The 83,726-nt window shown below is 71.7% G+C and carries 62 protein-coding genes and 3 pseudogenes; 28 read left to right on the top strand and 37 right to left on the bottom strand.

Features of this window, described 5'->3' with window-relative positions; translation table 11 throughout:
* Both ADK36_RS25230 and ADK36_RS25225 read right to left on the bottom strand, forming a co-directional pair.
* Positions 1 to 477, bottom strand: a pseudogene (locus tag ADK36_RS25230) (sugar ABC transporter permease); the annotation flags it as partial.
* Positions 477 to 2,102, bottom strand: a complete 1,626-nt coding sequence (locus ADK36_RS25225; RefSeq protein ID WP_053199150.1) for an extracellular solute-binding protein — start codon at positions 2,100 to 2,102, stop codon at positions 477 to 479. The gene ADK36_RS25225 and the pseudogene ADK36_RS25230, both read right to left, overlap by 1 nt.
* A gap of 274 nt (positions 2,103 to 2,376) precedes the next feature.
* On the opposite strand from ADK36_RS25225, the pseudogene ADK36_RS50385 reads away from it, so the two are divergent.
* A pseudogene (locus tag ADK36_RS50385) lies at positions 2,377 to 2,688 on the top strand (sugar hydrolase); the annotation flags it as partial.
* A gap of 22 nt (positions 2,689 to 2,710) precedes the next feature.
* On the opposite strand, the pseudogene ADK36_RS25215 reads toward ADK36_RS50385, so the two are convergent.
* A pseudogene (locus ADK36_RS25215) lies at positions 2,711 to 3,885 on the bottom strand (IS3 family transposase).
* A 495-nt stretch (positions 3,886 to 4,380) separates the two neighbouring features.
* Between ADK36_RS25215 and ADK36_RS25205 the strand changes: the two are divergent.
* Positions 4,381 to 5,766, top strand: a complete 1,386-nt coding sequence (locus ADK36_RS25205) for an MFS transporter (RefSeq protein ID WP_053199148.1) — start codon at positions 4,381 to 4,383, stop codon at positions 5,764 to 5,766.
* 58 nt (positions 5,767 to 5,824) lie between these two features.
* On the opposite strand, the gene ADK36_RS25200 is transcribed toward ADK36_RS25205, so the two are convergent.
* The 4 genes from ADK36_RS25200 to lnt form a co-directional block, all read right to left on the bottom strand.
* Entirely contained in the window at positions 5,825 to 7,771 is a 1,947-nt protein-coding gene (locus ADK36_RS25200; RefSeq protein ID WP_053199146.1) for a helix-turn-helix domain-containing protein, read from the bottom strand.
* A gap of 76 nt (positions 7,772 to 7,847) precedes the next feature.
* A complete protein-coding gene (locus ADK36_RS25195) occupies positions 7,848 to 8,657 on the bottom strand; it encodes a 3-hydroxybutyrate dehydrogenase (RefSeq protein WP_053199143.1) in 810 nt (269 codons plus the stop codon).
* A 54-nt stretch (positions 8,658 to 8,711) separates the two neighbouring features.
* The gene (locus ADK36_RS25190) at positions 8,712 to 9,191 is read right to left on the bottom strand and encodes an NUDIX hydrolase (RefSeq protein WP_048584501.1); all 480 of its coding nucleotides are present in this window, start codon (positions 9,189 to 9,191) and stop codon (positions 8,712 to 8,714) included.
* A 71-nt stretch (positions 9,192 to 9,262) separates the two neighbouring features.
* Positions 9,263 to 10,873, bottom strand: coding sequence for an apolipoprotein N-acyltransferase (gene lnt, locus ADK36_RS25185; RefSeq protein ID WP_053199140.1), 1,611 nt, complete (start codon positions 10,871 to 10,873; stop codon positions 9,263 to 9,265).
* A gap of 292 nt (positions 10,874 to 11,165) precedes the next feature.
* Here lnt and ADK36_RS25180 point away from each other — a divergent pair, with 292 nt between their 5' ends.
* Complete coding sequence (locus ADK36_RS25180; RefSeq protein WP_053199138.1) at positions 11,166 to 12,233, top strand: O-antigen ligase family protein; 1,068 nt, start codon at positions 11,166 to 11,168, stop codon at positions 12,231 to 12,233.
* A 10-nt stretch (positions 12,234 to 12,243) separates the two neighbouring features.
* Here ADK36_RS25180 and ADK36_RS25175 read toward each other — a convergent pair whose 3' ends face one another.
* Together ADK36_RS25175 and ADK36_RS25170 are read right to left on the bottom strand one after the other, a co-directional pair.
* Positions 12,244 to 12,786: a hypothetical protein gene (locus ADK36_RS25175; protein WP_048584498.1), complete on the bottom strand. Its 543-nt coding sequence runs from the start codon at positions 12,784 to 12,786 to the stop codon at positions 12,244 to 12,246.
* Between the two features lie 106 nt (positions 12,787 to 12,892).
* A complete protein-coding gene (locus ADK36_RS25170) occupies positions 12,893 to 13,678 on the bottom strand; it encodes a glutamate racemase (protein WP_048584497.1) in 786 nt (261 codons plus the stop codon).
* A gap of 39 nt (positions 13,679 to 13,717) precedes the next feature.
* Here ADK36_RS25170 and ADK36_RS25165 point away from each other — a divergent pair, with 39 nt between their 5' ends.
* On the top strand, positions 13,718 to 14,911 hold the full coding sequence (locus tag ADK36_RS25165; protein WP_048584496.1) for a glycosyltransferase: 1,194 nt from the start codon (positions 13,718 to 13,720) through the stop codon (positions 14,909 to 14,911).
* Here ADK36_RS25165 and ADK36_RS25160 read toward each other — a convergent pair whose 3' ends face one another.
* The gene (locus tag ADK36_RS25160) at positions 14,912 to 16,192 is read right to left on the bottom strand and encodes a TerD family protein (RefSeq protein WP_053199137.1); all 1,281 of its coding nucleotides are present in this window, start codon (positions 16,190 to 16,192) and stop codon (positions 14,912 to 14,914) included.
* Between the two features lie 294 nt (positions 16,193 to 16,486).
* Between ADK36_RS25160 and ADK36_RS25155 the strand changes: the two genes are divergently transcribed.
* The 4 genes from ADK36_RS25155 (at position 16,487) to ADK36_RS25140 (ending at position 21,126) form a co-directional block, all read left to right on the top strand.
* Entirely contained in the window at positions 16,487 to 16,918 is a 432-nt protein-coding gene (locus ADK36_RS25155) for a DUF6643 family protein (protein WP_048584494.1), read from the top strand.
* A 45-nt stretch (positions 16,919 to 16,963) separates the two neighbouring features.
* Entirely contained in the window at positions 16,964 to 17,791 is an 828-nt protein-coding gene (locus ADK36_RS25150) for an MOSC domain-containing protein (RefSeq protein ID WP_048584493.1), read from the top strand.
* A 178-nt stretch (positions 17,792 to 17,969) separates the two neighbouring features.
* Positions 17,970 to 18,575 (top strand): Rv1733c family protein, encoded by a 606-nt coding sequence (locus ADK36_RS25145; RefSeq protein ID WP_048584492.1) that lies wholly within the window; start codon positions 17,970 to 17,972, stop codon positions 18,573 to 18,575.
* Positions 18,576 to 18,684: 109 nt separating this feature from the next.
* A complete protein-coding gene (locus ADK36_RS25140) occupies positions 18,685 to 21,126 on the top strand; it encodes a right-handed parallel beta-helix repeat-containing protein (RefSeq protein ID WP_048584491.1) in 2,442 nt (813 codons plus the stop codon).
* Between the two features lie 14 nt (positions 21,127 to 21,140).
* Here the strand turns inward: ADK36_RS25140 and ADK36_RS25135 are convergent, their stop codons facing one another.
* On the bottom strand, positions 21,141 to 23,474 hold the full coding sequence (locus ADK36_RS25135) for a hypothetical protein (protein ID WP_053199135.1): 2,334 nt from the start codon (positions 23,472 to 23,474) through the stop codon (positions 21,141 to 21,143).
* 283 nt (positions 23,475 to 23,757) lie between these two features.
* Here ADK36_RS25135 and ADK36_RS25130 point away from each other — a divergent pair, with 283 nt between their 5' ends.
* Positions 23,758 to 24,588, top strand: a complete 831-nt coding sequence (locus ADK36_RS25130; protein ID WP_048584489.1) for a DeoR/GlpR family DNA-binding transcription regulator — start codon at positions 23,758 to 23,760, stop codon at positions 24,586 to 24,588.
* 121 nt (positions 24,589 to 24,709) lie between these two features.
* The gene (locus tag ADK36_RS25125) at positions 24,710 to 25,189 is read left to right on the top strand and encodes an SRPBCC family protein (RefSeq protein ID WP_048584488.1); all 480 of its coding nucleotides are present in this window, start codon (positions 24,710 to 24,712) and stop codon (positions 25,187 to 25,189) included.
* Here the strand turns inward: ADK36_RS25125 and ADK36_RS25120 are convergent.
* Positions 25,186 to 26,427: an erythromycin esterase family protein gene (locus ADK36_RS25120; RefSeq protein ID WP_053199133.1), complete on the bottom strand. Its 1,242-nt coding sequence runs from the start codon at positions 26,425 to 26,427 to the stop codon at positions 25,186 to 25,188. The genes ADK36_RS25125 and ADK36_RS25120 overlap by 4 nt on opposite strands.
* Before the next feature lie 69 nt (positions 26,428 to 26,496).
* Between ADK36_RS25120 and ADK36_RS25115 the strand changes: the two genes are divergently transcribed.
* Complete coding sequence (locus ADK36_RS25115; RefSeq protein WP_048584486.1) at positions 26,497 to 27,216, top strand: TioE family transcriptional regulator; 720 nt, start codon at positions 26,497 to 26,499, stop codon at positions 27,214 to 27,216.
* 59 nt (positions 27,217 to 27,275) lie between these two features.
* Here the strand turns inward: ADK36_RS25115 and ADK36_RS25110 are convergent, their stop codons facing one another.
* The gene (locus tag ADK36_RS25110) at positions 27,276 to 28,400 is read right to left on the bottom strand and encodes a PLP-dependent cysteine synthase family protein (protein WP_048584485.1); all 1,125 of its coding nucleotides are present in this window, start codon (positions 28,398 to 28,400) and stop codon (positions 27,276 to 27,278) included.
* Positions 28,401 to 28,738: 338 nt separating this feature from the next.
* Between ADK36_RS25110 and ADK36_RS25105 the strand changes: the two genes are divergently transcribed.
* Together ADK36_RS25105 and ADK36_RS25100 are read left to right on the top strand one after the other, a co-directional pair.
* Positions 28,739 to 29,059, top strand: coding sequence for a hypothetical protein (locus ADK36_RS25105; RefSeq protein WP_030048585.1), 321 nt, complete (start codon positions 28,739 to 28,741; stop codon positions 29,057 to 29,059).
* A gap of 184 nt (positions 29,060 to 29,243) precedes the next feature.
* Positions 29,244 to 29,831 (top strand): ATP-binding protein, encoded by a 588-nt coding sequence (locus tag ADK36_RS25100; protein ID WP_053199130.1) that lies wholly within the window; start codon positions 29,244 to 29,246, stop codon positions 29,829 to 29,831.
* Between the two features lie 104 nt (positions 29,832 to 29,935).
* Here the strand turns inward: ADK36_RS25100 and ADK36_RS25095 are convergent, their stop codons facing one another.
* From ADK36_RS25095 to ADK36_RS25085, 3 genes are read right to left on the bottom strand one after another with little or no spacing between them, the layout of a single operon-like run.
* Positions 29,936 to 32,497: an ABC transporter permease gene (locus ADK36_RS25095; RefSeq protein WP_048584515.1), complete on the bottom strand. Its 2,562-nt coding sequence runs from the start codon at positions 32,495 to 32,497 to the stop codon at positions 29,936 to 29,938.
* Between the two features lie 23 nt (positions 32,498 to 32,520).
* Positions 32,521 to 33,279 carry an ABC transporter ATP-binding protein gene (locus tag ADK36_RS25090; protein ID WP_048584483.1) on the bottom strand — a complete coding sequence of 253 codons (759 nt, stop codon included), beginning with the start codon at positions 33,277 to 33,279 and terminating at the stop codon, positions 32,521 to 32,523.
* Positions 33,276 to 33,557: an SHOCT domain-containing protein gene (locus ADK36_RS25085; RefSeq protein WP_048584482.1), complete on the bottom strand. Its 282-nt coding sequence runs from the start codon at positions 33,555 to 33,557 to the stop codon at positions 33,276 to 33,278. The genes ADK36_RS25090 and ADK36_RS25085 overlap by 4 nt, the downstream gene beginning before the upstream one ends.
* Before the next feature lie 192 nt (positions 33,558 to 33,749).
* Between ADK36_RS25085 and ADK36_RS25080 the strand changes: the two genes are divergently transcribed.
* The 4 genes from ADK36_RS25080 to ADK36_RS25070 are packed head-to-tail and all read left to right on the top strand — an operon-like array spanning position 33,750 to position 35,596.
* Positions 33,750 to 34,343 (top strand): TetR/AcrR family transcriptional regulator, encoded by a 594-nt coding sequence (locus ADK36_RS25080; RefSeq protein WP_048584481.1) that lies wholly within the window; start codon positions 33,750 to 33,752, stop codon positions 34,341 to 34,343.
* A 25-nt stretch (positions 34,344 to 34,368) separates the two neighbouring features.
* On the top strand, positions 34,369 to 34,941 hold the full coding sequence (locus tag ADK36_RS25075) for a DUF4865 family protein (protein WP_053199128.1): 573 nt from the start codon (positions 34,369 to 34,371) through the stop codon (positions 34,939 to 34,941).
* Positions 34,942 to 34,962: 21 nt separating this feature from the next.
* Positions 34,963 to 35,139, top strand: coding sequence for a DUF1272 domain-containing protein (locus ADK36_RS46570; protein ID WP_078916502.1), 177 nt, complete (start codon positions 34,963 to 34,965; stop codon positions 35,137 to 35,139).
* 22 nt (positions 35,140 to 35,161) lie between these two features.
* Positions 35,162 to 35,596 (top strand): tautomerase family protein, encoded by a 435-nt coding sequence (locus tag ADK36_RS25070; RefSeq protein ID WP_048584479.1) that lies wholly within the window; start codon positions 35,162 to 35,164, stop codon positions 35,594 to 35,596.
* A 21-nt stretch (positions 35,597 to 35,617) separates the two neighbouring features.
* Here ADK36_RS25070 and ADK36_RS25065 read toward each other — a convergent pair whose 3' ends face one another.
* From ADK36_RS25065 to ADK36_RS25055, 3 genes are all read right to left on the bottom strand, one after another.
* Positions 35,618 to 36,067, bottom strand: a complete 450-nt coding sequence (locus tag ADK36_RS25065) for an RpiB/LacA/LacB family sugar-phosphate isomerase (RefSeq protein WP_053199127.1) — start codon at positions 36,065 to 36,067, stop codon at positions 35,618 to 35,620.
* Between the two features lie 69 nt (positions 36,068 to 36,136).
* A complete protein-coding gene (locus tag ADK36_RS25060; RefSeq protein WP_048584477.1) occupies positions 36,137 to 37,375 on the bottom strand; it encodes an ROK family protein in 1,239 nt (412 codons plus the stop codon).
* Positions 37,376 to 37,411: 36 nt separating this feature from the next.
* Complete coding sequence (locus ADK36_RS25055) at positions 37,412 to 38,071, bottom strand: alpha-ketoglutarate-dependent dioxygenase AlkB family protein (protein ID WP_053199125.1); 660 nt, start codon at positions 38,069 to 38,071, stop codon at positions 37,412 to 37,414.
* Between the two features lie 87 nt (positions 38,072 to 38,158).
* On the opposite strand from ADK36_RS25055, the gene ADK36_RS25050 reads away from it, so the two are divergent.
* A complete protein-coding gene (locus ADK36_RS25050) occupies positions 38,159 to 39,292 on the top strand; it encodes a methyltransferase (RefSeq protein WP_053199123.1) in 1,134 nt (377 codons plus the stop codon).
* A 31-nt stretch (positions 39,293 to 39,323) separates the two neighbouring features.
* Here the strand turns inward: ADK36_RS25050 and ADK36_RS25045 are convergent, their stop codons facing one another.
* Both ADK36_RS25045 and ADK36_RS25040 read right to left on the bottom strand, forming a co-directional pair.
* Complete coding sequence (locus ADK36_RS25045; RefSeq protein WP_048584475.1) at positions 39,324 to 40,193, bottom strand: class II fructose-bisphosphate aldolase; 870 nt, start codon at positions 40,191 to 40,193, stop codon at positions 39,324 to 39,326.
* 28 nt (positions 40,194 to 40,221) lie between these two features.
* A complete protein-coding gene (locus ADK36_RS25040; RefSeq protein ID WP_048584514.1) occupies positions 40,222 to 41,103 on the bottom strand; it encodes an SIS domain-containing protein in 882 nt (293 codons plus the stop codon).
* A gap of 153 nt (positions 41,104 to 41,256) precedes the next feature.
* Here ADK36_RS25040 and ADK36_RS25035 point away from each other — a divergent pair, with 153 nt between their 5' ends.
* From ADK36_RS25035 to ADK36_RS25025, 3 genes are all read left to right on the top strand, one after another.
* Complete coding sequence (locus ADK36_RS25035; RefSeq protein ID WP_053199121.1) at positions 41,257 to 42,036, top strand: DeoR/GlpR family DNA-binding transcription regulator; 780 nt, start codon at positions 41,257 to 41,259, stop codon at positions 42,034 to 42,036.
* A 108-nt stretch (positions 42,037 to 42,144) separates the two neighbouring features.
* Complete coding sequence (locus ADK36_RS25030; RefSeq protein ID WP_053199120.1) at positions 42,145 to 43,980, top strand: glycoside hydrolase family 15 protein; 1,836 nt, start codon at positions 42,145 to 42,147, stop codon at positions 43,978 to 43,980.
* An 82-nt stretch (positions 43,981 to 44,062) separates the two neighbouring features.
* Positions 44,063 to 44,749 carry an isochorismatase family protein gene (locus tag ADK36_RS25025; RefSeq protein WP_234329862.1) on the top strand — a complete coding sequence of 229 codons (687 nt, stop codon included), beginning with the start codon at positions 44,063 to 44,065 and terminating at the stop codon, positions 44,747 to 44,749.
* Between the two features lie 47 nt (positions 44,750 to 44,796).
* On the opposite strand, the gene ADK36_RS25020 is transcribed toward ADK36_RS25025, so the two are convergent.
* Complete coding sequence (locus ADK36_RS25020) at positions 44,797 to 46,122, bottom strand: lysine N(6)-hydroxylase/L-ornithine N(5)-oxygenase family protein (protein ID WP_048584512.1); 1,326 nt, start codon at positions 46,120 to 46,122, stop codon at positions 44,797 to 44,799.
* Positions 46,123 to 46,206: 84 nt separating this feature from the next.
* Between ADK36_RS25020 and ADK36_RS25015 the strand changes: the two genes are divergently transcribed.
* Positions 46,207 to 47,160 carry a methionyl-tRNA formyltransferase gene (locus ADK36_RS25015; RefSeq protein ID WP_048584511.1) on the top strand — a complete coding sequence of 318 codons (954 nt, stop codon included), beginning with the start codon at positions 46,207 to 46,209 and terminating at the stop codon, positions 47,158 to 47,160.
* Between the two features lie 86 nt (positions 47,161 to 47,246).
* Entirely contained in the window at positions 47,247 to 48,263 is a 1,017-nt protein-coding gene (locus ADK36_RS25010) for an iron-siderophore ABC transporter substrate-binding protein (RefSeq protein WP_053199118.1), read from the top strand.
* Between the two features lie 65 nt (positions 48,264 to 48,328).
* Here the strand turns inward: ADK36_RS25010 and ADK36_RS25005 are convergent, their stop codons facing one another.
* From ADK36_RS25005 to ADK36_RS24965, 9 genes are read right to left on the bottom strand one after another with little or no spacing between them, the layout of a single operon-like run.
* On the bottom strand, positions 48,329 to 51,682 hold the full coding sequence (locus ADK36_RS25005) for a non-ribosomal peptide synthetase (protein WP_053199116.1): 3,354 nt from the start codon (positions 51,680 to 51,682) through the stop codon (positions 48,329 to 48,331).
* Between the two features lie 28 nt (positions 51,683 to 51,710).
* The gene (locus tag ADK36_RS25000; protein ID WP_053199115.1) at positions 51,711 to 59,549 is read right to left on the bottom strand and encodes a non-ribosomal peptide synthetase; all 7,839 of its coding nucleotides are present in this window, start codon (positions 59,547 to 59,549) and stop codon (positions 51,711 to 51,713) included.
* Entirely contained in the window at positions 59,546 to 64,144 is a 4,599-nt protein-coding gene (locus tag ADK36_RS24995; RefSeq protein ID WP_063784520.1) for a non-ribosomal peptide synthetase, read from the bottom strand. The genes ADK36_RS25000 and ADK36_RS24995 overlap by 4 nt, the downstream gene beginning before the upstream one ends.
* Positions 64,141 to 67,377: a non-ribosomal peptide synthetase gene (locus ADK36_RS24990; RefSeq protein ID WP_053199111.1), complete on the bottom strand. Its 3,237-nt coding sequence runs from the start codon at positions 67,375 to 67,377 to the stop codon at positions 64,141 to 64,143. Before ADK36_RS24990 ends, ADK36_RS24995 begins: the two co-directional genes overlap by 4 nt.
* Positions 67,377 to 67,595 (bottom strand): MbtH family protein, encoded by a 219-nt coding sequence (locus tag ADK36_RS24985; protein ID WP_048584467.1) that lies wholly within the window; start codon positions 67,593 to 67,595, stop codon positions 67,377 to 67,379. Before ADK36_RS24985 ends, ADK36_RS24990 begins: the two co-directional genes overlap by 1 nt.
* A gap of 3 nt (positions 67,596 to 67,598) precedes the next feature.
* Positions 67,599 to 68,054 carry an aspartate 1-decarboxylase gene (panD, locus tag ADK36_RS24980; RefSeq protein ID WP_383834796.1) on the bottom strand — a complete coding sequence of 152 codons (456 nt, stop codon included), beginning with the start codon at positions 68,052 to 68,054 and terminating at the stop codon, positions 67,599 to 67,601.
* Between the two features lie 29 nt (positions 68,055 to 68,083).
* A complete protein-coding gene (locus tag ADK36_RS24975; protein ID WP_053199109.1) occupies positions 68,084 to 68,935 on the bottom strand; it encodes an alpha/beta fold hydrolase in 852 nt (283 codons plus the stop codon).
* Positions 68,936 to 68,963: 28 nt separating this feature from the next.
* Positions 68,964 to 70,259, bottom strand: coding sequence for an enterobactin transporter EntS (entS, locus tag ADK36_RS24970; RefSeq protein ID WP_053199107.1), 1,296 nt, complete (start codon positions 70,257 to 70,259; stop codon positions 68,964 to 68,966).
* Positions 70,256 to 71,611, bottom strand: a complete 1,356-nt coding sequence (locus ADK36_RS24965) for a salicylate synthase (RefSeq protein ID WP_048584464.1) — start codon at positions 71,609 to 71,611, stop codon at positions 70,256 to 70,258. Before ADK36_RS24965 ends, entS begins: the two co-directional genes overlap by 4 nt.
* Before the next feature lie 148 nt (positions 71,612 to 71,759).
* Here ADK36_RS24965 and ADK36_RS24960 point away from each other — a divergent pair, with 148 nt between their 5' ends.
* The 3 genes from ADK36_RS24960 to ADK36_RS24950 are packed head-to-tail and all read left to right on the top strand — an operon-like array spanning position 71,760 to position 75,536.
* A complete protein-coding gene (locus ADK36_RS24960; protein WP_053199106.1) occupies positions 71,760 to 73,388 on the top strand; it encodes a (2,3-dihydroxybenzoyl)adenylate synthase in 1,629 nt (542 codons plus the stop codon).
* Positions 73,378 to 74,451: a FecCD family ABC transporter permease gene (locus ADK36_RS24955; RefSeq protein WP_048584462.1), complete on the top strand. Its 1,074-nt coding sequence runs from the start codon at positions 73,378 to 73,380 to the stop codon at positions 74,449 to 74,451. Before ADK36_RS24960 ends, ADK36_RS24955 begins: the two co-directional genes overlap by 11 nt.
* Positions 74,448 to 75,536 (top strand): FecCD family ABC transporter permease, encoded by a 1,089-nt coding sequence (locus ADK36_RS24950; protein ID WP_234329861.1) that lies wholly within the window; start codon positions 74,448 to 74,450, stop codon positions 75,534 to 75,536. Before ADK36_RS24955 ends, ADK36_RS24950 begins: the two co-directional genes overlap by 4 nt.
* A 2-nt stretch (positions 75,537 to 75,538) precedes the next feature.
* Here the strand turns inward: ADK36_RS24950 and ADK36_RS24945 are convergent, their stop codons facing one another.
* Complete coding sequence (locus tag ADK36_RS24945) at positions 75,539 to 76,528, bottom strand: hypothetical protein (protein WP_053199104.1); 990 nt, start codon at positions 76,526 to 76,528, stop codon at positions 75,539 to 75,541.
* Positions 76,529 to 76,717: 189 nt separating this feature from the next.
* On the opposite strand from ADK36_RS24945, the gene ADK36_RS24940 reads away from it, so the two are divergent.
* Positions 76,718 to 76,942, top strand: a complete 225-nt coding sequence (locus ADK36_RS24940) for a heavy-metal-associated domain-containing protein (RefSeq protein WP_048584460.1) — start codon at positions 76,718 to 76,720, stop codon at positions 76,940 to 76,942.
* A 96-nt stretch (positions 76,943 to 77,038) separates the two neighbouring features.
* Positions 77,039 to 79,312, top strand: a complete 2,274-nt coding sequence (locus ADK36_RS24935) for a heavy metal translocating P-type ATPase (protein WP_053199103.1) — start codon at positions 77,039 to 77,041, stop codon at positions 79,310 to 79,312.
* 65 nt (positions 79,313 to 79,377) lie between these two features.
* Here ADK36_RS24935 and ADK36_RS24930 read toward each other — a convergent pair whose 3' ends face one another.
* The 5 genes from ADK36_RS24930 to ADK36_RS24910 all read right to left on the bottom strand — a co-directional run bounded on the left by ADK36_RS24930 (position 79,378) and on the right by ADK36_RS24910 (position 83,620).
* A complete protein-coding gene (locus ADK36_RS24930; RefSeq protein ID WP_048584458.1) occupies positions 79,378 to 79,830 on the bottom strand; it encodes a phospholipase in 453 nt (150 codons plus the stop codon).
* 106 nt (positions 79,831 to 79,936) lie between these two features.
* Positions 79,937 to 80,527, bottom strand: coding sequence for a hypothetical protein (locus tag ADK36_RS24925; RefSeq protein WP_048584457.1), 591 nt, complete (start codon positions 80,525 to 80,527; stop codon positions 79,937 to 79,939).
* Between the two features lie 5 nt (positions 80,528 to 80,532).
* Positions 80,533 to 81,399 carry a carbohydrate ABC transporter permease gene (locus tag ADK36_RS24920; RefSeq protein WP_048584456.1) on the bottom strand — a complete coding sequence of 289 codons (867 nt, stop codon included), beginning with the start codon at positions 81,397 to 81,399 and terminating at the stop codon, positions 80,533 to 80,535.
* Entirely contained in the window at positions 81,396 to 82,340 is a 945-nt protein-coding gene (locus ADK36_RS24915) for a carbohydrate ABC transporter permease (protein WP_053199101.1), read from the bottom strand. The genes ADK36_RS24920 and ADK36_RS24915 overlap by 4 nt, the downstream gene beginning before the upstream one ends.
* On the bottom strand, positions 82,337 to 83,620 hold the full coding sequence (locus ADK36_RS24910; protein WP_053199099.1) for an ABC transporter substrate-binding protein: 1,284 nt from the start codon (positions 83,618 to 83,620) through the stop codon (positions 82,337 to 82,339). Before ADK36_RS24910 ends, ADK36_RS24915 begins: the two co-directional genes overlap by 4 nt.
* Positions 83,621 to 83,726: the final 106 nt, after the last annotated feature.

The raw sequence follows: 83,726 nt of genomic DNA, 5'->3' as shown, positions 1-83,726 counted from the left end.
CTGCGCCACGGCCCGCACCCGGGGCCGGACCACGCTGTTGATGAGCAGCGCGAGGGCGACGGGGATCGGGAAGAACAGCACCAGTTGGAGCACGAACAGCACGATGGTGTTCTCCGCGGCACTCCAGAACAGCGGGTCGTCGAGCATCCGCGAGAACTGCTCCACGCCCACCCATGGGCTGTGGAAGATCGCCGTGATGCCGTTGCCGGCGACGTACGGGTCGTAGTCCTGGAAGGCGACGACGTTACCGAGCAGCGGGACGTAGTTGAAGATCAGGAGCAGGAGGATGACGGGCAGGGTCATCAGGATCAGCGCGCGGTCGCGGCGCCACCGGACCCGGAAGGGAACCTTGCCCGCCTTGCCCGCCCTGCGCGGCACGCTCTCCTTCGCGGTGGCTGCGGCGACCGCGGCCGTCGGTTCCGCGACGGCCGCGGGAGGACGAGTCCCGTCGGGCCTGCTCCCGGCCGTGAGAGACATCAGTTGCCACTGCCGTTCTTGTCGATGAGCTGCTTGTACCAGTCGCGCAGCTTGTCGCCGCCGGAGGACTTCCAGGTGGAGATGGCCTGCTGAATGTCGGACAGCTTCTTGTTGCCGCGTACGAAGTCGATCTCCAGCTGCTCGAACTGGCTCCGGAGAGTGGCGTAGCGGCTCGGCTCGACGATGTTCATGCCGTACGTGGACGTCTTCTTCACGAAGGCACCCTGCCGCTGCTGCCACTCGACCTGCTTGCGGGTGATCTCGGGGAGGTCGGGGTGGGCCAGGTAGGGAGCCGGGGCCGCCAGCAGCACCCAGGCGTTGTTCACCTCCTGGATACCCCGATCGTTCTTGACCGGGACGCCGTTCTCGACCGTGTAGTGGGTGCCCTCGACGCCGTAGTCGACGTACATCCGCTCCTTGGTGCCGTAGGGCGCTGCCGCGAAGTTGGCGGCGGCCAGCGCGTTCTCGATCGTCTCCTTGGAGGCGCCCTTGCGGATCATCGACCAGATGGTGGCGGGCTGGCCGGCGTACAGCGTCGGGTTGCCGCCGTCGGCGCCGAAGTAGTCCATGCCCTCGATCACGAAGTCCGGGTTGGAGTGGGCCTGTTCGGTGGTCTTGCCGTACCAGTCGGACATGTTCTGGTCGTAGACCAGGACCTGCCCGGCGGTGAACCGCTGCCCGGGGACGCCCGTGTTTGCCTTGTCGTCGGGATGTACCACACCGGCGGCGAACAGCTTGCGGACCCACTCCAGATGTTCGAGGTACTCAGGATGCTCGATGCGGTACGTCAGCTTGCCGTCGTCCCCGATGTTCCAGCCGAGCGGCCCGGCGGGGAGGACACTGGTGGCCTCCTTGGCCCAGCTGAGGAACTCGTCCGGCGACTTGGGGGCCGACCAGCCCTTCTTGTCGAAGATGTCCTTGCGGTAGTAGGGCACGATGTTGGGCACGGAGGCGGCGGGCATCGGGATGCCGCGCAGCGCGCCGCCGAAGATGCTCACGCGCCAGGCGTCGGACGGGATCGCGGCCAGGTTCGGGTACTTCTTGACCTTGTCGCCCGCCAGGTAGGGGCCGAGGTCCATGAACTTCGCGGTCACCGCGCTCGAGATCTTGCCGACCAGTTCCCAGTCGGGCACGACCACCACGTCGGGTATGGAGCTGGAGGCGAGGACGGCGCCGAGCTTCTCACCGTAGGTGTTGCCGTCCTGGTTCTGCCAGGTGATCTTGGTGCCGGCGACCTCGTCGAGGGTCTTGTAGTAGGGGTTTCCGGTTTTCGGCGGGGCGCCCCAGAGCGGGGCCATGATCTTGAGGGGAGCGCCGGTGCCGAGCTTGTCCGGGACCGAAGCGGCAAGGGCCGCGAGATCGACTTTGCCGGTGTAGCCGGTCGCCGAGCCGTTCTTCGCCGGAATGTCCGGCTTGGCGAACGTGCTGGCGACGTAGGCCGGGAGCAGCTTGTCTGCGGCCTTGCCCGACGTGGCACCCTCTCGCGAGCCACTGTCCGAACCGCTGCAGGCGGTGAGCAGCGGCATCCCGCCGGCCACCGCTGCGGTGGCGACCGCCGTGGAGGCGAGGAAGCTTCTCCGGCTCGGTCCTGAGGAGGCGGAGGCAGAGGCGGCGTTCGGCTTCATTGCGTCAACCCTTCATGGCGCACCCGGACACCCGGCGGTGGGCCGTCGGCCGCGGTGTCGTGACTTGAACCAGCTGAGCTGAAAGCAGACATCCCATCACTGTCGACATATACGCAGTCGAAGCGCTTCGATGTTGCTGTGAGGTTAAGTGAACGCCCATGGGCGCACAAGGGTCGCTTCAAAGATTCCTCCGAGGCACTGGAGGAGGTTCTCCATGTTCCCTGCTTGATGAACGGTGTCGATCTCTTGACGCTCTCCTAGTGCCCTGGCATGCATCGAAGCGCTTCGAAAGCACTCTCCGCTCTATCTCAAGGGAATCCCATGTGTCTGCACATACGGCGCACACACCACCGCCGTTCCGCGCTCACAGCTGGCTTTCGCGAAGCGCATCGACGACCTTCTGTCGCGGCTCACCCGCGACGAAAAGATGGGATGCCTGCATCAGTTCACGCCCGCCGTCGAGCGCCTGGGCATCGCGGCCTTCCACTGCGGCCAGGAGGCCCTGCATCGCGTCGCCCGGATGGGCCAGGCCACCGTTCTCGCCCAGGCGGTCGGCCTCGGTGCGACCTGGAACACGGGACTGCTGCATGATCGGGTGACAGCGGGGTTTATGCAGCCAGAGCTGCGGGTGGGGTCATGATGGTCTCGTACTCGACGGGGGTCAATCGGCCCAGGCGTCGTTGCCGTCGGCGCCTGTGGTAGGTCCGCTCGATCCAGGTGACGATCGCGATCCGCAACTCCTGGCGAGTGGCCCAGACACGGCGGTCGAGGGCGTTCTTCTGCAGCAGTGCGAAGAAGCTCTCCATTGCGGCGTTGTCGCCGGCGGCCCCGACCCGGCCCATTGAGCCGACCAGGCCGTGCCGGGCGAGGCGGCGGCGACCTTGCGGGACCGGAATTGCGATCCGCGGTCGGAGTGCACGATGCATCCCGCAGCGGTGCCGCGGCGGGCGACGGCGGACTCCAGCACGGCCACCGCGAGGCGGGACTTCATCTGGGCGTCTGGAACAGCCCACGATGCGGCCGGAGTACACGTCCTTGACCGCGCACAGATACAGCTTGCCCTCGCCGGTCGCGTGCTCGGTAATGTCCGTGAGCCACAACCGGTTCGGCCCGTCCGCGGTGAAGTTCCGCCGCACCAGGTCATCGTGGACCGATGGTCCGGCTTTGGCGTTCTTCCCGCGGCCCCTGCGTTTGCCGAAGGCACTCCACCAGCCGCTGTCCCGGCAGATCCGCCAGGCAATCCGCTCGGCCATCGCCTCACCGGCGGCGCGGCCTCGCCGAGAAGGAAGCGGTGCCCGAACTCGGGATCGTCGCGGTGCGCGTCGAACAGGGCGTTGGCCCGGTATGCCCGGGTCAGTTCGGCTCGGTGGCAGGCCGGGCCAGCCACCGGTAGTAGGGCTGGCGGGCAGCCCTAGCATCCGGCACGTCGCCGCCACCGGCACCCGGCAAGGGGCATCGGCGGCGGCCAGCTCACGGACGAGCGGGTACATCATTTTGCCGGCAGGTTCGCCTGCGACAGATACGCCGCAGCCCTCCTGAGCACCTCGTTCTCCTGCTCCAGCAACCGGATCCGCTTGCGTGCCTCGCGCAGCTCGGCCGACTCACCCGGCGTCGTTGCGGGCCGGGCGCCCTCGTCGGTCTCGGCGCGGCGCAACCACTTCGACAACGTGATCGGGTGGACCCCGAAGTCGGCGGCGATCTGTTCCAGCGTGACGCCGGGCTCGCGGTTGCGCGCGACCGTCACGACGTCCTCGCGGAACTCCTTCGGATACGGCTTGGGCACTGCGACATCCTTCCAGGCCGCTTCTCAGCAAGCCAGGTCAGGTGTCACCCAGCCCTGCAGCAGTCCCACCGCCCGGCTCGGCCGGTTGCACGGCAGCACGGCGGCGCAGCAACGGTCCTGCCCGCCATATCAGCGGGGCTCCTATGACCAATCCGCATCCAAATGTCCAAGTTCAACTCAGCGTAGTCAGCACCAAGTCAGCACGGGAGAGACGAAGACGTGTGATGACGTGGGCTTTTAGTCAGCACCAAACCAGCACGGGAGTCAGCACAGCGCCGCCCAAATGCCCCTAACTACGCCTCTCGGACAGCAGTCGCTTCCCTCCTCTGCGGGCCTCTGAACCACCGCTTCACACCGCTTCACGACGAGGCATGGAGCCTGCACGCATAGCCTGACTCAGAACTATGTTGCCCCACCACATGTGCGCCTGACCTGCGCTTTTCTACCGTGTGCCGAAACCTACCCGTCCCCACCGCACACGAGGAAGTGGCGCACATGGCCTCCGGAACCACCGCTCCCCCACCCCCCGGCAACCTCAAGCGCATCGTCGCCGCCAGCCTCATCGGCACCACCATCGAGTGGTACGACTTCTTCCTCTACGGCTCCGCCGCCGCCCTGGTCTTCAACAAACTGTTCTTCCCGGACTCCGATCCCCTCGTCGGCACGCTGCTGTCCTTCCTGACGTACGCCGTCGGTTTCGCCGCCCGCCCCCTGGGCGCGCTGGTCTTCGGGCACTACGGGGACCGGCTCGGCCGCAAGAAGCTGCTGGTGCTGAGCCTGCTGTTGATGGGCGGGGCGACGTTCGCGATCGGGCTGCTGCCGACGCACGCGACCATCGGGTCCGCGGCACCCGTGCTGCTGACCGTGTTGCGCCTGGTGCAGGGTTTCGCGCTCGGTGGTGAGTGGGGCGGGGCCGTGCTGCTGGTGTCCGAACACGGGGACGCGCGGCGGCGCGGCTTCTGGGCCTCGTGGCCGCAGACCGGCGCGCCCGCGGGCCAGTTGCTGGCGACCGGAGTGCTGTCCCTGCTGACGGCCGTGATGTCGGACAGCGCCTTCGGCACCTGGGGCTGGCGCATCCCCTTCCTGCTCTCCGGTGTCCTCGTCATCGTCGGTTTGTGGGTTCGTCTGTCTGTCGATGAATCGCCCGTCTTCAAGGAGGCGTTGGCGCGGGCCGAGGCGCGCAAGGTCACGCACGTGGCCGACACCGAGAAGCTGCCCCTGGTCTCCGTACTGCGCCATCACTGGCGTGATGTGCTGGTGGCGATGGGCGCGCGGATGGCGGAGAACATCAGCTACTACGTCATCACCGCGTTCATCCTCGTCTACGCCACCACGTCGGCCGGCGTGTCCAAGCAGACCGCCCTCAACGCCGTGCTCATCGCCTCCGCCGTACACTTCGCCGTCATTCCGGCCTGGGGCGCGTTGTCGGACCGGATCGGGCGTCGTCCCGTCTACCTGCTGGGCGCCGTCGGTGTCGGGCTGTGGATGTTCCCGTTCTTCGCGCTCATCGACACCGGCGACTTCGGCAACCTGCTCCTCGCCGTGACCGTGGGCCTGGTGCTGCACGGCGCGATGTACGCACCCCAAGCCGCCTTCTTCTCCGAGATGTTCGCGACCCGGATGCGCTACTCCGGCGCCTCGATCGGCGCCCAGTTCGCCTCGGTCGCGGCGGGCGCGCCCGCACCGCTGATCGCCACGGCGCTGCTGGCCGACTACGACAGCTCCACCCCGATCGCCCTGTACGTCATCGCCGCGGCCGTCCTGACGGTCATCGCGATCGGCGCGGCCCAGGAGACCCGGCACCGGGACCTCGCCGACATCGGACCCTCGGCCGACGCGAAGCCCGCAGCGGCCCGGGCGGCGGACGCACACACGGTCTGACCCGCCCAGCACAACGGCCCCCTCAAACAGGCCCCCGTACACGCTTCGGGTACGGGGGTCAGCGCTGTGCCGGTGCAGACAACCGGTGCAGCCGCAGGGCCAGCTGGATCTCCAGGGCACGGGCGGGGCCCTGCCAGTCGTCGCCGAGGAGGCGGCCGACGCGCTCCAGGCGCTGGGCCACCGTGTTCACGTGGACGTGCAGTTCGTCCTTGGTGCGGGCCGGGCTCATCCCGCAGGCGAAATACGCGTCGAGGGTGCGCAGCAGGTCGGTGCCGCGCCGTTCGTCGTAGGCGACGACCTGCCCGATCGTACGGTCGACGAAGCCTGCGATGTCACGGTCCCCGGCCAGCAGCAGCCCCACGAAACCGAAGTCCTCGGCGGCGGCGCCATCCCCGGAGCGGCCGAGCAGTCGCATGGCGTCGAGGCAGCGCCGGCCTTCCTCGTAGGCGGCGGCCACGGCGTCCGGGTGGGCGGCCAGGTCCTCGACCGGTGCGGAGGCGCCGACGGTGACGGCCTCGTGGACGGCCGTGCCGAGGTGGCGGGCGGTGCTGCGGGCCAGGGCCGTGGCCGTGTCTCCCACTCCGAGCGGCAGGAGCAGGACGGTGCCGCCGTCGCGGGCGGCCGCCAGCCCATGTCGGGTCGCGGCGAGGTGGGACGCGGCGGACCACAGACGTCTGCGGGCGGCCGCCTCCTGGTCGGCGTCGGCCGCGGTGACGTCGAGGCGGGCGGCGAGGACGACGTGAGCGGCGTCGAGGTCGGCTTCCAGCCGCGCCGCGCGCTCGCGCAGCAGCCGCGGGTCACGGTCGCGGGCGTCGAGCAGGTCGTCCAACAGCTCGCCCCGCACGCGCTGTTCGGCCTCGGCGGCGGAGCGCCGGGCGAGCAGCAGGAGGGAGGTGACCATCGCGGCCCGCTCCAGAGTGCGCTGGTCGACGGGGTCGAGGCCGGGGTGGCCGCGCAGCACCAGCGCACCGAGCAGTTCTCCGCCCGCGGTCACGGCGGCGATCCAGTCGTCGTCATGTCGTACGGCGTGGCCTTCGACGCGGGAGACCTCCAGGGCCTTGGCCGGTGCCGCGGTGGCCTCCGCGAACTCGACCGTGCCGTCGAGGACTTCGGAGACCGCGGCGGCGACGTCGTGCACTCCTCCGCCGCGCAGCACGAGTTCGGCGAGCCGGTCGTGCACGTCGGAGGCCCGTTCGATGACCCCGCTGCGGTCCTGGATGATCTCGTTGGCCCGCTCCAGGTCGGCGAGGGCCGCACGGGTCTCGGTGAGCAGGTTCGCGGTGTCGATGGCGGCCGCGGCGAGGGCGGCGAAGGAGCCGAGCAGCGCGATCTGCTCCCGCTCGAAGACCCGGGCACGCCGGTCCGCCGCGAACAGGACCCCGATGACATGGTGTCCCAGCATCAACGGCACCCCGAGGATGGCGACCAGCCCCTCGTCGCGCACACCCGCGTCGATGGTGAGGGTGTGCTGGAAGCGGTCGTCCTTGAAGTAGTCGTCGGTGACATAGGGGCGGGCGGTCTGCGCGACGAGGCCGCCCAGGCCCTCCCCCATGCCGAGCCGCAGCTGCTGGAAGCGGGCGGCGACGGATCCCTCGGTCACCCGCATATAGGTGTCGCCCCTGGCCGGGTCGTTCAGGCTGAGGTAGGCGATGTCCGTGCCGAGCAGCGACCGGGCACGCTGCACGATCGCTTGTAGTACGGCATCCAGGTCCCGCAGGCCGGCCAGGTCATGGGCCGTCTCGAACAGGGCGGACAGCTCGGCCTCGCGCCGACGCCGCCCTTCCAGCTCGGAGCGCACGCGCAGCGCGAGCAGCTTGGCCTGTTCGAGGGCGACGATCCGCTCGGTGGATCTGCCCTCGGCACGGGCGAGCAGCACCGGCTGCTCATAGGCGTCGGCGGACGCGCCCCGGGCCAGCAGCTCGAGGAACGGCGTCTCCGCGCTGCTCAGGGACGCTCCGGCAGCGACTGCGGAGCGCTCGGCGGGGTGCACGTGATCGCGAGACATGCCGACAGGATTGCTCATCGCACCGCCGTCCCGTCAGCCCTGTGGATAACTCGAAGATTCCGCCGGACCCGGCCGATCAGTGCGCGGTCCAGCCGCCGTCGAGCACGAGCGACGTGCCGGTAACGAAGGACGCGTGCGGACTGCACAGATACGCCACGGCCTCGGCGACGTCCTCCGGTTCGATGAGCCGCTTGACCGCGCTGTCCTGCAACAGCACCTCGGACAGCACCTGCTCCTCGGGAATGCCGTGTGCCCGGGCCTGGTCGGCGAGTTGTTTCTCGACCAGTGGGGTGCGCACATAGGCGGGGTTCACACAGTTGGAGGTGACACCATGGGGTGCGCCCTCCAGGGCGGCGGTCTTGGAGAGTCCCTCCAGACCGTGTTTGGCGGCCACATAGGCAGACTTGAAGGCCGAGGCGCGCAGCCCATGTACTGAGGACACATTCACGATCCGACCCCAGCCCTGCCCGTACATATGGGGCAGGGCTCCACGGATGAGCCGGAACGGTGCCTCCAGCATCACGGTGAGCACCGTGTGGAAGACATCGGGCGGGAACTCCTCGATGGGGCGCACCAGCTGCATTCCGGCGTTGTTGACCAGGACGTCGGTGCCGGCGGCGGCGAGTTCGGCGGCGTCCAGGTCGCTCAGGTCGAGGACGTGCGGTTCGACGGTGCCCGCGAGACCCCCGGCCCGCTCGACGAGCTCCTCCAGGCCCGCGGCGTCCCGGTCGACCGCTCTCACCTTGGCCCCCGCGGCTGCGAGCCGTAGCGCGCAGGCCCGGCCGATGCCGCCGGCGGCGCCGGTGACAAGGGCGGTGCGGCCGCCGAGGTCGAGCGGGACGGGCAAGGACGAGCCTTGAGCCGGGAGAGTACTGCGCGGGGTCATGGCTCGACCCTAGACAGCACCCTCACCAGGCCACATATGGTCACAGCCCATACTTCAGTCCGAGCTCATGGGTTCGAACCACGTGGGTTCATCGCACTGTGCCTGCTTGATCCGGAACAGCTGACTTTCGTCCATCGCGGGCAGGGCATCCACCTCGTACCAGCCCACCTGTAGCGATTCGTCGTCGTTCACGCGGGCCTCGCCACCCACGGCACGGCAGCGGAAGGTGATGTCCATGAACTGGCACATGTCACCATTGGGATAGGTGACCTCACCACCTGACCTGACCAGTACGAGCCGCTCGGCGACACATCGGACGCCCGTCTCCTCGTACACCTCCCGTACGGCGGCGACCGCGGGCTGCTCGCCCGGGTCCGGGATGCCGTTGATCACCGTCCACTTGCCGTTGTCCGCGCGCTGCCCCAGCAGGACCCGCCCCTCGTCGTCGAAGACGACGGCGCTGACCCCGGGGAGCCACAGCAGTTGGTGCCCGGCGGTGGCCCGGATCGTACGAATGAAGTCAGGAGTAGCCATGGCCCCGACCCTAACGGACCGTCGGCGACGCCCCCGGCGGTGACTTACGGGCACGTGCGACCGGCGTACGGCTACAGGTCGCCCGCGCGTCGCGCCTTCAGCCCGGCGCCGATCGCCCAGCCGAGACCGCCCGCGGCGACGAGCAGGAGCGCGATCTCCGGCAGGATGCCGAGCCTCGTTGCGGGCGTCTCGCTGGAGCGCAGCGGCACCTTCTGGACCAGCGAGTCGGCCACGAACATGCCCGTCTTCTGCGTGATCGTCCCGTCCGGCATGATGATCGCGCTGACACCGCTGGTCACCGGGACGGTGACGGTCCGGCTGTGCTCGACCGCGCGGACGCGGGACATCGCGAGCTGCTGGTAGGTCATCTCGCTGCGGTCGAAGGTCGCGTTGTTGCTCGGCACGGAGATCATCTGGGCGCCGTCGGTGACCTCGGAGCGCACGGTCCAGTCGAAAGCCGCCTCGTAGCAGGTCACGAGGCCGACCTTGGCGCCGTCCATGGTGAACACGCCCGGTTCGCTGCCCCGGCTGAAGTCCTGGCGGACCATCGAGGTCCAGTTCTCGTTGATCGCCCCGACGAGCGAGCGCAGCGGCAGGTACTCGCCGAACGGCTGGATCTGCCGCTTGTCGTAGGTGTCGACCGGCCCCTTGGCCGGATCCCACAGGATCTGCTCGTTGAGCAGCTTGCCGTCCCGCTCGACGACGCCGCCGACGGAGATGGGCACGCCGATCGCCTTGGCGGCCGTGTCGATGACGGCGCGGGCGTCGGCGTTGGCGAACGGGTCGATGTCGGAGGAGTTCTCGGGCCACAGCACGAAGTCGGGCTGTGCGACCTTGCCCGCCTTGACCTCGGCGGCCAGTCGTTCTGTCTCCCGCGCGTGGTAGTCCAGTACGGCTCGCCGCTGGGAGTTGAAGTCCAGTCCGGCGCGCGGCACGTTGCCCTGGATGACCGCGACGGTCGCGGTCCCGTTCTCTGCCTTGTCACTGACCAGCGGCCGTGCGGCAACGGCGCCCACCACCGGTACTGCCACGCTCAGCAGGGCCACGGCCGCGGCGGACCTCTGGACGGCCCGGGTGCGCCGCCGCTCCACGGCCAGGCGGACGACCTCGTACAACCCGAAGCCGCTCAGGACGACCGCGAAGCCGAGCACGGGTGTGCCGCCCACCGCGGCGAGCGGCAGGAAGACACCGTCGGCCTGACCGAAGGCGATCTTGCCCCAGGGGAAGCCGTTGAAGGGCGCACGCGCGCGTGCCGCCTCTCCGGCGATCCACAGCGCCGCCGCCCACACGGGCCAGCCGGGCAGCTTGGACACCGCCGCGACTCCCGCGCCCACCAGCGCCACGAAAACCGCCTCGATGGCGACGAGGGCGAGCCAGGGGCCGGGGCCGACCTCCACTCCGGTCCACACCAGCAGCGGGAGCAGGAAGCCGAGGCCGAAGAGATAGCCGAGGCCGAGGCCCGCCTTCCAGCTGCGGCCGCGCAGCACCCAACCGAAGACGGCGAAGGCCGGCAGGGCCAGCCACCACAGGGTGCGCGGCGGGAAGCTGACGTAGAGCAGCACTCCGGAGAGGGCAGCGGCGAGGGCCGGAACCAGGCGCACGAGCCGCGCCGCGCGTGAGGCGGGCGCTGTCTGCGACGCCAGCTGGTCCGACTCGCCCACGGAAGTTGCAGTGACGGTCACTCCGGGAGTGTACGGCGGCTGACCTCGGCACCGACAGCGCGGTCCGGCGGCGGCAGGAGGGCCGGGCCCGCGCACAGTGGGCATCGGCTGTCCGGCGCGCGGAGTTCGTCGGCTGCCGGCTGCCTGACCGCTCAAGGGCGGCGCATCGTTCCTGCACGACACGTCCACAAATCGCCTATCAGCCGTTACGGTATGCCGGAGCCTCAGTCGTACCGGCCGGTCAGGTCCGGGCGGCCGGGGCCCGTCACAGGTCGGGGGACCGGGTTCGGGGGGCGGGGTGGATGTCACGGGGATGACGTCTGCGGCAGGTCCGGATGAGGACAGCGACAGACGAAACGTTTCTGATGCGGCCGGCGTAGTGGTGCTGGGGGCCTGCGCCGCCTGGTCGCTGATCGCGGCCGCCTTGCACGACGGGCGGCCCGAGGGTGTTCTGCTCGCCATCCTCGCGGTGGCGGCCGGTTATGCCGCGGGGCGGATCAGCGGGGCACTGCTGCCGGTCGCCGCGCCCTGCGCCGGAGCGCTGGCCGGAGTGGCCCTGACACTGAGCGTTCCGCACCTGTCCCCCGGCCCCCAGATCGTCGCGCCGCTGGGACACGCCGGGGCCACCGCCGCCGTACTGACCCTCTCGGCGGGCGCCGCGTGCTGCGCCGCCTGGGCCACCACGGCGCCGGCCCTACGCCTGGGCCTGCGTGCGCTGGCCGCCGGGATCGCGGTGACCGCGGTGGTCCTGGGCTCGACCACAGGCTTCGTGTCCTGTTCGGCCGTCCTGCTGTGCTCGCTCACCGCGGGCCACCTGCGCCATCGCGGCGTGGGCATCGCGGGACTGGCCCTGGTCGCCACCTCGGTCACCGGCCTGACCTGGACGGTCGCCGGGAACGCCATGCCCGACGGACTCGCCGCCTGGCTGGAGGCCCAGCTCACGCGACACCGGATCGAGCTCTGGCACGACGCCCTGGCCATGGCGGGCCGGGACCCCGCCCTGGGGGTGGGCCCGGGACGCTTCGGGGAGTTCAGTACGACGGCGACCACGACGCTGCCGTCCGACGGCAAGCCCCACTCGGCCCCCTTGCAGCAGGCGGCGGAACAGGGAGTCATCGGCGTGCTGCTGCTGGCGGCCGCCTTCTGCTGGATGCTGTTCGCGCTGTGGCGCACCACGCGCCCCACCCCGGTCGCCCTCACCGCGGGTGCGGCCCTGACGGCGCTGGCGGCGATCGCCGCGGTCGGCAACGCGCTCAGCTTCACCGCGGTGTCGGTGGGCGCGGGCCTGCTGGCCGGGCTGGCCACGGCCCGCCCGATGGCCGACGGATCACCGCGGCGCGAAATCGACGTACGCGCGCGTAGCGATCGGCCGAGCCCATGACACGGAGCGCTCAGAGCGCCGTGCCGGCCGTCCGGGTCCGCAGCCGGTCCCTGATGACCCGTACGGCCGCCTCCGCGTCGTCCACGGTGACCGTGAACGTGTGGCCGTCCCACAGACGCAGCACCAGGCCCTCGCCACGCCGTACGACGACCGCGGTGCCCTTCTCGGGCCGCCATCGGTAGCCCCAGCCACCCCAGTGGCGCGGCGTGACGTGCGGGACGAAGTCGGCTCCCACGACCTCGGACAGGGGGATACGGCGGCGCGGCACACCGAGGTGACCGCAGCGCACCTCAAGACACTCCTGGTCGACCTTCAGGGCGACATGCACGAACGCCAGAGTGCCGAAGAGGACCAGCAGCCCGGCCGCGATGCAGCCGACGACGGCCATCACGAGCGCGGCGACGCCCTCGGTCCACGGAGAGTCGATGGCCAGCTCGATGCCGAGCGCCATGCAGGCCGCGCCGACGAGCGCCAGCAGCCACTGGACCCGGTTGGTCGCCCGCCCGGTCCAGACATCGGGGTGCGGGTTCCTGCCGTGGGAGTGGTCCCTCATGTCTATGAGGTTACTCAGGTTTCGCTGCGCTGGTACCGCGCTGCACAGGGTGACTGCGCCGACCGGGCCATGGCGGACCGATGCACTCCGTCTGGTGACCGCCAGGTCACCGTGCGGGGCTGATCGCCTTCAGGAGCCGGCCTTCCTCGTAGGCGAGGGCGGGCTCGGGGAGCGTGCCCTCGCGGCCGCTCAGCAGCACTGTGATGGTGCCGTTCGCCTCCGCCGCGGGAGCCGGCTTCTCGCCCAGTCGGCGGAGCGCCTGCGCGGCCACCGCTCCGGCGGAGCCGTGCAGGACGAGCGGGGGGAAGCCGGGGCGCTGGACGGCGGCGCGGATGCGCTCGGCCACGAGTTCGTAGTGCGTACAGCCCAGGACGACGGTCGTCACGTCGTCGGGGGTCAGCGCGGCGGCCGCGGCGACGGCAGCCTCGATCGCGTTCTGGTCCGCGTGCTCGACCGCCTCGGCCAGCCCGAAGCACGGCACTTCAGTGACGTTCACGCCGTCGGCGAAGTCCTCGATGAGGCCGCGCTGATAGGGGCTTCCGGTGGTGGCGGGCGTGGCCCAGATGGCGAAGGGGCCACCGCCGGCCGCGGCCGGCTTGATCGCCGGGACCGTGCCGATGACCGGTATGCCCGGTTCGAGGCGGGCGCGCAGGGTGGGCAGGACGTGCACGGTCGCGGTGTTGCAGCCGATGATCAGGGCGTCGGGCCGGTGCGCCGCGGCGGCGTCGGCGACAGCCACGGCGCGCCGTGAGAAGTCCTCGGGAGTCCTCGGGCCCCAGGGCATGCCGTCGGGGTCGAGTGAGAGCACGAGATCTGCGTCGGGTCGCAGCCGCCGTACCGCTGCGGTGGCCGCGAGCAAACCGATTCCGGAGTCCATCAGCGCGATCTTCACCCGGCCACGATAGACGATGGGCCCTTGCCGGCCCCTGCGGTGGGGCAGACTGCGCGCGTGAGCGCCATCGTGTGGACCGCCGCCGGATCACTCGCCGCCTGGCTGTGGCTGCTGCTCTGCCAGGGCCTCTTCTGGCGTACGGACATCCGGCTTCCGCGGCGGACGGATCCGGACCGGTGGCCGTCCGTCTGCGTCGTTGTCCCGGCACGTGACGAGGCCCCGGTACTTCCCGCGAGCCTGCCGTCGCTGCTCACGCAGGACTATCCGGGGCTCGCGGAGATCTTCCTGATCGACGACGGCAGTTCGGACGGCACCGGTGAGCTGGCGCGCGAGCTCGCGCGGCGGCACGGCGGACTGCCGCTGACCGTGGCCTCCCCCGGTGAGCCACCGGCGGGCTGGACCGGCAAGCTGTGGGCGGTGCGCCACGGCATCGGCCTGGCACGCGCGCGTGACCCCGAGTACCTGCTCCTGACGGACGCCGACATCGCGCATGCGCCCGACAGCCTGCGGGAGCTGGTCGCGGCGGCGCGCACCGGGGGTTTCGACGCCGTCTCGCAGATGGCCCGGCTGCGGGTGGAGAGCCTGTGGGAACGGCTGGTCGTGCCGGCCTTCGTGTACTTCTTCGCGCAGCTGTATCCGTTCCGCCGGATCGGCAAGAAGGGGGCACGTACGGCAGCCGCGGCGGGCGGATGCGTCCTGCTGCGCGCCGAGGCCGCGGAGCGGGCGCGGATTCCGGACGCCATCCGGCACGCCGTCATCGACGACGTGGCGCTCGCGCGGGCCGTCAAGCGCGGCGGTGGCCACATCTGGCTGGGGCTGGCCGAGAAGGTGGACAGCGTGCGCCCGTATCCACGGCTGCGCGACCTGTGGCGGATGGTGTCGCGCAGCGCGTACGCACAGCTGCGGCACAACCCGGTGCTGCTGGCCGGGACGGTCGCCGGGCTCACGCTGGTGTATCTGGTGCCGCCCGTGACCCTGGTCGCGGGGCTGCTCGGCGGGGATACCGCGACGGCGGTCGGCGGCGGTCTGGCGTGGCTGGTGATGACGGGAACGTACGTCCCGATGGTCCGCTACTACCGCCAGCCGCTGTGGCTCGCTCCCTTGCTGCCGTTCACCGCGTTCCTCTATCTCCTGATGACGGTCGACTCGGCGGTGCAGCACTACAGGGGGCGCGGCGCGGCCTGGAAGGGCCGCACCTACACGCGGCCGGACGCGGTGCCCGACGAGGGCTGACTACTTGCGGCCGGGGGTCCAGTTCATGCCCCACGCGTAGGCGTGGTCGACCGTGCGCTGCGGGCTCACCCCGCGCTCGGGGACCAGATAGCGGGCCTCGCGCTGGACGACCAGGTCGCTGCCGGTGTTGGTGATCAGGGCGAGCGCGCAGACCGTCGAGGGCACCGTGCACTCGTCGAGCGAGAAGTCGACCGGCGCGCCGTGCTGCGGCGTGAGCGTGACCGTGGCGTTCAGGTCGGCGAAGGAGCGCGCCCCTTCGTAGATGGTCACGAAGACCAGGATGCGCCGGAAGGACCGCTGGTGGTCGAGGTTGACGGTGAGGTTCTCGCCACTGGCCACGGCGCCGGTGCGGTCGTCGCCGTCGAGGAGGATGTACGGGGGCTGGTGCAGGGCGCCGAAAGCGTTGCCGAGGGACTGGATGACCCCCTTGCGGCCGTCGGTGAGTTCGTACAGGGCGCACAGGTCGAGGTCGAGGTCGTTGTGCATGGCGACCGGGCGGCCCAGCTTGCTCGCCCAGCCCGAGAACTGCTTGCGCACCTGCCAGTTGAGGTTCACGCGCAGGGCGCCCGAGGTGCCGCCCTGCTTGGTCAGTGAGACCGAGGGGGCCGCCTTGGTGAGCGTCACCTTGCTGAGGCTGACCGGTGACGTCTGGGGTACGGACGGGGGAACCGGCGGCATGGCGGGCGGCTGCATGGGCGGAGGCGGGGCCATGGGAGTCGTGGCCGGCGGGGCCACGGGCGGCGTGGTGGGTGCCGCCTGCTGGGGTTCGTCGACGGTGATGCCGTAATCGGTGGCCAGACCTTCGAGGCCGCTGCCATAACCCTGGCCGACGGCGCGGAACTTCCACGCGCCTTGACGGCGGTAGAACTCACCCAGCACGAAAGCGGTTTCCACGGTGGCGCCCGTGCTGTCGAATCGGGCGACGACGGTTCCCTGGGCGGCGTCCTTGACTTCGATATAGAGGTCCGGCACCTGACCGAACGCCCCGCCGTCCGAGGATGCGGCGAGGATGACCGTCTCGATAGCGGGCTCCACGCGCGCGAGGTCGACGAGCAGACTGTCGGTCACCCGGCCGCCGGCGTCCCGCTTACCCTCGTGCCGGACGGCGCCGGAGGAGTGCGCGGGCTGGTTGTAGAAGACGAAGTCCCCGTCGGAACGGACCTTTCCGCCGACCAGTAGCAGCGCCGAGGCGTCCGCGTCGGGTACGCCCAGTCCGGAGCGCCAGCCCAATTCGACCCGGAGTGCCGTCGTCGGCACTGGAACATTTGATCCTTTCGACATTGACATGTCCGCCCCCATCACGGGTCACCGCGCCGGCATGTCCCGGCAGCTCATCGGGTTCTACAGGGTCAACCTATTCCCCGCGACAGAGAACGCCCATGAGGGGTACAGGAACACCGACGGTCAACCGCCGGTAACCCGCCCGGAACTCGGCATTTACAGGATCCGAGCGTCGATTGGCGTCCCTTTTTGCCGAGTTCGCTCGCATTGGGGATCCGGCGTCACTACGGACACATAAAACAACCCTCTTATCGGTCTCCCCAACCAGCACATCGTGGGCTTAACGTATGCGCCATGACCTCCCCCCGCTCCACCTATGGCGGCGGCTACTACTCCGCCTCCTTCCCGGACACTCCGATCTACGACTCGCTCGTGGCCGAGCGGGGCACCCCGCAGATCGCCCCGATCCGGGTCCCCGCCGCGTATGACATGCCGGGCAGCAACCTGCCCGCGCTGCCGTCGGCACTGCCCGCCCTCCCGGCGGCCCCGTCCCAGCCCTCCTACGGCTATCCGCAGGCCCAGCAGCCCGCTCCGCTACAGCAGGCGCCCGCGGCGTACATCCCGCAGCAGGCGGCGCCGCGCGGCTATCCGGGCCCGCAGGCGCAGCAGCCTCGGCCGGTGGCACCCGGCGGTATGGGCTACGAGGCGATGCGCCCCGCGGCTCCCCGCCCCGCCGCGGCTCCTTACCAGGACCCGTACAACAACCAGCAGTATCGCGGCTACTGACCCCGTTCCCCCCGGACTGTCGGCGCCACCTGGCACGATGGCCTCATGGAGCACGCGCAGCTGAAGTCGATACATGTTCATCCGGTCAAGGCGTTCCGGGGCACAGCGCCCCGGGAGGCCGTCGTGGAGCCCTGGGGGCTGGCCGGAGACCGACGCTGGGCGCTGATCGACGACGGGGGAAAGGTCGTGACGCAGCGCCAGCAACCGCGCCTCGCGCTGGCCGCCGCCGAGCTCCTGCCCGGCGGCGGCGTCCGGTTGTCCGCGCCCGGCATGGACCCGCTGGCCGTGCCTGTGCCGACCGGGTCGGGCACCGTGCCGATGCAGCTCTTCCGCGACAAGGTCGAAGCGGTCCTCGCCGGGGACGACGCCGCGCATGCCTGGTGCAGTGCCTTTCTCGGCATCGACGCGCGCCTCGTGTACATGGACGACCCCGGCACCCGTCGCCCCGTAGACCCGGAGTACGCGCTGCCGGGCGAGACGGTCAGCTTCGCCGACGGTTACCCGCTGCTGGTCACCACCACAGCCTCCCTCGACGCGCTCAACTCCCTCATCGCGCGAGGTGATCACGCGGACGAGGGCCCGCTGCCCATGAACCGCTTCCGCCCGAACGTGGTCGTCTCGGGCACCTCCGCCTGGGCCGAGGACGACTGGTCCCGCATCGCGATCGGCGAGGTCACCTTCCGCGTTCCCAAGAAGTGCGGGCGCTGCGTGGTGACCACGACCGACCAGGCCACCACCGAGCGCGGCCGGGAGCCCCTGCACACCCTGGGCAGACACCGCCGCCTGGACGGCAAGCTGGTGTTCGGGCAGAACATGGTGCCCCTCTCCCGCGGCACGATCCGGGTCGGCGATCCGGTCACGATCCTCGGCTGAGAAGCCACCCCCACAAGCCGCGGCGCGCGGGAACCGGGGCCAGGGGCCCGTGCGTTGGGCATTTCGTGAGAAGTTCATGAGAGACCCGGTGGCGGTGATTTCGCTCTCTCTTCGCCGGGCTCGCGGGTGAACGGCTCTGCCTGGGGTTATCACGGAGCGGGGAAGGGGGTGACCGACGATGCGGGCGATCAGCGGACTCTGGCGCTGGCGCGACAACCCGCTGCGCCGTACGACCGATCTGGTCGAGGCCTGGGTCGCCCTCGCGGCCCTGCTGCTGATCCTTGTCGTCACGCCCTTGGTCGGCTCGCTGGTCGGCGGCCTCGCTCAGGACGCCCTGCAGGAGTCCGTGCGTGAACAGCGCACGTCCCGGCATGTGGTGACGGCGACCGTGGTCCGCAAGCCGGCCGGCTCTCCGCTGGAAGCCGACCCCGAGGCAGCCACCGGGCAGGACATACGCACCCGGGTCGTGGCCCACTGGACCGCACCGGACGGCACCGCGCACCAGGGCTCCGTCATCACGAGCCTCGACACCCCGCAAACCGGCGACCGGTTCAGGATATGGACGGACCAACAGGGCCGGACAGTGGCCCGCCCACTGGACTCCGCGACCGCGGCGACGCACGCCGTGCTCGCCGGGTTCGGCGCGGCCCTGCTGGCCGTCGGCCTGATCGAGGGCGGCAGACGGCTGGTGGTGTGGCGCATGGTCCGTCGCCGGTACGCGCGTTGGGACCGGGAGTGGGACAAGGCCGGCCCGGACTGGGGCCGCACCGGCGCCGGCAGTTGACGGCCTTACGGCTCTGGTCAACCCACCGCCCGCGCGCACGCTACGGTGGACCGGCCGAACTCTTCGGCAGCGAAACCCGCGTACTACGAGGTGGGGGCACATCAACGCCATGGCACAGGGCACGGTCCAGGTGACGCACACCGGCACCTCGCGGTGGCGGCGCCGCACGGGTGAGTACGCATCGCTCGCCGCCGCCCTGGAGGCCGCGGCCGACGGTGACGTCCTCACCGTCGCGCCCGGCACCTACCGGGAGAACCTCGTCCTCCAGCGTGCGGTGACCCTGCGCGGCCCCGAGGGCTCTCCGGGCTCGGTGCGTATCGCGCCGCTCGACGGTGTGCCGCTGACGGTGCGTGCCTCGGCCGTGGTGCAGGACCTGCATGTGGAGGGCCAGGACGCGGCGGCGCCCGCGCTGCTCGTGGAGGAAGGCACCCCGGAGCTTTCGGATGTCCGTATCGTCACGCGGTCCGCGGCCGGGATCGAGGTGCGGGGCGGCGCGCGGCCGACGGTGCGGCGCTGCACCGTCGACAACCCCGCGGGCATCGGCATCGCCGTACTCGACGGCGGGGGCGGGGTGTTCGAGGAGTGCGAGGTCGTCGCGGCCGGCCAGGCGGGCATCGCCGTACGCGGCGGCGCGCACCCACGGCTGGAGCGCTGCCGGGTCCACCATGCCTCGGGTTCGGGGCTGACGGCGACCGGTGAGAACTCCGCGCTGGAAGCGGTGGGTTGTGAGGTCTACGAGGTCCGCGGCTCCGGCGTCCAGATCTCCGGCCGGGCCACCGCCCACCTCACCGACTGCGATGTGCACCGCACCACCGCCGACGGTGTCACGCTCGACACGGACGCGGTGCTGACCCTGGCCGACTGCCGTATCCACGACATCCCGGAGAACGCGGTCGACCTGCGCTCCCGCTCGGTGCTGACCCTGACCCGCACGACGGTGCGTCAGTTCGGCCGCAACGGCCTTTCGGTGTGGGATCCGGGCACACGCGTGGACGCCAACCAGTGCGAGATCTTCGACAGCACGGGCGACTACCCCGCGGTGTGGGTCAGCGACGGCGCCACGGCGGTGCTGGACTCCTGCCGGGTGCACGACGTGCCGGACGCCTTGTTCGTCCTCGACCGCGGTTCACGCGCGGACGTCGTCGACAGCGACCTGTCCCAGGTGCGCAACACGGCCGTGTCGGTGAGCGACGGCGCCACCGCGCAGCTCGACGACTGCCGGATCCGGGACGCGGCGACGGGTGCCTGGTTCCGGGACCACGGCAGCGGCGGCACCCTCAACAACTGCACCCTGGACGGCAACCAGACGGGCGTGATCGTCACCAAGGGCGCCGACCCCACCATCGAGCGCTGCACGGTCGAGTCCCCGGCGGAGGCAGGGTTCTACGTCTCGGCGGGCGGCCGCGGCACCTTCCTCAACTGCCGGGTGCGGGGCAGCGCCGGGTACGGCTTCCATGTGATCGACGGTTGCCGTACGACACTGAAGAAGTGCCGTACGGAGCGGTGCGCGCGGGGTGGGTACGAGTTCGCGGACGGTGGCCCTGACGCGACCTCCGGAGTGGGCCCCGACGTGGAGGACTGCACCAGCGACGAGAGTGCGGGCCTGAGGTCTCCGGCCCCGGCGCCGGAGACCGCCGTGCAGACGGTGGGCCAGTCCCCCGGGCTCCTCGGCGCGATCCCCGGCCAGCGCAGTACCGAGCAGGAGCCCCTGATCGCGGCCTCGGAGCCCGAGCAGCCGACGCGGACCTCCAAGGCCGTCCTGGGCGAACTGGACGCGCTGGTGGGCCTGGAGAGCGTCAAGCGCGAGGTGCGCGCCCTCACCGACATGATCGAGGTGGGGCGGCGCCGCCAGCAGGCGGGCCTGAAGGCCGCGTCGGTCAAGCGCCACCTGGTCTTCACCGGCTCCCCCGGCACCGGCAAGACGACGGTCGCCCGGCTCTACGGCGAGATCCTCGCCTCCCTCGGTGTGCTGGAGAAGGGCCATCTGGTCGAGGTGTCCCGCGTCGACCTGGTCGGCGAGCACATCGGCTCCACCGCGATCCGCACACAGGAGGCGTTCGACAAGGCGCGCGGCGGTGTCCTGTTCATCGACGAGGCGTACGCGCTGTCGCCGGAGGACTCGGGCCGCGACTTCGGCAAGGAGGCCATCGACACGCTGGTGAAGTTGATGGAGGACCACCGGGACGCGGTCGTGGTGATCGTGGCGGGTTACACCGCCGAGATGGAGCGCTTCCTCTCGGTCAACCCCGGTGTGGCGTCCCGCTTCTCGCGGACCATCACCTTCAGCGACTACGGGCCCGACGAACTGCTGCGGATCGTGGATCAGCAGGCCGAGGAGCACGAGTACCGGCTCGGCCCGGGCGTCGCCGAGGCCCTGCGGAAGTACTTCACGGCGATCCCCAAGGGCCCGGCGTTCGGCAACGGCCGGACGGCGCGCCAGACCTTCGAGGCGATGGTGGAGCGGCACGCGAGCCGGGTCGCCCAGCTCGACGAGCCGAGCACGGACGACCTGACGCTGCTGTACGAGGAGGACCTGCCGGAGCTGCCCTGAGGCGGCCGGTTCGGTCAGGGGCCGGTGCCGGTCGGATCAGTCTGAGCCTCGGCCTCCGGCCGCTGGGCCGGCACCTCCGGCCGAAGCCGCTTCAACAGCCGCTCCCGCTCCTCCGCGAACGCCGGGTCCGCCTGGTAGTCGCCGTGGCCGAGGATGGGGGCGGGCAGGGGATGGTCGGGCGTACGGCCGTAGGCCAACGGGTCCTTGAGGGCCTCGCGGTCCACCGTGGGGGTGCAGCTGCCGGGCAGGCGGACCGGGCCGCCGATGGGGTCGGTCGGGCGGTACAGGTTGCGCCAGCAGTCGACCTCGGCGTGCAGGGAGGCGAGGGCGGCCGGGCCGAAGTGGGCCGGGAACCAGCGGCCGTAGAGGCGCTCCAGTGGGGAGCCGTAGGTGAGGAGCGCGACCCGGCTGCGGTCGGCGGGTGTCAGCTGCCAGGCCGCGGCGGCCGCGAGCACACTGCCCTGGGAGTGCCCGGAGATCACGAGCCGGCGGTCGTCCTCGGCGCGGGTCCAGGTCGCCATGCGCCAGGTCAGGTCGGGCACCGCGCGCTCGGCGTAGCAGGGCGGCGCGAAGGGGTGGGCGGCACGGGGCCAGAAGGTGCCGACGTCCCAGAGGATGCCGATGGTGCGCCGTGCGGAGGCGTCCTTGTAGGCGCGCCTGCCCCAGGTGACGAACAGTATGAAGCCGACGCCGATCAGCCAGGAACCCAGCGCCTGCGCGGTCTCGGCGGCGCCGTGGACGAAGGCGTACGCCCCGTCTGCGGCCTCGCTCGGCGCCTCGTCGGTCGTCAGGGCGCCGACCAGGGCTCCGGCACCCAGAAGCAGGGTGGACGTGGAGGTGACGGCGACGAGGAGAGGGGCGCGGTCGGTGAGCGTCGCCATCGCGCGCGTGCTCGCGATACGGCCGGTGCGGGCCGTGTCCCGGGGCTCGCCGGCGTAGTCGAGCTCCACCCTGCCCAGTTCGGTGCGGCGCAGCAGCCAGGCCCGCCATGCCAGCCAGCCGCAGAGCGCCAGCAGGAGGACCAGGAGCGGTGGGATCACGGACGCCTGCCAGGTCAGCAGGACCGGAGGACCCGCGATGGACGCGCCCGTGCCGTCCAGCCAGTCCGCCACCCGCTGGGCGACCCCGCCGGACATCACCCCGCCGAGGGCGCAGGCCAGCATCACCACGGCCGGCCCGCCCAGGCCGCGCATCGCGGCGCGCGGGTCGGGCCGCGTGCGGTGGAGGACGTGGGCGACGACGGCGAGGACGATGACGAGCAGGCCCTGGAGGAAGGCGATCGCCCCGAAGGTGGGGTCGCCGGGCAGTCGGCCGGCCGACTGCCAGCCGGGCCGCTCCCACCCGGCGTACACCAGGGCGAGCACCAGCAGGACGAGGGCGGCGAGCGGCAGGCGTCGTACGAGATGCTCGTCGAGTTCCTGGTCGAGGCGGTTCTCGCTGCGGCCCCGGCGGCAGACCACCCACACCACGACGGCGGCGCAGGCGACGAGCGCCGCGTCCAGGAGCCACCCGAGCGTGTCGAGGAGCGCGGGGCCACCGGGCCCGCGGTCGAAGCGCGCCGCCGCCGAAGCGACCGCCGCGGCCACCGTCAGCAAGCCGGCCGCGGTGTGTGCGGCGCGCAGCCGGGCGACCAGGCGGCGTCCGTACCAGAAGCCGGGGCGACCCAGGGAGGTGCCGCCGGACTCCTCGTCGGGTTCGGGTTCGCGGGGCATCGGCTGCTGGGACTCGTACGCGCTCCAGGTGCGGCGGGAGAGGTACCAGAGCAGGCCGGTCAGCGCGGCGGGCACCACGGCGGCGAGCGCGAGCCTGCGGCCGGGGCGGCTCCACCAGCCGCCGTCCGAGACCGTGGGTGACAGGAAGCCCAGCCAGCTGTGCCGGTCGGCGCACGCGCGCGTGCCGGCGCACTGCCAGGCCGCGAGGTCCAGAGCGACCTCGCAGGCGGCCGCGACGAGCAGCACCGTCAGGGTCAGCCCGGCGAGCCGGACGAGGAGGCCGTACAGACGCACGGTGCGTGTGCGGTCATGTGTGGTGGGGCGCATCCAGTGGGCGAGGTTGACGACCATGAACGGCAGTAACAGCAGCCACAGGGCGCGTGCGCTGTTTCCCGAGGTGAGGTTGCACCAGACGTAGGCCTCGGGCACTGGTCTGCCCCGGTAGTCGTCCGGCCGGTGCTCCGCGTCGACGTCGTCGGCCCGCCGGAACACGGCGGCCGTGTCGTCGCCGGTGATCCGCACGGTCCGCGGATCGTCGAGCATTTCCTGCGGCGTGGTGCCGCCGACCCCGTGTACCAGGAGTTCCAGGGCGATTCCGGCACCTTCGTGTCTCTGCGCACGTTCCACTGTTGGCACTTCCCCCGTGACGAGCCCTCGGCTTCTGTCCGTGCGGGCACAAGGATCTCCCCGGAGAGAGGTCCCTACACCTCTCGTCACGGAATCTCCCCGATCCGTGTGACGGGGAGGGGAACGGGAGATGGGGAAGTGACATGCGCGCGTCGGGACAGCCAGTGGCGCGACCGGTGCGGAGCCGTGCGAGGATGGGACGTCCCGCGCACCGGGAGGGGTGAGAATGTCCTCATCAGAGCAGGTGCGCAGGGTGTGGCGGACAGCTTGAGGCGAAAGGACCGGAGCGTACGTGAGTGAGAATCAGAACCTCCTCGCGGAGCAGCGGCGCGCCCTGATCCTGGACGAGGTTCGGCGCCGAGGCGGGGTGCGCGTCAATGAGCTGACCCGCAAGCTCGGCGTGTCGGACATGACCGTGCGCCGCGATCTCGACGCGCTCGCCCGGCAGGGTGTGCTGGAGAAGGTGCACGGCGGCGCGGTCCCGGTGGTCGAGGCCAGCACGCACGAGCCGGGCTTCGAGGCCAAGTCGGGTCTGGAGCTGACGGCCAAGGAGGACATCGCGCGGGCCGCGGCCGAGCTGGTCGCGCCGGGCAGCGCGATCGCGCTGTCGGGCGGTACGACGACGTACGCGCTGGCGCACCAGCTGGTCGACGTGCCCGACCTCACGGTGGTCACGAACTCGGTGCGGGTGGCCGACGTCTTCCACGCCGCCCAGCGCACGTCGGGCCCCCGGCAGGGCGCGGCCACGGTCGTACTGACCGGCGGGGTGCGCACGCCGTCCGACTCGCTGGTGGGCCCGGTGGCCGACCAGGCGATCGCGGCGCTCCACTTCGACGTGCTGTTCCTCGGTGTGCACGGCATATCGGTGGAGGCGGGCCTGTCCACCCCGAACCTCGCGGAGGCCGAGACCAACCGGCGTCTGGTGCAGTCGGCGCGCCGGGTCGTGGTGGTCGCCGACCACACCAAGTGGGGTGTGGTGGGGCTGAGTTCGTTCGCGGCGCTGGAGCAGGTCGACACCCTGGTGACGGACGCCGGGCTCGACTCCGGGGCGCGCTCGGAGATCTCGGAGCAGCTGCGACGGTTGGTGGTGGCGGGCGAGCCCGATGAGGACGCGGACCTCTGACGGTGCGGGCGTATGAGAGTGCAGACATCTGAGGTGCAGGCATCTGAGGGTGCAGACATCTGACGGGGCGCCAGCTATGGTGACGCTGCCCGGCGTCGCGTCACCATAGGGGGGTTCGTCCATGGCTCACCTGCTGCGTGAGGTGGGGCTCGACTTCGTCGGGACCGCGCCTGTACGGCATGTCTTCGCACGGGAGATCTCCGCTCCCCCGGCGATCGTCCACCGCGCGCTGGCCGAGGACGTGCCGGGCTGGACGGAGTGGTTCTCGGCGGTGACGCTGGCCCGCCCACTGGACGACGGCGCCCGGCGCGAGGTCCGGCTCAAGGGCGGTACGCGCTTCGAGGAGACGATCCTCGCGGCGAAGAGCCCCGAGACGTACGCCTACCGCGTCGACGTCACCAACGCCCCGGGGGCCCGGGCCATGGTCGAGGAGTGGCGGCTCGCCCCGGCGGGGACGGGCACGCGGGTGCAGTGGACCTTCGCGGTGGACGGCACGGCCCCCTTCCGGTTCGCCTTCGGCCTCGCCCGGCCCGGTCTGGGCCGGGCGTTCCGGGACGCGGTGACGGCGCTCGACCGGCGGCTGGCCGCCAAAACGCCCTAGGTGCGTGTCCTGGGAGTGGGGACTGCCGACGGCGTCCAACTCTGCGGGAGGTCCTTGACGAACACGAGGCCGTCACTGTCCGCCAGGTGCACCGGGTCCATCGGGGAGTAGCCGAACCAAGGGGACACGCGGGGCGCGGGCGGCGTGTCGGCAAGGGTGGTGGCCAGCCGTGGGGCGTCGATGAGGCAGCGGTCCTCCGGGAGGGCGTACAGGAGGCCCTCCAGGGTGTCGGACGGCGGCGAGTCCACTCCCCGGTGCCGGATCGTGCCGAGGGCCGTGGCGACGAAGCCGTACTCCTCACCGAGCCGGCTGCTCACCAGCGCCCCGGCGCTCCACCACTCCACCGGCGCCCCGCCCATCCGCATCGTGCTCTTCTGCCGCTGGAGATGGCCGTTGTGCGCGTGCGCCAGTGCCGGGCCCCGAGCGGCGACGGCGAGGAGGTTGTGGGCCATCATCTGGTCCCGCACGCCCACCAGCCAGGTCATGCGGGCCGGTGAGGTGTCGGCCATCCAGTGGTGATAGCGCAGCAGACCGGTCGCGGTGCGCCCGTACAGGCTCGCCCGCTCCCGGTCGTCGCGCGAGGTCGCCGTGATCAGGTGCGGTGTCCGCGCGTCGAGCAGCGCCACCAGATCATCGGCGAGCAGCCTCAGCCGACCGGCCTCGGCCGACTGCCCCACGGACTGGGCCGGGTCCGTCATCGCGGCCGGATCGGTCCACCGGTCGTCGGCGCCGAGCAGGCGGTCGAGCGTTTCCCGCGTGCAGGGGAGCAGGGCCGCCTCCACCCAGGTCGCGAGGTAGTCGTGGAGTGCGGTGAGGGCCTGCCGTGGGCTCGCGGCGCCTGTGATCTCCAGCGGGCCGTCGAAACCGGCGAAGCGGAGCCGCTCGGACGCGGGCCGGTCCTCGTTGTAGGCGCGCATCCAGCGCACGAGTTCGCGGTTGGCCGCCGAGGCGCCCCAACCGTGGCTGAATCCCTGCTCCATGACCTCGTCGAGACTGCCGGTGCCCGTGGTGACGTAGTCGTCCACGACCAGGCCCATCATGCAGTCACTCTCGATCGCGATCGTCCGGTAGCCCTCCTCCTCCACGAGCTGTCGAAAGAGCTCGTTGCGCAGGTCGAGCAGCGTGTCCTCCCCATGTGTGGGCTCGCCCAGGGCGAGCAGCCGAGGCCGGGCCGGGAGCAGCCTCATCACGGCGGCAGCCTCGACGGTGTGGGCGGTGTCCTTGATGTCGGTCGCCATGCCTTAAACGGTATCGTTGAATCTTCGGTTGAAACTTGAGCACGATGGATGCCCGATAGGGTCGGGTTCATGGAGCAAAACCTTCAAACCGGTGAGCGGCTCAGGCCGGTTGATCTGGCGCGCGGGCATGGTCTGTCCACGCAGGCGGTCAGGAACTACGAGGAGGCCGGCATCCTTCCGGCCGCCCGTCGCACAGCCCACGGCTACCGCACCTACACCTCGCTGCACGCCGGGGCTCTGCGCGCGTTTCTCGCCCTGGTGCCCGCCCATGGCCATCAGACGGCGACGTCGATCATGCGGGCCGTGAACCGGGGCGCGGTCGATGACGCCTTCCGCCTCATCGACGAGAGTCACGCCCAGCTCCTCGACGACCGGCGGACCCTGCGGGCGGTGGAGAGCGCGCTGCGCGACCTGGAGCCCCGCACCGCGCCCGAGCCCGACCCCGGTGGCACGTTCATCGGACCACTGGCAGGGAAGCTCGGAATCCGGCCCGCGACGCTGCGCAAGTGGGAGCGCGTCGGGCTGGTGCGCCCGCGCCGCGACCCACTGACCGGATACCGGGTCTACGACGAGGCCGACGTACGGGATGCCCGGCTGGCCCACCAGCTCAGGCGGGGCGGCTATCCGCTGGAGCAGATCGGCCCGCTCATCGCCCAGGTCCGGGCGGCCGGCGGGCTGGAACCGCTGGAGGCCGCACTGTGCGACTGGCAGAGCCGACTGTCCGATCGCGGGCGGGCCATGCTGACCGGGGCCGCTGAGCTGGAGGCGTACCTCCGCCGGCGCGGATGAGACCGCGGTCGCCGGTCGAGGGCTGAGCCTTACAGCTCAGGGTCGGCCCGATCCGCCGGTCACTCGGGCCAGACGCCCGTGTCCAGCAGGTGCTCGATGGCAGCCGCGTACGGCGCGATGTCCAGGCCCTGCTCGGCAAGCCAGGCATCCGAGTAGTACTTGTCGAGGTACCGGTCCCCCGGGTCGCACAGCAGCGTCACCACACTCCCCTGCCGCCCCTCGGCGACCATTTCGGCGATGATCTTCAGCGCGCCCCACAGCCCGGTTCCGGTGGAACCGCCCGCCTTGCGGCCGATCGCCTGCTCCAGGGCCCGTACGGCGGCCACGCTCGCCGCGTCCGGCACCTTCATCATCCGGTCGACGGCTCCGGGCACGAAGCTCGGCTCCATGCGCGGCCGGCCGATGCCCTCGATGCGGGAGCCGCGGCCACAGGTGACGTCCGGATCGCCGGTGGTCCAGCCCTCGAAGAAACACGAGTTCTCCGGATCGGCGACACAGATGCGGGTGTCGTACTGCATGTAGTGGACGTACCGGGCGATGGTCGCGGAGGTGCCGCCGGTGCCGGCCGTGGCGACGATCCACGCGGGCTCCGGGAACCGCTCCAACTCCAGCTGGCGGAAGACGGATTCGGCGATGTTGTTGTTGCCGCGCCAGTCCGTGGCCCGTTCGGCGTAGGTGAACTGGTCCATGTAGTGGCCGCCGGTCTCCACCGCGAGGCGGGCGGACTCCTCGTACATCTTCCGCGAGTCGTCCACGAAGTGGCTCCGGCCGCCGTGGAACTCGATCAGACGGATCTTCTCGGCGCTCGTCGTGCGCGGCATCACCGCGATGAAGGGCACCCCGATCAGCTTCGCGAAGTACGCCTCGGAGACGGCCGTCGAACCGCTGGACGCCTCGATCACGGGGCGACCCGGCCGGATCCAGCCATTGCACAGGCCGTAGAGGAACAGCGAGCGGGCGAGCCGGTGCTTGAGGCTGCCGGTCGGGTGGGTCGACTCGTCCTTCAGGTACAGGTCGATGCCCCACTGCTCCGGCAGCGGGAAGCGCAGCAGATGGGTGTCGGCCGAACGGTTGGCGTCGGCCTGGACCTTGCGCACGGCTTCTTTCAGCCAGGTGCGATAGGCGGCGTCGCTGCGGTCGACGTCGAGGGTCACGCCGGACGGGGTCTGCTGGACGGTGCTCACGGCGCTGCTCCTCATGCTGTGCGGCAACGGCGACTGACGCGGCCGTCGCTTCGAGCATAAACATCTTCCGCACGCTTCTCACCTGCATAAACACACCTTTGAGAGCCTCAAAGGAACCACTGGACCGATGACTGCACCCGGCCCCTGGGGGCGCATTCACGCGAGTGCTCCGAAAGCCCCGCCCAGAGACGCCGTGCGTACTGGTGCTCGACGCGGGACGCGGGCAGACTGCACCGGACGGGACGGAGATCCCGAACGGGGTGCACACTGGATCACGACCAGAGCCGGCATCCTCGCGGAACGAGCCGGCACACCGACGCGCACGAGGGGGGCGGGGCATGGCCGAGCCGGAGTTCAGGGCCACGGGTGTGCGGATCGGGAAGCGGCTGCGCTCACTGACCCGGGCCGGACAGGTGCGGATCAGCGACGGCCGGGTGCAGCTGCTCACCAGCTACGGCAGCGAGATCGACAGCGCGCCGGTGCAGGCGGTCCGGGCGTCCAAGCCCTGGTTCTCGGACGACCGGGCGCTGGCGGACCTCAACGGCAAGCGCTACTCGATCACCCTGGGCGATCACGACCCCGCCCCCGGGGAACCAGGACCTCCTGCGGCGCGCCGGTTCATAGAGGCCGTACGGAAGGCCGCGGGGCGTAAGGGCTGAGTCACCGCGAGTTGCGGTACCGCACCCCCTGCGTCACGCTGGTCTCACGTCACTCTGGGTTTACCGGCGATAACGCTGCGAACCAGCCCGCCGGCCACGACAGCAGGCGGCCGTTTTCTTCAAGCACCCTGCTGGATCCGTACTCCGTGTTCTTCCGGACCTCTTCAGTCGGGGAGTCGCAGCCGTGATCAGTTACCCAAGCAGGCACTGCACGGTGGAGCTCCAAGCCCTGCCGTCGCGGATCGGCCAGGTCCGCAGAATCGTATCGGCGCAGTTGCGCTACTGGCATCTGGACGCCTTGATAGACCGCGCCGCGCTCGGCGTGACCGAGCTGCTGACCAACGTTCACCAGCACGCCCAGCCGGACAAGATGTGCACCGTCGAGATCGAGCTGCTGCTCGACCGGCTCATGGTCTCGGTGCGCGACCACGACCCGCGTCTTCCGGTCGTGGCGGACGCCAAGGACGCCAAGGACGCCGACTCGCTCGCCACTTGTGGGCGCGGGCTGGCGATGGTGGCCGCAGTCAGCGAGAGCTGGGGCGTGCGGCCGGACGGCGAGTCCGGCAAGGTCGTGTGGTTCGCGCTGCCGACGCCCGTGGTGGCGCGGAGCGCCGGCGCGCGGTCGCCGCAGCGGATGGCGGGCGCGACCGCGACCGTGGCCGCGGTGGCGGTGCCGGTTGAGGAGCCCACGCGGCAGTTGGCGGAGGTCGGGGCGCGGGTTGATCTGCGCAGGCCCGAGCGTGCTCCCGCCCGGTCGGCCGTTGCCGGTTGACCGGGCGGTGAGGGGGTCAAAGGTGTCGTCACCCATGGGATTGTTCGGTCGCCTTCGGGGCGCCATATGCCGGTGTCGAGAGGGCGGACCTCGGGAGGCGTGAGTCACTCGGCGGCTATGGCGCGCAGTACGTCCAGGCGTGCCGCGCGGCGCGCCGGGCGTAGGCCTGCCAGGGCTCCGGCGGTCAGGCCGACCAGGGCGACCACCAGCAATTGCAGCGGCGGCAGCGCGAAGGCGAAGGCGCTGTCGCTCGCTCCGTCGGAGGCCCTGACCAGCACCCAGCCTAGGAAGCCACCGAGGGCGAGGCCGCCGACCGTGCCGAAGGCGGCCACCAGGACCGACTCCCAGCGGATCATCGCGCGCAGTTGGGAGCGGGTCTGGCCGACGGCCCTCAGCAGGCCGAGTTCGCGGGTGCGCTCGTGGATCGCCAGGGTGAGGGTGTTGGCGATGCCGAGGAGCGCGATGAGCACCGCGAGGGCGAGCAGCGCGTAGACGAGGGTGAGCATCATGTCGATGCCGCCGGCCGCTGATTGCGCGTACTCGTCGCGCGTCTGCACCTCGGGGTTGCCGTACTGGTCCGCGACCTTCTCCACCGCGGCCTTGCCCACGTCCGTGCTCACGCCGTCCTTGAACGAGACCGCGAGCAGGGTGTCGGCGTCCTGGGTGCGGTGCGGGGCCCAGGCGTCGCGGGTGATGACGTAGTCGCCGGCGAGTTCGGACTGACCGTAGACCGCACGGACCGTGAAGGTCTGTGTCTGGCCGTCGGTGAAGGTGAGGCGGGCCTTGTCGCCGGTCGTCAGGTGCTGTTTGTCGGCCTCCTTCTCGGTGATGGCGATGCCGTCCGTGCCGAGGTCGCGCAGGGAGCCGTTGACGGTACCGAGGTCAAAGGTGCGTTCCAGGGCTACCGGGTCCGTGACCGTCAGAGCCCGTCCCCTGCCGTCCACTTCGGCGACCCCGCGGCCGAGTCCGACGGCCGTGTCCACCTCGGGCAGTCGCTGGACCGCGTCGGCGAGGTGCGGGCTCAGGCCGCTGCCGCCCGCGCCGAACGACGGGGTGCTGACGGCCACGTCGCCCGCGAAGGACCGGGCCACCGTCTGGTCCATCGTCGCCTTCAGCGAGGCGCCGAACACCGTGAAGAGGGAGACGACGGCGACCCCGATCATCAGGGCGCTCGCGGTGGCGGCCGTTCGCTTCGGGTTGCGCAGGGCGTTGCGCCGGGCGAGTGCGCCGGTGACGCCGCGCAGTCGGTCGAGGGGGCCGCCGAGGATCCGTACGGCCGTCGTGGAGGCGACCGGGCCGAGGACCACGAAGGCGGCCAGGGCGAGGGTGGCGCCGGTGCCCGCCAGCCAGAGGGACGGGGTCAGCAGGACCCCGCTGAGCGTGACGCCGATCGCCAGGGCGAGCAGGCCCACGCCGGTGACGGCGCGGGCGCGGGAGGCGCCGGAGGAGTCGACGGCGGTCTCGCGCAGGGCGGCCAGGGGCGCGGTGTGGCCGGCTCGGAGGGCGGGGAGCAGAGCGGAGCCGAGACAGACGACGACGCCGACCGCGAGCGGCAGGGTCATGGAGAGGGTCTTCAGCACCAGGTCGCCCTCGGGGAAGGGGAATCCGATCGCCGGGAAGAGCGCTTGGAGGCCGGCCGCGATGCCGATGCCGCCCGCCAGGCCGGCCAGCGACGCGGTGACGGCCACGGCGGTGGCCTCGACGAGGGTCGCCGCGGTGACCTGGCGGCGGGAAGCGCCGAGGGCGCGCAACAGGGCGTTCTCACGGGTGCGTTGGGCCACGACGATCGCGAAGGTGTTGTGGATGGAGAAGGTCGCCACCAGGAGGGCAACGCCGGAGAAGACCAGGAGGAACGTGGTGAAGACGGTCAGGAACTGGCTGGAGATCATGTCGGTGTTCTCCTCGGCCGACTCCTGGCCGGTGATGGCCTCGACACCGTCCGGCAGCACGGTCGTCAGCTCGTCGACGAGTTCCCGCTGGCTGATGCCGGGGCCGGCCCGCACCTGGATGCTCGCGGCCTCGCCGGGGCGGGCCGTGAGGTACTTCTCGGCGTCGGCCCGGGTCATACCGGTGAAGGTCACCTGGGCCATGCCGTCCTCGCCGCCGAAGGTCGCGAGGCCGACGATGGTCACCTTGACCGGGTCGGGCGTCCGCAGGGTGGTGGTGTCGCCGATCTTCAGGTCGCCTCGTTCGGCGGTCCCCTTGTTGACGACCACCTCGCCGGACTTCTCCGGGGCGCGGCCTTCGGCCAGGCGGTACGGGTTGAGGCCGGGGTCGGTGATCCAGTTGCCGGCGAGGGTGGGCGGACCCTGGCCGCCGATGGGGTCGCCGTTCCTGCCGACGAGCTGGCCGGCGCCCTGGATGTCGGGCGCGGCGGCCGCGACGCCGGAGAGCTGTTCGATCACGGTCACCAGGTCCGTGTCGACCGGCTCGCGCACGCCCTCGCTCTCACCGGGGGTGGTGATGGAGTCGGCGCTGCGGACCACCGCGTCCGTGCCGCTGGTGGCGTTGCCGAACATGGTGTCGAAGCCGGCGCGCAGGGTGTCGCCCATGACGAGGGTCCCGGCGAGGAAGGCCACGCCGAGGAACACCGCGAGGAACGTACCGGCGAAGCGGCGCTTGTGGGCGCGCAGGGAGGACACGCTCAGTCGGACGGCGGCGTTCATCCGGTTCATGGGGTTCGTGGCCTTCATGAGGGCACCTCGAAGGCTTTCATGCGGTCCAGGACCTTGTCGGCGGTCGGGGATTCCATACGGTCGACCAGGCGCCCGTCCGCGAGGAAGACGACCTCGTCGGCGTGGGCGGCCGCCACCGGGTCGTGGGTGACCATGACGACCGTGCGTGCCGTCTGGCGTACCGCGCGGCCCAGCAGGCCGAGGACCTCCTCGCCGGAACGGGAGTCGAGGTTGCCGGTCGGCTCGTCGGCGAAGACGACGTCCGGCTGACCGGCGAAGGCCCGGGCCACGGCGACGCGTTGCTGCTGGCCGCCGGAGAGCTCCGAGGGGCGGTGGTGGAGCCGGTCGCGCAGGCCGACGACGTCGATCAGCGCGTCGATCCACTCCAGGTCGCCCTTGCCGCCCGCGAGGTCCAGCGGCAGCCTGATGTTCTCCGCGACGGTCAGCGTCGGCACCAGGTTGAAGGCCTGGAAGACGAAGCCGACCCGGTCGCGTCGCAGGAGGGTGAGACGGCGGTCGTCGAGGCTGCTCAGCTCGGTGTCGCCGATGTGGGCGGTGCCCGAGGTGAGGGTGTCGAGGCCGGCGGCGCAGTGCATCAACGTGGACTTGCCGGAGCCCGAGGGCCCCATGATCGCGGTGAAGCGGCCGACCGGGAAGTCGACGCTCACCCCGGCCAGGGCCCTCACGCTGGCGTCGCCGGTGCCGTACACCTTCACGGCGTCGACGACGCGGGCGGCCGTCGGCACGGTCGTCGTGACGGTCGTGGTCGTCATGCCGCACCGCCCTTGCCGGTACGGCCGAACCGCTCGTCCAGGACGGACAGGCGGCGCCAGTACTCGTCCTCGTCGATCTCGCCGGAGGCGAAGCGGTGGCCGAGCACGGTGATGGGTGAGTCGTCGTCGGCGGCCGGCCGCCAGGGGGCGCGGCGTCCGCGCCACACCGTGCGGCGCAGCAGCGTGATGCCGCCGATCACGACGGCCGCCCAGATCAGCGGGAAGAGGAGGATCCACGGGCCGGGGCCGCCGTCGGCGAAGTGAGCCAGGGTCTGCATCTTGGGTCGTCTCCCGAGTCGGTTCCGAGGGTTTCGGATGGGTCGTTCGGTGATGCTTCGAGGCTCGCGCCGGGGGTGGGTCCGGGTCGTCGTACGGCCAGCGGCAGTGCGCGTACCTCGCGGGGAGTAGGCGGGGCTGGTTCCGCTGCTCCGGGAGGGACCGGTCAGGGCTCGACTTCTGTAACTACTAGTATGTACAGTGAGGGCATGAGCGCATCGGACACCTCGGACCGCCTGATCGAGTCCACCCGCGAACTGCTGTGGGAACGCGGCTATGTGGGCACCAGCCCCAAGGCGATCCTGGAGCGCGCGGGCGCCGGGCAGGGCAGCATGTACCACCACTTCAAGGGGAAGCCGGATCTGGCGCTGGCCGCGATCCGCCGTACCGCTGAGGAGATGCGGGCTACCGCCGCGGGAGTACTCGACGGGCCGGGCACGCCGTACGAGCGCATCGAGGCGTATCTGCGGCGCGAGCGCGATGTGCTGCGCGGCTGTCCCGTCGGGCGGCTGACGATGGACCCGGACGTGATCGCCAGCGACGCGCTGCGGGCGCCCGTGGACGAGACGCTCGACTGGCTGCGCGAGCGGCTCGCCGGGATCGTCGAGGAGGGCAAGGAGCAGGGCCAGTTCGCAGCCGGGCTCGACGGCGAGTCGATCGCGGCGACGATCGTCGCGACGGTCCAGGGCGGCTACGTTCTCGCCCGTGCGTCCGGTTCGCCCGCGGCTTTCGAGGTGGGCGTGCGGGGCCTGCTCTCCCTCCTCGCCGCGCACCAGGAACCGCACTAGTACCCGCACCAGGAAGGCGGCCCCGATGCACGCGATGCAGTACGAGCTCACCCTGCCCGCCGACTACGACATGGAGATCATCCGCCGTCGCGTGGCGAGCAGAGGGCACCTGCTCGACGACTGGCAGGGACTGGGCCTCAAGGCCTATCTGGTGCGCGAGCGCGGTCTGCACGGATCGCCGGTCAACCAGTACGCGCCGTTCTATCTGTGGAACACCGGCGCGGGCATGAACGCCTTCCTCTGGGGAGGCCCGTTCCAGGGCATCGTCGACGACTTCGGCCGCCCGTCGGTCCGGCAGTGGTCCGGGCTGGCGTACGAGGAGGGGGGCGCCGCCGACTCCCCCGGGCGCGTTGCGGTTGTGCGGCGCCAACAGGTGCCGGACGGGGGGCTGTTGGCCGATGTCAGGGCCGACGCGGCCCGGGAGACCGAGCGGTTGGCCGACGAGGGCGGCGTGGTGCTCGCGGCATCGGCCGTGGACACGAGCCGTTGGGAGCTGATCCACTTCTCCCTTTGGGGAAACGACACGCCCGAGGCCGACGGCGACCTGTACGAGGTGCTGCACATGTCCGCGCCGGGGCGCGACCGGGTGCCGGGCTGACGCGGAAGGCGGACACGACACATGGCACTGGAGATGCGCGACCGATGTGAGCGCTGCGAGACCGCGGCGCTGCCGTTCGACGCGCCTGCCCGTATCTGCTCGTACGAGTGCACCTTCTGCGTGCCGTGCACCGAGGCGATGCGGGACATCTGTCCCAACTGCGGTGGCGAGCTGGTCCCCAGACCTCGCCGTACGTGACGTTCACAGCGAGGAGACCCAAATGCCCTTCGTCCGCATCGACGCCCTGGGAGCCGACCCCGAGCGGCTGGACGCGCTCGGCCGTGCCGTGCACGACGCCCTGGTGGAGGCCGTCGGGATTCCGCCCGACGACCGGTTCCAGGTGCTGGTCGGGCACGACGGCACCCGTAGCACCCTGCGCTACGACAGCGACTATCTCGGCATCCACCGGGACGACGGCATCGTGTACGTCACGATCACCCTGCGCTCCGGGCGGACCTCCGCGCAGAAGCAGGCGCTGTACCGACGGATCGCGGAACTCGCCCACGCCTACGCGGGGACCGAGCCGCGGAACGTGTTCGTCAACCTCATCGAGAACGAGCCGATCAACTGGTCGTTCGGCGAGGGAGTGGCGCAGTACGCCGACTCCCCCGCCCCCGTGGATTCCCCCGCCCTCACCGGATCATCGGGAGGATGACGGCAGCCGCCGTGTGGAGCCTTACGGCTGCCGGAGGTCCAGGCGTCCGACGCGGGCCACGTTCTCGCGGTCCTCGGTGTCCTCGCTCGCCTCGGCGGCGAACCAGGCGTCGAGGATCTCCTTGAGCAACGGCTCGGACGTCAGTCGCAGGCTGAGCGCGAGCACATTGGCGTCGTTCCAGCGGCGGGCGCCGTCCGCCGTGTAGGCGTCCGTGCACAGGGCGGCCCGTACGCCCGGCACCTTGTTCGCGGCGATCGACGCACCCGTGCCGGTCCAGCAGCACACGACCGCCTGGTCCGCCGTCCCGTCGGCGACCTCCCGGGCGGCCGCCTCGGAGCAGGCGGCCCACTGGGGGTCGTCGCCGGGGCTCAGCGCTCCGTGGGTCACCACGTCGTGGCCGCGGCCGCTGAGCTCGGTGACGAGGAAGCGGGCGACGGGTTCGTCCATGTCCGAGGAGACGGAGATCCGCATGGCATGAAGCGTACTCGCGTCCGCTCCCGGAGTGTGCCCGGCCGCCACGCGCCCCTAGGCGAGGGGCCGCTAGGCGAGGGCCCCCAGCGGATCGTCCAGGACCGGCTGCCAGGCCAACTCGGCCGCGCCGACGAGGCTGTTGTGGTCGAGGGTGCAGGCGAGGATCGGGACGCCGCCGCTCTGGCCCCACAGGCTGCGGTCGGCGACGACGGCGCGCAGGCGGTCGGGGTCGGCGTCGAGGAGGGTGCGGTGCAGGCCGCCGAGGATGATGCGGTCCGGGTTGAGGATGTTGACCAGGCCGGCCAGGCCCAGGCCGAGTCGGTCGATGAGGGCCTCGGTGGCCGTGCGGACCGTCGGGTCGTCGTACTGGGTGCGGATCAGGTCGTTGGCCTGCTGGACCAGAGAGCCGTCGGGGCCGGGCTCACGGCCGGCCGCCGTGAGGAGCGCCAGCGGGTCGGCCTCGACGTCCAGGCAGCCCCGGCCGCCGCAGTGGCAGGGTCTGCCCTCGGGGTTCACGGCGAGGTGGCCGACCTCCAGGGCCAGGCCCGAACTGCCGGTGTGCAGGCGGCCGTCCAGCACGAGCGCGCCGCCGACGCCCCGGTGGCCGGTGGCCACGCACAGCAGGTCACGGGCGCCGCGGCCCGCGCCGTGCCGGTGCTCGGCGAGGGCGGCGAGGTTGACGTCGTTGGCGGCGAAGGCCGGTCCGGTGATCCCGGCCGCACGCACGCACTCCGTGAAGATACGGCGCACGGGCGCGCCCACGGGCCAGGCGAGGTGGAGGGGGTTCAGCGCCAGGCCGTCCGGTTCCGCGACCGCGGAGGGGACGGCGAGGCCCGCGCCGACGCAGCGTCGCCCCGTCGTGCGCAGCAGGTCGGCGCCGGCCTCGACCACCGAGCCGAGGACCTTCGCCGGATCGGCGTCGACCGTCTCGCAGCCGGGCGCGGTGGCGACGATACGGCCGCCCAGGCCGACCAGCGCCGCCCGGAACCCGTCGGCGTGCACCTGGGCGGCGAGGACGACCGGGCCGTCCTCGGCGACCGCCAGCCGGTGCGAGGGCCGTCCCTGGGAACCCGCCGCCGCGCCGGGCCGGGCGTCGACCCGGATCAGCCCGAGCGCCTCCAGCTCGGCGGCGACCGCGCCCGCCGTGGCCCGGGTCACCCCGAGTTCGGCGGTGAGGACGGCACGCGTGGGGGCGCGCCCCGTGTGCACGAGCTCCAAGGCGGGTCCGAGCGCACCGCGCCCCCGGTCCAACCGCGTCCTCGAGGTGGTCCCTTCCCCCGCCGTCCGGGGGTCCGCCTTGCCGCTCATGAGGGCGAGTCTCCCATGATCCGCAGCTGCGGCGGCCTACAGGCCGCTCACTCTGAGCGTGATGTTCAGCCGCCCGGTCAGCCCCAACTCCGGCGGTGCGGTGCCCGGCTGCACCTTCGGCACCCCGTGGTAGGCGAGCCGCGCCGGGCCGCCGAACACGAACAGGTCGCCGCTGCGCAGCTCGACGTCCGTGTACGGCCGGGTCCGGGTCTCGGGGTTGCCGAAGCGGAAGACGCAGGTGTCGCCGAGGCTCAGGGACACCACGGGCGCGTCCGACTTCTCGTCGCTGTCGCGGTGCATGCCCATGCGGGCGTCGGCGTCGTAGAAGTTGATCAGGGCGATGTCGTAGTGCGTCTCCCCTTCGTCCGGCGTCGCCGGTTGGCCGAGTGCGTCCCGCACCGCGCGACGCCCCAGGTCACCCAGCCACCCGGGGAACGGCTTCACCGGGGCGCCGTCGCCGTCGACGACCGTGCGGGCGTAGGCGTACGGGTACCAGTGCCAGCCGAGGCAGACCTGCCGGGCGGTCATGGTGCCGCCACCGGGAGTGCGGACCGTGCGCAGGCCGGCCGGTGGGCGTGCCCACGCACGGCATGCCGCCAGCAGCTCACGCTGGCGGCCCGGGTCCAGCCAGTCCGGTACGTGCACCGCACCCGGCGCGACCTCCGTACGGCCCCGGGGGAACAGCTCGGCGTCCATGCCTCCCATCCTCCCTCACGGGCCGTGAGCTGCGGCTCGGCCGGCGGGCCCGGGGTCGCTTAGCCTTGACGCACGATGAACGACCGTATGACGACGCCCTGGGGCGAGCTCGCACTGACCCGTTTCCCCGAGGACCCCCGCGACAGGCTGCGCGCGTGGGACGCCTCCGACGAGTACCTCCTGAGGCACCTGGCGGAGCGGGAGGTCCCGCTGTCCGGCACGGTCGTGGTCGTCGGTGACCGCTGGGGCGCCCTGGTCACGGCGCTCGCGGCGCACGGGCCGCTGCAGATCACGGATTCCTACCTGGCGCAGGAGGCGACCCGCGCCAACCTCGCCCGGCGCGGCGCCGAACCCGGCACCGTTCCCCTGCTCACCACGCAGGACGTGCCGCCGGAGCGCATCGACGTGCTGCTCGTGCGGGTGCCGAAGAGCCTGGCGCTGCTGGAGGACCAGCTGCTGCGGCTGGCGCCCGCGGTGCACGAGGGCACGGTGGTGGTCGGCACCGGGATGGTGAAGGAGATCCACACCTCGACGCTCCAGCTGTTCGAGCGGATCCTCGGCCCGACCCGCACCTCGCTCGCCGAGAAGAAGGCCCGGCTGATCTTCTGCACGCCGGAGCCGTCCGTGGAGCCCCCCGAGAACCCCTGGCCGTACGCCTACGACCTCCCGAACGGCATCGGTGCGGTCTCGGGGCGCACGGTCGTCAATCACGCGGGCGTCTTCTGTGCCGACCGGCTCGACATCGGTACGCGGTTCTTCCTGGGGCATCTGCCCGGTGGCAAGGGACCCCGGCGGGTGGTGGACCTGGGGTGCGGCAACGGCGTCGTCGGTACGGCGGTGGCGCTGGCCGACCCGGAGGCCGAGGTGCTGTTCGTGGACGAGTCCTTCCAGGCCGTGGCTTCGGCGGAGGCGACGTACAAGGCGAACGGGGTGCCGGGGCACGCCGAGTTCCGGGTCGGGGACGGGCTGGCGGGGGTGCCGGCCGGGAGTGTGGACCTCGTGCTCAACAACCCGCCCTTCCACTCCCACCAGGCGACGACCGACGCGACGGCCTGGCGGATGTTCACGGGGGCCCGGCGCGCGCTCCGGCCGGGCGGTGAGCTGTGGGTGATCGGCAACCGGCATCTCGGCTACCACGTGAAGCTGCGGCGGCTGTTCGGCAACAGTCAACTGGTCGCGAGTGACTCGAAGTTCGTGGTGCTGAAGGCCGTGAAGAAGTAGCCGTGAAGAAGTAGCCGTCGAGAAGTGGCTGTCATGGCGTGGCGGCGGCCGGGTGGGCGACGGTCCGGAGGATGTCCGCCACCGTCCGCACCATCGCCTCCCGCCCGACGCTCAGGTACTTCCGGGAATCCACGGCCTCGGGGTGGGCGGCGAGGAACTCCCTGATCGCGCCGGTCATGGCCTGGTTGAGGGCAGTGCCGACGTTGACCTTGGCGATGCCGCCCGCGATCGCGGTGGTCAGTTCGTCGTCCGGTACGCCGGAGGAGCCGTGCAGGACCAGGGGCACGTCGAGCGTGGCGGTGAGGCGTTTGAGGAGGTCGTGGTCGAGCGTGGCGGTGCGGGTGGTCATCGCGTGGACGCTGCCGATGGCGACGGCCAGCGCGTCCACGCCGGAGTCGGTGACGAAGGCGCGGGCCTCGGCGGGGTCGGTACGCGCGCCGGGCGCATGGGCGTCCAGCGGCTGCTTGCCGTCCTTGCCGGCGACCTCTCCCAACTCCGCCTCGATCCAGAGGCCCTGAGCGTGCGCCCAGTCGGTGGCCGCCTTCGTCGCGGCGAGGTTCTCGGCGTACGGCAGGCGGGACGCGTCGTACATCACGGAGCTGAACCCGGCCTCCGGCGCCTGGCGCAGAAGGCTGTCGCTCTGGATGTGGTCGAGGTGCAGCGCGACCGGGACGGCCGCGCGCTCGGCGGCGGTGACGGCGGCGCGGGCCAGCGGGAGGAGCCGTCCGTAGCGGAACTTGACGGCGTTCTCGCTGACTTGGAGGACCACGGGTGAACGCACCGACTCCGCACCGGCGATGACCGCCTCGACGTGCTCGAGCGTGATGATGTTGAACGCGGCGACGGCGGAGTGAGCTGTGGCGGCCCGGGTGACGAGTTCGCCGGTGGTGACAAGGGGCACGGCCTGTTCCTTCCGGGAATCCTGGGTTTCAGGGGGCGAGGATCACCGAGCGGGTGAGGTGGCGCGGCCGGTCCGGGTCGAGGCCGCGGGCGGCGGCCACGGCGACCGCGAGCCGCTGGGCGCGGACCAGTTCGGCGAGGGGGTCGAGGCGGCCCTCGATCCACAGTCCGCCGGTGGCGCGGACCTGTTCGGCCAGCCCCTGGGGTGCCTCGCCGAACATCCAGGTGGCGGAGCCGCTCGTGGTGATGCTGATCGGGCCGTGCCGGTACTCCATGGCCGGGTATGCCTCGGTCCAGGACAGCGACGCCTCGCGCATCTTCAGCCCGGCCTCGTTGGCCAGCCCCACGGTCCAGCCACGGCCGAGGAAGGTGAACTGGCCGCACTCCACGAGTCCTTCGGGCAGATCCGTGCCGAGTGCGGTGCGGGCGTCGGCCACGACCGCGTCGGTGTGCAGTCCCAGGTGGGCGCGGAGCAGGGTGAGGGCGGTGGTCGCGAACCGGGTCTGCACGACGGACCGTTCGTCCGCGTAGTCGAGGACGGCGACCTCGTCGGCGACCGTCATGACGGGTGTGTCCGGGTCGGCGGTGATCGCCGTGGTACGCGTCCGCCCCTTCAACTCGCCCAGGAGATCGAGGACTTCGGTCGTCGTACCGGAACGGGTGAGGGCGAGGACACGGTCGTACCGGCGTCCGTGCGGGAACTCCGACGCGGCGAAGGCGTCCGTCTCACCCCGCCCCGATCCCTCGCGCAGCGCGGCGAACGACTGCGCCATGAAGTACGACGTCCCGCAGCCGACGACCGCGACCCGCTCCCCCGGTTCCGGCAGTGCCCCGCTCAGGCCGGTCGCCTCGGCCGCGGCGCGTGTCCAGCACGCGGGTTGGCTGTTGAGCTCGTCCTCGACATGCGTCATGCCGCCACCCTTCGGGCTCCCGATGAGCATCACGGATGCTCGTGATTATTCTTGCAAGATATCGCTAGTTTTCGAGCAGAATCAAGCATTGCGGGTGAGAAGGGTGCGCTAAGGTCGCCGGAGATCGGGGAATGGTCGAGGAATGGAGGGCGGATGTCGCGCGACGCCCGTTGGAAGGCGCTTCTGGAGCTGCTCGTGGAGCGGGGCCGGCTGGACGTCGAGGAGGCGGCCGCCGAGCTGGAGGTCTCGGCCGCCACGATCCGTCGCGACTTCGACCAGCTCGCCGAGCAGCAGATGCTCGTCCGCACGCGGGGCGGCGCGGTCGTGCACGGGGTGTCGTACGAACTGCCACTGCGCTACAAGACGGCCCGGCACGCCTCTGAGAAGCAGCGCATCGCCAAGGCGGTGGCCGGCCTCATCGCGCCCGGGGAGGCGGTCGGGCTGACCGGCGGGACGACGACCACCGAGGTGGCGCGCGCCCTGGCGACGCGCGGCGATCTGACGTCCGGGACGCCCGCGCTGACCGTCGTCACCAACGCGCTCAACATCGCCAATGAGCTGGCCGTCCGCCCGCAGTTCAAGATCGTGGTCACCGGCGGGGTCGCGCGCCCGCAGTCGTACGAGCTGATCGGGCCGCTCGCGGACGGGGTGCTGTCCCAGATCACGATCGACGTGGCGGTCCTCGGCGTCGTCGCCTTCGACGTCACCCACGGTGCCGCCGCGCACGACGAGGCGGAGGCGGCGATCAACCGGCTGCTGTGCGAGCGCGCCGAGCGGGTGGTCGTGGCCGCCGACTCCAGCAAGCTGGGGCAGCGGGCGTTCGCCCGGATCTGCGCGGCCGACACGGTGGACACCCTGGTCACGGACACGGCGGCCGACACCGACACCGTACGGTCCTTCGAGGAGGCGGGTCTGCGGGTCATCGCGGTCTGAGCCCGCACGGTCCGTGACCCTGATCCCGGCACTCGCCCGCCCGATTCCACCTACGCTGGGAGCGAGGCGCACGGCGGGCCAGGGCGACGACGGGCCAGGGAGGCTGCGATGAGCACTACCCCCAGCGCGACGGACGCCCTCACGGCGTCGCGCTATCTGCCCATCGCCGAGCACGGGCTGATCGGCGATCTGCGCAGTGTGGCCCTGGTGGGGACGGACGGCACGATCGACTGGTACTGCTGCCCGGCCTTCGACGCCCCGAGCGTCTTCGCGGCCATCCTGGACACGGAGCGGGGCGGGTGCTTCGAGCTGGCGGCGGCGGTGCCGGCCAGGACCAAGCAGTTCTACTTTCCCGACACGAACGTCCTGATCACCAGGTTCTTCACCGAGGACGGCGTCGGCGAGGTGCAGGACTTCATGCCGGTGGACGGCAGCTCGGCCGATTCCGAACGGCACCGGCTGATCCGGCGTGTGGTGTGCGTCCGCGGGTCGATCCCGTTCCGTACGCGGGTCGCGCCGCGCTTCGACTACGGCACCCGGCCGCACACCGTCCGCATGGTGGGCGACGTCGCGGTGTTCGAGTCGGAGAAGCTGTCGCTGGGGCTGACCTCGACCATGCCGCTGGAGGTCGACGGGCCGGACGTGTGCGCCGACTTCAAGCTCGCCCAGGGCGAGTCGGCGGTGTTCGCGCTGGACCAGCTCGGCGCAGACGTCACCCTGCGCCGGTGCGCGCGGACCGAGGCCGAGGAACAGTTCAACAGCACGGTGGCGTACTGGCGGCAGTGGCTGTCCGCCTCCAAGTACCGGGGCCGCTGGCGGGAGATGGTGCACCGCTCCGCCCTCACCCTGAAGCTGCTGACCTACGCGCCCACCGGCGCGATCGTGGCCGCGCCGACGACGAGCCTGCCCGAGCAGCTCGGCGGCGAACGCAACTGGGACTACCGCTATGTGTGGGTGCGCGACGCCGCCTTCTGTGTGTACGCGATGCTGCGGCTGGGCTTCACGGGTGAGGCCGAGGCGTTCATGAACTTCCTGACCGAGCACGTCAGCCGGGGCGACGGCAGCCCCACCGGACCACTGCAGATCATGTACGGCATCGACGGCCGCGCCGACCTGCCCGAGCGCGAACTCGACCATCTGGAGGGACACCGCGGCTCCGCCCCGGTGCGCGTCGGAAACGCCGCCGCCCATCAGCTCCAGCTGGACATCTACGGCGCGCTGGTCGACTCGATCTACCTCTACGACAAGTGGGCGCGGCCGATCTCCAGCGACCAGTGGGACGACGTGTGCGCGCTGGTGGACTGGGTGTGCGAGCACTGGGACCAGCCCGACGAGGGCGTCTGGGAGACCCGCGGCGGACGCAAGAACTTCCTGTACTCGCGGCTTATGTGCTGGGTGGCGATCGAGCGGGGCATCCGCATGGCCAACCGGCGCGGGCTGCCCGCCGATCTGCCGCGCTGGCAGGCGTGCCGGGACACGATCTACCGGCGGATCATGAGCCGGGGCTGGTCCGAGCGGCGTCAGGCCTTCGTCCAGCACGAGGACGGCGACGTACTGGACGCGGCCGTGCTGATGATGCCGCTGACGAAGTTCATCGCGCCGACCGACCCCAAGTGGCTGTCCACGCTGGACGCCCTCACCCAGGACCTGGTGTCCGACTCGCTGGTCTACCGCTACGACCCGCAGGAGAGCCCCGACGGACTGCGCGGGGACGAGGGCACGTTCTCCATCTGCTCGTTCTGGTACGTCGAGGCCATGGTCCGCGCGGGGCGGGTCGACGAGGCGCGGCTGGCCTTCGAGAAGATGCTGACGTACGCCAACCATCTGGGCCTGTACGCCGAGGAGATCAGTCACACCGGCGAGCAACAGGGCAACTTCCCTCAGGCGTTCACACATCTCGCCCTCATCAGTGCGGCCTTCAACCTGGACCGCGCCCTGGGGTGACCGGAGTTCACCGGTTCACCGGTCATCGACAAGACATCGAACTTAGGTGAGGCTAACCTAAACAGGGACGCGGCGGAGCCGCATGTCGATGCAGCCCCGACTCACCGAAGGGCAACCCGAGATGACGCCTGGCTCGATCTTCCCGTACGTGATGCCGACCCCCGCCATGCTGCCCGACGACACCACGGGGTGGACCCTCGACCCGAGCCGGGCGGCGCTCGTGGTGCTCAACCTGCAGAGGCGGTTCGTGCGCGTACTGGATCAGGAAGGCGCCCCGGTCCCCCAACTCCTCGCGAACGCAAGCCGGTTGGTGAGCGCCGCCCATACCGCGGGCGTGCCCGTCATCCACTCCGTGCCCGCCGGGGAACGCGGACCCGCCCGGTACGTGCGGCAGTCCGGCCCGCCGGCCGACCGGGACGGCGACGCCTTCGCCGAGCAGGTCGAACCGCGCACCGGGGACGCCGTGCTCACCGCCCGGAAGCACAGCGCGTTCGCCCGGACCCGGCTGGGCGGCCGGTTACGTGACCTGAAGCGGGATCAGGTCGTGATAGCGGGCCTGTTCGCCCGGGTCGGTGTGCTGATGACCGCGGCCGACGCCTGGGTGCAGGACCTGGAGCCCTTCGTCGTCGCGGACGCCGTCGCCGACGCGTCGGCCGGGAGCCATGAGTTCGCGCTCGAGTGGATCGCGGACACGTGCGGGGCGGTGACGTCCACCGATGACGTGGTGACGGTGTTCGACCCCGCCGTGCCCGCGGCCGAAGCGGTCTGACCCACTCGGCCGGACGCGCTCGGCCGGACCCGCTCGACCCGACCCGCTCAGACGGACGCCGCGTGGCGGGCCAGCAGGGAGCGGTGGATCTCCCCCGCCCGGATCGCGGTGGTGGACAGCAGGGTCGAGGTGAGTCCGTGGGTGTGCTCGGTGCCGCCCTGGAGGTAGATCCCCGCGGTGACGTCGTTCGCGGTCTCCACGCGGTGGTCACGGGAGACCCGGATCTCGTCCCCGTCGTCCCGGAGACAGACCTTCGCCGCCTCGCCGAGCAGGGCGGAGAGGTCACGGGGACGGTAGCCGGTGGCGTGGACGAGCACATCGGCCTGGAGGGTCTGCCGCTCCCCGGTCGGCAGGAACTCCACCGACACGTCGAGCGCGCCGTCGCCGCGTTGCCTGACATCGCGGATGCGGGAGACGTTGAGGAAGCGCAGTCGCTCCCGGCCGGTGACCTTCTCCCGGTACGCCTGGGCGTACAGGGCCTCGATCAACTCCATGTCGACCACGGAGTAGTTGGTGGAGCGGTGGTAGTCGAACAGGGACTGTTTGACCTCGGACGGCGCACCGAAGTACACGTCCACCGCCTCCGGGTCGAAGATGCGGTTGGCGAACGGGCTGTCGTCGGCCGGGGTGTAGCCGTACTTGGCGAACACCGCGCAGACCTCGGCCTCGGGGAACGAGCGGTGCAGATAGTCGACGGTCTCCGCGGCGCTCTGCCCGGCACCGAGGACGACCGCGCGGCGCACCGGCTCTCCGGCGGTGGCGAGTTGGGTCACGCGGGGCAGTAACTGGCTGTTGTGCCAGACGCGTTCGGAGAGTTCCACACCGGGCGGCACATGGGGTTCCAGGCCGACCGCCACGCTGATGTCGCGGGCCCGGCGGGTGACGGTGCGGCCTGGACGCTCCGGGTCACGGCAGACCACGTCGAAGTGCGTCACCGTGCCCGTGTCGTCGCGCACGGGGTCGACGGCGGTCACGACGTGGTCGTACGCCACGAGATGCCGTACCCGTTCGGCGGCCCACTCGAAGTACTCGTGGAACTCCACGCGGAGCGGGAAGAGGGTCTTCTGGTTCAGGAAGTCGATCAGCCGGCCGCGTTCCCGCAGGAAGCACAGGAAGCTGAAGTCGCTGGCCGGATCGCGCAGCGTGACAAGGTCCTTGAGAAACGACACCTGCATCGTGGCGTCGTCGATGAGCATGCCCCGGTGCCAGCCGAAACCCGACTGGCGCTCCAGGAAAAGGGCGTTGATCCGACGGTCCGCCGGAAGCTTCGCGTTGTGTTCGTCAATCGCTATGGCCAGGGCGAGATTTGACGGCCCGAAGCCGATTCCGAGGACGTCGTAGGTGGTGTCCGATCCCGTGAGCGGTGACTTCACCGTGGCATCGCCTCCCTCAGGCAGCCACATGTTAGATAAGGTTAGCCTTACCTTGCAATGGAGCCCGCCGAAGGGGAGAACCGCATGCGCGTCGCCATGTTCGGCTACCAGACCTGGGGTCACCGCACACTCCAGGCCCTGCTGGACTCCGATCACGAGGTCGTCCTCGTGGTCACCCACCCGAAGAGCGACCACGCCTACGAGAAGATCTGGGGCGACTCCGTCGCCGAGCTGGCCGAGAAGAACGACGTCCCCGTCCTCCTGCGCAACCGACCCGACGACCCCGAACTGCTCGACGCGGTGCGCGAGGCCAGGCCCGACATCCTCGTGGCCAACAACTGGCGCACCTGGCTGCCGCCGGAGATCTTCGACCTGCCCCCGCACGGCACGCTCAACGTCCACGACTCGCTGCTGCCGACGTACGCCGGCTTCTCCCCCATCATCTGGGCGCTCATCAACGGCGAGGAGCGGGTCGGCGTCACCGCGCACCGCATGAACGCCGAGCTGGACGCCGGGGACATCCTGGTCCAGCGCTCGGTGCTGGTCGGACCGACCGACACCGCGACGGACCTGTTCCACCGTACGGTCGACCTGATCGCACCCATCGTGCGCGAGTCGCTCGACCTCATCGAGTCCGGCCGGGCCGCCACCCGGTGGCAGCCCCAGGACCGCAGCCGCGCGAGCTTCTTCCACAAGCGGTCCCCGGAGGACAGCCGCATCGACTGGAGCTGGCCCGCGGAGCGCCTGGAGCGCCTGGTGCGGGCCCAGTCGGACCCGTATCCCAACGCCTACACGTTCCATCGCGGGCAGCGGATCAGGATCGTCTCGGCCGCCGTCTCCGAGGGCCGCTACGGCGGAACTCCGGGCCGCGTCTTCATCCCCGAGGGCGACGGCGTGGTCATCGTGGCCGGCGCGGACGCGCACAGCGGCCGCCACCCGGGGCTGCTCATCCGGCGACTGCGCACCGACGACGGCACGGAGTACGCGGCGACCGACTATTTCCGCACGATGGGGGGCTATCTCACCGCTCACCCGTGATCGAGCAAGGTCAACTACCGCCCAAAACAAAGAAGTTGTCCGAAACGCGTTGCTAAGGCAAGGCTTACCTTGCTTTACTGACGCGCATGTCGAGAAAGCTTCGCAGCACCCTTCTCACCGTCACCCTGGCAGCCGCCCTGGCAGCCTGCGGCTCCGTCAAGGACGACTCGAACACCTCCTCCGACGCCTCCGGCGACGCGAAGGCGGACTCCTCGTCCGCCTTCCCGGTGTCCGTCAAGCACAAGTTCGGCACCACGAAGATCGACAAGGCGCCCGAGCGGATCGTGGTGATCGGCAACGGCGGCACCGACGACATCGACGCGCTGTACGCCCTCGGTGTCACGCCGGTCGCCGTCTCCAAGGACGCCCTCAGCAAGGACGGCGTCTACCCCTGGCTGAAGGACAGGATCGACACCAAGAAGACCGAGCTGCTCGACACGCTGACGGCCGTCGACTACGAGAAGGTCGCGTCCCTCCAGCCCGATCTGATCCTCGCCACCTCCGACTTCACCCTGGACAAGGACTACAAGAAGCTCGCCGCGGTGGCGCCGACCATCGGCTACGAGACGGCCTGGGGGCAGCAGAGCTGGCAGGAGCACGTGCAGGTGGTCGCCAAGGCCGTCGGCAAGGAGGAGCGGGGCGAGCAGGTCATCAAGGAGACCGAGGACAGCATCGCCGCGGTGAAGGAGAAGCACCCGAAGCTCCAGGGCAGGACCTACAGCCTGTCCATCGGCAACACCCCGGCCAAGATCTTCACCATCGCCTCCGAGGACGACTTCGCCGCCAAGCTGATGAGCCAGGTCGGGATGGGCCTGACCTCGTCGGTGAAGAACATCAAGACGGTCAACGGCAGCCCGACCGGCGAGCTGTCCTTCGAGCAGCTCGACAAGCTCGACGCCGATCTGGTCGTCATCGCCTTCACCACGCCGGACCTGAAGAAGGCGTTCGAGTCCAGTGACCTGGTGAAGAACATGTCCGCGGTGAAGGACGACCGGTACGTCGTGACCGACGTCGCCACCATCAGCCAGCTCCGCAGCCCGTCCGCGCTCGGCATCCCGTGGGCGCTGGACAACCTGGAGGCCGGCTTCAAGAAGCTCGACTGACGCCCGAGGGGGGCGCAGGGGGGGGCGGGGCGCCTTCGGGCACCCCGCCCCTCCTTCTCCCGTTCCTAGACGTCCCGCAGTGCGGAGTCGACCTCGTCCGCCGACATGTCCTCGATCTCCAGGTGGATCGAGGCGACCTGTTCCAGCCGCCCGGCCGTCTGCTCCTCGGCGGCGAGCCGCTTGGCCATGCCGCCGGCCGTGAGCGTCGCGAACAGGGCGCGTACGGACACTTCCGAGGTGTCCAGCGCCTCCCGCAGCCGGCCGACGATCACGGTGGCGAGCACCGAGTCCCCGCCGAGGGCGAAGAAGCCGTCGTCGAGGCCGACGCGGTCGACGCCGAGGACGTCCTGCCAGACGCGGGCCACGACCGTCTCCAGGGCGGTTCCGGGCGCCCGGTGCTGTTCGGCCTCCGCCACCTGCCACAGCTCCTGTACGGCCCGGCGGTCGAGCTTGCCGTTGGAGGTGAGCGGGAGCTCCTCGGCCACGGTGATCCGGGCCGGAACCATGTGCGGCGGCAGCACGGAGCGCGCCCAGTCCCGCAGCTCGTCCTCGGCCGTCCCCGCGTCGGCGGCCACCGCGGCCGCCAGCTGGACGCCCTGCCCCCGGGTCAGCCCGGCGACAGCACGCCGTACGGCGGGGTGGCCGGCGAGCGCCGACTCCACCTCGCCCAGCTCGATCCGGAAGCCGCGCAGCTTGACCTGGTGGTCGCGGCGCCCGAGGAACTCCAGGGTGCCGTCCGGCCAGTACCGCGCGAGGTCACCGGTGCGATACCAGCGCAGCCCGTCCGCCTCGGTGAACTTCTCGGCCGTACGGGACGGATCGGCCCGGTAGCCGAGCGCCACCCCGTCCCCGCCGATCCACAGCTCGCCCGGCACCCAGTCCGGACAGTCCCGCCCGTGGGCGTCGACGACCCGGCAGCGCACGTTGCGCAGCGGCGTGCCGTAGGGCACCGACCGCCAGTGGGCGGGAACTTGAGTGCCCGTCACCTCGCAGACCGTCGAGTGGATGGCGGTCTCCGTGGTCCCGCCCAGACCGGTGAACCGGCAGTCGGGGGCCCGCTCCGCCAGCCGCCCGGGCAGGTCGGTGCCGACCCAGTCACCGCCGAGCAGCACCGCCCGCAGACCGCCGAGTTCGCCGGGGCCGGTGGCGAGCAGCAGCATGTCGAGCAGCGGCGGTACGCAGTTGAGGATCGTCACCGCGTGGGTGCGGACGAGGTCGGCCCATTGGCCGGCCTCGCGCCGGTCGTCCTCGTCCACGAGCACCACCGCGCCGCCCGCGCTCAGCAGCCCGAAGACGTCATAGACGGAGAGGTCGAAGTCCAGGGCGGACAGGGCGAGGCAGCGGTCCGAAGTGCCCAGCGTGAAGCGGTCGTTGAGGTCGTCGATGGTGTTCATGGCTGCCCGGTGCGGCACTTCGACGCCCTTGGGCTCACCGGTGGAGCCCGAGGTGAACAGCACGTAGGCGGCCTGCTCCTCGGCCACCGGCACCGGCTCCGCGAGCGGTGCGGTGCGCACCGCCTCGGCGACCGGGAGGGCGTCGAGGCCGATGCCCTCGACCGGGCGTCCGTCGGTCAGCGCGACCCGGAATCCGGCGGTGGCGCGAATGCGGTCGCGGCGGGCGGGCGGCTGCTCGACGCCGATCGGCACGTACGCGGCGCCCGCGGCCAGCACCCCCAGTACGGCGGTGATCTGGTCGGGCCCCTTCGGGAGGCTGACCGCGACCGTGTCGCCGGGGCGCACGCCACGCTCCACCAGGGCGGCGGCCGTACGCAGGGCGCGGTCGGCCAACTCGCCGTAGGACAGGGCTCCTTCGGCGGTCCACAGCAGGGCAGGAGCCTCCGGTCGCCCGGCGGCGCGTTCGAAGAAGCCTTGGTGCAGCAGGCGGTGGTTGCGCGGAGCCTCGGTGGAGTTCACCTTGGCGCGGACCGCCGACTGCCCCGCGGGCAGCAGGGCGGGCAACGGCCGCTCCCAGACCGTGTCGTCGGTTCCGAGCCGGGTGACGAGCCCGTGGAAGGCGGCGAACATCGCGTCGACCATGCCGGCCGGGAAGGCGTCCTCGCGGACGTCCCAGTTGACCAGCAGACCGCCGTCGACCTCGGTCACCTGGGCGTCGAGGAGCACCTGCGGGCCCTGGGAGATGATCCACACGGGCTTGCCGAAGGACTGCCGTACACCGGCGTCGAAGAGCTCACCGAGGTTGAGCGCGCTGGTGAACACCACCGGCGCCAGGACCTGTTCGCCGCGCAGCCGGGACAGGTCCCGCAGGACTTCGACGCCGGAGTAGTCGGAATGCGCCGCGTCGGTGTGCATACGGTCCTGGAGGCGCCGTGCGTGCTCGGTGAACGAGCCCGCTTCGGTCAGGTCGACGTCGAGCAGCACCGAGCTGGTGAAGTCGCCGACGAGCAGGTCGACGTCGGGGTGGGAGCCCCTGCGGTCGAACATCGGCACGTTCAGCAGGAAGCGCGGCTGTCCGCTCCAGGCGGCCAGCACCTCCGAGAAGGCGGTCGCCACCGCCATGGCCGGGGTGAGCCCGTGCTGGTGGGCGCGGGCCGTCAGGCGCCGCTTCTCCTCGGGTGGCAGCCAGTGGTGGCGGCGGGTCACCCGGGTCGGGTCGGTGCGCTCCGCCTCGGGCACCAGGGGGAGTTCGGGGGCGCTGGGCAGCTCGGGGATACGCCGCTGCCACCACCGCTGTGCCTGGTCCCGGCTCAGCCGCCGTACGTCCGCGCGCTCCGCGAGGTATTCCGGGTAGCTGGTGCGGATGGAGGGGAGCGGTGTGCCGGGGTCCTCGTAGAGCTTGCCGAGATCGGAGAGCAGTACGCGGTAGCTGAGCGCGTCGGCGGCGAGCATGTCGACGTCGACGTGCAGCCGGCTGCCGCCGTCCGGCAGCAGCGAGAGCTGTACGGCGAAGACCTCACCGGCCGCGATGTCCAGGCGAGCGTGTGAGGAGGAGTGCCGGAGGTCCTCCAGCCGGGCCGCCGCCGTCCGGGCGTCCAGCGTCCGCAGGTCGTGGACGACCGTCGCGGGCCGGGTGAGGTCGGGCAGGATCCGCTGGCGGCCGTCGTCGGTGAAGCAGGCGCGCAGCATGCCGTGGCGGGCCGCGAGGGCTCGTACGGCAGCGTCGAGCCGGGCGGGGGCCGGCGGGGCCGGGGACGCGGCCGGTGTCCGCTCGGCGGGCCGCGCGGTGGCCGGGACGTGGGCTTGCAGCAGTTCCCGCCAGGCGCGCAGCGTCGGTTCCTTGGCGAGTTCGGCGAAGCTGATCGGGATGCCCCGCCGGCGCCAGCCGCCCGCGATCTTCATCAGGGTGATCGAGTCCAGGCCCCAGGTGATGAGGCTGTCGTCATCGCTCGGGGGTTCCTCCGAGCCGAATGTGTCGGTGACCGAACGGAGCAGCTCGTCCGCGGTCGGGGGGTGCTGCGTCACCGGTTCCTCCGAAGTCGTCCGTGGTGGCTCAGAAGTCGTCGAAGTCGTTCTCGAAGTCGTCGATGTCCTCCTGGGTCAGTTCGACCAGGGGCAGGTCCGACGGGGTGAGGCCACCTGCCGGGGAGTCGTCGGCATGCCGGGCGAGGCCGTGCAGGGCGCGCTCCCAGAGGGCGAGCAGGTCTCCCGCCTCGGACTCGGTCAGGAACACGTCCGGCCAGGAGGCGGAGACGTGCAGCTGGACGCCGCCCGCCTGTTCCACGGCCACGGTGTTGATCTCCAGTCCGCAGGCCGGGGGGCGCCCGCTGTCCTGCGGCACCCGCAGCATCGGAGCCTCGGGGGCCAGCTCCCAGGGCTCGCCCGCGGACGCGGTGAAACGGCCGAGGTAGTTGAAGAGGATCTGCGGCTGCGGCAGTTTCTCCAGGGCGGGCGCGGTGTCGGGGTTGAGGTGGCGCAGGAGGCCGTATCCGAGGCCGTGGTCCGGTACGGCACGCAGCTGCTCCTTGATCCGCTTGAGCGCCGTGGCCGCGGCGGGTCCGCCGGACAGTGCCTCGTCGAGGTCCAGCGGGCCGGGGTCGATGCCGACCGGGTGGAACGTGGTGAACCAGCCCACCGTCGCCGAGAGATCGACGCCCTCGGCGATGTCCTCCTCGCGCCCGTGCCCTTCCAGGCCGACGAGCAGCGAGCGGCCGGTCAGGTCACCGCGCCGCTCCCGCCAGGCCGCGGCGGCGAGCGCGAGGGCGGTGAGCAGGACGTCCGGGACCGCGGCATGGTAGGCCGCCGGGACTGAGGTCAGGAGAGCGGCGGTGACGTCGTCCGGCAGGACGAGCGTGTGTCCGCCCAGGCTTCCCGTGCTGCCCGGGTCGCGCTCCAGGAGGGGATGTACCCCTTCCAACTCACGGCTCCACCAGGCGAGTTCGCGCACTCGGTGAGGTTTGCCGGCCTCCTCTCCCAGGAGCCTGCTCCAGGTGCGGAACGAGGTGCCGGTGCGTGGGAGGGCTCGCCCCGACCGCCATGCCTCCGCCAGGTCGGCGGTGATGATCCGCCAGGACACCCCGTCGACGACCAGGTGGTGGGCGACGAGGAGCAGCCGCCGGGCGTCGGAGAACCAGACGGCCTGGAGCATGCGCCCGGCCGCCGGTTCGAGCCGGGCCACGGCGGCGGCCAGCTGGTCGTCGAGTGCCGCGTCCCGCACCTCACTCAGCAGGTCACTCGCTCGCACCGCGCCCTCGGCGGGCACCACCAGCTGGTCCGTCAGCCGGGCGCGGAGCATGTCGTGCCGGTCCAGTACCGCTTGGAGTACGCCGACGGCGGCGTCGTGGGTGAGATCCGGCGGGGTCACGAGCAGGACGGCCTGGGCGAGGCCGCCGTAGGAGCCGTCGGGGCCTGCCGTCCAGCGCATGACCGGGGTCAGTTCCGCCTCGCCGGTCGGCTCGTCGACGAGGGTGGGTTCGGTGTGCTCGGCGGCGGCCGCCGCCAGACCGGCCGGGGTCGGCGTCTGGAAGACCTGCCGGGGGCTCAGGGCGAGGCCCGCCTTGCGGGCCAGGGTCACCAGCCGGATGGAGACGATGCTGTCGCCGCCGAGCTCGAAGAAGTTGTCGTCGACGTCGACGCGGCCCAGTCCGAGGACGGACGCGAACAACTCGCACAGCCGGCGCTCGCGTTCGTCGGCGGGCGCGCGGGTCGGTGCGCCTGAGGCCGGGGCCTGGGGCGCCGGCAGGGAGCCGCGGTCGACCTTGCCGGAGGGCAGCAGCGGGAAGGCGTCAAGGGCGGTGAGCGTGCGCGGCACCATGTGTTCGGGCAGCCGTTCCCGGAGCCAGCCGTGCAGGTCGGCGAGGCCGTCGGCGGCCAGGTAGTACCCGGCGAGCTGCTTGACGCCGGGGGCGTCCTCCCGGATGACGACCACGCCGCGCCGGACGCCGGGATGCTGTTCGATGATCGCCTCGATCTCCTCCAGCTCGACCCGCATGCCCCGGATCTTCACCTGGTTGTCCGCCCGGCCGAGGAACTCCAGGGTGCCGTCGCGCTGCCACCGCACCAGGTCGCCGGTGCGGTAGAGCCGTTCGCCGGGCGGGCCGAAGGGGTCGGCCACCCAGTGGTCGGCGGTGCGGCGTGGGTCGTTCACATAGCCGCGGCCGAGGTAGACGCCGCCGGCGTACAGCTCGCCGGGCACCCCGACCGGCACCGGCTGCAGCCGGTCGTCGAGGACGTGGAGCCGGGTGTTGCCGTTGGGCCGCCCGATGGAGACGGCGCTGCGGATGGCGCCGGTGCGGTAGACGACGTGGCTGACGCCGATGGTGGCCTCGGCCGGTCCGTACCCGTGGTACATCACGGCCGGGCTCGCGGCGCGGAAGCGGGCGAACAGCTCGGGGGTGAGCACCTCGCCGCCGCACCACACGTGCTTGAGCGAGCGGGCCCTGCGGGCGAAGCCGTCCAGCTCCAGGAGCAGGTCGAGCATCGAGGAGACGAGGTAAGTGAAGGTGACCCGGTGACGTTCGACGGTGTCGAGGAGGTAGTCGACATCGCGTTCGCCACCCGGCTCGGCGATCACCACCCGGCCGCCGTTCGCCAGCGGCAGGAAGATCTCGTTGATGGAGATGTCGAAGCCGAGCGGCGCCTTGAACAGGGCCGCGTCCTCGGTGCCGAAGCCGAGCAGGCCCCGCTGCCACAGCAGGCGGTGCGCGATGGCCCGGTGGCGGATCATGGCGCCCTTGGGGACTCCGGTGGATCCGGAGGTGTAGATCACGTAGGCGAGTCCTTCGGGGTCGACCGGGACGTCCGGGTTCTCCGGCCGTACCGGGCCGTCCAGCCGCACCTCGACGAACGGCGGGGCGTCGTCCCCGAGGGCCGCCCCCTCGCCCTGGTTCCCCAGCACCGCCGTCAGCGCCGCGCTCCGGCACACCTCGGCGATCCGGCGCGCCGGCCAGGAGGGCTCCAGCGGCACGAACGCCCCGCCCGCCTTCAGCACGGCGAGCAGGCCCACGACCATCTCCACCGAGCGTTCCAGATGGATGCCGACGCGGCGCTCGGGCCCGACGCCCAGCGAAGTCAGCTGCTGGGCCAGGCCGTTGGCGCGGGCGTTGAGCTCGGCGTACGTCAGTCGTGTACCGCCCTCGATGCCGTACTCCACGGCCGTGAGGTCGGGAGTTAGCGCCGCCTGCTCCTCGACCAGTGCGGTGAGGGTGGTGGCGGGCATGGGGTGCGCGGTGTCGTTCCACTCCCCCAGCATCAGGGCCCGCTCACGCGGGGTGAGGACGTCGGCGAGGGCCACGGACAGGTCCGGGCGCCGGGCCAGGTCGCCCGCCAGCCGCACGAACCGCTCGACCATGTCCTGGGCGGTCTCGTGGTCGTACAGGTCGCGGCTGTAGACGAGCGCGCCGGTGATGCCGTCGCCGCCCGGCCGTTCGAAGACGTGGAAGGCGAGGTCGGTCTTCGCCGTGTAGTGGTCGACGCGCGTTTCACTGAGCGTCAGTCCCACGAAGTCCCTTGTCCTGTCCGGGACTTGCTGGTGGGCGAGCATCACCTGGAACAGCGGATGCCGGCCCATCGAGCGGGCCGGGGCGAGCGCGTCCACGAGCCGCTCGAACGGCAGGTCCTGGTGGGCGTACGCGTCCACGTCCGTCTCGCGCACCCGGGCCAGCAGCGTGCGGAACGTCGGGTCGCCGGAGACGTCGGTACGCAGCACCAGGGTGTTCACGAAGAGGCCCACGAGGTCGTCGAGGGCCGCGTCGCCCCGGCCGGCGACCGGGGTGCCGAGCGGGATGTCGTCCCCGGCGCCCAGGCGGCGGAGCAGGACCGCGAGGGTGGCCTGGAGCGCCATGAAGACGGTGCCGCCCGCCTCCCCCGCCAGGTCGCGCAGCAGGCGGTGGACCCCGGCGTCGAGGGTGAAGTCCACGGCACCGGCCCGGTATCCGGCGACGGCCGGGCGCGGACGGTCGACGGGAAGCTGGAGTTCCTCGGGCAGCCCCTCCAACTGCCCTGTCCAGTAGTTCAGTTCGGCGTCGGCAAGGCCGCCGTCGTCGAGCGACCTCAGCTGCCACAGCGTGTAGTCGGCGTACTGGACGGCGAGCGGTGGCCATGCGGGGTGGGTGCCGCGCAGCCTGGCCGCGTAGGCCGTCTCCAGGTCGCGCAGCAGTGGCTCCGCCGACCAGCCGTCGGTGGCGATGTGGTGGACGAGCAGCAGCAGAACGTGCTCGTCGGGGGCGAGGGCGTACAGCGTGACCCGTACGGGGATCTCGGCATCCAGCGCGAAGGAGTACGCGGCGGCCTCGCTGAGCAGCGCCTCGACTTCCCCGGCCCGGGTCGGTACGACCTCGAAGGGCACGGCGGCGTCCGCCAGGATCCGCTGGCAGGGCGTGCCGTCGTCGTCCGGGTAGATCGTGCGCAGCGCCTCGTGGCGGTCGACCACGTCGTGGAGGGCCGTGCGCAGGGCGGCCGCGTCGAGCGGTCCTGTCAGGCGTACGGCGGTGTGGATGTTGTACGTCGGGCTGGACCCCTCCAGCCGGTACAGGAACCACAGCCTGGCCTGTGCGGAGGACAGCGGCACCGGGTCCGGGCGCCGGGCGGCCGACCGCAGCGCGGGGCGCCGCTGGGCGGCCGGGGCCTCCAGGAGTGGTGCGAGCGCGGCGGCGGTCGGCGTGTCGAAGACCGCCCGCAGGGGGACGACGGCCCCGAGTTCGGCCCGGATGCGGGCGACCAGGCGGTTGGCCAGGACGGAGTGGCCGCCGAGGGCGAAGAACTCGTCGTGGATGCCTACCGAGGGCAGACCCAGCAGGTCGGCGAAGAGCGCGCACAGGGTCGCCTCGGCCTGGGTGCGGGGGACGGTGGCGGTGGTGAGGCCGGAGAGGTCGGGGGCGGGCAGGGCCGCGCGGTCGAGCTTGCCGTTCGGGGTGAGCGGCAGGTCGTCGAGAAGGACGACGGCGGCGGGCACCAGGTGCTCCGGGAGCGTCTCGCCGAGGTCCTGCCTGATCCGCAACGGCCCCAGGGAGGTGCCGGGCCGGGCTACGGCGTAGGCGACCAGCCTCGGCTCACCCGACTGGTCCTGACGCACCGTCACCGCCGCCTGGGACACGCCGGGCAGCGCGGCCAGGGCGGCCTCCGTCTCGCCCGGCTCGACGCGGAAGCCGCGGATCTTCACCTGGTCGTCCGACCGGCCGAGGAACTCCAGCGCCCCCCGGGCGCTCCAGCGCACCAGGTCGCCGGTGCGGTAGAGGCGGGCGCCGGGCGGGCCGTAGGGGTCGGCGACGAAGCGGCCCGCGGTCAGGCCGGGGCGGCGGAGGTAGCCGCGGGCGAGCTGGGCGCCGCCCAGGTAGAGCTCGCCGGTGACGCCCGGCGGCACCGGGCGCAGGTGCTCGTCCAGGACGAGGGTGCGGGTGTTCCACACCGGGCGGCCGATCGGTACGGAACCAGCGGCGGACCTCGTCCCCTCGGCGCACGGCCAGGCGGTGACGTCCACGGCGGCCTCGGTGGGCCCGTACAGGTTGTGCAGCTCGGTGTCGGGCAGCAACTCGGCGCCGCGTTCGGCGAGTTCGGTGGGGAGGGCTTCTCCGCTGCACACCAGCCGGCGGACCACATCGCGCGCCCGCCCGGCAGCCGGGTCGTCGAGGAAGACGCGCAGCATCGAGGGGACGAAGTGCGCGGTCGTGACCCGGCGGTCGCGGATCAGCTCGGCGAGGTAGCCGGGGTCGCGGTGGCCGCCGGGGCGGGCGAGCACGAGCACGGCCCCGGTGATCAGCGGCCAGAAGAACTCCCAGACGGACACGTCGAACCCGGCCGGCGTCTTCTGCAACACCCGGTCGTCCGGGCCCAGTCGGTACGTCTCCTGCATCCACAGCAGCCGGTTGACGATCCCGGTGTGCGGGACGACGGCCCCCTTGGGGCGGCCCGTGGAGCCGGAGGTGTAGATGACGTAGGCCGGGTGCTCGGGGCGCAGGGGCTGAAGCCGGTCGTCGTCGGTGAGCTCGGCGGCGTCGAAGGCGGTGGTGTCCGTGTCGAGCAGGATCAGGGGCACTCCGGGCGGCAGGATCCGGGCCGTGTCCGGGGCGGTCAGCACGAGCGTCGGCTCGGCGTCCTCCACCATGAAGGCCAGCCGCTCGACCGGGTATCCGGTGTCCAGCGGAAGGTAGGCGGCACCGGCCTTGAGTACCGCGAGCAGCGCCACCACCAGGTCGGTTCCGCGGTCCAGGGCCACGCCGACGCGGTGCTCGGGGCCCACGCCGTGGGAGACCAGCAGCCGGGCGAGGCGGTTGGCGCGGGCGTGCAGGCCGGCGTAGTCGAGGGCCGGCCGGCCGTCGTCGGCGACGAGGGCGGGCGCGTCGGGGGTGCGGGCGGCCTGCTGCGCGAGGAGGTCGGTGAGATGGGTGACGGGGACGGGGTGGTCGGTGGCGCTCCACTCCTCCAGGACCCGGTGCCGCTCGGCCTCGGTCATCAACGGCAGCCGTGAGACGGCGAGTTCGGGGTCGGCGAGGGCTGAGGCGAGGAGCGTCTCCAGGTGCCGGAGCTGCCGGTCGACGGTGTCCGCGGTGAACAGACCGCTGCGGTAGGTGGCCTCGATCCGCAGGCGGCCGCCGGTGAGGAACGCCTCCAGGGAGAGGTCGAACTGGGTGGTGTCGTTGTGGACGGTCTCCCATTCGGCGGTCACCCCCGGCAACCGCGGTCCTTCGAGCCCCTGGGTGAGGAAGAGGAGCATGACGTCGAAGTAGACGGCGCGTCCCGGCTGCCGCTCCGGCTTCAGCTGCTCCACCAGTTTGTCGAACGGCATGTCCTGGTGGGCGTACCCGTCGGTGCACAACTGCCGGACCCGCTCCACGAGTTCGGCGAAGCCCGGGTCGCCTTCGAGGTCGGCGCGCAGGGCGAGGGTGTTGCCGAAGTTGCCGATCAGCTGCTCGAGGCCGGGGAGGTCGCGGTTCATGACGGCCGAGCCGATGGGGATGTCGGTGGCGCCGGTGGTGCGGTGCAGCAGGGCGGCCAGTGCCGCGAACAGCACCATGAAGGGGGTCGCGCCGGCGTTGCGGGCGAAGGCGGTGAGCCGGTCGGTGACGTCGGGGTCGAAGGTGCGGAAGCGGCGGTCACCCTGGGTGGTTGGGCCGGCGGCGCGTGGGGCGTCGGTGGGCAGGGCGAGAGGGCGGGGCGGGGGGACGAGGGCGGTGCGCCAGTGGTCGAGGTGCCCGTCCAGTCGCTCGTCGGTCCACGTGGTGCGCTGCCAGTGCGCGAAGTCGCCGTACTGGAGCGGGAGTTGTTCGAGCCGGGTGGAATCGCCGGTGGCTGCCGCGCGGTAGAGGGCGGACAGGTCGTTGGAAAGGGCGTTGAACGTCCCTCCGTCCCACGCAATGTGATGGACGGTCAGGACGAGGGTGTGATCCTGCTCCGCTCGCTGGATGAGCAGGGTGCGCACTGGGTGTTCGACGGCGAGGGCGAAGGGGGTGGCCGAGGCGGCTCGGGCCAGTTCCGTCGCCCGGCGCTCCTGTTCGTCCTCCGGCAGGGCGCGCAGGTCCGCCGTGGCGAACTCCACCTCCGCCTCGGTGTCGACGAGCTGCTCCGGGGTGCCGTCGGCGGTCGCCGGGTAGCGGGTGCGCAGAATCTCGTGGCGGTCGATCAGGCCCTGTAAGGCGGTGCGGAGGGCGGCCGGGTCGAGGGGGCCGCGCAGGCGGATGGCGAGGCAGACGTTGTAGGCGGGGCTGGCCGGGTCGAGCTGCTGGAGCAGCCACATCCGGGACTGGGCGTACGACAGCGGCAGCCGGGCCGGCTCCGGCGGCCGTGGTGGGATCCGCTCCGCACGGGCGGCGGTATTGGCCAGGCCGGCGTTCTCCAGCCTGCGGCGCAGGAGTTCGCGCTTGCGGGCCGCGAGGTCGGCGGTGGAGGTCTCCGTCACTGGTCTCCGCCTTTCAGGAGCAGTTCGAGGGACGTGGTCCAGAGCGCGGCGAGCCGCCCGATCTCCGGCTCCGTGAAGAGCCGTTCCGGCCACTGCCAGCACACCGAGAGTTCGGTTCCGGTGATCACCGCATCGACGACGAGGGTGTAGGGGGCGGGCATCTCGGGGTCGGCGCCGTTGCCCATGGCGCCGGTCTCGGGTGCGCTGGTGAACAAGGGGTCCTCACGGCGCTCGCCCATCGCCATCCGGCCCAGGTAGTTGAACTGGATCTGGGGTTCGGGGAGTTGGGAGAGTCGTGCGGCCGAGTCCGGATCGAGGTGGCGGAGCAGGCCGTATCCGATGCCCTTGTCGGGCAGTGCGGCCAGCTGGTCGCGGATCCGCCGCACCTGGTCCGCGCCGGGTTGTGGGCCGGGATCCAGCCGGACCGGGAAGACACTGGTGAACCAGCCGAGGGTGCTGGAGAGATCGGCGCCCGGCACGAGGTGCTCCTCGCGGCCGTGGCCCTCCAGGGCGACCAGCAGGGAGCGGTCGGGTGCGCCGCGCCAGGCCGGTACGGCGAGTGCCAGCGCGGTGAGCAGCACGTCCTGGACGGAGGCGGTGGTCAGGGGTTCGGTGAGGTCGGGACCCAAGGTGGTCCAGTGCCTGCGGAGGGTGGCCCTGGTGTCCCGGGCGGGGTCCAGAGGGCCGGTTCCGAGAGGCGGTTCGGGTCGGTCCAGCACGCCCTGCCAGAGGGCGAGTTCGGCCGATCGGCCCGGCGCCAGCTTCTGGAGCTCCCGCGCCCACTCCCGGAAGGGGGTGCCGATCGGTGACAGGTCCCGGCCCTCCCAGGCGGCGGCCAGGTCGGCGACGAGTACGCCCCAGGACGCGGCATCGGTCACCAGGTGGTGCAGTACGACCAGAAGCCGGCCCTCGCGACCCCCGCCGGCGTCGAACCAGAGGAACCGGGCCATCGCCCCGGCGGCCGGGTCGAGTTCGGCGACCAGCTCGTCCATCGCCTCCGGGACGAGTGTGCCGATCGCCGTGTGGTCCAGGCGCTCGGCGTCGATCCGGCGCACGCAGTCGGCGGCGTGCACCGTGCCCGCGGGCGCGGCGTGGAAGCGCCAGGGCCCGTCCGCCGCGCGGGCGAAGGTGGAGCGCAGCAGGTCGTGGTGGTCCAGGACGGACTGGACGGTGCGGTGCAGGCCGTCGAGGTCCAGGTCGGGCGGGGTGCGCAGGAAGCGGGCCTGGCTGAGGGCGCGGAAGGGGCCGTTCTGTTCGGTGAGCCAGGCCAGGACGGGGGTGAGGGGGATGTCGCCGGTTCCCGCCTCGGGGTCGGTGGCGCGGCGCTCGGGGGTGCTCCCCGCGCGTCCGGTGGTGTCCGCGCGTTCGGCGAGTTCCGCGATCGTGGGCCGCTCGAAGACGTCGCGGGGCGAGATCGCGAGCCCCGCCGCCCGTGCCTGGCTGACCAGCCTCATCGACACGATGCTGTCGCCGCCGAGGGCGAAGAAGCTGTCGTGCACGCCGACCGAGTCCAGCCCCAGCACCTGGGCGAACAGTGTGGCGAGCCGTTCCTCGACCGCGTTCCGGGGCGGCTGCGCGGCCGGCCCGGCGGCGGAGCGGGAGGCCGCCGGGAGGGCGGCGGTGTCCAGCTTGCCGTTGAGGGTGAGGGGGAAGCCGTCCACCGGGACGAAGGCCGACGGGACCATGTAGTCGGGCAGTACGGCGGCCACGGCGCGGCGCAGCGACTCCGCCGTGTCCTCGGCCGGCGGCTCGGACGGGGACCCCGCCAGGATGACGTAGGCGACGAGGCGCCGTACGCCGGGTGTGTCCTCGCGGACGACGACCGCCGCCCGTTCGACCAGGTCGTGTTCCAGCAGCACCGCCTCGATCTCGCCGGGTTCGATCCGGTAGCCCCTGATCTTGACCTGGTCGTCGACCCGGCCCAGGCACTCCACCAGGCCGTCGGCGGTCCAGCGGGCGATGTCGCCGGTGCGGTACATGCGTGTGCCGGGGCTCTCGGAGAAGGGGTCGGCGACGAAGCGGCTCGCGGTGGCGGCGGGTTGGCCGAGGTAGCCCCTGGCCAGGCCCGCGCCGGCCACGTACAGCTCGCCCTCGACGCCGACCGGCACGGGGTTGAGGTGCCCGTCCAGGATGTAGAGCGTGCCGCCCGCCACGGGGCGGCCGATGGCGGGTCGCTCGGTGAGGGCGAGGTCGCAGTCCGCCGAGTCGACGGTGCATTCGGTGGGGCCGTAGAGGTTGTGCGCGACGAGTCCGTCGGTGTCCCGCAGGATGCGCCACAGGTCGGGTGGTACGGCCTCGCCGCCGACGCCGAGCACCTTCAGGTCGGCCTGCCAGTCGCCGCCCTGGGCGACGAGTTCGCCGAGCAGGGACGGGGAGAGCTCGATGAACTCGATGCGGTGGCGGGCGAGGAAGTCCCGTAGGGCGGTGGGGTCGCGGCGGATGTCCTCCGGGACCAGGTGCAGTTCGTGGCCGGCGAACATCCACAGCATGGGTTGCCAGGAGGCGTCGAAGGCGATCGGCCAGGCGTGGCCGACACGGAGGGCTCCGCCGGTCGCGGTGGAGGCCGGTCCGTGCAGGGCGGTGTTGTGGGCGGCGAAGAGGTTGGTTATGGCTCGCTGAGGGATAACCACGGCCTTGGGGCGGCCGGTGGATCCGGAGGTGTAGATGACGTAGGCGGGGTGTTCTGGGAGCAGGGGGCCCAGGCGGTCGGTGTCGGTGAGGTTGGAGGCGGGGGTGTTCGCGAGGCGCTGATGGGTGTCGGGTGCGTCCAGGAAGACGGAGCGCTCGGGTGGAAACGCCGGATGGTGGCTGCGGGCCGACTGTGGCTGGTCGCGCCCACGCGGCGGAGCCGCATATGTCACAGCCCCGCGCCCCTGAAGGGGCGTTGCAGGCGTCGTGGTGATGAGTGCCACCGGGCTTGCATCCGCCAGCATCCCGGCGATGCGCTCCTGCGGCCATGCCGGGTCCAGGGGCAGATACGCCGCGCCCGCCTTCTGGATCGCCAGGAGCGCTGTCATCGTGTCAGGGGTGGGCGGGAGTGCGAACGCTACGATCTGCTCCGGCCCCGCCCCCAACTCGACGAGCAGTCGGGCCAGTTGGTTCGCGGCGACGTTCAGTTGCGCGAACGTCAGGCTCCTGCCCTCCCCGACCACCGCCACCGCGTCCGGCGTGCGGGCCGCCTGCGCCTCGAACACCTCCGGCATCGTGCGGTACGACGGCGTCGGCAGCAGCTCCCCCACCCCGCCTGTCAGCAGCGCGGCACGCTCCTCGGGCGCGAGGACGTCCAGGGTGGCCAAGGGGGCGTCCGGGTCGGCCGGCACCGTGCGCACGAGGCGCTCGAAGCGGGCGGCCAGCTCCTCCACCGCCGTACGGGTGTAGCAGTCGGGGCGGAACTCGAAGACGATGCCGAGCCGCTGCTCGGCGAGTACGGCCAGGGTCAGCGGGTAGTGGGTGGCGCCCGAGCCCTTGACCTCGACGATCCGCAGCCCGGCCGACGTCTCCGCCTCGGCGACCGCTGCCTCGTCGATCGGGTAGTTCTCGAAGACGAGCAGGGTGTCGAAGAGGTCGCCCGCTCCGGTGAGGCGCTGGATCTCGGTGAGGCCCAGGTGCTGGTGGTCCATCAGGCGCGACTGTTCGTCCTGGAGGCGCCGTAGGTAGGCACCCGCCCCTTCCCCCGGCGGTACGGTCACCCGGACCGGCACCGTGTTGATGAACAGGCCGATCATGGACTCCACGCCGGCGAGTTCGGCGGGGCGTCCCGCCACCGTCGCGCCGAGGACCACGTCGTCCCGGCCGGTCAGTCGGGCCAGCAGCAAGGCCCACAGGCCCTGCACGACCGTGTTGACCGTGACACCCCGGCCTCTCGCGAACTCCTGGAGCTGAGCGGTCAGTTGCTCGGTCAGCCGCAGCGTGTGCAGCTCGGGCGGCACCGGGACCGGCCCGGCCGCCGAGGGTGCGAGTACCGTCGGCGCCGCTCCGGTCAGCGCCTTTCGCCAGGCGTCGGCGGCGGCTTCGCGGTCGCGGGAGGCGAGCCAGGCCAGGAAGTCCCGGTAGGGGCGTACGGCGGGCAGCGGGGCCGTGGTGCCGGGAGCGAGCTGGGCGGCGTAGAGCTGGAGGAGTTCGCGGACGAGGAGGGGGATGGACCAGCCGTCCAGGAGGAGGTGGTGGTTGGTGATGATCAGCAGCCAGCGGTCGGTGGCGCGGCGGACCAGCGTCAGGCGCAGCAGGGGCGGGTCGGTGAGGTCGAAGCGGGCGGTGGCGTCCTCGGCGATCAGGCGGGCCGTCTCGTCCGCTCCCGTGGCGTCCGCCTCGGCCCAGTTCACGGGGACCTGCTTGAGCACGACCTGCACCGGTTCGTCCAGGTCCTCGTGGAGGAAGGCGCTGCGGAGGTTGGCGTGGCGGGCGAAGAGTTCCTCGGCGGCGGTGCGCAGGAGGGCGGGGCGCAGGGGGCCCTCGATCTCCACCAGGGACTGCATGGTGTAGACGTCCTGGACGCTCTCGTCGAACAGGGCGTGGAACAGCAGGCCCTGCTGGAGCGGGGAGAGCGGCAGGACGTCCTCGACCAGGGAACCGTCGTCCCCGGGTGCCTTGCTCATCGAGTCCTCCACCTCGCCTTGACGTTGTCGAGCTGCGACTGGCTGAGTGACACGAGTGGGGCGCCGGTCGGGGTGAACTCCTCGGGCGCGGGGGCGGTTTCGTCGGGCAGGGCGCGGGCGAGCCCGGCCGGGGTGCGGTGGGTGAAGACGTCCCGGGGGGAGAGAGCGAGTCCGGCTCTGCGGGCGCGGTCGGCCAGGCGGACGGAGACGATGCTGTCGCCGCCGCGTTCGAAGAAGTCGTCGTGGATGCCGACCCGTTCCAGCCCCAGTACCTCGCCGAACAGTCCGCACAGCACCTTCTCCGGTTCGGTGCGGGGTGGTTCGAAGGTGGACGTTTCCGTGAAGTCGGGGGCGGGCAGGGCGCGTCGGTCGAGTTTGCCGCTGGGGGTGAGCGGCAGCTCCTTCAGGATCACCACCGCCCACGGGACCAGGTGAGCGGGGAGCCGTTCGGCGAGGGCGCGGCGCAGGGCGAGGGCGTCGAGTGCGGCACCGGGGTCTGCCACGACGTAGGCGACCAGGCGTCGCGGTGCCGAGCCGTCCTCCGCGGGCCCGCCCTGCGTGGCCACGACCGCGGCCCGGCCGACATCGGGCAGCGCGCGTATCGCGGCCTCGATCTCGCCGGGTTCGACCCGGAAGCCACGGATCTTCACCTGGTCGTCGGCCCGGCCGAGGAACTCCACCGAGCCGTCCGGCCGGATCCTGGCCAGGTCGCCGGTGCGGTACAGGCGGCTGCCCGGGGGGCCGAAGGGGTCGGCGACGAAGCGTTCGGCGGTGCGGCCGGGTTGACCGAGGTAGCCGCGGGCCAGTCCGTCGCCGGCGATGTACAGCTCGCCGACCGCGCCGGGCGGGGACGGTCGCAGGAACGGATCGAGGACGTGCACGCGGGTGTGGGCGATCGGCCTGCCGAGGGGTACTGGGCCCTCGCCGCCGTCGTGGAGGTGGGTCAGGCTGTCGCCGGCCGCCTCGGAGCAGCCGTAGAGGTTGACCAGACGGGCCTGGGGCCAGCGTCGGGTGAGGGCGTCGGCCAGTTCACCGGGGAGGGTTTCGCCGCTGGAGATCCAGGTGCGGACGGAGGAGAAGGTGCCGGGCGGAGCCGTTTCGACGAGGGTGGTGTAGAGGCTGGGGACCGCCGTGAGGAGCGTGGCTCGGTGGCGGTCGGCCAGCGCGGCGAGGGCCGTCGGGTCGCCGGTCGCCTCGTCGTCGGCGAGCGCCACCGCGTCGCCCGCGACGAGGGCGCCGAGCAGTTCGGTGAGGCCGTCGATGAAGCTCAGCGGGCTCTTCGAGACGCGGACGCCCGGTGCGTCATGGGGTGGGTGGTCCGGCGTGTCGTCGTGGCCCAGCTCCCGGCCCCAGTGGAGGCGGTTGGCCAGGGCCAGCTGGGTTCCGATGACGCCCTTGGGACGGCCGGTGGAACCGGAGGTGAAGATGACGTAGGCCGGGTGGTCGGGCGACAGGTGCGGTCGCTGTCGCAGCGGTACGGCGGCCTCCGCGGTCGGCGGGCACACCAACTGCCGTTCGATACCGAGCTGTTGTGCTGTCGCCGGATCGCAGATCACCAGCTCGGGCTGGGCTTCGTCGAGCATGAGCGCGATGCGGTCGGGCGGGTAGCCGGGGTCGACCGGCATGCAGGCGGCTCCGGCCTTCAGTACCGCGAGAAGTGCGGTGACCAGGTCGGGGCGGCGGTTCAGGGCGACGGCGACCACGGACTCCGGACCGGCCCCCCGCGCGACGAGGGCGGCCGCCAACCGGTCGGCTCGGGCGTCGAGTTCGGCGAAGGTCAGGGTGGTGTCGCCATGGAGGACGGCGGGGGCGTCGGGGGTGCGGGCCGCCTGGCCCTCGAAGAGAGCGCGGACCGTGGGATGCGGGAGGGGGTGTTCGTCCGGGGCGGGCAGGTCGTCGACCGGCTGCGGCACCGGCGCAAGCCCGAGCCGGGCCACCGGGGTTGTCGACTGCTCGATGAACTCCCCGATGAGAGTGTTCAGTTGGGCCGCGACACGGCTCACCGCCGGGCCGTCCAGCGCGGAGGGCCGGTGGCTGAGCGTGAGGGTCAGCCGGGCGCCGGGCAGGGCGGTGAGCGTCAACGGGTAGTGGGTGGCGTCGTGGACCGATACGCCGGTCATGCGGGGGCCGTCCGTGCCGAGCGCCCGGGCGATGCCCTCGTCGTCGATGGGGTAGCTCTCGAAGACCAGCAGGGTGTCGAAGAGGACGGTGTGTCCGGTGGCGCGCTGGATGTCGGCGAGGCCGAGGTGGCGGTGGTCGAGGAGGGCGGACTGCTCGGACTGGAGCCGGGTGAGCAGGTCCGCGAGCGGCTCCGCGGGACGCAGCCGTACGCGGACCGGCAGGGTGTTGATGAGGAGGCCGACCATGGACTCGATGCCGGGGACGTCGGCGTCGCGGCCGGAAACGGTGGCGCCGAGGACGACGTCCGTGCGGCCGGTCAGTCTGCCGAGCAGGATCGCCCACAGGCCCTGGAGCACGGTGCTGACGGTCAGCCCGTGGGCCCGGGCGGTGGCGGCGAGCGCCTCGGTGTCCTGCTCGGAGAGTTCCCAGGCGTGCCGCTCGGGCTCCTCGGCCGGAAGGTCCCGGGCGTCGGGCGCGATGAGTGACGGTTCGTCAAGTCCCGACAGGGCGGCCCGCCATGACCGTTCTGCGACCGCCCGGTCCTGGCGGGCCAGCCAGGCCAGGTAGTCGCGGTAGGGCCGGACGCGCGGCAGGGCGTCGAGGTCGCCGCCCGAGGCGTACAGCTGGAAGAGTTCCCGCACCAGGACGGGCGCGGACCAGCCGTCCCAGAGCAGGTGATGCGAGGAGATCACCAGGCAGTGGTGCCGGTCGTCGAACGTGACCAGCCCGAACCGCAGCAGCGGCGGGCGGGCCAGGTCGAACCGCTCGGCCCGGTCCTCCGCCAGCAGCCGCTGGAAGGCCGGCTCCCGCTCGTCGGGCGGCAGGGCGGACAGGTCGGTGACCTGCCAGGGGACCCTGACCGCGCTCCTGATCACCTGGACGGGCCGTCCGGAGCGCTGGGTACGGAACGCGGCCCGCAGGTTGGCGTGCCGGGCGAGCAGTTTCCCGACGGCCGTGCTCATGCGCGGTGCGTCCAGCGGCCCTTCGAGGCGGAGGGCCGTCTGGCCGGTGTAGACGTCGTGGCCCTGTGCGTCGTACAGCGCGTGGAAGACCATTCCCTCCTGCATGGGCGACAGGGGGAGGACGTCCTCCACGGCCGGGCGGCCGGCCATCAGCCCTCGGCCTGGCGCATGGCCTCGGCGAGGCTGCGCGGGCGCATGTCCGTCCAGTTCCGCTCGACGTACTCGAGACAGGCGGCCCGGTCGTCGGGGCCGTGCACGGACGACCAGCCCTCGGGTACGGGTGCGAAGTCCGGCCACAGGGAGTGCTGGCCCTCGTCGTTGACCAGGACGCGGAAGACGCCGTTCTCGTCGTCGAAGGGGTTGGCCATGGCTCAGTTCCTCTCCTGCTCGCCGGACTGACGTGGCGCGGTGTGGGTGAAGGCTCCGGTGAACTGGTCGGCCGCGCCCGGGACCGGTTCGGCGGGATCGGCGCCCAGCGCGACGACCCGGTTGGCCTTGTCGACGTGGACGACCCGGGGCCGGTGGGCGGCGCGCTCGGACTCGTCGAGTGCGGCGAACGACATGATGATCACCAGGTGACCGGGGTGGACCAGATGGGCGGCGGCGCCGTTGATCCCGATGACGCCGCTGCCGCGTTCGCCGGTGATGGCGTAGGTGGTGAGCCGGGCGCCGTTGTCGATGTCGACGACCTGGACGGCCTCGCCCTCGACGATGTCGGCGGCTTCCATGAGGTCCTGATCGATCGTCAGGGACCCCACGTAGTGCAGATCTGCCTGGGTGACGGTGGCTCGGTGGATCTTGCCGTTCAGCAAGGTGCGGTGCACCATGACCCCCTGAGGAGATTACTTAGGTGAGGCTAACCTAAATCAACAGTCGCCGGGTGCGGAAGGACCTGCGCGGAAGAAGGGGCGCGGAAGAACTCCAGAAGCACCCGGTTCACCTCGTCGGGCCGCTCCAGGTAGCCGTAGTGCCCACAGCCCTTGATCTCCTGGTAGACGGCACCGGGGATGGCGTCGGCGACCTCCCGCCCCAGGTGCGGCGGCAGGATGACGTCGTCCGCGAAGCCGACGACGAGGCAGGGCACCTCGATGGCCCGGTAGGCGTCCAGCCGGCCGTCCGGGACCTGGAGGTCCAACTGGGCCCGCGCACCGGGCCCTTTGGGCTGCGGCGAGAACTCGAAGAGCTCCAGCCAGTCCTGGGTCTGCCGGTCGTCGTCCAGGGTGGCCGGTGAGAGGTTCTCCAGGACGCGGATCCAGGCGGTGTAGGCGGGCGGCAGCTCCAACCCGCTGTCGTACAGGGCGCGTTCGGCCTTGGCCATGGCGGCGCGCAGCAGGTCCGTGCGGCCGCGGGTGGCCATCAGCACGCCCTGCCGGACGAGTTCGGGCCGGGCCAGCATCAGCTCCTGGACGACGTACGCCCCCATGGAGACGCCGACGAAGCGGCACGGCGCGAGCCCGAGGTGTTCGGCCAGGCCCGCCGTGTCGGCCACCAGGTCGTCGATGGTGAAGCCTTCCGGACACTCGTCGGTCGGTGGAATGCCCCGGTTGTGGAAGGTGACGACCCGATGGCCGGCGTGGACGAGCGCCGGGACCTGATGGAGGTGCCAGGCCCGTCCTCCGGCGCCCTGGCCCATCACCAGGAGCACCGGCTCGCCCTCGCCGGCGTCCTCGTAGTGGAGCCGGATTCCGTTGATACGCGCGCTCGGCATGGTTCTCCGCCCTGTCGTGGGGGGTGCGTCAGTCGGCTGCCGGAGACGCCTCGGCGGGCGTCGCCCGGCCGCCCCCGTCGGCGTCCGGAGGCCGGCTGAGCGTGGCCTTCCGCAGCCCCGGCATGGCCAGGGCCAGCGCGCCGACACCCGCCAGACAGACCAGCCCTCCGACCACCACGGCACCGCTCGACGAGCCGAGCGCCCTGGACACCAGGCCCGCCCCGACGTTGCCGACGGACGGGCCGGCGGTGGCCTGGGCGAGCCACAGGCTGCCGACCCGGCCCTGGAGCCGGTCCGGCGTGTAGTGCTGGAGCAGGGCCCGGCGCAGGATCTCCGAGGCGGTGTCCCCGAGACCTGCCAGCGCCAGGAAGGCCAGGGCGAGCCACAGATCGGGGCTCAGTCCGAAGCAGGTGATCGCCACGCCCCACACCGCGACCGCCCCGATCAGTGCCCGCCCGGTGTGGTGCACCCGACCGGTCCATCCGCTGGTCAGCGCGCCGAAGAAGGAGCCCACCGCGGGGGCGGTGTAGAGCAGCCCGACGGTGGACGGGCCGCCGCCGAAGTGCTCGGTGCCGAGTTCGGGGAAGAGCGCGTACGGCATCGCGAAGACGACCGCGCACACGTCGATCAGCAGCAGTCCGGCCACGACCTGGTTGCCGCGCAGGAAGCGCAGCCCCTCCCCCATCGCCTTCAGCGGGTGCTGCGCCTCGGCCGGCCCCTCGGGGGCGAGCTTCGGCAGCGGGGCGAGCAGGGCGAGCCCCACGACGTATATGGCCGCGTCGATCGCGAAGCACCAGGCGACGCCCGGCCCTGCCGCGATCACACCCGCGAGGGACGGCCCGACCATGCCGCCCAGTTGGGCCGTCAGGGTCGTCAGCGCGCCCGCCGCGGCCAGCTGCCCGGGCGCGACCAGGGCAGGGGTGGCGGCCATCAGGGCAGGACCGCCCAGCCCGGCGGTGAAGCCCGCGAGTACGGCGGCCACGAAGACGAACCACACCTGCGGGTCGGGCAGCGCCGCGTTCACCGCGAGCCCCGCGATCACCACCGCGGTCACGGCCCGGGTGACGAGCATGACCTTGCGTCGGTCGACCCGATCGGCGAGCAGCCCGCCCGTGACCAGACCGACCAGCAGCGAGAGGCCCAACACCAGGCTCATCAGGCCCACTTGGACCGATGATCCGGTGAGGTGGTAGATCTGCAGGCTGGCCGCCACCGAGGTGAGGTGGGTGCCCACCATGGAGATCGCCTGGGTGGCGAAGATCAGTCGGAAGTCCCTGCTGGAGCGCAACGGCGCTACGTCGACGACCACTTCTCCCAGCTTCACGCGCGCCCCTCACCCCGTGCCGGGACGACGTAGGGGGCGACGCTGCGGAGCTTCTCGCAGGTCTCCTCCAGCTCCCGCGCCGGGGTCGACCCGGCGAGGATGCCGGCGCCCGCCCGCAGCCAGGTGCGGCCGTCCTCCTCGAAGATGCTGCGCAGGACGAGTGCCGCGTCCAGGGCGCCGTCACTGCCGGCCCGCAGCACCGCCCCGCTGTAGATGCCGCGCGGTTCCTTCTCCAGCCGGGCGATGGAGTCGTACGCCGGGGCCTTGGGGATGCCGGAGGCGGTCACGGCGGGGAACACCGCGCGCAGGACGTCCCAGGCGGTGGCGGACTCGGCCAGCAGGCCGTGCACGCTGGAGCCGAGATGCTGCACGCTGCCGCGCCGGCGGATGGTCATCAGGTCCCGCACGGAGACCGTGCCCGGCCGGCAGACGGTGGCCATCTCCTCCTCGGCCAGTTTGACCGACAGGACGTGTTCGGAGATCTCCTTGGGATCGGCGAGGAGTTCGGCGCGCAGGCGCTCGTCCTCCTGCTCGCCGAAGCCGCGGGCGCGGGTACCGGCGAGGGGCTGGGTGACGACCTCGCCGTCCGCACTGACCTCGGCCACGGTCTCGGGGCTGAATCCGGCGACCCGGCGGCCGCCGAGGTCCACCAGGAAGGAACGGGCCGGGGTGTTGTGCGAGCGGCCGTGGACGTAGGTGGCGACGAAGTCGACCGGGAAGGGCACGTCCACGGTCCGGGAGAGGATGACCTTCTGAAGTTCGGTCGTCCGTATCTCCTCGATGGCCTGCGCCACCATGTCCGGGTAGCGGCCTTCGCCGTCCGAGACGTCGACGGGCCGGGGTGCGGTGGTGCGGGGCACGGCGGTGCCGTGATCGCCGGTGCGGTGCGCGTCCGTGGGCCGGAGTAACCGAGTCAGCGCGTCCAGCGTCTCCTGGTCCGCGCTACGGATGAGGACGCCCTTCCGGCTGAGTCTCACTTCGCTGTGCGGGACCAGCAGATGGAGCAGATCGTCCTCGCCCGCCCGGTCGGGGCGGCCGGCGTGGAGATGGGAGAACTCGAACGCCATCCAGCCGTAGGCGTTCCAGCCCTCGACGGCCATCCGGTTCAGTTCCTCGTGGACCTGGCGCAGTGGGTGTGGCCCGAGCGGGGTCGCGGTCGCCTCGTCCAGCCATCGGCGGCGGATCTCGGAGCGGCCGACCAGGATCTCGCCGAGCGCCCCACCGGCGAACCAGAAGTCGCCGTTCTGTTCGTAGATCACGTACTGGTCGAACAAGCCCGACTCCGCCAGCCCTGCCGCCAACTGGACGGGGTCTCCCGGCAGTTCCGTCTCCGCGCTCCGATAACGCAGCAAGGACCTACCTCCCTGGACTTAGGTTAACCTAACCTAATTCACTAAGACCCTAGCCCCCGCAGCGCGGCGCCGTCCAGATCACACCTCCAGGCTTGACCCCGATGAATCATTAGGCAAGCCTTTCCTAAACAGCAGGCGGGAGTTGAGGATGCTCGACGGTTGGGTGCCCTGGCCGGAGCCGTTGGCCGAGAAGTACCGCGCAGAGGGCTACTGGGAAGGCCGGCCACTGGACCGGCTGCTGAGGGACAGCGCCGAGCGGGCGCCGGGGCGGACCGCACTCGTCGACGCCGACGGCAACCGATGGACGTACGCCGAACTCGATCTGCGCGCCGACCGGATGGCGGCGGGGCTGCGGCGGCTCGGCATCGGGGGCGGCGACCGGGTGGTCGTCCAACTCCCCAACACCGACGCGTTCGTGGTGCTGTTCTTCGCGTTGCTGAGGGCGGGCGCGATACCGGTGCTCACCCTGCCCGCGCATCGCGAGAGCGAGATCGTGCATGTCGCCGAGGTGTCCGGCGCCACGGCCTACGCGATCCCGGACCTGCACGACGGCTTCGACCACCGCGCGCTCGCCCGGGCCCTGCGCAAGGCGGTGCCCGGCGTCGAACACATCCTGGTGACGGGCGACGCCGCCGAGTTCACCGCGCTCGCCGAACTCGACGCCGACCCGGCCCCGCTGCCCGTGCCCGATCCGGGCGACGTGGCCGTACTGCTGCTGTCCGGCGGCACGACGGGCAAGCCGAAGCTCATTCCGCGCACCCATGACGACTACGCGTACAACGTCCGCGCGAGCGCCGAGGTCTGCGGCTTCGGCCGCGACACCGTCTATCTGGTGGTGCTGCCGACGGCGCACAACTTCGCGCTGGCCTGCCCCGGCCTGCTGGGCACGCTGATGGCGGGCGGCACCGTCGTGCTCTCCCCCACGCCGAGCCCCGAGGACGCCTTCGCGCTGATCGAGCGGGAGAAGGTCACCGCCACCGCCGTGGTCCCGCCGATCGCGCTGCTGTGGCTGGACGCGGTGGAGTGGGAGGAGGCCGACCTCTCCTCGCTGAGCCTGCTCCAGGTCGGCGGCTCCAAGCTGGGCGCCGAGCCGGCCGCCCGGGTCGCACCGGCCCTCGGCTGCACGCTCCAGCAGGTGTTCGGCATGGCCGAGGGGCTGCTCAACTACACCCGGCTCGACGATCCGCCCGAGCTGGTGATCGGCAGCCAGGGCCGCCCGATGTCCCCCGCCGACGAGGTCCGCGTGGTCGACGAGGACGACCGCGACGTACCGCCGGGCGAGAGCGGCGAGTTGCTCACCCGCGGCCCCTACACCCTGCGCGGCTACTACCGGGCCGCCGAGCACAACTCCCGTGCCTTCACCACCGACGGCTACTACCGCACCGGCGACCTGGTCCGGATCCTGCCCTCCGGCCATCTGGTCGTCGAGGGCCGGGCCAAGGACCAGATCAACCGGGGCGGCGACAAGATCTCCGCCGAGGAACTGGAGAACCACATCCTCGCGCACCCCGGCGTGCACGACGCGGCCGTGGTCGGCATGCCCGACGAGACGATGGGCGAGCGCACCTGCGCGTACCTCGTTCCGCGCGGACAGGCCCCGGGCCAGCGGGAGTTGGCCGCGTTCCTCACCGAGCGCGGGGTCGCCGCGTACAAGCTCCCCGACCAGGTCGAGGTCATCGAGGCCTTTCCCCGCACCTCGGTAGGCAAGATCGACAAGAAGGCGCTCGGCCGGCTGATCGCCGAACGCCTCCGCGCGGAGGGCAGCGGTGGCAACTGAGGCCGGTTCGGCCCCTCTTGTACGGACGGACAAGACGAGCAAGCAGTCCAAGCAGTCCCCCGGGCGCCGCAACTCGACCCGCACGCTGGCCGTGCTCGGCGCACTGGTCCTGCTGGTCACCGCGGCGACGCTCAGTCTCGCGGTCGGCTCGCGCGCCCTGTCGCCGGGCGTCGTGTGGGACGCGCTGCTGCACGACGACGGGTCGACGGCGGCGTCCGTCATCTGGGACGTCCGGGTGCCGCGCACGCTGGCGGGCATCGCGGCCGGCGCCGCGCTCGGGGTCGCGGGCGCGCTCATCCAGGCGCTCACCCGCAACCCGCTGGCCGATCCGGGCCTGCTCGGCATCAACGCGGGCGCCGCCACCGGAGTGGTGCTGTCCATCACCGTGCTGGGTATCACGAGCCTGTGGGCCTCGGTGTGGTTCGCCATGGTGGGCGCGGTGGTGGCGGGACTGCTGGTGTACTCGCTGGCCTCCGGCGGTCGAGGCGGCGCCACTCCGGAGCGGCTCGCTCTCGGCGGTGCGGTGATCGCCGCCGTGTTCACCGGCATCAGCCAGACCCTGATGCTGCTCGACGCCCAGGCGCTGGACCAACTGCGGTTCTGGAGCGTGGGTTCGCTCGCCCGCGCCGACGACGAGACCCTGACGACGATCACGCCGTTCGTCGCGGTCGGCCTGGTGCTCGCGCTGGCGCTGGTCCGTCCGTTGAACGCCCTCGCGCTGGGCGACGACGGCGCCCGCGCGCTGGGCGCGCACGTCGACCGCACCCGCTTCCTCGGCCTCGCGGCCATGACCCTGCTGTGCGGAGCGGCGACCTCGGCCGTCGGCCCGCTGGTCTTCGTGGGCCTCGCCGTCCCGCACATCGCCCGCATGATCGCCGGGGCCGACCAGCGCTGGACGCTCCCGCTGTCCCTGCTGCTGGCGCCCGCCCTGCTGCTCTTCGCCGACGTCCTCGGCCGGGTCGCGGTACGCCCTGACGAACTGGACGCGGGCGTGGTCACCGCGGTGGTCGGCGCCCCGGTGTTCATCGCCCTGGTCCGCTACCGCAGGGCGGTGACGGCATGACGACCCAAGTGCCGGCCCCCGTACAGGGCCGTGCCACCGGCCCTCGCACCCGTTCGCATGTCGTACGGAGCCGCTCGCACCGCTTCTCCCTGCGGGTGGACGTGCGTGCCGTGACGGTCTGCGTGCTGGTGCTGGCCACCACCGCCGGGGTCGGCGTCCTCGCGCTCGGCACCGGCGCGTACGCGATCTCGCCGGCGGACGTGGTCCGCACGCTGCTGGGCAACGGCAGCCCGCGCACCGACTTCGTGGTCAACGACCTCAGACTGCCACGCCTGCTCACCGGCATCCTGGTCGGTGCGGCGCTCGGCCTGAGCGGTGCCCTCTTCCAGAGCCTGACCCGCAATCCGCTGGGCAGCCCCGACATCGTCGGCTTCACCTACGGCTCCGCCACCGGCGGCCTGCTGGTGGTGCTGCTCGTCGGCGGCACCGGCGGGCAGATCGCCGTCGGCGCGGTGGGCGGTGGCCTGGCGACGGCCGTCCTCGTGTATCTGCTGGCGTGGCGGCAGGGCATCCACGGCTACCGGCTGGTGCTGGTCGGCATCGGAGTGAGCGCCCTGCTCCAGGGGGTGAACGCCTACCTCCTCGCCAAGGCCCGCTTCACGCAGGCCGCGCAGGCGATGGTGTGGCTCAACGGCAGCCTCAACGGCCGGGGTTGGGCGGACGTCCGCCCGGCCGCGCTCGGCCTGCTCGTCGTACTGCCGCTGGTGGCGCTCGCCGCGAGCCGGCTGAAGATCCTGGAGATGGGCGACGATGTCGCGGGCGGGCTCGGCGTGCCGGTCCAACGGACCCGGCTGGTGATCCTCGTACTGGCCACGGCCGCCTGCGCGGTGGCCACCGCCGCGGCCGGCCCCATCCCGTTCGTGGCCCTCATCGCCCCGCAGCTGTCCCGTCGGCTCACCCGGGCACCCGGCCCCAACCTCCTCGCCGCCACCTGCACCGGCGCCTTCCTCGTGGTCACCGCGGACTTCGTCTCCCAGCGCATCCACGAGTCGGCCCAGCTGCCGGTCGGCGTGGTCACCGCGGTGGTCGGCGGGGTGTACCTGGGGTTGCTGCTGCGCAGGCAGCGGCGGGCGGGGCGGATCTGAGGTCAGTGGCCGTGACCGGGCTCGTCCTCGTGCTCTGCTGAGGACGAGCCGGAGGGCGCGTCCGAGGTCGCGCCCGTAGCGGCGGTCGCCGCACCGGCCCGGACCGTGAACGCGGCGGTGTGGACCTCCCCTTCGTGCTTGAAGTCGAGGAACAGCCGGTATGTGCCGCTGCTCGGTGCCGTCGCCGTGAACGAGATCTCCGGGCCGGGATTGGTCGCGCCGTCGCCGGGTTCGCCGTTCGGGTGGACGTGGAGGTAGGCGAGGTCACCGGAGCGCAGGGCCACCAGGTGCCCGTACGCACCGAGGTAGGGCTGGAGGTCGGTCACGGGGCGGCCGTCGCGCGAGACCTTCAGCTTGAGTTCGCCCTCCTTGCCCGGGCGCAGGCCGCCGTCCAGCCGGACGTCGTAGCCGTGGATCTCGGCCGTGGTGTTCGGGGCGGGCAGCCGCTGCGGCTCGTAGGCCCCGGAGGCGGCCAGGTCCGCGCCGAGGGTGAGGTTCTCGGCACCCTTCTTCGCCGGGGTGAAGTCGGCGAAGACGCGGTAGCCGCCCGCGCGGGGCAGTTCGACGGGGATGCTCCAGGTGCCGTCGGCGGCGCGGGTGGGGTGCAGATGACGGTAGGTGACCAGGTCGCGTGAGGCGACGATGAGGTGGAGTTCCTTCTCGTGCTCGCGCTGGTAGGCGGTCACGGCGCGGCCGTCGTGGTCACGGATGACGAAGCTCAGGTCGGAGCGTTTGCCCGCCGTGATGCGCTGCGTCCGCAGGTCGAGGCTGTAGCCGCCCTCGGAGATCTGGAGTCCGCCGGGCGGCTCGGCCTCATGCCCGCCGTGCCCGCCGCCTTCCTCCGGTGTCGGTGACGCCTCGCCGTGGCTCTCGTGACGGGCGGGCGCGGGGTCCTCGACGACCGGGTCGACGGCCTCCCCCACGCCGTAGGCGGTGCCGAAGGTCGCGGCCAGCGCGGCGGCGAACGCGGTGATCCTCAGTCCGGCATGCATGGCGGTCTCCTACGGGTCGGGGCCGGATACGTTCCTTCACTGCACCTCACCATACCCCTGGGGGGTATGAAGTCAACCCGGATTCAGCACTTGCCTCACCTACCCCCTAGGGGTATACATGGACACCAGCCAAGGATACCCCCACCCCGTATCCTGGTCGACCGAGCCCCCGCTCTTCAGGAGGAACACATGTCCGCCCTGTCCACGACCACGTACGCCGTCTCCGGGATGACCTGCGGCCACTGCAAGGCAACCCTCACCAAGGTCATCGGCGAGCTGGACGGCGTCACGGAGGTCGGCGTCGACCTCGCGACCGGTCGGGTCACCGTCACCAGCGCCACCGCGCCCGACGACGCCCTGATCGCCGAGGTCGTCGACGAGGCCGGCTACGAGCTGACCGGCCGCGCGGCCTGACCCGGCCCCCGCACCCCCGACCCGGCGGAGCCCGGCCCCACCGGCCTCCGCCCGAACCCCCCCCCCCCCCGCCCCGCCCCCGCACGAGGAGCAGCGATGACCACCACCGCGTCCCACCCCACGGCCGAGGTAGAGCTCGCCATCGGCGGCATGACCTGCGCCTCGTGCGCGGCGCGCATCGAGAAGAAGCTGAACCGCATGGACGGCGTGACCGCCACCGTCAACTACGCCACCGAGAAGGCGAAGGTCAGCTACGGCGAGGAGGTCTCCGTCCAGGACCTGATCGCCACCGTCGAGGCGACCGGGTACACCGCGCAGGAACCCGCACCGCCCGTGCGGGACGCCCAGGACGCGCAGGACACGCCCGGGAGCACCGGCGGCCACGATGAACTACGCCCGCTCCGGGAGCGGTTGATCACAGCCGTGACGCTCGCCGTGCCCGTGGTCGCGATGGCCATGATCCCGGCTCTCCAGTTCGAGTACTGGCAGTGGCTGTCGCTCACGCTGGCGGCGCCGGTCGTGACGTATGCCGCCTGGCCCTTCCACAGGGCGGCGTTCACCAACCTGCGGCACGGTGCGGCCACCATGGACACGCTGATCTCGGTCGGCACGTCGGCCGCGTTCCTGTGGTCCCTGTGGGCGCTGTTCCTCGGCACGGCGGGCGAGCCGGGGATGACGCACCCCTTCGAGCTGACCATCGCCCGCGGTGACGGTTCCGGGAACATCTATCTGGAGGCGGCCGCCGGTGTCGTCGCCTTCATCCTGGCCGGGCGCTACTTCGAGGCCCGTTCCAAGCGCAAGGCGGGCGCGGCGCTCAAGGCGCTGCTGGAGCTGGGCGCCAAGGACGTCACCGTGCTGGGCGCGCACGGTGACGAACGGACCATACCGGTCTCGGAGTTGAAGGTCGGCGACCGCTTTGTCGTGCGCCCCGGCGAGAAGATCGCCACCGACGGCACGGTCGTCGAAGGCTCGTCGGCCGTGGACGCGTCGATGCTCACCGGCGAGTCCGTGCCGGTCGAGGTGGCCCGGGGCGACGCGGTCACCGGCGCCACGCTCAACGCGGGCGGCCGTCTCGTCGTCGAGGCCACCCGCATCGGCGCCGACACCCAACTCGCCCGGATGGCCAGGCTGGTGGAGGACGCGCAGAACGGCAAGGCCGCGGCGCAGCGGCTCGCGGACCGGATCTCCGCGGTGTTCGTGCCGGTCGTGATCGCCCTCGCGCTGGGCACCCTCGGCTTCTGGCTGGGCAACGGTGCCGGGCCGGCCGCCGCCTTCACCGCCGGGGTCGCCGTACTGATCATCGCCTGCCCGTGCGCCCTGGGCCTGGCCACGCCGACCGCGCTGATGGTGGGCACCGGGCGGGGCGCGCAGCTCGGGATCCTGATCAAGGGCCCGGAGGTGCTGGAGTCCACGCGCGAGGTGGACACGATCGTCCTCGACAAGACGGGCACCGTGACCACCGGCCGGATGAGGCTGCTGGCCGTGCACACCGCCGACAACGCCGAGGAGGCCGAAGTCCTGCGCCTCGCGGGTGCGTTGGAGCACGCCTCCGAACACCCCATCGCCCGCGCCGTGGCCGACGGGGCACTGGAGAAGCTGGGTTCGCTGCCCACGCCGGAGGACTTCGCGAACGTGCCCGGCCTCGGCGTGCAGGGCGTGGTCGACGGCCACGCGGTGCTGGTGGGCCGGGAGCGGCTCCTCGAAGACTGGGCCATGGCACTGCCGGCTCCCCTCGCACACGCGAAGTCCGAGGCCGAGGCGGCCGGTCGTACCGCCATCGCGGTCGCCTGGGACGGCGAGGCGCGGGCGGTGCTGGAGGTGGCCGACGCGGTCAAGGAGACCAGCCCTGAGGCGATCCGGCGGCTGCGCGGCCTCGGCCTCACCCCGATCCTGCTGACCGGCGACAACCGGGCGGTGGCCGAGTCCGTCGCCCGCGAGGTCGGTATCGCGCCCGAGAACGTCATCGCCGAGGTGCTGCCGCAGGACAAGGCCGATGTCGTCAAACGGCTCCAGGCCGAGGGCCGTTCGGTCGCGATGGTGGGCGACGGGGTCAACGACGCGGCCGCACTGGCCCAGGCCGACCTGGGCCTGGCGATGGGCACGGGCACGGACGCCGCGATCGAGGCCGGCGACCTCACCCTGGTGCGGGGCGACCTGCGGGTAGCCGCCGACGCCATCCGGCTCTCCCGCAAGACGCTCGGCACCATCCGGTCGAACCTGTTCTGGGCCTTCGCCTACAACGTCGCCGCCCTGCCGCTCGCCGCGGCCGGACTGCTCAACCCGATGATCGCCGGCGCGGCCATGGCCTTCTCCTCGGTCTTCGTCGTCGGCAACTCGCTGCGGCTGCGCTCGTTCCGGGCCGCGGACTGATTCCTCGCCCGGAGATGCACTGAGGGCGCCGCACACGCGGCGCCCTCAGCCAGGTCGACGGCCTGTCAGCCGAAGGCCCTCACTGCCTGGTAGTACGTCCAGGCGGTGCTGTTGCAGGCGGACTTCGTCGCACCGCCGTAGCCGGCGCACACGCGCTTGAGGTCCTCGTAGAAGGCGCTGTCCAGGCGCGACTTGTTGGCGTCGAACGCGCCCAGCGCCTTGTAGTTGCGGTAGCCGAAGTCGTGCCGGGCGCAGGACGTGGAGAACGGGAACCCGAACGGGTTGTCCGGCGAGGAGGAGCAGTAGTCGGTGGACCAGTCGAAGGCGTAGGCGGACCAGGCGGACTGGTTGGTGCGGGCGGCGGCCCAGGCGTTGTAGCTGGACGCGCTGGTCTGGGTCCAACTGGCGAGGACCTGGGGCTTGTCGGCGGGAGCGGCGTCGGCCGTCGAGGCGGTGGCGACGACGGTCAGGAGGGACAGGGCTGAGGCGGCGAGACCGGTGGCGAGTGTGCGGCGCATTTCCACACCTCCATGAGGCTGCGACCCGCCCGTCGGGTCGCAGGTTCATGTCAAGATGATTGACACCGCAAACGTCGCCTCACACCGCGTGCGCGCAAATGCGTGCTTAATTCTCGGATATGACCCCCCGTCGGATATGAACGGCGGTCAGCGCCAACGCCAACGGTCCGGGAGCCAGGAAGGCCAGCGGCGGCAGCATCCAGCCGCACAGGACGGCGGTCGCCACCGCGAGCAGCACCAGGGCACTACCGCCGACATCCTGTACGGCGTCCCGCGCGGCCGTGCGCAGGGCGGCCGTCCAGTCGGTGAGCGACTCGGGGCGGGCACAGGCTCGGAGACCCACCAGCAGGGCTGCCGCACCGATCCCGGCGGCCACGACCGCGAAGACCGGCGCCCCGGGCAGCCCGGCCCCAGCCAGCGCCAGGTCGGCGGCGAACAGCAGCGCCCCCGCGAGGGCGACCACGCCCGCCGCCAGGTCCCCGGCCCGCAGCCGCCGTCGCAGCAGCGCGAAGTACCGCCCCGCAGTGGCGGGTTGCCCCTCCCCCGCGCCCCGCAGCACCGCGCACGCGGTCGAGAGGGAGGCCGGAATCGTCACCAGGGGCAGCGACATCAGGGCCGTGGCGAGGCCGACGCTCAGCACGTCGGCGAACAGGGTCATCCGCGGCCCGAAGACCTCGCCCGGCTCACGCGTTCCCATCCCGGTCACCCCTTGAGCCCGGAGCTGGCCATGCCCTCGACCAGCAGCCGCTGGAAGGCGAGGAAGAACAGCACGATCGGCAGCAGCGCGATCACGGACATCGCGAACATCGGCCCGAAGGCCGAGGTGCTGGACGCGTCCACGAACGACCGCAGGGCGAGCGTGAGCGTGAACTTGTCCGGGTCGAAGAGGTAGATGAGCTGGGTGAAGAAGTCGTTCCACGTCCAGATGAAGGTGAAGATCGCCGTGGTGATCAAGGCGGGGCGGGTGAGGGGGAGGACGACCTTGAAGAAGCTCCGGAACGGTCCGCAGCCGTCGATCCGGGCCGCCTCCTCCAGCTCGCGCGGCAGACCGCGCATGAACTGCACGATGAGGAAGACGAAGAAGGCTTCCGTGGCGAGGAACTTCGGCAGGATCAGCGGCCAGTAGGTGTTCACCAGGCCGAGCTGGTTGAAGATGATGTACTGCGGGATCAGCACGGCGTGGTGGGGCAGCATGATCGTCGCGATCATGAACGCGAACAGCGGCCCCCGGAAGCGGAATCGCAGGCGCGCGAAGGCGTAGGCGGCCAGCGAGCAGCTGATGACGTTGCCGAGGACCGCGCCGCCCGCGATCAGGAGCGAGTTGGACAGCAGCCGCCAGATGGAGACGTCGTTGACGCCGTCCAGGGCCGTGGAGTAGTTCGACCACTCCAGATGGCCGGGCAGCAGGTCGAGGCTCGCGATGACCTCGTCGGCGGGCTTGAGCGAGGTCGCCAGCAGCCATGCCAGCGGATACAGCATGACCAGCAGCGCGGCCAGACAGCCGAGGTGCAGGGCGATCCGGCCCCAGGCAACGGGCTTGCGGACGACCGGAGTTGTGGTGGTGGTCATCGGTCCCCCTCGGAGGCGTAGAAGACCCAGGAGCGCGAGGTGCGGAACAGCACCGCCGTGACGGCGCCGATGGCGATCAGCAGGACCCAGGCCATGGCGGAGGCGTAGCCCATGTGGGAGGCGACGAAGCCGCGGTCGTAGAGGTAGAGGGTGTAGACGAGGGTCGAGTCGGCGGGGCCGCCCTTGCCGGCGCTGAGCGCGAAGGCGGGTGTGAAGACCTGGAATGCCTGGATGGTCTGCAGTACGAGGTTGAAGAACAGAACCGGGGACAGCATCGGCACCGTGACGGACAGGAACTGCCGCCATTTGCCCGCCCCGTCCACGGCTGCCGCCTCGTACAGCTCGCCGGGAATCTGCTGGAGTCCCGCGAGGAAGATGACCATCGGCGCCCCGAACTGCCACACCGTCAGCAGTGCCACGGCGAGCAGCGCCCAGCCGGGCTTGTTGACCCAGCCGCCGGTGCCGAGCAGGTTGTCCACGGTGCCGCCGTCGTTGAAGACCGCGCGCCAGACGAGGGCGATGGACATGGACGCGCCGAGCAGCGAGGGGGCGTAGAAGGCCGACCGGTAGAAGCCCTTGCCCCGCTTCATGGACTTCAGGGCGAGCGCGACGGCGAGGGCGAGCGCGAGTTGCAGGGGCACGGCGATGACGACGTACGTCAGGGTCGTCATCACGGACCGCCAGTAGCGCGGGTCCTCGGTGAACATCTGGACGTAGTTGCGCAGGCCCACCCAACGCGGCGGGTTGAACAGGTCGTAGTCGGTGAAGGACAGGTACAGCGACACGGCCATCGGCAGCAGCGTCAGGACGATCGCGCCGAGCACCCACGGGGAGAGGAACACCCAGGCGGGGCCCTGGCTTTCGCGCTTGGGTCGGCGCTTCGGGGCCCTGGTGGCCGCCGGTTTCCTGGCGGCGGGCGCGGGGATGTCGGTGGTGGTCATGACCTCAGCTCCGCCTTCGCCTCGGTGACGTAGTTCTCGGCCGCCTCGCGGGGCGACATGCGCTCGTACGACACCTGGTCGTAGTCGCGCTGGAAGGTGGCCTGAAGGGCGTTGTCGCCCGAAGGCGGGGCCTGCGGCGGGTCCTTGAGGGAGCCCTCCAGGGAGGACTGGTAGTCGGCGATCGTCTTGTCGAAGTCCTTGAGCTGCGACTCGGTCTCCTCGCGGATCGACTCGTTGACGGGGATGCCCCGGGTGGCACCGAGGATCTTCGCCGCCTGTGCGTCGTTGATGAGGAAGTCGACCAGCTGGGCCGCCTCCTCGGGGTACCCGGTGCCGGCCCCGACGCCCAGGAACATCGACGGCTTGAAGTACTGGCCGGGGGTGCCGTCCTCGCCCGACGGCATCGGCGCGAGGGCGACACCGCTCGGTATGAGGGCGAGGAAACCGCTCGCCGGAGCGTCCCAGTTGGCGTCGGCCGTGGCCTCGCCGCGCCCGAGCGGGGTGTTCTCGACGGAGCCGTCGAGCTGGGTGGTCTGCTCGGCGGGCGAGACGGCTCCCTCGCGCCGGAGCTTGTCGGTGAAGGTCCACCAGCGGGTCAGGTCGTCGGCGGTGAAGCCGAGCCCGCCGTCCTTCGTGTAGAGGGACTTGCCCTGTCCGCGCAGCCAGACCTCGAAGCAGTCCTCGCTCTGGCCGGGGTCGGTGGCGCCGGGCTCGCCGGTCTTCTCCGCCAGGTCCCGCATGGTGTCGGCCCACTCGCTCCAGGTCCAGCTCCGGCCCGGGAGCGGTACGCCGGACGCCTTCCATGCCTTGACGTCGTAGGCGACGGTCTCGGTGCCGCGGCCCTGGGGGATCGCGTACTGCGTGTCCTCCAGCCGGCCGGTGGCGAGCAGACCCGGGTCGATCTCGCCGGTGCGCAGTACGGCCTTCTCCTTGGCGAGGTCGAGCAGGACGCCGCCGGAGGCGTACTGGTCGATCTGCCGGTAGTCGAGCTGCATCACATCGGGGGCGTCGCCGCCCGCGGCCTGCGTGGCGAGCTTCTGCTTGTAGGCCTCGTAGGCCGAGAACGACGTCTGCACCCGGATGTTCGGGTGCTGTTTCTCGAACAGGGCGACGGCCTGCTCGGTGCGCTCCGCGCGGTCGGGGTTGCCCCACCACGTGTAGCGCAGCACGACCTTGCCGCCGCCGACCGACTCCCCGGATCCTCCACAGCCGGCCAGCATCGCGCAGAGCACGAGTGCGGCGGCCGACGCGCAGAACCCCTTTGTCCTGTGTCCGGGCATGCCGAGGTCACCTCTTCCTCTCCTCGGGCTTTCTGTTGGCCCCCCCTCGGGCCCCCCTTGCCCCGCCTCGCGCCGGTGCCGGCCGGGGCGGGGCACCGGGCCCAGC

It is taken from the genome of Streptomyces viridochromogenes (assembly GCF_001270495.1).
Classification (GTDB): Bacteria; Actinomycetota; Actinomycetes; order Streptomycetales; family Streptomycetaceae; genus Streptomyces; species Streptomyces viridochromogenes_A.
Note: the sequence above shows the minus strand (reverse complement) of the source record. Positions and strands in the feature narration are given on the sequence as shown.

What these genes read in the sequence shown, in the direction of transcription:
- ADK36_RS24930 (WP_048584458.1), bottom strand. Translation starts at nt 79,830, where the DNA reads ATGCGCCGCACACTCGCCACCGGTCTCGCCGCCTCAGCCCTGTCCCTC.
- ADK36_RS24960 (WP_053199106.1), top strand. Translation starts at nt 71,760, where the DNA reads ATGCTCGACGGTTGGGTGCCCTGGCCGGAGCCGTTGGCCGAGAAGTAC.
- ADK36_RS24910 (WP_053199099.1), bottom strand. Translation starts at nt 83,620, where the DNA reads ATGCCCGGACACAGGACAAAGGGGTTCTGCGCGTCGGCCGCCGCACTC.
- ADK36_RS24995 (WP_063784520.1), bottom strand. Translation starts at nt 64,144, where the DNA reads ATGAGCAAGGCACCCGGGGACGACGGTTCCCTGGTCGAGGACGTCCTG.
- panD (WP_383834796.1), bottom strand. Translation starts at nt 68,054, where the DNA reads ATGGTGCACCGCACCTTGCTGAACGGCAAGATCCACCGAGCCACCGTC.
- ADK36_RS25035 (WP_053199121.1), top strand. Translation starts at nt 41,257, where the DNA reads ATGTCGCGCGACGCCCGTTGGAAGGCGCTTCTGGAGCTGCTCGTGGAG.
- ADK36_RS25155 (WP_048584494.1), top strand. Translation starts at nt 16,487, where the DNA reads ATGACCTCCCCCCGCTCCACCTATGGCGGCGGCTACTACTCCGCCTCC.
- ADK36_RS24945 (WP_053199104.1), bottom strand. Translation starts at nt 76,528, where the DNA reads ATGCATGCCGGACTGAGGATCACCGCGTTCGCCGCCGCGCTGGCCGCG.
- ADK36_RS25190 (WP_048584501.1), bottom strand. Translation starts at nt 9,191, where the DNA reads ATGGCTACTCCTGACTTCATTCGTACGATCCGGGCCACCGCCGGGCAC.
- ADK36_RS25030 (WP_053199120.1), top strand. Translation starts at nt 42,145, where the DNA reads ATGAGCACTACCCCCAGCGCGACGGACGCCCTCACGGCGTCGCGCTAT.
- ADK36_RS25075 (WP_053199128.1), top strand. Translation starts at nt 34,369, where the DNA reads ATGCACGCGATGCAGTACGAGCTCACCCTGCCCGCCGACTACGACATG.
- ADK36_RS25040 (WP_048584514.1), bottom strand. Translation starts at nt 41,103, where the DNA reads ATGACGCATGTCGAGGACGAGCTCAACAGCCAACCCGCGTGCTGGACA.
- ADK36_RS24975 (WP_053199109.1), bottom strand. Translation starts at nt 68,935, where the DNA reads ATGCCGAGCGCGCGTATCAACGGAATCCGGCTCCACTACGAGGACGCC.
- ADK36_RS25225 (WP_053199150.1), bottom strand. Translation starts at nt 2,102, where the DNA reads ATGAAGCCGAACGCCGCCTCTGCCTCCGCCTCCTCAGGACCGAGCCGG.
- ADK36_RS24925 (WP_048584457.1), bottom strand. Translation starts at nt 80,527, where the DNA reads ATGGGAACGCGTGAGCCGGGCGAGGTCTTCGGGCCGCGGATGACCCTG.
- ADK36_RS25205 (WP_053199148.1), top strand. Translation starts at nt 4,381, where the DNA reads ATGGCCTCCGGAACCACCGCTCCCCCACCCCCCGGCAACCTCAAGCGC.
- ADK36_RS25090 (WP_048584483.1), bottom strand. Translation starts at nt 33,279, where the DNA reads ATGACGACCACGACCGTCACGACGACCGTGCCGACGGCCGCCCGCGTC.
- ADK36_RS25055 (WP_053199125.1), bottom strand. Translation starts at nt 38,071, where the DNA reads ATGGACGCCGAGCTGTTCCCCCGGGGCCGTACGGAGGTCGCGCCGGGT.
- ADK36_RS25095 (WP_048584515.1), bottom strand. Translation starts at nt 32,497, where the DNA reads ATGAACGCCGCCGTCCGACTGAGCGTGTCCTCCCTGCGCGCCCACAAG.
- ADK36_RS25115 (WP_048584486.1), top strand. Translation starts at nt 26,497, where the DNA reads ATGGAGCAAAACCTTCAAACCGGTGAGCGGCTCAGGCCGGTTGATCTG.
- ADK36_RS25105 (WP_030048585.1), top strand. Translation starts at nt 28,739, where the DNA reads ATGGCCGAGCCGGAGTTCAGGGCCACGGGTGTGCGGATCGGGAAGCGG.
- ADK36_RS24950 (WP_234329861.1), top strand. Translation starts at nt 74,448, where the DNA reads ATGACGACCCAAGTGCCGGCCCCCGTACAGGGCCGTGCCACCGGCCCT.
- ADK36_RS25060 (WP_048584477.1), bottom strand. Translation starts at nt 37,375, where the DNA reads ATGAGCGGCAAGGCGGACCCCCGGACGGCGGGGGAAGGGACCACCTCG.
- ADK36_RS25010 (WP_053199118.1), top strand. Translation starts at nt 47,247, where the DNA reads ATGTCGAGAAAGCTTCGCAGCACCCTTCTCACCGTCACCCTGGCAGCC.
- ADK36_RS24935 (WP_053199103.1), top strand. Translation starts at nt 77,039, where the DNA reads ATGACCACCACCGCGTCCCACCCCACGGCCGAGGTAGAGCTCGCCATC.
- ADK36_RS25200 (WP_053199146.1), bottom strand. Translation starts at nt 7,771, where the DNA reads ATGTCTCGCGATCACGTGCACCCCGCCGAGCGCTCCGCAGTCGCTGCC.
- ADK36_RS25145 (WP_048584492.1), top strand. Translation starts at nt 17,970, where the DNA reads ATGCGGGCGATCAGCGGACTCTGGCGCTGGCGCGACAACCCGCTGCGC.
- ADK36_RS25125 (WP_048584488.1), top strand. Translation starts at nt 24,710, where the DNA reads ATGGCTCACCTGCTGCGTGAGGTGGGGCTCGACTTCGTCGGGACCGCG.
- ADK36_RS25140 (WP_048584491.1), top strand. Translation starts at nt 18,685, where the DNA reads ATGGCACAGGGCACGGTCCAGGTGACGCACACCGGCACCTCGCGGTGG.
- ADK36_RS24915 (WP_053199101.1), bottom strand. Translation starts at nt 82,340, where the DNA reads ATGACCACCACCGACATCCCCGCGCCCGCCGCCAGGAAACCGGCGGCC.
- ADK36_RS25160 (WP_053199137.1), bottom strand. Translation starts at nt 16,192, where the DNA reads ATGTCGAAAGGATCAAATGTTCCAGTGCCGACGACGGCACTCCGGGTC.
- ADK36_RS25050 (WP_053199123.1), top strand. Translation starts at nt 38,159, where the DNA reads ATGACGACGCCCTGGGGCGAGCTCGCACTGACCCGTTTCCCCGAGGAC.
- ADK36_RS24990 (WP_053199111.1), bottom strand. Translation starts at nt 67,377, where the DNA reads ATGGCCGGCCGCCCGGCCGTGGAGGACGTCCTCCCCCTGTCGCCCATG.
- ADK36_RS24920 (WP_048584456.1), bottom strand. Translation starts at nt 81,399, where the DNA reads ATGACCACCACCACAACTCCGGTCGTCCGCAAGCCCGTTGCCTGGGGC.
- ADK36_RS46570 (WP_078916502.1), top strand. Translation starts at nt 34,963, where the DNA reads ATGGCACTGGAGATGCGCGACCGATGTGAGCGCTGCGAGACCGCGGCG.
- ADK36_RS25175 (WP_048584498.1), bottom strand. Translation starts at nt 12,786, where the DNA reads ATGAGGGACCACTCCCACGGCAGGAACCCGCACCCCGATGTCTGGACC.
- ADK36_RS25195 (WP_053199143.1), bottom strand. Translation starts at nt 8,657, where the DNA reads ATGACCCCGCGCAGTACTCTCCCGGCTCAAGGCTCGTCCTTGCCCGTC.
- ADK36_RS25015 (WP_048584511.1), top strand. Translation starts at nt 46,207, where the DNA reads ATGCGCGTCGCCATGTTCGGCTACCAGACCTGGGGTCACCGCACACTC.
- ADK36_RS25080 (WP_048584481.1), top strand. Translation starts at nt 33,750, where the DNA reads ATGTACAGTGAGGGCATGAGCGCATCGGACACCTCGGACCGCCTGATC.
- ADK36_RS25085 (WP_048584482.1), bottom strand. Translation starts at nt 33,557, where the DNA reads ATGCAGACCCTGGCTCACTTCGCCGACGGCGGCCCCGGCCCGTGGATC.
- ADK36_RS25070 (WP_048584479.1), top strand. Translation starts at nt 35,162, where the DNA reads ATGCCCTTCGTCCGCATCGACGCCCTGGGAGCCGACCCCGAGCGGCTG.
- ADK36_RS24940 (WP_048584460.1), top strand. Translation starts at nt 76,718, where the DNA reads ATGTCCGCCCTGTCCACGACCACGTACGCCGTCTCCGGGATGACCTGC.
- ADK36_RS25150 (WP_048584493.1), top strand. Translation starts at nt 16,964, where the DNA reads ATGGAGCACGCGCAGCTGAAGTCGATACATGTTCATCCGGTCAAGGCG.
- ADK36_RS25025 (WP_234329862.1), top strand. Translation starts at nt 44,063, where the DNA reads ATGTCGATGCAGCCCCGACTCACCGAAGGGCAACCCGAGATGACGCCT.
- ADK36_RS25065 (WP_053199127.1), bottom strand. Translation starts at nt 36,067, where the DNA reads ATGCGGATCTCCGTCTCCTCGGACATGGACGAACCCGTCGCCCGCTTC.
- ADK36_RS25180 (WP_053199138.1), top strand. Translation starts at nt 11,166, where the DNA reads ATGACGTCTGCGGCAGGTCCGGATGAGGACAGCGACAGACGAAACGTT.
- ADK36_RS25120 (WP_053199133.1), bottom strand. Translation starts at nt 26,427, where the DNA reads ATGGCGACCGACATCAAGGACACCGCCCACACCGTCGAGGCTGCCGCC.
- ADK36_RS24985 (WP_048584467.1), bottom strand. Translation starts at nt 67,595, where the DNA reads ATGGCCAACCCCTTCGACGACGAGAACGGCGTCTTCCGCGTCCTGGTC.